We start from the raw sequence: 113,846 nt of genomic DNA, 5'->3' as shown, positions 1-113,846 counted from the left end.
AGCCACAGCAGGATGCGTACGCGGGCGGAGACGCGGCGGTCAGCCCTCGTCACCGAGGTCGTCTCCGGAGTCGTCATCGTCGTCGTCCCCCGCGGTGGCCGGCGGGCCCGGGACCACGGTGTCGGTGGGCAGGGTGCGGGGTGCGGGCGGCGTGCCCTTCGGCGCGGGAGGCCGGCTGGTGCTCGGTACGGGCACGGTGGTGGGCGTGCTCCTCGGCCCGGGACCCGGCGCCGGTGTCCGGCTCGGTACCGGCGTCCGGCCCGGTGCCGTGCTGACGCCGGGCCGGGGCGAGGCCCCCAGCTCCACCTCGGGCGGCACCCTGGGCGCCTCGGGGGTGTCGGTCAGCAGGTAACTCGTCGCGGCGATGCCGAGCGGGATGGCGACGACCGCGGCGAGCGTCACCATGCGATGGGTGAAGGCCATCCCCCCATCCTGGGTGCGGCCGGGGAGCACGGAAATGAGCGCCGGATGAAGGCTCCTTCATGAACCGCACGGGTTTGCCGCCCGCCCCGCCCCCCACGGCACGCTCCGGCGGCGGTGCACCCCCGGCGGCCCCCGGGGCGTCATCCGTCCGGGTGATGGCGACCCGGCCGCGCACCACGGGCGCGTGGCCCCTGTCCGGAGGCGTTACGCGTCGAGGCCGATCGCGAACGCGGCCTCCAGGTCGTGCTGCGAGTACGTGCGGAACGCCACGTGCGTGTCGGTCGCCTCGACGCCCGGGATCTTGCTGATCCGGCCGGGGATGACGTCCGCCAGGTCGTCGTGCCTGGCCACGCGGACCATGGCGATCAGGTCGTAGGTGCCCGTGACGGAGAAGACCTCGCTGACGTTCTCCAGCGAGGCGATCGACTCGGCGATCTCGGGGATGCGGTCCACGCTGGTCTTGATGAGCACGATCGCGGTGATCACGGCTGTCCTTCTCCCTCGGTGGCCGCTGGGTGGGTCTTCACTCTAGCCCCACCGCGATACCGCCCCCACGCGTAGAGGAAGCCCAGGCAGAAGCCCACCACGTGCGCCAGGTACGCCACGCCCGGGCCGCTGTCGGCGCCCCGGGCGGCGAGCCACTGGAGGACGAACCAGAAGATCAGCACGATCCAGGCGGGGAAGCGCAGCGGCAGGAAGAAGAGGAACGGGAACAGGCTGGTGACCCGCGCCCTCGGGAAGAGGTAGAGGAAGGCGCCGAGCACCCCCGAGATCGCCCCCGACGCCCCCACCAGGGTCTGGTCCGAGTGCGCGTGCGCCACCGCGTACGCGAAGAGGGCGAGGCAGCCGGAGCCCACGTAGAAGAGGGCGAACTCCAGGTGGCCCATCCGCTCCTCGGCCATGGCGCCGAACACGTACAGGAACAGCATGTTGCCCAGCAGGTGCAGCCAACTGCCGCTGACGAACAGCGCGGTCAGCGGGGTGAGCAGCGCCCGGGGGGTGCCGCCGAGCAGCTCGGCCGGGACGATGCCCCAGCGGTGGAAGTACGCGCTCTGGGCGGCCAGCAGCGCGTCGCCCCGGCCGTAGGAGGGGTTCAGTCCGGACACCGGGCTGATCAGGAAGATCAGGAAGCAGGCGCCGATCACGGCGTACGTCACGGTCGGTCCGCGCCAAGCGATCATGGACAGATCATGACGTAAACGGAGGGAGCCGGACAGGGTGCCTCGCCGCGCCACAGGGGTACCCGCGAGGCCGTAGGGTTACGGGCAGTAGGCCCGCAGTTCGACGGCGCACCGCGGCTGACGCACCCGGCACGATGGAAGAGGACGGAACGATGACGACGGTTCCCCTGCCGACCGCGACGACCCGCTGGCGCTGCACGCTCTGCGGCAATCTGACGCGATTCGACGTCACGCGGTCGTCGAAGGTCGTGGAGTACGTCCATCTGGACCTCGCGGGCGAGCCCACGGTGGAGGAGCGCGAGGTGGTCAGTGAGACCATCGAGTCGGTCCGCTGCCGCTGGTGCAACGCGGTGGACCAGATCGAGCTGGTGGACAGGCCGGGCGCCGCTTCCTGAGGACCGGGAGCGGCCCCGGGGCCAAGACGGACGGGTAGTGGGGTGACGAATCGTGGAGCAGCCCGCCAGTGGCGCTGAGCCGGCCGGTGCGGCCGGTGGCGCCGCCGAGGCGCTCGACCGCCCGCTGCCCGAGGGGGTGCGGCGCCGGGTCGTCGCCCTGGTCTCGGACGCCTTCGGCGGCCTGACGGTCGCGGAGCTGCCCGCCCAGTTGCGCCAGTACGCCCGCTTCACCCCGTCCCGGCGGGCCAAGTTCGCGGGCAACGCGATGGCGGCCGCGCTGGAGGCCGACCCGCTGTTCCGGCAGCGGATCGGCGAGCGCCTCAAGGAGGGGCAGCCGGAGCTGGCCGGCGCGGTCGACGCCGGCTCGCCCCCGGCGGCCGCCGACCCGGTGGACGTGGCCGCGGCGGCCTATGTGCTGCGCCCCGCCGGCTGGGTCAAGCTGGTCGCCGCCGCCGGCGAGGAGGCCCAGCGCGCCGACGCCGAACGCGCCGACGAGGCCGGCCGGCGGGAGCTGGAGCGGCTGCGCACCGAGCTGGCCGAGGCCCGCGCCCACACCAGGGCCGAGACCGAGCGGCTGCGCACCGAGCTGGACGCGGCGCGCAAGGAAGCCGAATCGCTTCAGCGCAAGCTGCGCAGCGCCCAGAACGACGTGAAGCGCGGCGAGGCGGCCCTGCGCCGCAGCCAGGCGGACATCGACGGCATCCGTGCCGAGGCGGCCGCCCAGGTCTCCGCCGCCGAGAGCGAGACCCGCCGCCTCAAGGCCCGCCTCGGCGAGGCGGAGGCCGCGCTGGAGGCCAGCCGGCGGGCCGCTCGTGAGGGCCGCTCCGTGGAGGACATGCGGCTGCGGCTGCTGCTGGACACCGTGCTGGAGTCCGCCCAGGGGCTGCGCCGTGAGCTGGCCCTGCCGCCCGTCTCGGTCCACCCGGCCGACACCGTGGACGCCGTGGAGCCGGGCCGGATGTCGCCCAAGGACATCGCGGCCCGCGCCCTGTCGGAGACCGACCCGGCGCTGCTGGACCAGTTGCTGGCGCTGCCCCAGGCCCACCTCGTGGTGGATGGATACAACGTCACCAAGACCGGCTATCCGACCATGCCGCTGGAGAAGCAGCGGCTGCGGCTGCTCGGCGGCCTGTCGGCGCTCGCCGCCCGCAGCGGCGCCGAGGTCACCTGCGTCTTCGACGGCGCCGAACTGGCCGCCCCCGTGCTGCTCGCACCGCCGCGCGGCGTGCGGGTGCTGTTCTCCAAGCCGGGCGTGACGGCCGACGAGCTGATCCGCCAGCTCGTCCGTGCGGAGCCGCCGGGCCGGCCCGTCGTCGTGGTCTCCACCGACCGGGAAGTCGCCGACGGCGTCGCCAAGTCCGGTGCGCGGCCGGTCGCGTCCGCCTTGCTGCTGAAGCGGCTTTCGCGCGTCTCGTAACACTCGTAACTCCTGGGCCTAATGCCCGATTTCGGGGAACGGACCGTCAAGTACCCATGACCGTCCGTGGCCTGTGTGTAAAGAATGTGGCCCCTGGGCGAGATTTTTCGCATGAGGATTTGAACTGATCACAAGATGGTCACTAGGGTCTGGCCTCGAACCTCCGCGCAGGTGATCACTCATCGGGAGTGACAGCGGAGGAACCGCCTACATCCGTGCGGTCCGGCCTGTTTCGCGGGGGAAGCCGGGCACCACGTACGGAGCCGGGGCCCCGACCCCTGCCCGGCAGGCGGCAGCATGAGGAAGAAGGAGCTCGCCTCCGTGGCGTCCCACCGTCGTCCCAAGCAGCCGAGCCGCGCCCGCGTGACCGTGCTCACCGCGACCGCCGCCGCTGCCGTCGCCCTGTCCTCCCAGGCCGCTCAGGCAGACCCCAAGCCGAGCAAGAGCGAGGTCAAGGCCAAGGTCGACAAGCTCCACCACGAGGCCGAGGCCGCCACCGAGCAGTACAACCTCGCCGACGAGCAGCGCGGCAAGCTCCAGAAGGAGGTCGACGCCCTCCAGGACAAGGTGGCGCGCGGCCAGCAGGAGCTGAACGAGCTGCGCGACGGCCTCGGTTCGGTGGCCACCGCCCAGTACCGCTCCGGCGGCATGGACCCCTCCCTCCAGCTCCTGCTCTCCTCCGACCCGGACAGCTACCTCGACAAGGCGTCCGCCGTCGACGCCATCAGCGCCAAGCAGGCCGAGGCCCTGGAGACCATCCAGGCCAAGCAGCGTGCCCTGGCGCAGCAGCGCGCCGAGGCCACCACGAAGCTGGCCGGCCTCGAGGACGTGCGCAAGACCCTCGCCGAGAAGAAGAAGGCCTACCAGGCCAAACTCGCCGAGGCGCAGAAGCTGCTCAACACCCTGACCGCCGAAGAGCGGGCCAAGATGCAGGAGGAGGAGCAGCGCGCCAGCCGCGAGGCCGGCGACCGCGTCGACCTCGGCAACGAGGTCCCCGCCTCCCAGCGCGGCGCCGCCGCCCTCGCCGCCGCCGACACCCAGGTCGGCAAGCCGTACATCTCCGGCGCCGAGGGCCCCAACGCCTACGACTGCTCGGGCCTGACCCAGTGGGCGTACCGCCAGGCCGGCGTGGGCATCTCCCGCACCACCTTCACGCAGCACAACGACGGTGTGAAGATCGGCCGCAGCCAGCTCAAGCCCGGCGACCTGGTGTTCTTCAACAACCTCGCGCACGTGGGCCTGTACGCGGGCAACGGCCAGGTGCTGCACGCGCCGAAGCCCGGTGCCTTCGTCCGCTACGAGTCGATGGAATGGCTCGGCGACTTCCAGTTCGGTGTGCGCATCTGACGCACGCGCAGGTCTGACGCGCCCGAACCGCGCGCCCGATCGGGTGGTTTACCGCCCTCCAAGCTGACGCTCCGCCCCGCCGGTGACCTTGTGGTCTCGGGCGGGGCGCCGCTGTTCGACGCCCGTACGGTCGCTGGCCGGGGTGGGGCCGCCCGGCTACTGTCTGGCGCGCAACAGCCCGCACAGCCTGCACGGCCGCACGCCTGCACGGCCCTGACGTCAGCGGAAGGGAGCGCGGTACGTGGCGTCCCATCGCCGGTCCTCGTCATCCTCGTCCCCCGGGTTCTCCCGGAGCGCGAAGGTCACCGTCCTCTCGGCGGCGGCGGCCACCGCCGCCGCGCTCGGCGCCGCACCCGCGACCGCCGACCCCGGCACCACGGTCGAGGGCACCCGCGCCAAGGTCGACCGGCTCTACGAGGAGGCCGAGAAGGCCACCGAGGCGTTCAACGAGGCGGACGAGCGCACGGACGCGCTGCGCGAGCGGGTGGACCGGGTCCAGGACGGCGTGGCGCGCGGCCAGGAGCGCATCAACCGGATGCGCGGCGCGCTGGGCCTCGTGGCCGGCGCCCAGTACCGGTCGGGCGGCATGGACCCCGCGCTGGCGCTGCTGCTCTCGCAGGACCCGGACGGCTACCTCGACCGGGCCGCCGCCCTCGACCGGATCAGCGACCGGCAGGCGAGCGCCCTCGCCGAACTCCGGCGCGCCCAGCGGGGCATGGCGCAGCAGCGGGCCGAGGCCACCCGGATGCTCGCCGAACTCGAGCGCGGCCGGGCCGCCGTGGCGCTCCACAAGCGCACCGTGGAGCGCAAGCTCGCCGAGGCGCGGGCACTGCTGAACTCCCTCCCCTCCGAGGAGCGCGACGCCCTGGAGCGGGCCTCCCGCTCCGGCCGCGACGACCTGCCGGGGCCGGGCGGCGAGGCCGCCTCCGGCCGGGCGGCGGCCGCCGTCGCCGCGGTCCGCTCGGCCGTCGGCAAGCCGTACGTGTGGGGGGCCAACGGCCCCTCGGGCTTCGACTGCTCCGGCCTGATGCAGTGGTCCTACGCCCAGGCGGGCGTCGGCCTGCCGCGCACCTCGCAGGCCCAGCGCAACGCCGGACGGCACGTGCCGCTGTCCGAGGCGCGCCCCGGGGACCTGGTGACCTACCGGGACGACGCCAGCCACGTCGGGATGTACGTGGGCAACGGGCAGGTGGTGCACGCCCCGTACCCGGGCGCGCCGGTCCGCTACGACCCGGTGGGCATGATGCCGGTCTCGGCCGTCACCCGGGTCTGACGCCCGCGGCGGCCGTAGGATCGGGAGGATGCGGGCTGTCAGACGTGCGGCGGGGGCGGTGCTCGGCCTGCTCCTGCTCGTCGGCGGGTGTACGGCTCCGGGGCCGTCGCCGGTGCCGGACACGGCCGCGTTCCAGTCGGCGGCCGACCGGCGGGCCGCGGTGGTGCGCGAGGCGGAGCTGGCCGGTGTGCCGCTCGCGGAGTGGTCGTACCGCGTCACGGAGGTCCGGCGGCACGGCGACGACCGCGCGGCCGCCCGGGCCGAGCTGAGCTACCGCTTCGCCGGGTACGACAGCGGGCCGGTCACCGGCGAGCGGGCGCTCGGGCTGGAGCGGCGGGACGGACGCTGGCACGTGACGTCCGACCGCCCGGCCGGGGGCGCGGCCCCGCAGCTCTGGGAGCAGGGCGCCGTCGAGGTGGTGCGGGGCAGAAGCAGCCTGGTCCTGGGCGCCGGGCAGGACATCGCGCGGCTGAGGGCCGTCGCGGCGGCCGCCGACCGGGCGGTCCCCGCCGTGTCGGACGCCTGGCCGGACGGGCTGTGGGCGCGGCGCGTGGTGGTGCTGGTGCCGGGCTCGCTGGAGCGGATGGGTGCCCTGATGGGGGAGCCGGCGGCGGGGTACAAGGGCATCGCGGCGGTCACCACGGGCCGGGTGGGCGGCGGGCCGGACGCCCCGGCGGACCGCGTGATCGTCAACCCGGAGGCGTACGCGGGGCTCGGCACGTTCGGGAAGGGCTTCGTGCTCACCCATGAGACGGCGCACGTGGCGACCCGGGCGCACACCTCGGCGGCCACGGGGCTGTGGCTCTCCGAGGGCTTCGCGGACTGGGTGGCCTACCGCGGCACCTCCCGCACGCCCGCCCGGGCGGCGCCCGAGCTGAGGGACGCGGTCCGTGCCGGGCGCACCCCGGCCGCCCTGCCGACGGACGGGGACTTCTCCTTCGCCTCCGACGCGGCCGCCCTGGCGCGCGCCTACGCGGGCGGCTGGCTGGCCTGCGAGCTGATCGCCGAGCGGTGGGGCGAGGCGGAGCTGCGGGCCTTCTACCGGGCGGCGGGGGCGCGCGGGTGGGAGCGGGCCCTGCGCGAGGTGCTCGGGGTCACGCCCGAGGCCTTCACCGCGCGGTGGCGGGACTACCTGCGGGACCGGCTGGGGTGACGTCCGCGCGGTGCGGTTCGGAGGGCTGCGCCGGTACCGCCGCGTGCTCCCGCAGGCGCGGCTCGGTCACCGTCTGCCGCCACAGCTCCCGGCAGGCGGCGATCGTGGCGGCGACGAGGAGCCCGTTGCGCACGCCGAGCAGCACCAGGCCCCACAGGTCGCTGTGCACGACGTGGGTGAACCAGATCGGGAACTCCAGCATCGTCACGCCCGTCGCGACCAGCACCATCCGGGCCGGCCGGCGCATGCCGCTGCCCCGGAAGACCAGGCACACGGCCGCCAGCCCCACCAGCCAGATCATGTACTGCGGGCTGATCACCCGGCTCGTGGTGGTGAACAGCAGCACGGCCGCGAACGCCGCGTCCGCCAGCGTCGTCGTACCGAACGCCCGCGCCCGCACCCGCCACACCAGCAGCCAGCCGAACGCCGCCACCGTCAGCGCGAGGGCGGCCTTGGAGACGAGGGGCACGTACGGGCCGAGGAACTCGACCGAGCCGTAGTTCAGCAGCACCTGCCCCTCCCAGCCGAAGTTCCGCGCCACGTGGAAGACGAGGGAGCCCAGCGACTCCACCTCCGTGCCCCGGTCCCGCTGGAAGGTGAGGAAGGCCAGCGCACCCGGCATCGCCAGCACGCAGGCCGCCAGCACCGCGGCCCCGGTGAGGGCGGCCGCCGTCCACGAGCGCCGGGTGACCCGGCCGCGCCGGGTGCCGGCGAGCAGCAGCGCGGGCCAGACCTTCAGCAGCGCGCCGAAGCCCACCAGCGCGCCGAAAACCCGCGGGTGCCGCACCCCGGCCAGCAGCGCGGCGACGGCGACGGCGGTGACCATCAGGTCGTAGCGGGCGTAGGCGGTCGGGCCGAGCAGCGGCACGCCCGCCACCCACACCCAGGCGCCGGACAGGCACTTGCCGGGCCGCCGTCCCGCGTACAGCAGCAGGCCGAAGACCACGGCGTCGCTGAGGAGGGCGAGGAGGAAGAAGGCGGAGGCGTAGTCCAGGAAGGGCAGCAGGCCGGGGGAGAGGATGGCCAGCGCGGCGGCCGGGGGGTACTGCCAGGTGACGTCGTCGAGCGGGTAGGTGCCGGTGCGCAGCACGTCGTACCAGCCCTGGTAGATCACCGAGACGTCGCTCGTGACGTCGGGCCCCGGCAGGACGAGGATCTTGAAGACGCAGAGCAGCAACAGAGCCCTGGTCGCCAGCCATATGCCGACGGCTTGGATCGGGAGCCGGGTGCCGCTGTGGCCCTTCATGCATACCTCTTCGGTCTCGTTGCCGGGCTCGGCCGGGCGGGACTGTGCTGAGCGGTGGAGCGGCGCCGTTCGGTACTGTCGGCATGCGATGCACAAGACCTTGATCGTAACCAACGACTTTCCGCCCAGACCCGGCGGGATTCAGGCGTTTCTGCACAACATGGCGCTCAGACTCGATCCGGAACGGATTGTCGTCTACGCCTCCACGTGGAAGCGCGGCCGGGAGGGCGCCGAGGCGACCGCCCTGTTCGACGCCGAACAGCCGTTCAAGGTTGTCCGCGACCGTACGACGATGCTGTTGCCCACGCCACGTGTGACCGCACGGGCCGCCGGGCTGCTGCGGGAGCACGGCTGCGAGTCGGTGTGGTTCGGCGCGGCGGCCCCGCTCGGGCTGATGGCGCCCGCGCTGCGCCGGGCCGGCGCCCGCCGGATCGTGGCGACCACGCACGGCCACGAGGCCGGGTGGGCGCAGCTCCCGGCCTCGCGGCACCTGCTGCGGCGGATCGGCGAGGGCACGGACACGATCACGTACCTGGGCGAGTACACGCGCTCGCGCATCGCGGCGGCGCTCACGCCCGCGGCGGCGGGGCGGATGGTCCAGCTCCCGCCGGGGGTCGACGAGAAGACCTTCCACCCCGGCTCGGGCGGGGACGCGGTGCGGGAGCGGCTGGGCCTGGCCGGCCGGCCGGTGGTCGTCTGCGTCTCCCGGCTGGTGCCGCGCAAGGGCCAGGACACGTTGATCAGGGCCATGCCCGCGATCCTGGCGCGGGTGCCGGACGCGGTGCTGCTGATCGTCGGGGGCGGCCCGTACGAGGGTGACCTGCGCCGCCTCGCCGCGCAGACGGGCGTGGCGCGATCCGTGCGCTTCACCGGCGCGGTGCCCTGGGAGGAGCTCCCGGCCCACTACGGCGCCGGTGACGTGTTCGCCATGCCGTGCCGTACGCGGCGGGGCGGCCTGGACGTCGAGGGGCTCGGCATCGTGTACCTGGAGGCCTCCGCGACGGGCCTGCCGGTCGTGGCGGGCGACTCCGGCGGCGCGCCGGACGCCGTCCTGGACGGCGAGACCGGCTGGGTGGTGCGCGGCTCGGCCCCGGCGGAGTCCGCCGACCGGATCGTCACCCTGCTCCAGGACCCGGAGCTGCGGCGCCGGATGGGTGAGCGGGGCCGGAGCTGGGTCGAGGAGCGCTGGCGCTGGGACCTGCTGGCCGAACGGCTGAAGCTGCTGCTCTGACGGCGCTCGGCGGCCGCCCGCCCGCGGGCGGGCGCGCTCGCCCGAATTGGGCCCGCGCCCCCTATGGGCGGAGCGCCAAGTTCCGCCCATGCTCCGCCCATGACACCAAAACTGACGCGCCGTCACCTCCTGGGTCTCGGTGCCCTCCAGACCGCCGCCGCGCTCGGCCTCACCCGGATCGGCCGGGCGTCCGCCCTCCAGGGGGCGTCCTACAGCCCCGCCCTCGTCATCGGGTCCGGCTACGGGGGCGCCGTCGCGGCACTGCGCCTCGGCGAGGCCGGCGTCCGTACCACCATCCTCGAGATGGGCGCCCTGTGGAACCGCTCCGGCCCGGACGGGCGGGTCTTCTGCTCCACCGGGGCGCCCGACCACCGGTCCATGTGGTTCCGCAGCCGCACCGAGGCACCGCTCGCCACGTTCCTGTGGCTCGACGTCGTCAACAAGGACATCAGCCCCTACCCGGGAGTGCTCGACCGGGTGCGGTACGCCGACATGTCGGTGTACGTCGGACGCGGCGTGGGCGGCGGGTCCCTCGTCAACGGCGGCATGGCCGTCACGCCCCGCCGCGGGTACTTCTCCGAGGTGCTGCCCCAGGTGGACGCCGGCGAGATGTACGCCACGTACTTCCCGCGCGCCAACGCCATGCTCGGCGTCAACACCGTCGACCCCGCCTGGTTCGAGTCCACCGAGTGGTACCGCTACAGCCGGGTGTCGCGCAAGCACGCGGCGCACGCGGGCCTGCGGACCACCTTCGTACCGAACGTGTACGACTTCGCGTACATGCGCCAGGAGGCGGCGGGCACCGTCCCCCGGTCCGCGCTCGCCGGCGAGGTGATCTACGGCAACAACCACGGCAAGCGCAGCCTCGACCGCACGTACCTGGCCGCCGCCCTCGGCACCGGCAACGTCACCATCGAGACCCTCCACCGGGCCAGGGCCGTACGCAGGGAGCCGGACGGGACGTACGTCGTCACCGCCGACCGCGTCGACCTCACCGGCAAGGTGGTCGGGACCCGAGAGATCGGCTGCGAGCGGCTGTTCCTCGCGGCCGGCAGCATCGGGACCACCGAACTGCTGCTGCGCGCCCGGGAGACCGGCGCCCTGCCCGGCCTGAACGCCGCCGTCGGCCAGGGCTGGGGGCCCAACGGCAACGTCATGACCGGCCGGGCCAACCACGTCTGGGACACGGTCGGGGCCAACCAGTCGACCATGCCCGTGATGGGCATCGACGACTGGGACAACCCGGACAACCCCGTCTTCGCGGAGATCGCCCCGCTGCCGACCGGCCTGGAGCACTGGGTGAGCCTGTACCTGGCGATCACCCGCAACCGCGAGCGCGGGACGTTCACCTACGACCCCGCCACCGACACGGTCCGACTGGACTGGAGCCGGGCGCAGAGCGCCGTGTCCGTCGCCTCCGCCAAGAGGCTGTTCGACCGCCTCAACGCCAGGAACGCCACCATCTACCGGTACGACCTCTTCGGCGGCAACAAGACCTTCGCCGACGACTTCACCTACCACCCGCTGGGCGGCTGCGTGCTGGGGAGGGCGACCGACGACCACGGGCGCGTCAGAGGCGCCCCCGGGGTGTACGTCACCGACGGAGCCCTCATCCCGGGCTCCATCGGCGTCAATCCGTTCGTGACCATCACCGCCCTCGCCGAGCGGACCATGGCCCGTGTCCTCGCCGAGGACTACGCGCGGTAGATCGCCTCGATCTCGTCCGCGAAGTCCTTGGCCACCACATTGCGCTTCAGCTTCAGCGACGGCGTGATGTGACCGGCCTCCTCCGTGAACTGGGAGGTGAGAATGCGGAATTTCCGCACCGATTCCGCCTTGGAGACCGCCGCGTTGCCGTCGTCCACGGCCCGCTGCACCTCGGCCAGCAGGTCCGGGTCCTCGCGCAGCGACGCCGCCGTCGCACCGGCCGGCTTGCCGTGCTCGGCCGCCCAGCGGCCCAGGAACTCCTCGTCGATGGTGACCAGCGCGCCCACGAACGGGCGGCCGTCGCCGACCACCATGCACTCCGCGACCAGAGCGTGGCCGCGGATGCGGTCCTCGATCACCGCGGGGGCGACGTTCTTGCCGCCCGCGGTGACCAGGATCTCCTTCTTCCGCCCCGTGATGGCCAGGTAGCCGTCCTCGTCCAGCGTGCCGATGTCACCGGTGTGGAACCAGCCGTCGGCCAGCGCCTCGGCGGTCGCCGACTCGTTCTGCCAGTACCCCGAGAAGACGTGCTCGCCGTGGACCAGGACCTCGCCGTCGTCGGCGATGCGGACCACCGAGCCCGGCAGCGGCTGCCCGACTGTGCCGATCTTGGGGCGGTCGTACGGGTTGAACGCCGTCGCCGCGCACGTCTCCGTCAGGCCGTAGCCCTCCAGGACCGTCAGCCCGATGCCCCGGTAGAAGTGGCCCAGCCGCTCGCCCAGCGGCGCGCCGCCCGAGACGGCCGCCTGGCAGCGCCCGCCCAGCACCGCGCGCAGCTTGCTGTAGACCAGCTTGTCGAAGACGAAGTGCTTCAGCTTGAGACCCAGCGACGGACCCTCGGCCGAGGAGGTGGCACGGCTGTACTCGATGGCCGTCTGCGCCGCCTTGTCGAAGATCTTGCCCTTGCCCTCCGCCTGCGCCTTGGCGCGCGCCGAGTTGTAGACCTTCTCGAAGACCCGCGGGACACCCAGGATCAGCGTCGGCTTGAACGCCGCCAGCTCGTCGGTGAGTTCCTTGATGTCCGGTACGCAGCCGAGGCGGATCGGCGCCAGGACCGAACCCACCTCGATCAGCCGCCCGAAGACGTGCGCGGCCGGCAGGAACAGCAGCGCCGAGCACTCGCCGGTGCGGAACAGCGGCTTGAGCCGCTCCACGACGTTGCCGCACTCGGCGAAGAAGTTCCGGTGCGTCAGCACACAGCCCTTGGGACGGCCCGTGGTGCCCGAGGTGTAGACGATGGTCGCGATGTCGTCGGCCTTGGCGGCGGAGGTGGCCTCGTCGACGGCCTCCTCCGAGACGTCGGCGCCGAGGGCGGTCAGCTCCTCCACGGCACCCTTGTCCAGGCGCCAGACGTGGCGCAGCGCCGGCAGGTTCTCGCGTACGGACTCCACGGCCGCCGCGTGCGTCTCGCTCTCCACGATCACCGCGACCGCGCCCGCGTCGCCCAGGATCCACTGCACCTGCTCCGGCGAGCTGGTCTCGTAGACCGGCACCGTGACGGCGCCCGCGCTCCAGATCGCGAAGTCGAGCTGCACCCACTCGAAGCGCGTCCGCGAGATCAGGCCGACCCGGTCACCGGGGCGCACGCCCTGGGCGATCAGGCCCTTCGCGGCGGCGCGGACCTCGGCCAGGAACTGGGTCGCGGTGACGTCGGTCCAGGCGCCGGCCACCTTGCGGCCCATCACGGCGACATCTGGGTGCTGAGCGGCATTGCGGCGGATCAGATCCGTCAGGTTGCCGTCCGTCGGGACCTCGTACAGGGCCGGAAGGCTGAACTCGCGCAAAACTGCTGCTCCTCATCGGGCGCCGGCGCCACGGCTCTGTGTGATGCACCGGTTGCGGTCCAAGATCGGGCAGGTGCTCGGTGGGGGTGAGCACGACTGGACTGCCCGGACGTTACCCACCAGTACTCGGTTCCGGATAGGGGCGTCGGCCAGATGTTCGCTGCGTCACACGTTTTTGGCGGTGCTTCGCGCACAGTAGTCCACACTCGCGACGACGTGGAAGTAACCGCAGGTTGGACCGCCTAAGGTGGGTGCTCATGCGAGGCATGAGGGTCAACGTGATCAGCGACGTGCACGGCAACGCCGAGGCCCTGGCAGCGGCGGGTGAGGGCGCCGACGCCCTGATATGCCTCGGTGACCTGGTGCTCTTCCTCGACTACCACGACCACGCCCGCGGCATCTTCCCCGACCTCTTCGGCGTGGAGAACGCCCACCGGATCGTGGAGCTGCGCACCGCCCGCCGCTTCGACGAGGCCCGGGAGTTCGGCCGCCGGCTCTGGGCGGAGCTGGACGTCGACCGCGAGACCGCCATCGAGTCGGCGGTGCGCGACCAGTACGCCGCGATGTTCGCGGCCTTCCCCACCCCCACGTACGCCACCTACGGCAACGTCGACATCCCCGGCCTCTGGCACGAGTACGCCCGCCCCGGCACCACCGTCCTGGACGGGCAGCGCATCGAGCTGGGCGGCCTCGTCTTCGGCTTCGTGGGCGGCGGGCTGCGCACCCCGATGCGCACGCCCTACGAGATCTCCGACGAGGAGTACGCGGCCAAGGTCGAGGCCCTCGGCGAGGTCGACGTGCTGTGCTCGCACATCCCGCCGGAGGTCCCGGAGCTCACGTACGACACGGTGGCCCGGCGCTTCGAGCGCGGCAGCGCGGCCCTGCTGGCGGCGATCCACCGCACCAGGCCGCGGTACTCCCTGTTCGGGCACGTCCACCAGCCGCTGGTGCGGCGGATGCGGGTCGGGGCGACCGAGTGCGTGAACGTGGGACATTTCGCGGCCACCGGGAGGCCATGGGCCCTGGAATGGTGACGGCCGCCCACGCGATAGCCTTCACCCACAGGAAACCGGTACCGCACTGGAGGAGCCACGGCGATGGCGGAACACACCAGCTCGAGCATCGAGATCGAGGCGGCACCGGCCGACGTCATGGGCGTGATCGCCGACTTCGCCCGCTACCCGGAGTGGACGGGTGAGGTCAAGGAGGCGGAGGTCCTGGAGAAGGACGCCGCCGGCCGCGCCGAGAAGGTCCGCCTGCTGCTGGACGCCGGCGCGATCAAGGACGACCACACCCTGGCGTACACCTGGACCGGCGACCACGAGGTCGCCTGGACGCTGGTCAAGTCCCAGATGCTCCGGGCCCTGGACGGCTCCTACCGCCTGACCCCGCTCGCCGGCGGCACCCGCACGGAGGTCACGTACCGGCTCACGGTCGACGTCAAGATCCCCATGCTGGGCATGATCAAGCGCAAGGCCGAGAAGGTCATCATCGACCGGGCCCTGAGCGGCCTGAAGAAGCGCGTCGAGGGCACCCCCGCCGCCTCCTGACACCGGTACGCCCCGTAGCGTCTGCGGCATGCGCACCCTCCTCGTCACCGGCCCCGGCGGCGCCGGGCGAACGACCGTCGCCGCCGCCACCGCCCTCGGCGCCGCCGGGCGCGGACAGCGGGTCCTGCTGCTCACCGGTGACGGGGACCTGCCCGACGGCTGGTTCGACGACCCGTCCGGCGACGGCGGCCGGCCGGTCGTGCGCCGCGTCGACTCCGGCGCCCACTTCCGCGCCGAGATCCTCGCCTTCCAGGAGCGCGCCGCCACCGCCCTCGGCCTGCTCGGCGCCACGCCGTTCGACGACGAGGAGCTCACCGAACTGCCCGGCAGCGACCGGTTCGCGCTCCTGCGGGCCCTCAGGGACGCCGCCGGGGGCGACTGGGACCTCGTGGTGGCCGACCTGCCGCCCCTCCCGGACGCCGTGGCCGTGCTCGCCCTGCCCGAGCAGCTCCGCCGCTACCTGCGCCGCCTGCTCCCGCCCGAGCGGCAGGCCGCCCGCGCACTGCGCCCGATGCTCGCCCAGCTCGCCGGCGTCCCCATGCCCGCCGAGTGGCTCTACGAGACCGCCGCCCGCTGGGACACCGAACTCGCCGCCGTCCAGGCCATGATCGAGGACCCCGCCACCACGGTCCGACTGGTCGCCGAGCCGGGCCCGGCAGCCGCCCGCGCCCTGCGCACCGCCCGCGCCGGGCTGGCCCTGCGCGGCCTCGCCGCCGGCCCGGTCGTCGCCAACCGGATGCTGCCCACCGAGTCCCCCGACCCCTGGCTGTCCGGCCTGGCCGCCCAGCAGCAGGCGCACGTCAAGGAGCTGGGCGAGGGCGTGCACGAGCTGCCCCACCTCGGGCGCGACCCCCGTACCGCCGGCGACCTCGCCCTGCTGGAGCCGCCCGCCGTCCCCGCCGACGCCCCCACCGCCCCCGACTGGGCCGTCGAGGACCGGCGGGACCCCGACGGCGTCCTGGTCTGGCGCATCCCGCTGCCCGGAGCCGCCAAGCCCGACCTGGGCCTCGTGCGGCGCGGCGACGAACTCGTGCTCACGGTCGGGCCGTTCCGCCGCGTGGTGCCCCTGCCGTCCGCCCTGCGCCGCTGCACCGTCTCCGGGGCGGGCCTCACGGACGGGGTCCTGAACGTCCGCTTCACACCCGACCCGGATTTGTGGCCCCGTACGCGGTAACGTCGGGAGTATCACGCCACCCGCCGCAGGAGTACGCCATGAGCGACGCCACCCAGCATCCCGACGCCGACGCCTGGGACGCCGACGCCTGGGCCAAGGCCTGCGCCGAGGACCTGGCCGCCGAGCGGGCCCGCCGCCGCGGCACCGAGGGCCCGCCGCCCGGCACCGCCGCCGAGGAGCTGCGCAAGCTCGTCGACGCGGTCGCCGACAAGGTCGCCTCCCTGCGCGCCCCCCTGCTCGGGGCGGGCGCCCAGAGCGCCGTGCAGCAGTTCGTCAGCCAGGCGAAGGCCGCCGTCGAGCCGGTGATCGAGCGCAACCCGCAGGTCTTCGACCACCTCGCGGCCGCCGGGAACGAACTGCTGGCCGCCTACCGCTCCGCCGTCGAGGGCCAGGAGCGCCGCTGGACCCGCGGCCCGGACAGCCACCCGCCCAGGGGCGGCAAGGGCGACGACGGCGGCCCGGACGCCACCGAGCACATCGACCTGGACTGAACACCGGGTACGGTTGGCCGTAGCGGGGCTCGACCGAAAACTGAGGGACACATGGGACTCACCATCGGCGTCGACATCGGCGGCACGAAGATCGCGGCCGGAGTGGTCGACGAAGAGGGCACGATCCTCGACACCCACAAGGTGCCCACCCCGCCAACCGCCGAAGGCATCGTGGACGCCATCTGCGCCGCCGTCTCCGAGGCCGGCAAGGGCCACGACATCGAGGCGGTCGGCATCGGTGCGGCCGGGTACGTCGACGACAAGCGCGCCACCGTCCTCTTCGCGCCGAACATCCACTGGCGGCACGAGCCGCTGAAGGACAAGGTCGAACAGCGCGTCGGCCTGCCCGTGGTCGTCGAGAACGACGCGAACGCCGCGGCGTGGGGCGAGTACAAGTTCGGCGCCGGCAAGGGCCACGAGGACGTCATCTGCATCACCCTCGGCACCGGCCTGGGCGGCGGCATCATCATCGGCAACAAGCTCCGCCGCGGCCGCTTCGGCGTCGCCGCCGAGTTCGGGCACATCCGGGTCGTCCCGGACGGCCTCCTGTGCGGCTGCGGCAGCCAGGGCTGCTGGGAGCAGTACGCGTCGGGCCGCGCCCTGGTGCGGTACGCCAAGCAGCGCGCCAACGCCACCCCGGAGAACGCCACGATCCTGCTGGGCCTCGGGGACGGCACCCCCGACGGCATCCAGGGCAAGCACATCAGCGACGCGGCCCGCCAGGGCTGCCCCGTCGCCGTCGACTCCTTCCGGGAGCTGGCCCGCTGGGCCGGCGCCGGCCTGGCCGACCTGGCCTCGCTCTTCGACCCCTCCGCGTTCATCGTCGGCGGCGGGGTCTCCGACGAGGGCGAGCTGGTCCTCGGGCCGATCCGCAAGTCGTTCCGCCGCTGGCTGGTGGGCGGCCAGTACCGCCCGCACGCCCAGGTGCTCGCCGCCCGGCTCGGTGGCGAGGCCGGACTGGTCGGCGCCGCCGACCTGGCCCGCCAGGGCTGAGTCACCCCGCTCGTACGGCAGTGCCCGCCGCGTCCTCGCCCGGATGCGGCGGGCACCGTCATATCGTGCTCGCATGCCGATCACCGACCTGCCCAACTCGCGCACCGAGCCGGACGGTTCGGCCGTGATCCGGGTGCTCAGCTACAACATCCGCTCGATGCGGGACGACGAGGACGCACTGGCGCGGGTGATCCGGGCCTGCGCGCCCGACCTGGTCCTCGTCCAGGAGGCGCCCCGCTTCTTCCGCTGGCGCAAGCACGCCGCCCGGCTCGCCGCCAAGAGCGAGCTGCTGGTGCTCGGCGGAGGCGCCACCGCGGCCGGACCGCTGCTGCTGTGCTCCCTGCGCACGACCGTGGAGCGCACGGACGACGTCCTGCTGCCGCTCACCCCGGGCCTGCACCGGCGGGGCTTCGCGACGGCGGTCGTGCGCATCGGGGGCGCCCGCCTCGGCCTGCTGAGCTGCCACCTGAGCCTCCAGGCCCGGGAGCGGTACGCCCAGGCGGGCATGCTCCTGGACCGGCTGGCCGCCCTGGACGTACCGCACGCCATCGCGGCCGGCGACATCAACGAGCGGCCCGGCGGGCGCTCGTTCCAGCGGCTGGCGGCCGAGCTCCAGGACTGCTGGGCCGTACGGCCCTGGGGCGGCGAGCACACCTGGACCCCCGGTGACCCGCACCAGCGGATCGACGCGATCTTCGCCACCAAGGGGATCGAGGTGCTGGGCTGCGGCGTACCGGGCCCCGGCGACCTCGCGGGCCTCACCGGCGCCGACCTGAGGGCCGCCACCGACCATCTGCCGGTGCTGGCGGCCCTCCGGGTGCCGACCGCCTAGACGACCGCCCCGCGGCCGGGGTCGTCGTCCTCGTCGTCCCCGGTCCTCATCCTGGCCACCAGGGTCGCGAAGCCGCCCAGGAACCCGCCGATGCACAGCGTGGTGAGCCACCAGGTCATGTCCCAGCGCAGTATCACCGCGAGCAGCATCAGCACCGGGCCGCCGACCACCCCGAGCCAGGCGAACTTGGCGGTCGCGTCGGCCTCCGGCAGCGGCGGCGGCTCCGGCGGCACGAAGTGGCCCTCGTCGGTGTCGTCGAGGTCCTCGTCCTTGGGCTCGGCCACCTCGTAGTCGCGCGGACCGCCCGTGCCGACGCCGGGCGCGAACACCACGGAGCTGCCGAGCGGCTTGTCCGGCTTGCCCGGCTCCACCGGCCGGCTCTCCGGCATGTCGTTGACGTCGTCCGCGGGCAGGGCCAGGTCCTCGATCGACTTGAACGGCTTGGCGCCCGGCGGGTCCGCCGGTTCCTCGCCGTACCCGGCGACGATCGCCGCCCAGGCGGCCTCCTCGTCGAACGGCTGCTCGTCCCGCTTGTCCGAGTCGTGCTGTTCAGCCACCGGTCGTGCTCCCTCCCCGGGCCTCCGGCATGGGGGACCCCATCGTGCCCGCACGCGGAGCGAGCCGGCCGACGAACGCGTGACTCTCCTCGAAGATCCGCTCCGCGTCGTGGTCCAACGTCGCCACGTGGTAGCTCTGTTCCAGCAGGATCTCCTTGACGTCGGTGGAGGAGATCCGGCCGAGGATGCGCGCCGAGTCGGCGGGCGGCACGACATGGTCCTGCGGGCTGTGCAGCAGCAGCACCGGCTGCGTGACCTGCGGCAGCTCGCGGTCCACGATGCGGAAGAACTGGCGCAGCGAGTGCGCGGCGTGCAGCGGCACCCGGTCGTAGCCGAGCTCGGTCACGCCCTCCTTGGCGATGTCGCTCGTGATGCCGGGCTGCGACGGGACGAGGTGGCGCACGACGGGCAGCGCGTGCGCGGCGAGCCCGTGCACCTTGTTCGCCGGGTTCACCAGCACGATGCCCGCCACCGCGTCGCCGTGCCGGGCCGCCAGCCGCAGCGTCAGCGCGCCGCCCATGGAGAGGCCGAAGACGAAGACCTGCCGGCAGCGCTCACGCAGCGAGCGCAGCTCGCGGTCCACCTCGGCGTACCAGTCCTGCCAGCCGGTGACCTGCATGTCCTGCCAGCGCGTGCCGTGCCCGGGCAGCAGCGGCAGGGACACGGTCAGGCCGCGCGCGGCCAGATGTTCGGCCCAGGGTCGCAGCGACTGCGGCGAACCGGTGAAGCCGTGACAGAGCAGCACGCCGACCTCTCCGCCCTCGTGGCGGTACGGCTCGGCTCCAGGGAGGACCGGCACCGGGGTCTCCTGTTCGGGGGTTCGATGGATCCGGGGAAGGGTGTACTTCACCGTACGCGACCGGGCTGACACCGACCAGATCCGTCACCGTCCCCGCCCGGTCGCGCACCCGCCCCGGCCCGGACGTGGGCGGGAGGCGGGGCCCCGCTCGGGTTAAGGTCTGATCGACGGAACACAGGAGGCACTCGAGTTGATCTACGGCGCAATGAAGTTCTCCATCGGGGGGTCGCTGAAGCTCGCGTTCAGGCCCTGGGTGGAGGGCCTCGAGAACATTCCCGCCGAGGGGCCGGCGATCCTCGCGAGCAACCACCTGTCCTTCTCGGACTCGTTCTTCCTTCCGGCGGTGCTGGACCGCAAGGTGACCTTCATCGCCAAGGCGGAGTACTTCACCTCGCCCGGGGTGAAGGGCAGGCTCACCGCCGCGTTCTTCAAGGGCGTCGGCCAGCTTCCCGTGGACCGCTCGGGCGCGCGCGGCGCGGGCGAGGCCGCGATCAGGAGCGGTATCGAGGTCATCGAGCGCGGTGAGCTGTTCGGCATCTACCCGGAGGGCACCCGTTCGCCGGACGGCCGGCTCTACCGGGGCAAGCCGGGCGGCCTCGCGCGCGTGGCGCTGGCCACCGGCGCGCCGGTCATCCCGGTCGCCATGATCGACACCGAGAAGATCCAGCCGCCCGGCAAGGTCGTCCCCAAGCTGATGCGGCCGGGCATCCGGATCGGCAAGCCCCTGGACTTCAGCCGCTACCAGGGCATGGACGGCGACCGCTTCATCCTGCGCTCGGTCACCGACGAGGTGATGTACGAGATCATGAAGCTGTCCGGCCAGGAGTACGTCGACATCTACGCGACGGCGGCCAAGCGGCAGATCGCCGAAGCGGAGAAGGCCGCCAAGGAGGCGGCGAAGGCCGAGCGCGGGCAGTTGGGCGCGTAACCGCGGTCCGGCGCGTCACCGCGCCGTTCGTCCATGGGGTGGGGAAGTTGGCCAGACGCGAGCGCGTCGTCCGCATGTCCGTCGAGCAGCCGCTGTGGCGGGCGCTGACCGCGTACCGCGTGCTGACCATGGCGTACGCCGTGCTGCTGTTCGTCTTCACCCGGGACAACTTCGAGCGCCCCGGGGTGGCCGTCGGCTACCTGGCCGTCATGGGGGTCTGGACGCTCGCCACGCTGCCCAAGGTGGCCGGCGCCACCGCCTGCACCAAGCGCTTCCTGATCGCGGACCTGGCGATCGCCCTCACCGGCATCCTGCTCACCCCGTTCGCCGACGTGCACGCCCAGTCGTTCGACGGCCCCACGCTGCCGAGCATCTGGACGGCCGGTTCGGTCCTCGCGTACGCCATCAAGGGCGGCTGGCGCTGGGCGGCGTTCGCCTCCTCCCTGGTCGCCGTCGCCAACATCATCGAGCGCGGCCACCCCAGCCGGGACACCCTCCACAACGTCCTGCTGGTGTGGGTGGCCTCCATAGCGATCGGTTACGTCGTCGAGGTGGCCCGGGCGTCGGAGCGGACCCTCGCGCGGGCCCTGGAGATCGAGGCCGCCACCCGGGAGCGGGAGCGGCTGGCCCGTGACATCCACGACTCCGTCCTCCAGGTGCTGGCCATGGTGCAGCGCCGGGGCACGGCCCTGGGCGGCGAGGCCGCCGAGCTCGGCCGGATGGCGGGGGAGCAGGAGGTCGCCCTGCGCACCCTGGTCGCGGGCGGCCTGACCCGGACCTCGCACGTCTCGGAGGACGCGTCGCTGGGCGCCGTGGTGCGCGAGGTGGACGAGCCCGACGACCCCGGCGGCGACGGGCCGGCCGACCTGCGCGGGCTGCTGGCCCCGCACGCGGGGGCGCGGGTCACCTTCGCGGAGCCGGGCGCTCCGGTGCTGCTGCCGCCCGCCGCGGCGCGGGAGCTCGCGGCCGCTGTCGGTGCCGCCCTGGACAATGTCCGCAGGCACGCCGGAGCGGACGCCCGCGCCTGGATCCTGGTCGAGGACTGGCCGGACGAGGTGATCGTGACGGTACGGGACGACGGGCCGGGCATCCCGGAGGGGCGGCTCGCGCAGGCGGAGGGCGAGGGGCGGCTCGGGGTCGCCCAGTCCATCCGGGGCAGGCTCCGCGACCTGGGCGGCACCGCCGATCTGGTCTCGGTGCCGGGGCAGGGCACAGAAGTCGAGTTGAAGGTTCCACGGGCCCCGCGGGGTCCACGGGGGAAGGCAGGGACATGAGCGAGCAGCCGATCAAGGTCATGGTGGTCGACGACCACCCCATGTGGCGGGACGCCGTCGCCCGGGACCTGGCGGAGGCCGGGTTCGACGTCGTCGCCACGGCCGGCGACGGCGAGCAGGCCGTCCGCCGCGCCCGTGCGGCCGGACCGGACGTGCTGGTCCTGGACCTGAACCTGCCCGCCAAGCCCGGCGTCCAGGTCTGCAAGGAGCTCGTCGGCGACAACCCGGCCCTGCGGGTGCTGGTGCTCTCCGCGAGCGGCGAGCACGCGGACGTCCTGGAGGCCGTGAAGTCCGGCGCGACGGGGTACCTGCTGAAGTCGGCCAGCACGGAGGAGCTGCTGGACGCCGTGCGCCGCACGGCCGTCGGCGACCCGGTGTTCACGCCGGGCCTGGCCGGCCTGGTCCTCGGCGAGTACCGCCGGCTGGCCTCCGAGCCGCTGCCCGCCGCCGGGGCGGACGAGCCCAAGGCCCCGCAGCTCACCGAGCGCGAGACCGAGGTGCTGCGGCTGGTCGCCAAGGGCCTGAGCTACAAGCAGATCGCCGAGCGCCTGGTCATCTCCCACCGCACCGTGCAGAACCACGTCCAGAACACGCTCGGCAAGCTCCAGCTCCACAACAGGGTCGAGCTGGTGCGGTACGCGATAGAGCGCGGCCTCGACGACGCGTAGCGCGTAACTCTCCTACGCCCGCCCGGAATTCACCGTTCGTACCGTCCCGGAGTGACGTGGGTCACCACTAGCGTGGCCCGCGTACGTCTCCATCGTCACCGTGACGGCGAGCCCCGTGACGGCGAAGGGAAGGTTCCATGCGGGTCGGAGTACTGACCGGCGGAGGCGACTGCCCCGGTCTCAACGCGGTCATCCGCGCCATCGTCCGCAAGGGCGTCCAGGAGTACGGCCATGTCTTCACCGGTTTCCGGGACGGCTGGCGCGGCCCCCTGGAGGACGACACCGTACGTCTCGACATCCCGGCCGTCCGCGGCATCCTGCCGCGCGGCGGCACCATCCTCGGCTCCTCGCGCACCAACCCCCTCACGGCACCGGACGGCGTCCGGCGCATCAAGGACACCCTCGCCAAGCACGACGTCGAAGCGCTGATCACCATCGGCGGCGAGGACACCCTGGGCGTCGCCGCCCGCCTGAGCGGCGCGTACGGCATCCCCTGCGTCGGCGTGCCCAAGACCATCGACAACGACCTGTCCGCCACCGACTACACCTTCGGCTTCGACACGGCCGTCGGCATCGCGACGGAGGCCATCGACCGGCTCCACACCACCGCCGAGTCCCACATGCGCGTCCTCGTGGTGGAGGTGATGGGCCGTCACGCCGGCTGGATAGCCCTGCACTCCGGCCTGGCCGGCGGCGCCAACGTCATCCTGATCCCCGAGCAGCGCTTCGACGTGGAGCAGGTCTGCTCCTGGGTCTCCTCCCGCTTCCGGGCGTCGTACGCGCCGATCGTCGTCGTCGCCGAAGGAGCGGTGCCCAGGGACGGCGACATGGTCCTCAAGGACGAGACGCTGGACTCCTTCGGCCACGTCCGGCTCTCCGGCGTCGGCGAGTGGCTCGCCAAGGAGATCGAGAAACGGACCGGGAAGGAGGCCAGGACCACCGTCCTCGGCCACGTCCAGCGCGGCGGCACACCCAGCGCCTTCGACCGCTGGCTGGCCACCCGGTTCGGGCTGCACGCCATCGACGCGGTCCAGGACGGCGACTTCGGCACCATGGTCGCGCTGCGCGGCACGGACATCGTCCGCGTACCGATCGGCGAGGCGACCGCGCGGCTGAAGACGGTGGACCCGCGGCTGTACGCGGAGGCCGGGGTCTTCTTCGGCTGACGGCCCGCCCCCGGGACGGACGTCGGCGGGCGGTGGCCCTCACCTCCTGCTGACGTCCAGCGCCCGCACCAGGTCCCGTACGACCGACGCGCCCCGCAGCGTCAGCACCGACTCCGGATGGAACTGCACCCCCGCGAAGCCCGGCCCGCGCAGCGCGTGCACCTCGTCCGTCACGGGGTCACGGCTCACCTCCACGCCGTGCGCCGCCAGCTCGGCCGCCGCCTCCCCGTCGCACCGGGCCGTGAAGCTGTTGTAGAACCCGACCGTCTCCTCCGTACCGAACAGGTCGATCCGCACCTGGGCGCCCTGGAGGGGCACCGCCTTGCGCACGATCTCCAGGCCCAGCTCGGCGGCGATCAGCTCGTGCCCCAGGCACACCCCCAGCAGCCCGTGCCGGTGGCCGCGGACGAGTGCGGCGGCCAGCGACCGCAGGAAACGCATCTTGGGGTCGGCCGGGTCACCCGGGTCGCCCGGCCCGGGCCCCAGCACCACCGGGCCCTCGTGCCGGAGCGCCGCCTCCCGCAGCCCCGGCTCGTCGAACCGGCGGACGGTCACCCGCAGGCCCGACGCGCGCAGCACGTGCGCGAGCATCGCGGTGAACGTGTCCTCGCCGTCCACCACCAGGGCGTGCCCCCGCGGCACGGTGACCGGCTCCCGCATCCGCAGCCAGAACGGCGCCAGGTCCGCCCGGCGCGCGTCCAGCGCCGCCCGCACCCGCGGGTCGTCCGCCGGCCGGAGCCGTACGGCCTCCTCGCGCGGCCGCCCGGGACGCACGCCCAGCGCCGCCAGCACCCCCGCCGCCTTGGCGTGCGTCTCGGCCACCTCGCCCGCCGGGTCCGAGCGCCGCACGAGCGTGGCGCCGACGGGGACGCGCAGCTCGCCGTCGGCCGCGATGTCGGCGGTACGGATCAGGATCGGCGAGTCCAGGGTCTGCGCCCCGCCGGCGTCCGTACCGAGCAGGGCCAGCGCGCCCGCGTAGTACCCGCGGCCCTCCGCCTCATGGCGCTCGATGACCCGGCAGGCGTTCTGCACCGGCGAGCCGGTGACCGTGGCGGCGAACATCGTCTTGCGCAGCACCTCCCGCACGTCCAGCGAGGACCGGCCCCGCAGCTCGTACTCGGTGTGCGCGAGGTGCGCCATCTCCTTCAGCCGCGGCCCGACCACCACCCCGCCCCGGTCGCCGACCGTGCACATCATCTTCAGCTCCTCGTCCACGACCATGGAGAGCTCCTCGGTCTCCTTGCGGTCGGCGAGGAAGGCGAGCAGGCCGTCGGCCGTCGGGCCGGCCGCCGGATAGCGGTACGTCCCGCTGATCGGGTTCATCACGACCGTCCCGCCCGACATCCGGACGTGCACCTCGGGGCTGGCCCCCACCAGGGTGCGCTCCCCGGTGTGCACGACGAAGGTCCAGTACGCGCCCCGTTCCCCGGCCAGCAGCCGCCGGAACAGCGCCAGCGCGTCCCGCCGCCCGAACCCGGGGACGCGGCCCCGGTACGTGCGGCGGATCACGAAGTTCGCCCCCTCGCCCCGCCCGATCTCGTCCTCCACCACCCGGCGGACCGTCCGCGCGTACTCCTCGTCGGACACGTCGAAGGCTCCGCCCTCGACCGTCACCCGGTGCCGGGGGAGCCGCTCCAGCGCCTCGGCGAGCGGCAGCTCGTACGCCTCGTCGGCGACCAGCACGGACAGCGGCGTCCCGTCGTCGCGCACGTCGAAGCCCCGCTCCCTGAGCTGCCGGAACGGCACCAGGGCGAGGGAGGGCCGGTCGCCGACGGGGATGTCCGCGAGGCGCTCCGCCTCGTGCACGGCGCCGATCAGCACCTCGACGGTGTCGTGATCACGGCCGGGGGTGCGGCGGCGCAGCAGGGCGAAGGGCGGGCAGGAGTCGTCGAGCAGCCGGGAGAGGTCCACGGGCGTTCCTTCCATCGCATGGATTCGACAGGAGAGGAACGGCCCGTACGCAACGGAAAAGGCCGCCCCTCGGGCGGCCTGGCGTGTGTCGGTGTACGCGCAGTCAGTGGGCCGCCGGACGAGCGGTCCACCACCAGTTCTGGGTCGAGTGCGCGAACATGGGCCGCACCCTACCCCACGCGGGGAGCGGAGGGCTCAAGATTCGTTGTCTCATCAGGTGAGCGCCTAAATGGACGAATGGGAAGACCCCGTAAGGTTGTGCACGTGACCGTGAACGCTAAGCCCACCGCAACCGGTGGCAACACCTGGCGAGACCTTCCCGCGGCGCAGCAGCCCGAGTACCCCGATGCCGAGGCTCTGCGCGATGTGATCGCGGACCTCGAGTCGTATCCGCCGCTCGTCTTCGCGGGCGAGTGCGATCAGCTGCGCGCCCGGATGGGAGCCGTCGCCAGGGGCGAGGCGTTCCTGCTCCAGGGCGGCGACTGCGCCGAGGCCTTCGACGCCGTGTCGGCCGACCACATCCGTAACAAGCTCAAGACCCTGCTCCAGATGGGCGCCGTGCTGACGTACGCCGCGTCCGTGCCCGTCGTGAAGGTGGGGCGGATCGCGGGCCAGTACTCCAAGCCCCGCTCCAAGCCGACCGAGACCCGCGACGGGGTCACGCTGCCGACCTACCGCGGCGACTCCGTCAACGGCTTCGCCTTCACCGAGGAGGACCGGGTCCCCGACCCGGAGCGGCTCAAGCGCATGTACCAGGCGTCCGCCTCGACGCTGAACCTGGTGCGCGCCTTCACGACCGGCGGTTACGCCGACCTGCGCCAGGTGCACGCCTGGAACCAGGACTTCGTGAGGTCCTCGCCGTCGGGCCAGCGCTACGAGCAGCTCGCACGCGAGATCGACAACGCGCTGAACTTCATGAAGGCCTGCGGCACCGACCCGGCCGAGTTCCGCACGGTGGAGTTCTACGCCTCGCACGAGGCGCTGCTGCTGGACTACGAGTCGGCGCTGACCCGCGTGGACTCCCGGACCGGGCAGCTCTACGACACCTCGGGCCACATGGTCTGGATCGGCGAGCGCACCCGCCAGCTCGACGGGGCGCACATCGAGTTCGCGTCGCGCATCCGCAACCCGATCGGCATCAAGCTCGGCCCGACGACCACGGTCGACGAGGCGCTGACGTACGTCGACCGCCTCGACCCCGAGCGGGAGCCGGGCCGGCTGACCTTCATCGTCCGCATGGGCGCCGACAAGGTCCGCGACAAGCTCCCCGAGCTGGTCGAGAAGGTCACCGCCTCCGGTGCCACGGTGGCGTGGGTGACCGACCCGATGCACGGCAACACCTTCGAGGCGGCCTCCGGCCACAAGACGCGCCGCTTCGACGACGTGCTCGACGAGGTCAAGGGCTTCTTCGAGGTCCACAAGGCGCTGGGCACGCACCCGGGCGGCATCCACGTGGAGCTGACCGGTGACGACGTCACCGAGTGCGTGGGCGGCGGCGACGAGATCTTTGTCGACGACCTGCACCAGCGCTACGAGACCGCCTGCGACCCGCGGCTCAACCGCAGCCAGTCGCTGGACCTGGCGTTCCTGGTGGCGGAGATGTACCGCGACCAGTGATGCCGGCCGGCTGTGATCGCAGCCGGCGGTGATCTCGGTCGGCTGTGATCTCGGTTCGCTGTGATCCTGGCCGGCCGTGATCTTGGCGAGAAATGGCCTTGACGTGCCGATGGGGCGCGGATCCGTGTGATCCGCGCCCCATCGCCGTTCACCGGGCTTTTGCGCGCCGGGGGCTCCGGGTAAGGTTAGGTTAGCCTCACCGATCAAGGCGGGGTCTCCAGTCGCAGATCCCGTCGAGCCCGCAGGGAGGTGAACCGCGTGTACGTCTGCTCGTGCTTCGGTGTCACCGAGAAGCAGGTCATGGCACACGCGGACGCCGGTGCCTGCACGCCCCGCCAGATAGCGTCGGCCTGCAAGGCCGGCACGGACTGCGGGTCCTGCGTACGCCGCATCCAGGCGATCCTCGGCCGGGGCAACTGCCCGCGGCGCGAGCTGGTGGACCAGGGCAAGCCGGCGCTGCTCGCCACCGGTGCCGTGGACACCGCCGGTGCCGAGACCGCGGACGCCGTCGTCGGGATACCCGAGGCCGCCTAGCCTCCCGCCCTGGCTCTCCCGCCCGGACCGGGTTCTCCGGGCCGGCTTTCCGGGTCAGCTCTCCGGCTGCTCGATGAGCTGGGCGATGTAGAGCGCCTCACCGAGCTTGTCGACGAGTTCGAGCTGGGTGTCGAGGTAGTCGATGTGGTGCTCCTCGTCCGCGAGGATCGACTCGAAGATGTTGGCCGACGTGATGTCGCCCTTGTTGCGCATGACCTCGATGCCCCGCTTGAGCCGGTCGATCGCCTCGACCTCGACCTGCCGGTCCGCCTGGAACATCTCGGTGACGGTCTGGCCGATGCGGACGTGGAAGAGCCGCTGGTAGTTCGGCAGGCCCTCCAGGAAGAGGATGCGGTCCGTGAGCACCTCGGCGTGCTTCATCTCGTCGAAGGACTCCGCACGGGTGTATTTGGCGAGCTTCGTCCACCCGAAGTTCTCCTGCATCTTCGCGTGCAGGAAGTACTGGTTGATCGCCGTGAGCTCGGCGGTGAGCTGCTCGTTGAGGAACTCGATGACCTCGGGGTCGCCCTGCATCGCAGAGGCTCCTTCCGCGCGTGTGTACGGGGCAGATGCCGCGCATCCTCGCACCGCCGGGGAAGGTCGTCCAGTAAGTGCACGCTTAGTAGGAGTTGCCCGAATCCGCCTCGCCCCTGGTCATGACCACCCCTCCCGGTCTGTCACCATTGAGGCATGGGTCAGCCAGGGAGCGGGGAACACCGGGCAGCAGAGGAGTCCGAGCTTCCGCCGGGGCAGCGGTTTCAGCGCGGCTGGCCGGTCACCCACTACGGGCCGGTCCCCAAGTTCAAGCCCGACCGCTGGGAGTTCAGGGTCTTCGGCGCCACGGCGGGCGGCGACAAACACACCTGGAACCACGCGGAGTTCTCGGCGCTGCCCTTCTCCACCGTCGTGGCCGATCTGCACTGCGTCACGAAGTACAGCATGCTCGGGGCCGAATGGGGAGGGGTCCCGGCCCGGACGATCCTCGAACTCGCGCCGCCGGCCGCCGGTGTCACGCATGTGATGGTGTGGGCGGAGTACGGCTTCAGTGCCAATATGCGGCTCTCCGACTTCGCCTCGGACCGCACGATTTTCGCCACGCACAAGGACGGTGAGCCGCTCACCGCCGAGCACGGCTTCCCGCTGCGCCTCATCGTGCCGCACCTCTACGCCTGGAAGGGACCCAAATGGGTCAGGGGCGTCGAGTACATGACGGCCGACCGCCGCGGCTTCTGGGAGGAGCGCGGCTACCACAACATCGGCGACCCGTGGCGGGAGCAGCGGTACTCGTACCAGGAGGAGCCGGGGGACGGCCCCGAGCTCTGATCCACCCTGGGGTTTTCAGCCGTCCCGGAGCTTCTTCAGCAGCGCGATGTCCGCTGCGTGTCCCTCCGTGCCGCCGGGGGTCTCGATGATCAGCGGGACGCCGCGCGCCGCCGGGTGGCGCATCAGCTCGCCGAACGCGTCGGCGCCGATGTGACCCGCGCCGATGTTCGCGTGCCGGTCCTTGTGCGCGCCCACCACGTCCTTGGAGTCGTTGGCGTGGATCAGCTTCAGCCGGCCCTCGCCGACCGTGTCGACCAGGAGATCCAGGGTCTGCCGTACGCCGTGCTCGCCGGTCAGGTCGTGGCCGGCCGCGAAGATGTGGCAGGTGTCCAGGCAGATACCCAGCCGGGGGTGGGCGTCGAGGGCCTCGAAGTACGGGCCGAAGTCCCAGGTGCGGGAGCAGAGCGAGGCGCCCTGCCCGGCCGTCGACTCCAGCAGCAGGAACGGGTCGTCGTCGTGGTCGAGCTCGTCCAGCAGCGGCAGCAGCCGCTCGCGCACCTGTGCCAGGGCCTCCTGCCGGGGGCGGCCCCCGGTCGCCGAGCCCGTGTGGACGACCACGCCGAGCGCGCCGATGGCCCGGGCGCGCCGCAGCGAGTGGCGGAGGGACGCCACGGAGAAGTCGACGGTCGCCTCGGTGTGGGAGCCGAAGTTGATCAGGTAGGGGGCGTGGACGTACGCGGGTATGCCGGCGACCGCGCACTCCTCGCGGAACAGCTCGTCCTGCACCGGGTTCCCGGCGGGCGTGGCCCAGCCGCGAGGGTTGGCGACGAAGACCTGGACGGTCTCGGCGCCGATCTCGCGCGCGTAGGCGAGGCCGGTCTTCGCGAGGCCGCCGGCCACGGGAACGTGGCCGCCGACGGGGCTGCTCATGTGCGCTCAGAGTCCCTTGGTCTTGATGGTGATCGTGCTGCCCTCGGGGGCCTGCTCGCCGCCGCCCACGGACTGGCTGTCCACGGTGTCCCCGAGGAAGGGGAAGCCCTTCTCGACCTTCACCTCGAAACCGGCGCCTTCCAGCTCCCGCGTGGCATCGTCGACGTTCTTGCCGGTGACGTCGGGCACGTCGACCATGCGCGGCCCCTTGGAGACCGTGAGCGTGATCGTGTCGCCCTTGGCCGCCTCGCTGCCCCGTGACAGGGATTGGGCGGCCACACTGCCCGCCTCCTGGGCGGAGTGGACGCGCGCGGGCGCGACCTTCACGGTGAGCCCTGCCTCCTCCAGCGTCCGGGTGGCGTCCTCGACGGGGTCACCGGTGACGTCCGGGACGTCGACGGGGGCGCCCTTGCTGACCTTCAGGGCGACCGCGGAGTCGGGGTTGCGCTCGGTGCCGGCCTCCGGGTCGGTGCTGATCACGGTGCCCCGCTCGAACTCCTGGCTGAGGGCCCGGGTGATCACACCCGCGGCGAGCCCGGCCTTGGTGAGCTCGCGCTTGGCCTCGTCCAGCGGCAGGCCCTTGAGGTTGGGGACCTTCACGATGCGCGGGCCGCGCGAGACGGTGAGGGTCACCTGGCCATTGCCCCGGATGCGGTCGCCGGGAGCGGGGTCGGCGGCCATCACGGTGCCCCGCTTGTAGGCGGTGCTGTAGTCACGCTTGACGTCCTTGACGTCCAGCCCGGCGTCGGCGAGCCGCTTCTCGGCCTCGGCCTGGGTCTGCCCGAGGACGGTGGGGACCCGGGTGAACTGCCCGGAGTTGATGTACCAGACACCCGCGCCCACGCCGAGGACCAGCAGGACGGCGACGACGGCGGCGAGCATGCCCCGGCGGGCGTTGCCGAAGGGGACGCGGGGGACGCGGGCCGGGCCGGCGGGCACCGGCTGCGGTTCGGGCCGGGGCGGCACGGCGAGCCGGCTCGTGCGCTGAACGCCGTCCTCCTCGCCGGGCAGGGCCCGCGCGATCACGCTGGTGGGGTCCTCGGAGCCGTCGCCGGCCGGGCCGTCGCCCCCGGTGCGGGCCTGCGGCGGGACCAGGTCGAGCTGCTCGTCGCCGAGCGCGGCGCGGGCCTCCCGCGCCTGGGCGAGCAGCGCCACCGCGTCGTGCGGGCGCACCTCGGGATTGCGGGCGGTGGCGCTCGCCACCAGCTCGTCCAGCTCGACCGAGAGCCCGGGCACGGCGGCGGAGGGCGGCGGGACGTCCGCGTTCAGATGCTGGTACAGGACCTGGGCGGGCGTGTCGCCGGCGTGCGGCTTGGCGCCGGTCAGCATCTCGTACAGGACGACCCCGCACGCGTACACGTCCGCGCGGGTGTCGGCGGTGCCGTGCTCGATCTGCTCGGGCGCCAGGTACGACACCGTGCCGAGGACCGAGCCGGTGGTGTTGGTGGCCGCGCCGACGGCCCGGACGAGCCCGAAGTCGGCGACCTTGACCCGGCCGTCGTCCCCTATCAGCACGTTCTCGGGCTTCATGTCCCGGTGGACGAACCCGGCCAGGTGAGCGGCCCCCAGCGCGGCGAGCACGGGCTCCAGGATGTCGAGCGCCGCCCGGGGCTGGAGCGCCCCGCGCTCGCGCAGCACGTCCCGCAGGGTGCACCCGGCGACGTACTCCATCGCCAGGTACACGTACGCCCCGTCGGCACCCTGGTCGAAGACGCCGACCACATTGGGGTGCGACAGCCGCGCCACGGACTTGGCCTCGCGGATGAACCGCTCCACGAACGTCACGTCGGTCGCCAGGGCCGGATGCATCACCTTCAGGGCGAGCACCCGGTCGAGCCGGGTGTCGACGGCCCGGTAGACCGTGGCCATGCCACCGACGGCGATGCGCGTGTCGACCCGGTATCGGCCGTCGAGCATCTGGCCGACGAGGGGGTCGTGCAGGGTCGTATCCACCCGCCCGAGTCTACGGACCCGCACCGACACCCCCGCCGCCCCGTACCCGTCCCGGCCTGGACTGCGACCGAGCTGTGACACCGGACGGCACGGCGGGGCCCCGGCGGCGCCCGCTAGAACGCGGGGCGCTCCGGGTCGAGGACCGCGCGGCCCTCGGCCGGCGACGACGCCTCCGCGAAGTGCCGGCGGGGGATGCGCCCCGCCCGGTGCGCGAGGCGCCCCGCCTCCACGGCGTGCCGCATCGCCTCCGCCATCAGCACCGGCTCCTGGGCCCGCGTGACCGCCGACGCCAGCATCACGGCCGCGCACCCCAGCTCCATGGCCAGCGCCGCGTCGGACGCCGTACCGGCTCCGGCGTCCAGGATCACCGGCACGCGCGCGTGCTCCACGATGAGCTGGAAGTTGTGCGGGTTGCGGATGCCGAGCCCGGAGCCGATGGGCGAGCCCAGCGGCATGACGGCCGCGCAGCCGACGTCCTCCAGCTTGCGCGCCAGCACGGGGTCGTCGTTGGTGTACGGCAGGACCGTGAAGCCGTCGTCGACCAGCGTCTCGGCGGCGTCCAGCAGCTCGACCGGGTCGGGCAGCAGGGTCCGCTCGTCGGCCACGACCTCCAGTTTGATCCAGTCCGTACCGAGCGCTTCGCGCGCGAGGCGGGCCGTCAGCACGGCCTCGCCCGCCGTGAAGCAGCCCGCCGTGTTCGGCAGGACCCGGATGCCGAGCTTGTCCAGGACGGACAGCACCGAGCCCTGGACGGTCGGGTCCAGGCGGCGCATCGCCACGGTCGTCAGCTCCGTGCCGCTGGCTGCGAGGGAGCGTTCCAGTACGTCGAGGCTGGGCGCCCCGCCCGTACCCATGATCAGCCGGGAGTCGAAGGTGGTCCCGGCGATGGTGAGACGGTCGTCGGCCATGGCTCAGCCCCCCTGGACCGCGGTGAGGACCTCGACCCGGTCACCGTCGCCGAGCAGCGTGCCGGGCCACTGGCTGCGCGGCACCACGGTCTCGTTGACCGCGGCGGCGACCCCGGAGGGTGCCGTGGTGAGCGTGGCGACCAGGGTGTCGAGGGTGGTCGGCCCGGCGAGCCGTCGTGCCTCGCCGTTCACGGAGACGTGCACGGGGGAGTCCACGGTGGCGTTCGGGAAGGCGTTCACGGGGTCGCTCATGACACTCCTACGGTGGCGGGGACGGAGACAGGGGCGGGGCCGGTGGCGGGCGCGGGGGAGAAGCGGCCGGGCGTGAAGGCGCGGGCCTCCTCCGGGAGCTCGCCGGTGGTGAGCACGGTGGCCATCACATCCCCCGTCATGGGCGTCAGCAGCACCCCGTTGCGGTAGTGCCCCGTCGCCAGGTGCAGACCGGGCAGCGCGGTGGGCCCGAGCAGCGGCGCGTTGTCCGGGGAGCCCGGCCGCAGGCCCGCGCGGGTCTCGGTCAGGGGCAGCTCGGTGATGCCGGGCACCAGCTCGTGCGCGTCGCGCAGCAGCTCGTACACCCCGCCCGCCGTGACCGTGGTGTCCCAGCCGAGCTCCTCGCTCGTCGCGCCGACGACCAGCTCGCCGTTCTCGCGCGGCACCAGGTACACATGGCTGCCGCGCACCACCGCCCGGACCGTACGGCTCAGGAACGGCGCGTACGCGGACGGCACCGACAGCCGCAGCACCTGTCCCTTGACCGGCCGCACCGGCGGCAGGACCTCCTCGGGTACGCCGCCCAGCCTGCCGCTCAGGCTCCCGGCGGCCAGCACCACCTGGTCGGCGGCCCGCTCCGTGCCGTCGCCCAGCAGCACCCCGGCCGCCCGGTCGCGCAGCACCACCAGCCGCTCGGCCCAGGCGCGGTGCACCACCACGCCCACCCGCTCGCACGCGGCCAGCAGGGCTGCCGCCAGCCGCCGCGGGTCGACCTGGTGGTCGCCGTCCACCCGCAGCCCGCCGCGCACACCGGGCGCCAGCATGGGCTCCAGGCGCCGGCACTCGCGGCCGGTCAGCCACTCCGACGCCAGCCCGGAACGCCGCTGGAGCGCGTGCAGCTCCCGCAGGTGGGCGCGGTCGTCGGCGTCCAGCGCGACGGCGAGCGTGCCGCACGCGCGGTAGCCGACGTCCACGCCCCCGGCCGCCTGCTGGAGTTCGGTGACGAAGTCCGGGTAGCGGCGCGCCGACTCCAGGTTGAGACCGAGGAGCGTGTCCTCGCCGTAGTGGAGTTCGGTGACCGCGGCGAGCATGCCCGCCGCGACCTGGGCGGCCCCGCCGCCCGGACCCGGGTCGACCACGGCGACCCGCAGCCCGCGCTGCGCCGCCCGCCAGGCCGTGACCAGGCCGATGATTCCGCCCCCGACGACGAGGACGTCTGACGTACGTGGATGCATGGGCGTCCAGCCCCTCCCTTCGCCGGCATGACCCGGATCAGGTTCGTACGGTCGGAGGCCGTCCCAGCCTCCCTCTCAGCCCGGTGCGTCCGGGCTCCCGCGAGTGCTCTACGGTGGCCAGACTAACCCCACCCCGCAACCGGCTGTAAGGGAGCTTCACCGTGGCGCGGTCGCTCGACGGGCTCGTTCTCTCACCCGTGGCGGACCAGGCTCCGGGTCAGGTCGGTACGGCGACCCGGTTCACGTACCACGAGGACGACGGGTGCGTGTGGGCCGAGTACGCGGGCGGAGACGTGGTGCGCGGCCACCTCGTCGGGACCCGTGAGGGAGATCGCCTCGACTTTCGGTATGTCCAGCTCCGGCGGGACGGCCGGACGGCGTCGGGGCACTGCGTCGCCACGGTGGTGGAGCTGGACGACGGGCGCGTCCGGCTGGAGGAGACCTGGGAATGGGAGTCCCAGGAGGGCAGGGGAACCAGTGCGGTGGAAGAGCTTCCCCCCGGGGCCTGTATTGACGATGTGTCAGGTGCATAAGGTGGGCGGGTGAACGAGCGGATGGAAGCAGAGCGGCGCGTCGTCATCGTCGGCGCCGGGATGGCGGGTGTGCAGACGGCCGTGGCGCTGCGCGAGCAGGGCTTCACCGGCCGCGTGCTGCTGATCGGCGCCGAGCCCCACCAGCCCTACGACCGGCCCCCGTTGTCCAAGGCCGTGCTCCTGGGCACCGCGGAGGGGTCCGCCTTCGACGTGGACTTCGAGGCCCTCGGCATCGAACTGCGCCTGGGGGTCGAGGTCACCGCCCTGCGCCCCGACGCGCACGAGGTGGACACGGAGGCCGGGCCGGTCCCGTACGACGTCCTGGTCGTCGCCACCGGCGCCCGGCCCGTCGCGCTGCCCGGCTCCGAGGGCGTGCGCGGGGTCCACCTGCTGCGCACCCTGGACGACGCGCAGCGGCTGCGTCCCGTGCTGGACTCGCGGCACGACATCGTGGTCGTCGGCGCCGGCTGGATCGGCGCCGAGTTCACGACGGCCGCCCGGGAGGCCGGCTGCGCGGTGACCGTCGTCGAGGCCGCCGGGCGGCCGCTGGCCGGCGCGCTGCCCGACGAGGTCGCCGCCCCGATGGCCGCGTGGTACGAGGAGAGCGGCGCCGCACTCCTGACCCACGCGCGCGTGGCCCACCTCGAACCGGGCGAGGTCGCCCTGGAGGACGGGCGGCTGCTGCCCGCCGAGGCCGTGGTCGTCGGCATCGGCGCCCGGCCCGCCACCAACTGGCTGGCCGGCTCCGGCGTCGCGCTCGGCCCGGAGGGCGCGGTCACGGCCGACGCCTACCTGCGCACGTCCGCGCCCGATGTGTACGCCGTCGGCGACTGCGCCTCGTTCCCCTCCGCCCGCTACGGCGAGCGGCTGATGGTGCACCACTGGGACAACGCCCTCCAGGGGCCGCGCACGGTGGCCGCCGCCATCGCCGGTGAGGCGGCGCGGCCGTACGACCCGGTGCCGTACTTCTGGTCCGAGCAGTTCGGACGGTTCGTCCAGTACGTGGGACACCACCCGGCCGCCGACACGATGGTGTGGCGGGGCGACCCGGACGGTGCCGCCTGGTCGGTGGCGTGGCTGCGCGGGGACGCCCTGGTGGCGCTGCTGGCGGTGGGCCGCCCGCGCGACCTGGCACAGGGGCGCAAGCTGATCGAGGCCGGCACGCCGCTGGACCCCGGGCTCGTCGCCGACCCCTCCGTACCGCTGAAGTCGGCCGCTCGGGCGTAGCGCGGGCCGGTCCGGCGTAGCCCGGGTACCGACTGTCAGTGCGGGATGGCACGCTAGTGCCGTGACCGAGATTGACGCAAAGATCGATGCTCTCGTCCCCGACTGGCTCCACCTGCCCGACATCGCGGAAATGCTCGATGTCGAGGTGACGCGCGTGCGGCAGCTTGTCAAGGAGGGCCAGCTCATCGCCGTGCGCCGGGGTGAGAACCGGACGCTTCAGGTTCCTGCCGCCTTCATCAAGGACGGCAAGGTGGTCAAGGGTCTCGCCGGGACCCTGACGCTCCTGAAGGACGACGGCTTCACCGACGAAGAGATGCTCGAGTGGCTCTTCACCCCCGACCCGTCCCTGCCGGGCACGCCCGCGCAGGCGCTCAGCGAGAATCGCGGCACGGAGGTGAAGCGCCGGGCCCAGGCGCTCGCCGTCTGACGTCCGGGCAGCCGCCCGACGTCCTGGCAGGCGCCCGGCGGTCCCGGCGGGCGCCCGGCCGTCCCGGCGGGGGCCCCGCGGCCCGCGCCGGGCGGAACACCGACACCAGGCGGTGTACGGGCCGGGGAAGTCCCCGGCCCGTACACCGCCGCACCAACGGGGGGAACACCTCATGTCCACCGCACGCGCAGCCCGACTGGCCGACGCCCGGCTCTACCTCTGCACGGACGCCCGCAGGCTCCAGGGCGACCTGTCCGAGTTCCTCGACGCCGTGCTCACCTCCGGCGTCGACATCGTGCAGTTGCGCGACAAGGGCATGGAGGCCGGCGAGGAGCTGGAGCACCTGGCGGTGTTCGCCGACGCCTGCCGCCGGCACGGCAAGCTGCTCGCGGTGAACGACCGGGCCGACGTCGCGCACGCGATCGGCTCCGACGTGCTGCACCTGGGCCAGGGCGACCTGCCCGTGCCGGCCGCCCGCGACATCCTCGGGGACGAGGTGCTGGTGGGCCGCTCCACGCACGCGGAGGCCGAGGTGGACGCGGCGGTCGCCGAGCCGGGCGTGGACTACTTCTGCACGGGACCGTGCTGGCCCACGCCCACCAAGCCGGGGCGGTACGCGCCGGGGCTGGACCTCGTGCGGTACGCGGCGTCGCTGGACCAGGAGCGGCCGTGGTTCGCGATCGGCGGCATCGACGCGGGCAAACTGGACCAGGTGCTGGACGCCGGCGCCCGCCGGATCGTCGTCGTCCGGGCGATCACCGAGGCCGACGACCCGGCGGCGGCCACGGCGGCGCTGGCCAAGCGGGTCCGCGAGCGCACGGCGTAGCCGGACCTCCTCCACGAGCCGGGCACGGGCCCCGACCTGGCCGCCGAGCTGTCCACGAGTGTCCAAGGGGTGGACAACAACCCGGCAAAAGCGACAAAATACCCTGCTCTGGTTGGGTGACGCCCGACCCGTGGCTAACCTGCCCGTATGGCCCTAGGCACACCTTCCACCAGGACAGATCGCGCACGGACGGTGCGCGATCTGCTCGCGACCGGCAAGACGTCGTACTCCTTCGAGTTCTGGGCGCCCAAGACCGAGAAGGGCGAGCGGAACCTCTGGAACGCGCTGCGCCGCGTCGAGGCCGTGGCGCCGAGCTTCGTCTCCGTGACGTACGGAGCCGGCGGCTCCACCAGGGCCGGGACGGTCAAGGCCACGCAGGAGATCGCCGCCGACACCACGCTCACCCCCGTCGCGCACCTCACCGCCGTCGACCACACGATCGCCGAGCTGCGCAACATGATCGGCCAGTACGCCGACGCCGACATCAGGAACATCCTCGCCGTCCGGGGCGACCCGCCCGGCGACCCCATGGGCGAGTGGGTCCCGCACCCCCAGGGCGTGCGGTACGCCGCCGACCTGGTCCGGCTGATCAAGGAGTCCGGCGACTTCTGCGTCGGCGTCGCCGCCTTCCCCGAGATGCACCCGCGCTCCACCGACTGGGACACCGACATCCGGCACTTCGTGGACAAGTGCCGCGCGGGCGCGGACTACGCGATCACCCAGATGTTCTTCTTCCCCGAGGACTATCTGCGGCTGCGTGACCGGGTCGCGGCCCTGGGCTGCGAGACGCCGATCATCCCCGAGATCATGCCCGTCACCAGCGTCAAGCAGATCGAACGGTTCGCCCAGCTCAGCAACGCCCACTTCCCGCCCGAGCTGAAAGAGCGCATCCACGCGGTCAAGGACGATCCGGCCGCTGTACGCTCCATTGGCATCGAGTTCGCGACGGAGTTCTGCGCACGACTGCTCTCCGAGGGTGTCCCCGGGTTGCACTTCATCACGCTCAACAACTCCACGGCGACGCTCGAGATCTACGAAAATCTCGGACTGCACGAGCAGTCCTGACCGGCCGTACCCGCCAGTCCCGGGCGGGGGGCCGTACGAGAGGGGCGGGCATGGGCTGGACGGTCCTCTACATCGCGTTCGGCTTCGTCGCGTTGTGGCTGCTCGGTGAGGTGCTCCTGCAGTACAAGGCCCGGCTGCGCTGGCGGCTGCTCGCCTTCGCCGGCTTCCTGGGCGTGGTCCTGGGCGTGCTGCTGCCGTCCGTCCCCGTGATCGGCGCGGGCGCGATCGCGTTCGCGATCGGCCAGACGTACGTGACGCTCTCCTTCCGGCGCGGCTTCTCGACCGGCTGGGCGCTCGGCGGCCGCCCCGGGGCCAGCCGCCGCCGCAAGGCCGGGGCCGCGGGCGCGGCCCCCGGACCGACCCTGGAGGTCTCGGACCTGGCGTACGGGGACCGGGAGCAGGGGCAGGAGCCGACGGCCGCCGAGACGACGGCGGTCTACGCCCCCGAGCCGCTGCCCGACGACACAGGGCAGTACGGCGTCTACGGCGCCACGCCCGGCCACGCCTCCGCCCCGGCCGACCCGGCCGCCGCCGCGTACGACGAGGGCTACGGCACCTACGCCGCCCCCGCCTACGACCAGCAGGGCGGCTACGCGACGGCCGCCTACGCCTACGGCACCGACCAGCAGCAGGGGTACGCCGGGTACGCCGACCCGTACGCCGGCACCGCCCCGTACGACACCGGCTACGGCGGCCAGCAGCAGTACGCCGACCCCTACGCCCCGCAGTACGGCACGGACACCCCGCCCGGCGGCGTCTGGGTCCCGCAGCAGCGCGACGCGGAGCCGCTGCCCCCGCAGCAGCCGCCGTACGGCTACGACCCGGGCCAGAGCGACCAGCAGTACCGCTACTGAGCCCCTCGGACGCCGCTCCCGAGCCCCGGGGGCGCCCTCCCGGCGCGCCGCTACTGCGAGCCGCGGAAACCCGCGCCCTCCACGATCAGCCCGGCCACCAGGGCGCCCGACATCCCGGCGTGGGCCAGCCCGCCGCCCGGGTGGGCCCAGCCACCGGCGAAGTACAGCCCGCCCACCGGCGCGGGGTTCGCCGCGGGCAGCAGCGCACCCCGCGCACCGGCCAGCGCCGGACCGGGCACCCGGAACTCGCCCGTCTCCCGTGAGGTGTCGGCCGGAGTACGCACCACCCGCCACAGCAGCCGCTCCCGCAGCCCCGGCACGGCGGCCTCGGCGGCCTGGACCATCCGGTCGGCGAAGCCCTCCACGGCCGGCCCCCCGTCCTCGCCCCACAGGTTCCCCGAGGAGAACGGCCCGCCCGCCGGGACGGTCGCGGTGACCGTCACCGACTCGTGGTCGCCGTCCGGGCGCAGCCGCTCGTCGCCGGGGCGCAGCACGACGACCGTGGGCCGGTCGCACAGCCGCCCGTGCGCGAGGGCGTCCAGCTCGTCCGCCCGGTCGGTGGAGTGCACCACCGTCCGGTGCACCGCGCCCGGCTCCCGCGCCCCGCGCAGGGCCAGGCACACCGTGACCCGGCCCGTCCGCACGCCGTCCTGGTGGCGCGGCCACTCGTCCTGGGAGTCCCACTCCACGACCTGGTCCCGGTACAGCGCCGGCAGGGGAGCGCCCGCGACCACGTGGTCGGCGTCGGCCACCTCCCCGCCGGCCTGCTCGACCCCGACCGCCCGGCCGTCCTTGACGACCACACCGGTCACCTCGGTACCGAAGACGAACTCCACCCGCCGCTGGAGGCACCGCTCGTACACGGCGTCCGCCAGCGCCCGGATGCCGCCGCTCACGTACCAGGTCCCGAAGGTCTGCTCCATGTACGGCAGGACGGCGGCGGCGGCCGGAGCGGTCGCCGGATCGAAGCCGTACGCGAGGGCATGGCTCTCCAGCAGGGCCGTGAGACGCGCGTCGCGCAGCTCGCGCCGCCCCACCTCGGCGAGCGTGCCCGCCGTACGGCGCAGCAGACCGGTCTTCAGCGCCGGGTACGGATCACGCGCGAAAGGCGTCACGTCGGCCGGCAGCGGCTCCTCCAGCAGCGGTCTGCGTGACCGGTCCCAGGCGTCCCGCGATCGGTTCAGGAACTCGCCCCACGTCGCCCCCGCGCCCGCGCCGAGCGCGGCGTCCAGCGCGGAGACGATCCCGGCCCGGGAGGCGTTCGGCAGCGAGACGGCCGTACCGTCGGCGAAGACGTGCCGGCTCGCGGGGTCGACCTGGGTCAGTCCGACGCACCGCTCCAAGGGCTCCTTGCCCGTCTTCACGAACAGGTCCCGGTACACGGCGGGAAGGTGCAGCAGCCCCGGTCCGGTGTCGAAGGCGAAGCCGTCCCGCTCGTACCGGCCGACCGCCCCGCCGTAGGTCTCCGCGCGCTCGTACACCGTCACCCGGTGCCCCGCCACGGCCAGCCGGGCCGCCGCCGCCATGGCGCCCATCCCCGCGCCGATCACCACAATCCGTGCCATGCCACGGACCCTATCCGGCTGGGCATGAGCACGGACTCCTGAGTACCCGTACCTAGGGGGCGAGATGAGTAGGTACGCGGATGGGGCCGGAGGGGCCCGGACGGAAGAGTGGAGACCACGGAAGGGGCGCGGGGCCGGAACCGCCGACACGGGGCGGCGGAACCGGAACCGCGCACCTGACGGAACGGGGGTGCACAAAGGAGGGCCCGGGACCTTACGGGGGATGTACGAGGTCAGGGCTCTCCGACCGGGGGGACACGGGGGAACGCACGGGGGACGGGGGAAATCGGGGGACACGGGGGAATGACGCCGGTCCGGTGAGGCTCGGGGGGATCGAGCCTCACCGGACCGGCTTCTTCCGTGTACGGACCTCTCAGCGGCCGCCCACCCGGCTCCGTGCCAGGGCCCGTGACCTGACCCGGCTGGGTGCCCGGACCCCTGTCAGCGGCCGCTCACCCGGCCGTGCAGGAGCCGGGACAGGGCCGAGTGGACGTCGTCGATGGACCGCTCACGCTGGAACGCCTGCCAGTCCAGCGCCGCCACCAGCACCATCCCGACCAGCGCGGCCGCGGTGAGCGGGATGTCGATCTCGTCGCTCAGCTCACCGGCCGCGACACCCTCCCGCAGCACCGTCTCGACGACGGCGACCGCCTCCTGGCGCACCACCAGGAGGGTCGACTGCCAGGCGCGGTTGGTGCGCCACAGCTCCGCCACGTAGAGCTGGGTGAAGGCCGGGTACCGGTCGATGAACACCAGACCGGCCCGGATCATCGCGTCCAGCGCCTGGACCCTGGTCCCGCCACGGGCCGCCGTCTCGTCGGCGGCGGCCCGCAGGGACTCGGTGAGCAGCCCCACCCCGTGCCGCAGCAGCTCCTCGAAGAGCTCGGTCTTGCTCTTGAAGTTGTAGTAGACCGTGCCCTTGGCCACCCCGGCGCGCTCCGCGATCTCGTCCACGGTCGTCGCCGAGAAGCCCTGCTCGGCGATGAGGGTCACAGCGGCCTCGTAGAGCTTGGTGCGGGTGGCCTGCCGTCTGCTGCTCTGGGTGTCCATGGCGTCAATTTTCACAGGCTCAGCTCCGGGTGCAGGCGATCCAGGCTCCACACCTGCTTGCCGCGCGCCGAGAGGGCGGTCAGCGCGAGCGCGCCCACGGTGAAGGCGGCCAGGACGGCGCAGGCCTGCCAGACCGGCCCGATGCCGCCGCCGGTGATGAGCCGGCGCAGTGCCTCGACGACGTACGTCATCGGCAGGAAGGGGTGGATCGCGTTGAAGAAGCCGGGGCTGGTCTGCACGGGGTACGTGCCGCCGGCCGACGTGAGCTGGAGCATCAGCAGGGCCAGGACGAGGATGCGTCCGGCGGCGCCGAAGCGGGCGTTCAACCACTGGATGATCGCGGCGAAGCAGCAGGTGACCAGCAGCAGGAAGCCCACCGTCCCGGCGGGGCGCGCCATTTCCAGGCCCAGGCCCGGCGCCCAGTGCAGGACGGACATCAGGGCGGCCACCTGGAGGACGCCGATCGTGGCGACCGGGAGCCAGCCGGCCAGCGCGATGCGCCAGGCGGAGGCGCCGGCGGCGAGCGCGCGGCGGTTGAGCGGCTGGATCAGCATGTACGCCACCATGGCGCCCACCCAGAGGGAGAGCGGGATGAAGTACGGGGCGAATCCGGTGCCGTAGTTGGGCGCCTTGTGCAGCGATTTGGAGGCGAGCTTGACCGGGTCGGCCATCACCTCGGTGCGGCGGTCGCGGTCGTCCTTGTCGTAGTCGGGGATCTTCTCGACGCCGTCGTTGAGGCCGGTGGCCAGCTCGGTCGAGCCGTCGGCCAGCTTGTACAGGCCGCTGTCCAGCTCGCCGGCGCCCTTCTTGAGCCTGCCCACGCCGCTGTCCAGCTCCGTGGAGCCCGACTTGGCGGTGGTCAGACCGGTGTGGAGGGTGTCGGCACCGGTGGCGACCTTGTGGGCGCCGGCGTTCAGCTCGTTGATCTTGCCCACGGCGTAGGCGAGGTCCGAGTCCAGGTTCGGCGCCCGCTTGGCGAGGGCGTCCGCCTTGGTCTGGAGGTCCTTGAGCTGCGCGTCCAGCTTCTTCAGGTCGCCGTTGCTGTCCGCGGCCAGGACGCCCAGGTCGTCGGCGATCTTCGCCACGTCGGCGGACGCGGTCTTCGCCCTCTCCATCTTCGGGCACAGCGTGGTGTCGGGGAGCGGCTTGTCCTCGCACTCCTCCTTGTGGAGGGCGGCGAGCTCGTCGGCGGCCACGTGCGCGCCGGCCCTCAGGGTGGGCCCGCTCTTCACGATGAGGTCCAGGCTGTTGCGCATGCCCTGGGAGAAGTCGGAGACCAGCCGGGCGGAGTCGCCGATCTTCTTGCCGTTGTCCTTGAGGTACGGACGTACGTCGGCGGCGACCGCGTTGACCTTGTCCGCGAGCACCTGGGTGCCGCCGGCGACCTGCCGGGCGCCGGTCTCCAGGTCGGCCGCGCCCTTGTCGAGCTTCTTCAGGCCGCCCGCCAGCTCACCGCTGCCCTTCTTGGCGTCGGTGAGGCCGTCGGACAGGTCCTTGGACCCCTTCTTCGCCTTCGCGGCACCGCTCTTGAGCTTGTCGGCGCCCTTGGCCGCCTTCTCGGTGGCGTCGTGGAGGTCGGAGAACTTGATGAAGATCTTGTCCAGGAACGAGCGGGACGACTTCGTCGACGCGGCGGTACGGACCTCGGCGAACACGGTCCGCGAGATCTGCCCCACGATGTAGTTGTTGGCGTCGTTCGTCCGCACCTGGAGGGCGCCGGTCTCGGGGGTGGCACCGGAACTGGACGCGATGCGTGCGCTGAAGTCGCCCGGCATCGTGAGCGACAGGTAGTACGTACCGTTCTCGACGCCCTCACGCGCCTCGGCGTCGCTCACCTCGTGCCACTCGAACACCTTGCTCTCGCGCAGGTTCCTGGTGATGTCGTCGCCCGCGGTGATCCTCTTGCCGTCCGTGGTGGCGCCCTTGTCCTCGTTGACGAGCGCGACGGGCAGCTTCTCGAGCCTGCCGTACGGGTCCCAGAAGGACCACAGGTACAGCGCCCCGTACAGCAGCGGCAGCAGCAGGACCGCCACGAGCGCGGCACGCGGCAGCTTCCCCCTGCCGAACCGCTTCAGCTCAAGCGCGGCCAGTTTCGGCGAGCGCATCGGCCGCCCCCTCCTCGGTGGTCCGGATGGTGATCGTGTCGTCGGGCGCCTCACTGCACACGGCCAGCACGGTCGTGCCGCGGCCGGCGATGGAGCGCAGCAGCGACCAGGCCTCGGCGCGGTCGGCGCCGGAGAGCTTGATGTCGGTGTCGTCGACGGCCAGCAGGCGCGGCTCGCCGATCAGGGCCAGGGCGATCGACAGGCGCAGCGCCTCCAGCCGCTCCAGGTCCCGGACGGACGTGCGGTCCGCCTTGGGCAGGGTCGCCAGGTCCAGCCCGACGGCGTCCAGTGCGGCCCGGACGCGCGCCCGCGAGGCGGCGCGCTGGGCGCGCGGGCGCAGCAGGTCGAAGGGGGAGCCGTCGAACCGTCGCTGGAGCAGGGCGCGTTCACGCAGGTGCTCGGCGACGGTCAGCGCCGGGTCGAGGTCGCTGACCCCGGGCACCGGGCCGAGCGCGCTGATCCTGCGTACGGCGGCCATCTTGCGCGGCAGCCGCAGCCCGCCGACGTCCGCGTGGCCCTCGGTCGGGCGCATCCGGCCGGTGAGGGCGAGCAGCAGGCAGGTGCGTCCGGAGCCGGACGGCCCCTCGATCGTCACCAGGGAGCCGGGTGCCGCGTCCACCGTGATGCCGCGGAACGCCCAGCCGCGGGGCCCCTTGAGCCCGAACCCCTCGGCGACCACGGCCGCGCCGCGCACCTGCGGGACCCGGGGGCGGTCCGCGGGGTCGGCGGGGCGGTCGTCCGTGGCGGCGGCGGTGGCGTCCGTGATGCCGCCGTCAGCGGCGTGCGCGCCGGCGGTGTCGGCTGCGGCGACGGTGTCCGCTGCGGCGGCCTCGCTGTCGGTGGCGGCCTTGTCGGCGGTGCGAGCGGTGGCGGGCGTGCCGGGCTTGGCGGCCGAAGCGGCCTTGTCGTCCGTGTCAGCCGCGCCGGCCGTCTCGGTCTTGTCGTCCGTAGGGGCCGCCTCGGCTCCCTTGCCTGCGCCCGCGTCTTCCCCCGTGCCTTCCGCTTCCCGCTTCTCCGGGCGTTCCAGGTCGTCGTCCTGGTGGTCCACGAGCCCCCATTTCTTTGAACTGACCAGTCAGTGCAAAAACTTACTCCGAACCTTCGATCGAAGCAAAATGCCAGGTCAGGGGCGATTGTCAGTGGTGGCCTGCACGATGGACACATACGGCCACAGCGCCGTCACACGACGACAGGAGGTTCGTCATGGCCGGTTCCCACGCGGCGGCGAGCGACGTCCACCCCGTACTGCGTCGCGCCTCGGCACCCCCCGCCGCCCTCGACCTGCTCGACCAGGCCCGCGCGGGCCTGGAAGAGGCGACCACCCTCGAGACCCCGAACGAGCGGTACGCCACCGCGCACCTCGCCGCCCTCCGCACCGCGGCCGCCGTGCTCGCGGTCCGGGGCCGCCCGGAGACCACCCCGCGCAAACGGCGACAGATACGCAGCGCGTGGGACGTCCTGCCGGAGATGGCGCCCGAGCTGACCGAGTGGAGCGCCCTGTTCGCCGCGGGAGCGTCCCGCCGGGCGCGTGCCGAGGCGGGCATCCAGGGCGCGGCGACCAGCCGCGACGCGGACGACCTGATCCGGGACGTGACCATGTTCCTGGGCCTGGTGGAGCGCATGCTGGTGCCCCAGCCGGTGCTGCCGCAGCCACGGGCCCTGAGGCGGGCGTCGGGCCGGCCGGATTGAAGGACCGGGCACGGTCCGTCAGGCCATAGGGTGGGAAGCGTTCGTCAACCGTCACCGAGGAGTCAACTGCCGTGTCGGACCCGCAGCGCCCCCGCGCCTCCCTTCGTACCGCCGTGGTGTGGGACGTTCTCGAGGACGCCCTCGACCGACGGGTCAAGGCGACCGGCAAGGACAGCCTGGACGTCCTCGACACCGGCGGTGGCAGCGGGAACTTCGCCGTGCCCGTCGCGCGGCTCGGGCACCGGGTCACCGTCGTCGACCCCAGCCCCAACGCGCTGTTCGCCCTGGAGCGCCGCGCCGCCGAGGCTGGTGTCGCCGACCGGGTCCGGGGCGTGCAGGGCGACGTCCACGGCCTGTTCGATGTCGTCGAGCGCGGCGGCTACGACGTGGTGCTGTGCCACGGGGTCCTGGAGTACGTGGACGACCCCGCGGAGGGCGTGCGCAACGTCGTGGAGGCGCTGCGCCCCGCCGGCGCGCTCAGCCTGCTCGCGGCCGGGCTCGGCGGCGCGGTGCTCGCGCGGGCGCTCGCCGGGCACTTCACGGAGGCCCGCCGCGCGCTCACCGACCCGGCCGGGCGCTGGGGCGAGGGCGACCCGGTGCCCCGGCGCTTCACGGCCGAGCAGCTCACGGAGGCCGTCGAGGCGGCCGGCGTGGAGGTCGGCGCCGTGCACGGCGTAAGGGTCTTCGCCGACCTCGTGCCGGGCGTCCTGGTCGACACCGAGCCGAGCGCCCTGGACGCGCTCCTCAAACTGGAGGAGGCGGCCGCCGAGCTGCCCGCGTTCCACTCGGTCGCCACCCAACTGCACGTCCTGGGCGAAAAGCGAGGCTGAGCCGAGCAGGGGGCTGATCAGCGGCGCAGCCGCAGATGGAGTACGCCACAGGCCCCCCGCTCGCGTCCCGATCCCCGTATGATCGAGGGACACCATCCGGCATGACGGATCGGAGGACGGGGAATCAACGCCTCACCAGCCGAACCGGCATGGCGGCCCGATCGGTGAAATGGCACAGAGGGCGGGTTTCACGGGGGCGAATCCCTGCCTATCCTGAAAGGGCCGCATACCGGTCGCCCCCAGCGACCGACGACGAGGAGGACTCCGTGCCGCTCTCGGAGCACGAGCAGCGAATGCTCGAGCAGATGGAGCGAGCGCTGTACGCCGAAGATCCCAAGTTCGCGACAGCGCTCGAGGGAAGCGGGCTGCGTACATACACCCGGCGACGGGTCTACCAGGCGGTCGCAGGCTTCCTGGTGGGTATCGCGCTCCTCATGGCCGGAATGGTCGCGCAGCAGATCTGGATCAGCGTGGTGGGATTCCTCGTCATGCTCGGCTGTGCGGTCCTCGCGGTCACCGGATGGCGCAAGGCGCCCAAGCCGGGCGAGCAGCAGGCCGAGGGAGGCACGGCCCACGGCGGCCGGCACCACCCGCGACAGCGCCGCTCGATGATGGACCGGATCGAGCAGCGGTGGCAGCGCCGCCGCGACGAGCAAGGCCACTGAAAGCAGAGTGACGACTGAGGGGCGACCGCGCGCGCGGCCGCCCCTCAGCCACGCCTGCCCGGGCGCACCGGAGCGCAGCCCGCGCCCCACGACGCCCACCCCGTGCCGGGCCCCGCGCCCGGATTCGCCCCCGTGCGCCCCACCGAACCGGGGGCGCCCACCGCTCGCTGCCCTCGGCCAGGCGGCCCACCCCCAGTGCGCCCGGCCGGCCACCGGCCCGTGCCCGAGCCTGGCACCACCGCCCTGGACCTCGCGTCCACCACACCTGAGCCGCGCACGCACCGCCACCAACACCGAAGCCCCCGGCATAAAGCCGGGGGCTTCGGTGCGATGACGCGGCAGCCGCTCAGCCGCGCTGGCGGCTGGGGCGGCGCAGCAGCGTGGAGCAGCGGGCCACGACACGGCCGCGCTGGTCGGCCCAGCGGGTCGTGAGAGCCGTCCAGCGGTCCGAGACCGCCCAGACCACCCGGACGGCCGACCGCGGGGCGAGCAGTGCGCGCAGCCGGTGCTTCCGGCCCACGCCGGCGGCCAGGCCCTCGCGGACACGGGTGGCGTCCTCGGCCAGGCCGGCCGCGGGACGTGGCCGCGGGGCGTAGAGGACCTGCTCCACCGCGTCGGCCACCCGGTGCACCGCCTCGGCCGGCGCGCCCTCCAGCTTGCCCAGCAGGAGGAGGCGGACCGCCGTCCTGCGGGGCGTCTGCGACTCGTCCGGCGGGATGCCGTAGTCCCACGCCGTGTCGAGGACCTCCTCCCAGACCGCCAGGGTCCGGGCGGCCGCGTCCTCGGCGCCGCGCCCCGCCGTACCGAGGCGCCGGGCCCGTACCCGGACCCGCCACAGCAGCGGCAGCAGCGGTATCAGCACCACCGCCACCACGGTCCCGGCGACGAGCAGGATCGTGCCCCACGGCGGACCCGTGTCACCAGCGGCGACGGCGCCCGGCTCCTCGGTGTCGCCGCACTCGCCCAGCCGCCGCGCCTGGGGCGGGCAGCTCTCCTGGACGGAAGGCTGCGCGGAGGGCGCCGTGGTGGCGCTCTCCTCGGGCGCGGCCGGAGTGCTCGGCTCACCCGTCGGCGTCTCCTGCCGGGTGTACTCGGGCACGGAGCCGCGCGTCGGCGTCGGCTCGAAGCGGGTCCACCCCACGCCCTCGAAGTACAGCTCGGGCCAGGCGTGGGCGTCGCGGATGCCCACCGACATGACGCCCTCCGACTGCGGGGCGCCCGGGGTGAAGCCGACCGCGACCCGCGCCGGAATGTCCAGCGTCCGGGCCATGGCCGCCATCGAGAAGGAGAAGTGGATGCAGAACCCCTCCTTGTTCTTCAGGAACTGGGAGATCGCGGTGACCCCCGTGCCCGACGACACCTCGGTGTCGTAGCGGAAGCCGCCCTCCACGGCGAACCAGTCCTGGAGCTTCACCGCCCGCTCGTAGTCGTTCGCCGCGTCCTTGGTGACCCGCAGCGCCGTCGACTTCACGTCCTGGGGCAGCCCCTCGGGCACCCTGGTGTACTCGCGCGCCAGCGCCTCCGGGGCCGCGGGAGCCTTCGCGAGCTGTTCCGGGGTGGGGTTCAGGACCAGGCTGCGCACCGAGTACTGCACGCCCTTGGTGGTCTGGCCCTCGTCGCCGACGAGCATGCGCCCGGCGGGCTCGTAGCGCCAGCGGCCGCCGATGTCGACCCGGGTCGCCGGGTAGGGCAGCGGGAGCCACTTCTGCTCGTAGGAGTCGGACGCGGAGACGTTCGTGGTGATCTCGGTGGTGGCGACGCCCCCGTTCAGCCCGTCCGGGCGCGGCAGATCCTCCGGTACGTCGCCGATGGGGCGCTGGGAGGTCTTCCAGGAGGTGCCGTCGAACTGGTCGAGCGCCACCAGGCGCAGGTACATCCCGGAGGTCTCCTCCGCGTTGGTGCGGTAGCGCAGCACCTCGCGGTCCTCCGGCTGGGTCAGGTTGTCCTGGAGGGACACCAGCGGGTTGACCGCGGAAATGGTGCCCCCGCCGCCCTCACCGCCCGCGGCGCCCGCGGTGTCCAGCAGTCCGCCGCCGAGCGACGGCAGCACGGCCGGCACGGCCAGCGCGATGCCCAGGGCCACCACGCCGATCCGCCGTCCCGTGCGCACCGGTGCCACCGGGCCGCCGCCCGGGGCGGGCCCGCCCGTGCCCCGGCCGCGCCGGGTGGCGGGCGGCGCGCCGCCGAAGACCCGGCCCCACTGGGAGAGCCGGTCGCGGCCCTCGGCCAGCAGGAGCAGCAGGTAGCCGACGGCCGCCAGCAGGAACCACAGCCAGCTCGCGCCGCCGCCCGACAGCCCGGCCGCGACCGAGTACAGCGCCAGCAGCGGCAGGCCCGCCGGGGCGGCGCTGCGGAACGTCACCGCGAGGACGTCCACCGCCAGCCCGATCACCAGCACGCCGCCGACCAGCATCAGCCTGATGCCGTCCGTCTCGGGCGCCGGGGTCGCGTACTTCGCGACGTCGTCCGCACCCGTGGTCAGCAGCACGCCGAACTGGCGCACGGCGTCCGGCCCCGGCAGGAACCCGGCGACCGCGTGGTCCCGGACGAAGACGACCGTCAGCGCCATCAGGGCCACCAGGGCCTGGACCGCCACGGTCAGCGCGCGGGCCGACGACCACCGCCGTACCAGCGCGCCCGCGCCGCTCTGCGCCGCGACCAGCACCGCGGCCTGGACGATCCAGGTGGCCGGATCGACCAGGGGCAGCAGTGCGCCCGCCGCCATCAGCGTGGCGGCGAAGGCGCACAGCGCCAGCCTCCCGCGACCACTCATGACCAACCCCCCGAAACCCCTGTCATCCCGCTCATGCCGCTCGCGGCGCCGCCCGCCGTGTCCGCTCCCGGGCGTGCCCGGCCGGCGTGCCGCCACAGTTCGGTGAGCGACGCCCCGGGCGGCACGGCCACCGCGGTCCACCCCGCGTCGCGCAGGCGCCGCAGAGTGTCCTCCACGGCACCGGCCACCGCACCGCCGGTCAGCCAGGTGCCGCTGTCCAGGACGAAGGCGACGGCCGCGCCGCTGCGCTGCCGCATCCGGGCCGCCACCGCGGCCTGCTCCTCGTCCAGGTCGCCGATGAACGCCACCAGCAGCCCCTCGTTCCCGCCGCGCAGCAGGTCGTACGCGCGCGAGAGCCCCGCTCCGTCGGAGTGGTCGACGACCGCGAGCGCGTCCATCATCAGGCCGGCCGCGTCGGCGGAGTCCTGGGCCGAGCCGGCGAACCCGTCCCCGGCGTCGCCGGGCAGGGCGCCGCCCTCGTCGGTGAGCAGCCGCACCGTGAAGCCCCGCTCCAGCATGTGCACGAGCACCGACGCGGCGCCGGAGACCGCCCACTCGAAGGCGGAGTCCGGCCCGGCGCCCTGGTAGGCCACCGCCCGGGTGTCGAGCAGCACCGTGCACCTGGCCCGCTGCGGCTGTTCCTCGCGGCGCACCATCAGCTCGCCGTACCGCGCGGTGGACCGCCAGTGCACCCGCCGCAGGTCGTCGCCGTAGCGGTACTCGCGCGGGATCACGTCGTCCTCGCCGGCCAGCGCCAGCGAACGCTGCCGCCCCTCGCCGTACCCGGAGGCCTCGCCCGACAGGCGTGTCGGCGGCAGCGGCTCGGTGCGCGGGACGACCGTGAGCATGTCGTACGCGCTGAACGAGCGGGTCAGCTCGCACATGCCGAAGGGGTCGCTCAGCCGGAGCTGGAGAGGCCCCAGCGGGTAGCGCCCGCGCAGGTCCGAGCGGACCCGGTAGGACACCTCGCGGCGCCCGCCCGCCTCCACCCGGTCGAGCACGAACCGGGGCCGGGGCCCCAGCACGTACGGCACGTGGTCCTGGAGCATGAGCAGCCCGGTGGGCAGCCGGGAGACGTTCTCCATCCGCAGGTGCACGCGCGCCTCGGCGCCCGCCGCCACCCGCTGCGGCGACAGCCGCCGGCTGCCCGCCACCTGGTGGCGGGTGCGGTACAGGACGGTGACGCAGATCAGCGGCAGCACGGCGAGCAGCAGCCCGACCCGCAGCAGGTCACCCTGACCCAGTACGTACGCGCAGATCGCCGCCGCGATGCCGGCCGCCAGGAACGACCGGCCGCGCGTGGTCAGCCCACCCAGGGCGGCCCGTACCCCGCCCATGCTCTCGCCCTCCCGGGCGGCGGGCCCCCCGGCCGCCATCACAGCCGCCGTACGCCGGGCTGCTGCTGGCCGTACAGCGGTGCGCCGGACACCGTGCCGCCGGACACGTGCCCGCCGGGCATCTGCCCGTTCGGCAGGTGGTGCCCGCCGGCGACGGGGCCACCGGCCACCGGTCCGCCGGACCTGGGCGGCGCGGCCGTGGGCACCGGGGTGCGCTGGAGGATGTCCCGCACGACCTGCTCGGAGGTGCGCCGGTTGAGCTGGGCCTGGGACGTGGGCAGCAGCCGGTGCGCCAGCACGGGCACGGCCAGCGCCTGGACGTCGTCCGGCAGGGCGTAGTCCCGGCCGCTGAGCGCGGCGGACGCCTTCGCGGCGCGCAGCAGGTGCAGCGTGGCGCGCGGCGAGGCGCCGAGCCGGAGGTCGGGGTGGGTACGGGTGGCCGCGACGAGCTCCACCGCGTACCGCCGGACCGCCTCCGAGACGTGCACCATGCGCACCGCGTCGATCAGCTTCACGATGTCGTGGGCGTGTGCCACCGGCTGGAGGTCGTCGAGCGGCGAGATGCCGCCGTGGACGTCCAGCATCTGGAGCTCGGCCTCGGCGCTCGGGTAGCCGATCGAGACCCGGGCCATGAAACGGTCGCGCTGGGCCTCGGGCAGCGGATAGGTGCCCTCCATCTCGACCGGGTTCTGCGTGGCCACCACCATGAAGGGGCTGGGCAGTTCGTAGCTCTGCCCGTCCATGGTGACCTGGCGCTCCTCCATCGACTCCAGCAGCGCCGACTGGGTCTTGGGGGAGGCGCGGTTGATCTCGTCGCCGATCACGATCTGCGCGAAGATCGCACCCGGCTTGAACTCGAACTCACGCCGCTGCTGGTCGTAGACCGAGACGCCGGTGATGTCCGACGGCAGCAGGTCGGGCGTGAACTGGATGCGCCGCACGGAGCAGTCGATCGACCGCGCCAGTGCCTTGGCCAGCATCGTCTTGCCGACGCCGGGGACATCCTCGATCAGGAGGTGTCCCTCGGCGAGCAGCACGGTCAGCGAAAGCCGTACGACCTCAGGCTTGCCCTCGATCACGCTCTCCACCGACCGGCGGACCCGTTCCGCTGTGGTGGTCAGATCTGTGAGGCTCGCTCGATCGTCATAGGTCGTCACACGGCCCTCCTCGGCCCGTTCCATGGGCCGTGCACGACTGACGGCACGGTCCACCCTTGAAACACGGACACCGCCTCCGAACCATTCAGGAGCGGTGCCACCCCCGCATTCTTGTTGGCGTTACCCGTACGTGTCACTCGGGTGTGGACAACCGCGTGCGATATGTCGGGGATGGCATGGTCCGGGTGGGTGTCCCGTGCCGCGAAACGTCAGGAAGCCGCGTCGATCTCGCGCAGCAGACCCGTCTTCACGTCGAAGACGAAGCCCCGGACGTCGTCGGTGTGCAGCAGGAACGGTGACGTGCGCACCCGCTGCATCGACTGCCGCACGTCCTGGTCGACGTCGCGGAAGCTCTCCACCGCCCAGGACGGCCGCTGTCCGACCTCCTGCTCCAGCTCGTGCCGGAACTCCTCGGTGAGGGTCTCCAGGCCGCAGCCCGTGTGGTGCACGAGCACCACGCTGCGGGTGCCGAGCGCCCGCTGGCTGATGGTGAGCGAGCGGATCGCGTCGTCGGTGACGACACCGCCGGCGTTGCGGATGGTGTGGCAGTCGCCCAGGTTCAGGCCGAGCGCCGCGTGCAGGTCGAGCCGGGCGTCCATGCAGGCGACGACGGCGACCTGGAGCACGGGGCGGGCGTCCATCCCGGGGTCCGTGAAATCGGCGGCGTAACGACGGTTGGCCTCGACGAGGCGGTCCGTGACCGTGCCGCCCGTGTGTATCGGGCTGGGCGTGGAGTGCGCGGAAGCGGAAGTCGACATGGCTATGACGTTAATGGTCACGGGCCCTCCGGGCGCGCTGTGAGAGGGGACAAAGAACGACAACGCACCTTGTTGTGAGGTAACCCACAGGCGTGGGCAAGGGGGCACCATATGGGCGAGCCGTCCTCAATTGCGCCCCTCGCGCCGCCGGGCGCCGGGCCGCCCGCGCGACGCGCTGCCCGGTTGATTGACCGGGCGGGGGAGTGGACTAAAGTGACGCGAAGTCCACGGAGACATTGAGCGAATCCCAGCGAATCCGCAGTTTCTCCCCCGCGTGTGCGGCGGTACGTACGGCTCGGCCTCCTCCCGCTCGCCGGTCGGCCGACGCCCCCTTCCCGGCGCCGGACCCGGCAGTACGTACGCCGCGCCGAATCTGAGAGGGCGCATGAGCGAGCGCAGCGAGGGTCGTGCATGAACGAGACCCGACATGTCCCGGTGATGCTCCAGCGGTGCCTGGACATGCTGGCACCCGCACTGGAGCGGCCGGGTGCGGTGGTCGTCGACTGCACGCTCGGCCTCGGCGGTCACAGCGAGGCGCTGCTGACCCGTTTCCCCGAGGTGCGGCTGATCGCCCTCGACCGGGACAAGGAGGCGCTGCGGCTCTCCGGCGAGCGGCTCGCGCGGTTCGGCGACCGCGCCTCCCTCGTCCACGCCGTGTACGACGAGCTGCCCGGCGTACTGGACCGGCTCGGCGTCCCGCGCGTCCAGGGCGTCCTGTTCGACCTGGGCGTCTCCTCCATGCAGCTCGACGAGGCCGACCGGGGCTTCGCGTACGCCCAGGACGCCCCGCTCGACATGCGCATGGACCAGACGACCGGCATCAGCGCGGCGGAGGTCCTCAACACCTACCCGCCCGGCGAGCTGGTCCGCATCCTGCGCCAGTACGGCGAGGAGAAGCAGGCCAAGCGGATCGTGGGAGCGATCGTCCGGGAACGGGAGAAGGAACCGTTCACTAACAGCGCCCGGCTGGTGGAGCTCATCCGCGACGCCCTCCCGCAGGCCGCCAAGCGCACCGGCGGCAACCCCGCCAAGCGGACCTTCCAGGCCCTCCGCATCGAGGTCAACGGCGAGTTGACCGTGCTGGAGCGGGCCGTCCCGGCGGCCGTGAAGGCGCTCGCGGTCGGCGGCCGGATCGCCGTCCTGTCGTACCACTCGCTGGAGGACCGGCTGGTCAAGCAGGTCTTCGCGGCGGGCGCCACCAGCACCGCGCCGCCCGGACTGCCCGTCGTGCCCGAGCGCTACCAGCCGAAGCTCAAGCTGCTGACGCGCGGCGCCGAACTCCCCACCGAGGAGGAGGTCGCCGAGAACCGGCGCGCCGCCCCCGCCCGGCTGCGGGGTGCCGAGCGGATCAGGGAGGACGACCTGTGACCGGCCGGCGGTACGGTGCCCGGCGCCACGCGCGCGTGGGCCCGGCCGGCCGGCGGTACGGCGGTGACGTGACGCACGGATACGGCAGCGGGGCGAACCGGGAGGACAGGTGACCAAGGCGGGACCGCTGAAGGGGCGGGCGGCGCGGCTCGCGCGGCTCATGCCGTCCGGGCCGAGCACCGCCGCCCGTACCCCCTTCGTCCTGCTGGTCGTCCTGCTCCTGGGCGGCGGCCTGATCACCCTCCTGCTGCTCAACTCCTCCCTCAACGAGGGCTCCTTCAGACTCAGCGAACTCAAGAAGCGCACCACCGAACTCACCGACGAGGAGCAGGAGCTCCAGCGGGACGTGGACGGCCGCTCCGCCCCCGACGCGCTGGAGCGCCGCGCCCGTGAGCTCGGCATGGTGCCCGGCGGCAGCCCCGCCTTCCTGGGACCCGACGGCACGGTCCGGGGCGTACCCAGCCGGGCGACGGCCGAGCCCGCCCCGCCCACCGCCCCGACGACGCCCGGCAGGTGACGCAGTGCCCCCCGCCCAGCCCCCACGCCGCCGCGTACCGGCTCCCGCGCGCCCCGGCCGCCCGGCCGCCCGGCGTCCGCGTCCGGCGTCCCGCCCCACCGCCAGGTCCGGCACCATCCGCCTCGGCAGCCCCAGGCCCCGGCTGCGGCTGGTGAGCCTGGGCCTGACGCTGGTCATGCTGGCGTTCGTCGTGCGCCTCCTCCAGGTCCAGGCCGTCGACGCCGACGCGTACGCGGCCAAGGCCGAGCGGAACCGGTACCAGGAGTACACGCTGTCCGCCGAGCGCGGCGAGATCACCGACCGCGCCGGCATCGCGCTGGCCACCAGCGTCGACGCGTACGACATCACCGCCGACCCCAAGATGTTCACGCCCGAGGAGAGCAAGGCCCCCGACGCCCCGGAACAGGCCGCAGCCCTCCTCGCGCCGATCCTCGGCAAGGACCCCGCCGAGCTGGTCAGGAAGCTCAAGGCGCCCAAGTCCCGTTACGCGCTGCTGGCCCGCCGCCAGACCCCGCAGGTCTGGAACCAGATCAAGGACCTCAAGAACGTCTTCGCCGAGAAGGCCCGCAGCGACAAGGCGGGCGGCGGAGCCGGGGTCAACGTGCTCGCCGGCGTCTTCAACGAGCCCAGCAGCAAACGCGTGTACCCCAACGGCACCCTCGCCGCCGGGATACTGGGCTACGTCAACGCCGACGGCCGAGGCGGGGGCGGCCTGGAGTCCATGCTCGACAAGGAGCTGGCCGGCAAGGACGGCAAGATCAAGTACGCCCAGTCCGGCGGCCGCCGGGTGCCCACCGTCGGCGCCCGGGAGACCCCCGCCGTCCCCGGCTCCGACATCGAGCTGACCATCGACCGCGACATCCAGTGGGCCGCCCAGCAGGCCATCACCCAGCAGGTGGAGGAGTCCCGGGCGGACCGCGGTTACGTGATAGTGCAGAACGCCCGGACCGGCGAGGTCCTCGCCATGGCCAACGCGCCCGGCTTCGACCCCAACGACCTGTCCCAGGCCAATTCCGCCGCCATGGGCAACGCCGCCCTCCAGGACGCCTACGAACCGGGCTCCACCGCCAAGGTCATCTCGATGGCGGCCGTCCTGGAGGAGGGCGTCGCCACCCCCTCCACCCACGTCGTCGTCCCCAACCGGCTGCACCGGGGCGACCGGCTGTTCAAGGACGACATCGACCACCCCACCTGGTACCTGACGCTCAACGGCGTCCTGGCCAAGTCCAGCAACATCGGCACCATCCTGGCCACCGGCCAGCTCGGCCCGACCCAGGCCCAGGCCAACCGGGTCCTGCACTCGTACCTGCGCAGGTTCGGCTTCGGCGGCCCCACCGGCCTCGGCTACCCGGGCGAGACCCCGGGCATCCTCGCCAAGCCGCAGAGCTGGTCCACCTCGCAGCAGTACACGATCCCCTTCGGCCAGGGCCTGTCCATCAACGCCATGCAGGCGGCCTCCGTCTACTCGACGATCGCCAACGGCGGCGTACGCGTCGAACCCACCCTCGTCCGCGGCACCAAGGGACCGGACGGCCGCTTCACCCCGGCCCCCGCGCCCAGGCAGACCCGGGTCGTCAGCGAGAAGACCGCCAAAACCCTCGCCGCCATGCTGGAATCGGTCGTGGACGACGAGGAGGGCACCGGTACCAAGGCCGCCATCCCCGGCTACCGCGTCGCCGGCAAGACCGGCACCGCCAACCGCGTCGACCCCCAACTCGGCCGCTACCGCGGCTACACCGCCTCCTTCGCGGGCTTCGCGCCCGCCGACGACCCGCAGATCACCGTCTACTGCGCCATCCAGAACCCCACCCGGGGCAGCTACTTCGGCGGCCAGATCTGCGGCCCCATCCACAAGAAGGTCATGGAGTTCGCCCTCAAGACCCTGCAAGTCGCACCAACCGGCAGAAAAGCACCCCGCATGCCGGTCACGTTCAAACCCGGCGAGTGAGCCGGCGGGAGCAACCAGTGACGACCATCACCCCCGACCCCGGGAACCGATCCGGCGACCACGCTGCCCAGGCGCCCTCATTTAGCCCGATCACGGGTGCGCCCGGTACGCTCACCGCCGTGCCACACGCTGATCAGTCCCGAACCACCCCGAAGGACGCCCCCGCGAAACGCCCGGGGGCGCCCCGACCGGCCCAGGTCCGCCCGACACCCCTGGGCGAGCTGGCGGCCCGGCTGGACATCCCGTCGCCGGGCAGCGCCGCGGTGACCGGCATCACCCACGACTCGCGGGCCGTGCGCCCCGGAGACGTGTACGCCGCCCTGCCGGGCGCCCGCCTCCACGGCGCCGACTTCGCCGGCCAGGCCGCCGACCTCGGGGCCGTCGCCGTCCTCACCGACCCGTCGGGCGCCGAACGCGCCGCCGCGACCGGCCTGCCGGTCCTGGTCACCGAGGACCCGCGCGGCCGGATGGGCGACCTCGCCGCCGAGATCTACGGCCGGCCCGGCGGCGACCTGCTCCAGATCGGCATCACCGGCACCTCCGGCAAGACCACCACGGCCTACCTCGTCGAGGGCGGCCTCAAGGCCGCCGGCCGTGCCACCGGGCTCATCGGCACCGTCGAGATGCGCATCGGCGACGAGCGCATCAAGTCCGAGCGGACCACCCCGGAAGCCACCGACCTCCAGGCGCTGTTCGCGGTGATGCGCGAGCGCGGCGTGGAAGCGGTCGCCATGGAGGTCTCCAGCCACGCCCTGGTGCTCGGCCGGGTCGACGGCTGCGTCTTCGACGTCGCCGTCTTCAACAACCTCAGCCCGGAGCACATGGAGTTCCACTCCGGCATGGAGGACTACTTCCAGGCCAAGGCGCAGCTCTTCACCCCGCGCCGCAGCCGCCTGGGAGTGGTCAACTACGACGACGAGTACGGCAGGAGGCTGGTCAAGGAGGCGTCCGTCCCGGTCGTCACCTTCTCCGCCGAGGGCAACAAGGACGCCGACTGGTGGGCCGGGGACGTCGAAATCGGCGCCCTGGGGAGCACGTTCACCATCCACGGCCCCAAGGGCGAGCGGATCGCCGCCAAGGCCCCGCTGCCCGGCCCGTTCAACGTCGCCAACACCCTCGCCGCCGTCGTCACGCTCGCCGTGGCCGGCGCCGACCCCCAGACCGCCGCCGACGGCGTCGCCGCCGTCCCCGGCGTACCGGGCCGCCTCGAGCGCGTCGACGCCGGCCAGCCGTACCTCGCGGTCGTCGACTACGCCCACAAGACCGACGCCGTCGAATCGGTCCTGCGCGCCCTGCGCAAGGTCACCGAGGGCAGGCTGCACATCGTCCTCGGCTGCGGCGGCGACCGGGACGTCACCAAGCGCGGCCCCATGGGCGCCGCCGCCGCACGCCTCGCCGACACCGCCGTCCTCACCTCCGACAACCCCCGCTCCGAGGACCCCCTCGCCATCCTGGCCGCCATGCTCGCCGGCGCCGCCGAGGTGCCCGTCCACGAGCGCGGCGACGTCGTCGTGGAGGCCGACCGGGCCGCCGCGATCGCCGCCGCCGTGGCGCGCGCCCGGCCCGGCGACACCGTCCTGGTCGCGGGCAAGGGCCACGAACAGGGCCAGGACATCGCGGGAGTGGTACGCCCCTTCGACGACCGCCAGGTCCTCCGCGAAGCCATCCAGAACAGTCAGGGATGAAGTTGTGATCGCCCTCTCCCTCGCCGAGATCGCCGAAATCGTCGGCGGGCAGTCGCACGACATACCGGATCAGGCCGTCCAGGTCACCGGTCCCGTCGTCATCGACTCCCGCCAGGTCGAGCCCGGCTCCCTCTTCGCCGCCTTCGCCGGCGAGAACGTCGACGGCCACGACTACGCGCGGCGCGCCGTGGACGCGGGCGCGGTGGCCGTGCTGGCCACCCGCCCGGTCGGGGCGCCCGCCATCGTCGTGGACGACGTCCAGACCGCCCTCGGCGCCCTCGCCCGCGCGGTCGTCGGCCGCCTCGGGACCAAGGTCGTCGCGCTGACCGGCTCGGCCGGCAAGACCAGCACCAAGGACCTGATCGCCCAGGTGCTCCAGCACAAGGCCCCCACCGTCTGGACGCCCGGCTCCCTCAACAACGAGATCGGGCTGCCCCTCACCGCGCTGCGCGCGGACAAGGACACCCAGCACCTCGTCCTGGAAATGGGAGCGCGCGGAATCGGCCACATCCGCTACCTGACCGAGCTGACCCCGCCGTCGATCGGGCTCGTGCTGAACGTGGGCAGCGCCCACATCGGCGAGTTCGGCGGCCGGGAGCAGATCGCCCAGGCCAAGGGCGAGATGGTCGAGGCGCTGCCGTCCGCCGAGGCGGGCGGGATCGCCGTGCTGAACGCGGACGACCCTCTCGTGCGGGCCATGGAAAACCGCACCCACGCGCGCGTGACGTTCTTCGGCGAGGCCGAAGAAGCCCACGTCCGTGCCGAGAATGTCCGGCTCACAGAGACCGGACAGCCCTCTTTCAGGCTTCACACACCCACCGGGTGCAGTGACGTGACCTTGCGCCTGTACGGTGAGCACCACGTGTCGAACGCGCTCGCCGCGGCCGCCGTCGCCCATGAGCTGGGCATGTCCGTCGACGAGATCGCCACCGCGCTCTCCGAGGCGGGCTCCCTCTCCCGCTGGCGCATGGAGGTCACCGAGCGTCCGGACGGTGTGACGATCGTCAACGACGCCTACAACGCGAACCCCGAGTCCATGCGAGCCGCCCTGCGCGCGCTCGCGGCCATGGGCAAGGCCGCACAGGCCAAGGGGGGCCGCACGTGGGCGGTGCTCGGTCAGATGGCCGAGCTGGGGGACGAGGCGCTCGCCGAGCACGACGCGGTCGGACGGCTCGCCGTCCGGCTCAACGTCAGCAAGCTCGTCGCAGTCGGGGGCAGGGAAGCGTCCTGGCTGCAACTGGGCGCATATAACGAGGGTTCGTGGGGTGAGGAGTCGGTGCACGTGTCCGACGCACGGGCGGCGATCGACCTGTTGCGCAGAGAGCTGCGCCCGGGAGACGTCGTGCTGGTGAAGGCATCCAGGTCGGTCGGGCTCGAGCGGATCGCCCAGGCACTGCTCGAGAACAGCACCGAGGGCGAGGTCACCGGCCGATGAGGCAGATCCTCTTCGCGGGAGCCATCGGGCTCTTCCTGACCCTGATCGGTACGCCGCTGCTGATCAAGCTCCTGGCCCGCAAGGGATACGGGCAGTTCATCCGCGACGACGGCCCGCGCACGCACGGCAGCAAGAAGGGCACGCCCACCATGGGCGGCATCTCCTTCATCCTGGCCACGCTCATCGCGTACGCGCTCGCCAAGGTCATCACCGGAGAGGACCCGACCTACTCGGGCGTGCTGGTGCTGTTCCTGATGGCGGGCATGGGCCTCGTCGGCTTCCTCGACGACTACATCAAGATCGTCAAGCAGCGTTCGCTGGGTCTGCGGGCCAAGGCGAAGATGGCCGGCCAGCTCATCGTCGGCATCGCCTTCGCCGTCCTGGCGCTCCAGTTCGCCGATGTCCGCGGCCAGACCCCGGCGTCCACCAAGCTCTCCTTCATCACCGACTTCGGCTGGTCCATCGGCCCGGTGCTGTTCGTGGTCTGGGCGCTGTTCATGATCCTCGCGATGTCGAACGGCGTGAACCTGACCGACGGTCTGGACGGCCTCGCCACCGGCGCGTCCGTGATGGTCTTCGGCGCCTACACCTTCATCGGGCTGTGGCAGTTCCAGGAGTCGTGCGCCAACGCCGACACCCTGACCAACCCCAACGCCTGCTTCGAGGTGCGCGACCCGCTCGACCTCGCCGTCGTCGCCTCCGCCCTGATGGGCGCCTGCTTCGGCTTCCTGTGGTGGAACACCTCGCCCGCCAAGATCTTCATGGGTGACACCGGTTCGCTCGCCCTCGGCGGCGCGCTCGCGGGCCTCGCCATCTGCTCCCGCACCGAACTGCTGCTGGCCCTCCTGGGCGGCCTGTTCGTCCTCATCACCCTTTCCGTCGTCATCCAGGTCGGGTCCTTCCGGATGACCGGCAAGCGGGTCTTCCGGATGGCCCCGCTCCAGCATCACTTCGAACTCAAGGGCTGGTCCGAAGTGCTCGTGGTGGTCCGTTTCTGGATCATTCAGGGCATGTGCGTCATCGTGGGACTCGGCCTCTTCTACGCGGGATGGGCAGCCGACAAGTGAGTACCTCCTGGCAGGGCAAGAACGTCACCGTCGCCGGCCTGGGCGTGAGCGGCATCCCCGCCGCCCGCGTCCTCGCGGGCCTGGGCGCGCGCGTCACGGTCGTCAACGACGGCGACGACGAGCGCTCCCGCACCCAGGCGGCGCAGCTCGAGGCGGAGGGCATCACCGTCCGCCTCGGCGACGGGGCGACCCTGCCGGAGGGCACCGAGCTGGTCGTCACCACGCCCGGCTGGCAGCCCGACAAGCCGCTGTTCGCCGCGGCCGCCGAGGCGGGCGTGGAGGTCTGGGGCGACGTGGAGCTGGCATGGCGGCTGCGCGGCCCCGGCGCGGCGCCCTGGCTCGCGGTCACCGGCACCAACGGCAAGACCACGACCGTGCGGATGCTCGCCGCCATCCTGGAGGCGGCGGGACTGAGGACCGCCGCCGTCGGGAACATCGGTGTCTCCCTCCTGGACGCCGTCCTCGGCGAGGAGGAGTACGACGTCCTCGCCGTCGAGCTGTCCAGCTACCAGCTCCACTGGGCGCCCTCCGTGCGCGCCCACTCCGCCGCCGTCCTGAACCTCGCACCGGACCACCTCGACTGGCACGGCTCCATGCAGGCGTACGCCGCCGACAAGGGCCGCGTCTACGAGGGCAACCAGGTGGCCTGCGTCTACAACGTCGCCGACAAGGCCACCGAGGACCTGGTGCGCGAGGCCGACGTCGAGGAGGGCTGCCGCGCCATCGGCTTCACCCTCGGTACGCCGGGCCCCTCCCAGGTCGGGATCGTCGACGACCTCCTGGTGGACCGCGCCTTCGTCGAGAACCGGCAGAAGCAGGCCCAGGAGCTCGCCCAGATCTCCGACGTCGACCCGCCGGCCCCGCACAACATCGCCAACGCGCTCGCCGCGGCCGCCCTGGCCCGCGCCTTCGGCGTCCCGGCCACCGCCGTACGGGACGGACTGCGGGCCTTCCGGCCCGACCCGCACCGCATCGAGCTGGTCGAGGAGGTCCAGGGCGTCCGCTACGTCGACGACTCCAAGGCCACCAACACGCACGCCGCCGAGGCGTCCCTGGCCGCCTACGACCCGATCGTGTGGATCGCCGGCGGCCTCGCCAAGGGGGCGACCTTCGACGAGCTCGTCTCCACGGCCGCCGGGCGGCTGCGCGGCGTCGTGCTCATGGGCGCCGACCGCGCCCTGATCCGGGAAGCCCTCGCGCGACACGCCCCCGAGGTACCGGTCGTCGACCTCGACCGGACCGACACTGGGGCGATGTCGGAGGCGGTCCGGGAAGCGGCACGGCTCGCACAGCCCGGGGACACGGTCCTGCTCGCCCCGGCCTGCGCCTCGATGGACATGTTCACCAACTACAACAAGCGGGGCGAGGCGTTCGCGGACGCGGTCCGCGCACTCGCCGCCGAGCGCGCCTGACAGCCACCGGTCCGGCCGCGCCGGGCACGACTGGAGGGGACAGCGACCATGCCGGCCGACCACGCCGCCGCGTACGCACCGCACCACGCGGGTCTCGCCCTGAACGGCCCCGCCCCGGGACCCGCGCCACGCGCGCGCGTGCCCGGGCTGGCCCTGCGCGGCCGCACCGCGGGGCTGCGGCGGCCCCCGGCCGCCCGGGGCGGCGGCCGGACCGGGCGCACCCGGCGGGTGCCCGCCCCGCGCCCGCCGCGCGGCAGCGGGGTGCGCGGCTTCTACGAGCGCGCCAGGCGCGCCTGGGACCGCCCCCTGACCGCGTACTACGTGATTCTCGGCGCCAGCCTCCTGATCACCGTCCTGGGCCTCGTGATGGTCTACTCGGCGTCCCAGATCAAGGCGCTCGAGCTGTCGCTGTCCGACACGTACTTCTTCCGCAAGCAGTTCCTGGCCGCCGCCATCGGCACCGGGCTGCTGCTGTTCGCCTCCCGGGTCCCGGCCAAGCTGCACCGGGCGCTCGCCTACCCGCTGCTCGTCGGCACCGTCTTCCTGATGGTGCTCGTCCAGATCCCGGGGATAGGGCATGCCGTCAACGGCAACCAGAACTGGATCTACCTGGGCGGCCCCTTCCAGCTCCAGCCCAGTGAGTTCGGCAAGCTGGCGCTGATCCTGTGGGGCGCGGACCTGCTCGCCCGCAAACAGGACAAACGGCTGCTGACCCAGTGGAAGCACCTGCTGGTGCCGCTGGTCCCGGTCGCCTTCCTGCTGCTCGGGCTGATCATGCTGGGCGGCGACATGGGCACGGCGATCATCCTCACCGCGATCCTCTTCGGCCTGCTGTGGCTGGCCGGTGCGCCCACCCGGATGTTCGTCGGCGTGCTGGCCGTCGCCGCCGCGATCGGCGGCACGCTGATCAGGACCAGCGAGAACCGGATGGCGCGGCTCGCCTGCATCGGCGCCACCGAGCCGGGCCCGGGGGACACGTGCTGGCAGGCCGTGCACGGGATCTATGCTCTGGCGTCGGGCGGATGGTTCGGTTCCGGGCTGGGGGCGAGTGTGGAAAAATGGGGCCAACTCCCCGAACCTCACACCGACTTCATCTTCGCCATCACCGGGGAGGAACTGGGGCTGGCGGGGACGCTGTCGGTACTCGCCCTGTTCGCGGCTCTAGGCTATGCGGGTATCCGCGTGGCCGGACGCACGGAGGACCCCTTCGTGAGGTATGCCGCGGGAGGCGTGACCACCTGGATCACGGCGCAGGCCGTGGTCAACATCGGTGCGGTGCTCGGCCTGCTGCCGATCGCCGGTGTCCCGCTCCCGCTGTTCTCCTACGGAGGTTCCGCCCTGCTGCCGACCATGTTCGCCGTCGGTCTGCTCATCGCCTTCGCGCGAGAGGAGCCCGCGGCGAAGGCGGCCCTGGCCATGCGACAGCCTGGTCTCGGCAAACGAGCCGGGGTGAGTTGGAAGTCGATGCGACGGCGCGTCAAGAAGCGTCCGTCCGGAGAGCGGTGAATTTCGGTGCATGTCGTACTCGCCGGTGGGGGGACCGCCGGCCACATCGAGCCCGCGCTCGCCCTCGCGGACGCCCTGCGCAGGCAGGACCCGACCGTGGGGATCACGGCCCTCGGTACGGAGCGGGGTCTGGAGACCCGGCTCGTACCCGAGCGGGGCTACGAGCTGGCGCTCATCCCCGCCGTCCCGCTGCCGCGCAAGCCCACACCCGAGCTGATCACCGTCCCGGGGCGGCTGCGCGGCACCATCAAGGCCGCCGAGCAGATCCTGGAGCGCACGAAGGCCGACTGCGTCGTCGGCTTCGGCGGATACGTGGCCCTGCCCGGCTACCTGGCCGCCAAACGGCTCGGCGTGCCGATCGTGGTCCACGAGGCCAACGCCCGCCCCGGCCTGGCCAACAAGATCGGCTCGCGGTACGCGGCCGGGGTCGCCGTCGCCACGCCCGACAGCAAGCTGCGCAACGCCCGCTACATCGGCATCCCGCTGCGGCACACCATCGCCACCCTCGACCGCGCCCGGGTCCGCCCGGAGGCGCGCGCCGCGTTCGGCCTGGACCCCAACCTGCCGACCCTGCTGGTCTCCGGCGGCTCGCAGGGCGCCCGCCGGCTCAACGAGGTGATCCAGCAGGTCGCCCCGGTCCTCCAGCGCTCCGGCATCCAGATCCTGCACGCGGTCGGCCCCAAGAACGAACTGCCGCACGTCGACAACATGCCCGGTATGCCGCCCTACATCCCGGTACCGTACGTGGACCGGATGGACCTCGCGTACGCCGCGGCCGACATGATGCTGTGCCGCGCGGGCGCGATGACCGTCGCCGAGCTCTCCGCCGTCGGGCTGCCCGCCGCGTACGTACCGCTGCCGATTGGCAACGGCGAACAGCGGCTCAACGCCCAGCCGGTGGTCAAGGCGGGCGGCGGTCTGCTGGTCGACGACGCCGAGCTGACGCCCGAGTGGGTCCAGGGCCATGTGCTCCCGGTGCTCTCCGACCCGCACCGGCTGTACGAGATGTCCCGCGCCGCCGCCGAGTTCGGCCGCAGGGACGCCGACGACCTGCTCGTCGGCATGGTCTACGAGGCGATCGCGGCACGCCACAGGGCGTGAGAAGGCAGGGAGCATGGCCGGGCCGACGACGACCACCGAGCGCGGCGAGCCGGGCACCAGGCGGCCCGTGGGGGCCCGGCCCAAGGGCGCGAAGCGCACGGGGCCGTCCCCGGCGCGGCCGTCCCGCCTGCCCGGCCCCCGTGCCGTGCTCCTGATCGTGGCCGCCCTGCTCGTGCTCGCGAGCGGCGTGTGGCTCTTCTACGGCTCCGCGTGGCTGCGGATCGAGGAGGTCACGACCTCCGGTACCCGGGTGCTGACCCCCGCGGAGGTCAGGGCGGCCGCCGCGGTGCCGGTGGGCGCCCCGCTGGTGTCGGTGGACACGGACGACATCGAGGACCGGCTGCGGCGCGCCCTGCCCCGGATCGACTCGGTGGACGTCGTCCGGTCGTGGCCGCACGGAGTCGCCCTGCACGTGGTCGAGCGCACGCCGGTCCTCCTGCTGGAAAAGGGCGGAAAGTTCACCGAAGTGGACGCGAACGGTGTGCGTTTCGCCACGGTGGACGCCGCCAAGGCCCCCAAAGGCGTACCGCTGCTGGAGTTGACGGTGGCTCAGTCGCCCAGTCTGCGACGCTTCGGGGCGGACCGGCTCACCGCGGCTGCCGTCGGCGTGGCGGGCGACCTGCCGGGGCCGGTCGCCGGGGACACCAAGGTCCTGAAGGTCCGTTCGTACGACTCCATCACCCTGGAGCTGACGGGCGGCCGGACCGTGGTGTGGGGCAGCGGCGAGGAGGGCGAGGCGAAAGCGCGTGCGCTCACCGCACTGATGAAGGCGGCGCCCAAAGCGGGGCACTTCGACGTCAGTGCTCCGACCGCCCCCGCCGCGTCGCGGAGTTGACGCACATATGCCCTGGCCAGCACCCTGGTTGGTCAGCGCTATGGGTGATCACATAGGGTGAAAAGAAAAACGGGAGGTTCGGCGTGTTCGTTGAACGTGCGCCACTTGTCGACTTAGTGTCCTGTTCGGAAGAGTCCAGCGAACAGAGACACTGGTAACCCTAAACTTCAACGTTAGGGTTTGGGTCGGCGTTTCGGACCGTCCCATCGGCATCCGTCGTCGCGGCGCGAGACCACCGCGAAGTGGCGACACGTAACTCGAGGCGAGAGGCCTTCGACGTGGCAGCACCGCAGAACTACCTCGCAGTCATCAAGGTCATCGGTGTCGGCGGCGGTGGTGTCAATGCCATCAACCGAATGATCGAGGTCGGTCTCAAGGGCGTCGAGTTCATCGCCATCAACACGGACGCGCAAGCTCTGTTGATGAGCGACGCCGACGTCAAGCTCGACGTCGGCCGTGAACTCACCCGCGGCCTCGGGGCCGGAGCCAACCCGGCAGTCGGTCGCAAGGCGGCAGAGGACCACCGCGAGGAGATCGAGGAGGTCCTCAAGGGGGCCGACATGGTCTTCGTCACCGCCGGCGAAGGTGGCGGCACCGGCACCGGCGGCGCGCCCGTCGTCGCCAACATCGCGCGCTCGCTCGGCGCCCTGACCATCGGTGTGGTCACCCGGCCGTTCACCTTCGAGGGCCGGCGCCGCGCCAACCAGGCGGAGGACGGCATCGCCGAGCTCCGCGAAGAGGTCGACACCCTCATCGTCATCCCGAACGACCGGCTGCTGTCCATCTCGGACCGCCAGGTCAGCGTGCTGGACGCGTTCAAGTCCGCCGACCAGGTGCTGCTCTCCGGCGTCCAGGGCATCACCGACCTCATCACCACCCCGGGCCTCATCAACCTCGACTTCGCCGACGTCAAGTCGGTCATGTCCGAGGCCGGTTCCGCCCTCATGGGCATCGGCTCGGCCCGCGGCGACGACCGCGCGGTGGCCGCCGCCGAGATGGCGATCTCCTCGCCGCTGCTGGAGGCGTCCATCGACGGCGCCCGGGGCGTGCTGCTCTCCATCTCCGGCGGCTCGGACCTCGGCCTCTTCGAGATCAACGAGGCCGCCCAGCTCGTCAGCGAGGCCGCGCACCCCGAGGCCAACATCATCTTCGGCGCCGTCATCGACGACGCCCTCGGCGACGAGGTGCGGGTCACGGTCATCGCGGCCGGCTTCGACGGCGGCCAGCCGCCGGCCCGGCGCGACAACATCCTCAGCGCCGGGTCGAGCAAGCGCGAGGAGCCGGCGCCCCCGGCGCGCACCTCGGAGCAGCCCCGCCCGGTGAGCGGCCTCGGCACCGTCCCGGTGCGGGAGGAGCCGCCGACCCCGCCGGCCGAGCCGGTCCCGGCCGTGAACGACAGCTCCCTGTCGGTCACCCCGCCGGCGGTCCCGCCGGCCCGCCCGTACCCGGACACCTCGGCCGAAGAGCTGGACGTCCCGGACTTCCTGAAGTGACCGTGTGACGTGATAGGGCAGCACGACTCAGTGAGCGGCGCGCACTTCGCCTTCACCGACCGGTGGGGCGGGGTGAGCGCCGTTCCGTACGAAGAGCTCAACCTCGGTGGCGCGGTCGGCGACGACCCCGGTTCCGTGACGACGAACCGCCGGCTCGCCGCCGAAGCGCTGGGGCTCGACCCGCGGCGGGTCGTGTGGATGAACCAGGTCCACGGCCGCGACGTGGCCGTGGTCGACGGACCCTGGCCCGCGGAAGAGGACGTCCCGGCGGTGGACGCGGTGGTCACCGCCCGGCGCGGGCTCGCGCTCGCGGTGCTGACCGCCGACTGCACGCCCGTCCTGCTGGCCGACCCGGTCGCGGGCGTGGTGGGCGCGGCGCACGCCGGCCGCCCCGGGATGGTCGCCGGTGTCGTGCCGGCCGCCGTCGAGGCGATGGTCGCGCTCGGCGCCGAACCGTCCCGGATCACCGCCCGCACCGGCCCGGCCGTGTGCGGACGCTGCTACGAAGTCCCCGCGGCCATGCGGGACGAGGTCGCCGCCGTCGTGCCGGAGGCGCACGCCGAGACGAGTTGGGGCACACCGGCGGTGGATGTGACCGCCGGGGTGCACGCGCAGCTCCGCGCGCTGGGGGTGCGCGACCGGCTCGCGTCGAAGGTCTGCACGCTCGAATCGCGCGACCACTACTCGTACCGCCGCGACCGCACGACGGGACGACTCGCCGGATATGTCTGGCTTGATGGGGGCACCACCCGGCCGACGGCTGGGGGAGGATAAGCAAATGACGGACCGCAAGGCTCAACTCGCCGAGAACCTCGCGCGAGTGGAGGAACGTATCTCTGCCGCGTGCGCGGCAGCCGGGCGCCGACGCGAGGACGTGACCCTCATCGTGGTCACCAAGACGTACCCCGCGAGCGACGTACGGCTGCTCCACGAGCTGGGGGTCCGCCATGTCGCCGAGAACCGTGACCAGGACGCGGCCCCCAAGGCTGCCGCGTGCGCGGACCTCGACCTGACGTGGCACTTCGTCGGCCAGCTTCAGACCAATAAGGTCCGGTCTGTCGCGAGTTATGCCCATGAGGTGCAGTCGGTTGACCGGCTGAAGCTCGTCGGCGCACTGTCCGGCGCCGCCGGGCGCGCCGGGCGCGAGCTGGGGTGCCTGATCCAGGTGGCGCTCGACGCGGAGTCCGGCGAGCGCGGTGAGCGCGGGGGTGTCGCGCCGGACGGCATCGAGGAGTTGGCGGACGCGGTCGCCGGCGCGCCGGGGCTCCGGCTGGACGGACTCATGACGGTGGCGCCGCTGGCCGGGCCGTACGCGGGCCGCCAACGGGCCGCATTCGATCGGCTGATGGAATTCGCATCCCGCCTGCGCGTGTCCCATCCGGCTGCGAACATGGTGTCGGCGGGGATGAGCGCGGACCTCGAGGACGCGGTGGCGGCCGGAGCGACACATGTACGCATCGGTACGGCGGTGCTCGGAGTCCGACCTCGGCTCGGGTAACGTCGCGAAGCAAGTCGGACCACAGCAGAAAATATGGTCATTTCCGCCGAACAGCGGACAGGCCTTGTGGATCGCGGGCACTTGGTGACGCTGTGCCCATGAGTGATGAGGGCGATCCACCACAGAGCGGAGGACTCAGAGAATGGCCGGCGCGATGCGCAAGATGGCGGTCTACCTCGGCCTCGTGGAGGACGATGGGTACGACGGCCGGGGCTTCGACCCCGATGACGACTTCGAACCCGAACTGGAGCCGGAGCCCGAGCGCGACCGACGGCGCCACCAGCCCCCGCACCAGTCTTCGCACCAGGCGGAGCGGGAGGAGCCGGTCCGGGTCGTCCAGCAGCCGCCTGTGCAGCGCGACCCCGTTCCGCTTCCCGCTGAAAGCGGACGTCCGGCGCGAATCGCCCCCGTGGCATCCATCACACCTGAACGCCCGAGCCTGGAGAAGAACGCACCGGTGATCATGCCCAAGGTCGTGTCCGAGCGGGAGCCCTACCGCATCACCACATTGCACCCGCGGACGTACAACGAGGCCCGTACCATCGGGGAACACTTCCGCGAGGGCACGCCTGTGATCATGAACCTCACCGAGATGGATGACACGGACGCGAAGCGACTTGTCGACTTTGCCGCCGGTCTCGTCTTCGGGCTGCATGGCAGCATTGAGAGAGTGACGCAGAAGGTGTTCCTGTTGTCGCCTGCTAACGTCGATGTCACGGCGGAGGACAAGGCCCGCATCGCAGAGGGCGGATTCTTCAACCAGAGCTGAGAGCGCGACACCGGGAACGACCGGCCGGGAGGCCGGTGGACATGGGATCAAGGGGAGAGGGAAGCACGGGATGAGCGTGGCACTACAAGTGATCTACATCGCTCTGATGTGCTTCCTTGTCGTCCTGATCTTCCGGCTGGTCATGGACTACGTCTTCCAGTTCGCTCGTTCATGGCAACCCGGGAAGGCGATGGTGGTCGTTCTTGAGGCCACCTACACTGTCACCGATCCACCACTGAAGCTTCTGCGGCGGTTCATCCCGCCGCTGCGTCTCGGGGGCGTGGCACTCGACCTGTCCTTCTTCGTTCTGATGATCATCGTCTACATCCTGATCTCCATCGTGAACAGCTTCATGATGAGGGTGTGAGGGTGTAGCGATCCGGTCCTGCCGACTGCCGACGACTACGTAGAGGTGAAGGAAAGATGCCGCTGACCCCCGAGGACGTGCGGAACAAGCAGTTCACGACCGTCCGCCTCCGAGAAGGCTATGACGAGGACGAGGTCGATGCCTTCCTCGACGAGGTCGAAGCCGAACTGACGCGCCTGCTCCGCGAGAACGAGGACCTGCGCGCCAAGCTGGCCGCCGCCACGCGCGCGGCCGCGCAGAACCAGCAGCAGCAGGGTATGCGCAAGCCGCCGGAGCCGCAGGACCGACCGGTCGGTCCGGGCGCTCCCGTGCCCGCCGGGATATCGGGTCCGCCGGTCCAGCAGCAGCCTCCGCAGATGGGCCCGCCCCAACTGCCGGGTGGAGCGCCTCAGCTGCCGGCCGGTCCCAGCCACGGTGGCCCGCAGGGCGGCCCGATGGGCCCCGGCCCGATGCAGGGCGGCCCCATGGGCGGTCCGATGGGCGGCCCCATGGGCGGTCACGGCCCGCAGATGCCGCAGCCCGGTCAGGGCCCCGGCGGCGACAGCGCGGCCCGCGTTCTCTCCCTCGCCCAGCAGACCGCCGACCAGGCGATCGCGGAGGCCCGGTCCGAGGCCAACAAGATCGTCGGCGAGGCCCGCTCGCGCGCCGAGGGCCTGGAGCGCGACGCCCGCGCCAAGGCCGACGCCCTGGAGCGGGACGCCCAGGAGAAGCACCGCGTCGCGATGGGCTCCCTGGAGTCCGCCCGCGCCACGCTGGAGCGCAAGGTCGAGGACCTGCGGGGCTTCGAGCGCGAGTACCGTACGCGCCTGAAGTCCTACCTGGAGAGCCAGCTCCGCCAGCTCGAGACCCAGGCGGACGACTCGCTGGCCCCGCCGCGGACCCCGGCGACCGCCTCGCTGCCGCCGTCCCCGTCGATGGCGTCGGCCGGTGCGAGCGCCCCGTCCTACGGTGGCAACCAGACCATGGGCGGCGGCCCGTCGATGGGCGGTGGCCCGTCCTACGGCGGCCAGCAGCAGATGTCGCCCGCGATGACGCAGCCGATGGCACCGGTGCGGCCGCAGGCGCCGCAGCCGATGCAGCAGGCGCCGTCGCCGATGCGTGGCTTCCTCATCGACGAGGACGACAACTGAGGCGGCCGGCTGCGCGCTGATCGCGTAGCCACAGGTCGGCAGGCAGTCGGGCCGGGGCCCGGGACGTGCACACGTCCCGGGCCCCGGCTCTTTGCGTGGCCGGCCCGTGCGTGTGGCCCCGGCCCCGGGCGTGGCCTCGGCCTGTGGCACTTCCCCCGGGGGCGCGGGGCGACGCGAAAGGGCCCGGCCACCACACGTGGCCGGGCCCTTTCGCGCGGGGTTACGCCTTGCGGAGGCGGAACGTGAGGGACAGGCCCTCGTCGGTGAACGGCTCGCCGTAGGTGGCGTCCGCGTCACCCGAGGCGAAGTCGGTGGCCAGCACCTCGTCGGCGATCAGCTCGCTGTGGTCGGCGAGGGCCGAGGCGACCTCGGCGTCGGTGGACTCCCACCGCAGGGCGATCCGGTCCGCGACGTCCAGGCCGCTGTTCTTGCGGGCCTCCTGGATCAGCCGGATCGCGTCACGGGCCAGGCCCGCGCGGCGCAGCTCCGGGGTGATCTCCAGGTCCAGGGCGACGGTCGCGCCCGCGTCGGAGGCGACCGACCAGCCCTCGCGCGGCGTCTCGGTGATGATCACCTCGTCGGGGGCCAGGGTGATCGTCTCACCGTTGACCTCCAGGGTGGCCTCGCCGGCGCGCAGCGCCAGGGAGAGCGCGGCCGCGTCGGCGGCGGCAACCGCCTTGGCCACGTCTTGGACGCCCTTGCCGAAGCGCTTGCCCAGCGCCCGGAAGTTCGCCTTGGCGGTCGTGTCGACCAGCGAGCCGCCCACCTCGGAGAGGGAGGCGAGGGAGCTGACGTTCAGCTCCTCCGTGATCTGCGCGTGCAGCTCCGGGGACAGGGCCTCGAAGCCGGTCGCGGCGACCAGCGCGCGGGAGAGCGGCTGGCGGGTCTTCACGCCCGACTCCGCGCGCGTGGCACGGCCCAGCTCGACCAGTCGGCGCACCAGCGCCATCTGCGAGGACAGGGCCGGGTCGATGGAGGACAGGTCCGCCTCCGGCCAGCTCGACAGGTGGACCGACTCGGGGGCGCCGGGCGTCACCGGGACGACCAGGTCCTGCCAGACGCGCTCCGTGATGAACGGCGTCAGGGGCGCCATCAGGCGCGTGACCGTCTCGATGACCTCGTGCAGCGTCCGCAGGGCCGCCTTGTCGCCCTGCCAGAAGCGGCGGCGGGAACGGCGCACGTACCAGTTGGACAGGTCGTCGACGAACGCCGAGAGCAGCTTGCCGGCGCGCTGGGTGTCGTACGCCTCCAGGGCCTGCGTGACCTGGTCGGTCAGCGCGTGCAGCTCGGACAGCAGCCAGCGGTCCAGCACCGGGCGGTCGGCGGGCGCCGGGTCGGCCTCGCCGGGCGCCCAGCCCGACGTACGGGCGTACAGGGCCTGGAAGGCGACCGTGTTCCAGTACGTGAGGAGCGTCTTGCGGACGACCTCCTGGATGGTGCCGTGGCCGACGCGCCGCGCCGCCCAGGGGGAGCCGCCGGCCGCCATGAACCAGCGCACGGCGTCCGCGCCGTGCTGGTCCATGAGGGGGATCGGCTGGAGGATGTTGCCCAGGTGCTTGGACATCTTCCGGCCGTCCTCGGCGAGGATGTGGCCCAGGCAGACCACGTTCTCGTACGACGACTTGTCGAAGACCAGGGTGCCGACCGCCATCAGCGTGTAGAACCAGCCGCGCGTCTGGTCGATGGCCTCGGAGATGAACTGCGCCGGGTAGCGCTTCTCGAAGAGGTCCTTGTTCTTGTACGGGTAGCCGTACTGCGCGAACGGCATCGAGCCCGAGTCGTACCAGGCGTCGATCACCTCGGGGACGCGGGTCGCCGTCTCCTGGCACGTGGGGCAGGGGAAGGTGACGTCATCGATGTACGGGCGGTGCGGGTCCAGCGACGACTGGTCGGTGCCCGTCAGCTCGGACAGCTCGGTGAGCGAGCCGACGCAGGTGAGGTGGTCGTCCGCGCAGCGCCAGATGGGCAGCGGGGTGCCCCAGTAGCGGTTGCGGGACAGCGCCCAGTCGATGTTGTTGTTCAGCCAGTCGCCGAAGCGGCCGTGCTTGACGGAGTCCGGGAACCAGTTGGTGTTCTCGTTCTCCTCCAGGAGCCGGTCCTTGACGGCGGTCGTACGGATGTACCAGGACGGCTGCGCGTAGTACAGCAGCGCCGTGTGGCAGCGCCAGCAGTGCGGGTAGCTGTGCTCGTACGCGATGTGCTTGAAGAGCCGTCCACGGGCCTGGAGGTCGGCCGTGAGCGCCTCGTCGGCCTTCTTGAAGAACTGGCCGCCGACCAGCGGCACGTCCTCCTCGAAGGTGCCGTCCGGGCGGACGGGGTTCACCACGGGCAGGTCGTAGGCGCGGCAGACCTTGAGGTCGTCCTCACCGAAGGCGGGGGACTGGTGGACCAGACCGGTGCCGTCCTCGGTGGTGACGTACTCCGCGTTGACCACGTAGTGGGCGGGGGCCGGGAAGTCGATCAGGGTGAAGGGGCGCTCGTAGGTCCAGCGCTCCATCTCGGCGCCCGTGAAGGTCTGCCCGGTGCTCTCCCAGCCCTCGCCGAGGGCCTTCTCCAGCAGCGGCCGGGCGACGACCAGCTTCTCCTCGCCGTTCGTCGCGACGACGTAGGTGACCTCGGGGTGGGCGGCGACGGCGGTGTTGGACACCAGGGTCCACGGGGTCGTCGTCCACACCAGCAGCGCCGCCTCGCCCGCGAGGGGGCCGGAGGTCAGCGGGAAGCGGACGAAGACGGAGGGGTCGACGACCGTCTCGTAGCCCTGGGCCAGCTCGTGGTCGGACAGGCCCGTGCCGCAGCGGGGGCACCAGGGGGCGACGCGGTGGTCCTGGACCAGCAGGCCCTTGTCGAAGATCTCCTTCAGGGACCACCACACCGACTGGACGTACTCGGGGTCCATGGTGCGGTACGCGTCGTCCAGGTCGACCCAGTAGCCCATCCGGGTCGTCAGCTCGGCGAACGCGTCGGTGTGGCGGGTCACCGACTCACGGCACTTGGCGTTGAACTCGGCGATGCCGTACGCCTCGATGTCCTTCTTGCCGGAGAAGCCGAGCTCCTTCTCGACGGCGAGCTCCACCGGCAGGCCGTGGCAGTCCCAGCCGGCCTTGCGGGCGACGTGGTAGCCGCGCATGGTGCGGAAGCGGGGGAAGACGTCCTTGAAGACGCGGGCCTCGATGTGGTGCGCGCCGGGCATGCCGTTGGCGGTGGGCGGGCCCTCGTAGAAGACCCACTCGGGGCGGCCCTCGGACTGCTCAAGGGACTTCTGGAAGACCTTGGCCTCGCGCCAGAAATCGAGCACGGCGTGCTCGAGCGCGGGCAGGTCGACCTGGGCGGGTACCTGGCGGTACTGCGACATCGAATCCTCCGGCGGACTGTTCCTCGTTCCGTCGGAGGGACGAGAGCGCCAGCGCTGCGCGGCTCCCGCGGTACCACCCTCCTTGGCCCCGGCCGCCTCGTGGGCGCCCTGAGCCCCCTCATTGGGGTCGCGACGCCGGTTCTACTGACCCGTGCGGTCTCCCGCGGGCGTTCTTCCGGCGGCTCCGGGGTGATGCTTCACATCGGGCTCGCCCCCGGGCTCTCACCGTCCCCGGGTCGCTCATGGCTGCGTACGACGCTACTCGTCCCCATCCAAGCCTTTCGCTGCGCCCAGTGTAAGGGCCCGGACGGACAGCGGCCGACCGGTTTTCGCGCATGCGGGTGGCGGGGGCGGAAGTGACCCGAATGGCCACACGGGGCCCGGCGGGCTGGGTGCGGGTGCGGGGCGGGTGTGCGGGGCGGATTACCGGGCGGGGAGCTGGGCACAACGGATGCAGGCCGACCTGGCCGCCGGCATGGGGCGCCAGGACCGGCGGCGTGCCCCGTTGCCGCGGGGCTTGAGTCGATTTATCGTCCCAGCACGATTCGCGAGCAAGATCACAATATGTGAAGGGGCCGCGAGATGGTGGCGAAGAAGACCGCCGCGAAGAAGACGGCGTCAGCGAGATCCACCGCCACGGGCGCGGCGGCCAAGGACACGACGGGGAAGAAGAGCACGGCGTCGGCGGGGTCGGCGGGGCGCCGGACGGAGCCGGCCCGGGCCCGCAAGACGGTCACGAAGACGACGGCGGGTGAACCGGTACGGGGCGGGACCACGGCGGCGAAGCGGGCGGACCGGTCGGTGAAGCGCGCCGAGACGGCCGAAGCGGCGGAGGCGGCGGCGCGGCCGGCCCGCGCGGCGTCCGAGCGCGCGGGCCCCGGGCACGCGCGCGGCGGGGCGCCCGCGAAGAAGGCGACGGCCGCGGCCCGGAAAACGGCCACCAAGGAGGACGGCGGCCGGCAGGCGGGCGCGTCCGCCACGAGGGCCTCCGCTAGGAAGACGACGGCCAAGAAGGCAGCCGCCAAGGACGCCACCGCCCCGGACGAGGGCTCCGAGACCCCCGCCACCAGGGCGTCCGCCAAGAAGCGGACGTCCGGCACGGAGGCGGCGTCGACGGAGACGTTCCGCAAGAAGGCGTCGGCGAAGAAGACGGCGTCCGGCAAGAAGGAGCCCGCCACGAAGACCGCGTCCACCATGAAGGCGCCCCCTGCCGAGGCGCCCGGCAAGCCTGAGGCGTCCGCCAAGAAGACGTCCACCAGGAAGCGGGCGTCCGCCACGGAGGCGTCCGCCACGGAGGGGCCTACCAAGAAGGTGGCCGCAGGGAAGCGGGCGTCCAAGCAGTCGGCGTCCTCCACGGAGGCGCCCGCCAAGAAAACGTCCGTCAGGAAGCGGGCGTCCACCACGGTGGTGTCGTCGACGACCACGTCCGCCGGCAAGGCGTCAGCCAAGAAGACGGCATCCACCCCCCAGGCGCCCGCCGGCAGCACGGCCGTCAAAGAGACCGCGTCCGCCGGCAGCGCACCCGCCGACCACACGGCGTCCGCCGGCAGCGCACCCGCCGACCACACGGCGTCCGACAAGAAGGCCCCCGCCGACCACACGGCGGCCTCCCAGAAGCGGGCGTCCGCCAAGAAGGCAACGTCCGCCGACAAGCAGGCGTCCTCCAAGAAGCCCGCGTCCGCCAAGAAGCCGGCCGCCCAGCAGGGGGCGCCGGCCCAGCACGACGCCGGTGCGCCGGGCGGGGCGGGCGCACCGGAGGGTGCGCGTGCTCGGGGTGGGGCTGGAGGTGGGCGTGGGGTGGGTAGGAAGCGCGTGGCCGGGAAGGCCGCGGAACAGGCCGCAGCCGCGGCCGAGGGGGCGGCCGAGGCCGCGGAACAGACAGGAGCCAGGACAGTGGCAGCGAAGAAGACCGCGGATGTGACCACGGCGCCGGCCGCCTCGGCCGTACCCCCCGCCCGGGGCGTCGCCGGGACGGCACCGGAGGAGCTGGCTGTACGGCCCGGCGAGGAGCCCTGGAGCGCCGAGGAGGTCGCGGAGGCGCGGGCCGAGCTGGAGGGCGAGGTGATCCGCCTCCAGGCGGAGATCACCGCCTCGGAGGAGGCCCTGTCCGGGCTGATGCGGGACTCCGGGGACGGTGCCGGGCACGACGAGGCCGACACGGGCACCAAGAACATCACGCGCGAGCACGAGATGGCGCTCGCCGCCAACGCCCGGGCCACCCTGGAGCAGACCGAGCACGCCCTGCAACGGCTCGACGCGGGCACGTACGGCCTGTGCGAGGTGTGCGGCAAGCCCATCGGCAAGGCGCGCATGCAGGCCTTCCCCCGCGCCACCCTGTGCGTGGAGGACAAGCAGAAGCAGGAACGGCGCGGCTGAGGGGGGCCGCGTCCGTACGTGTGTGCCGTACCCTCGTGCACAGTAGGCACCTAGGTTGAGGGACACACGTGGCAGAGGCGGAGCGCATCATCGGTACGCCGGACGCGGACGGCGAGGCTGCGGCCCCCGCCGAGCAGCCGAGGGGCAGGCGCCGCGTCGTCGCGCTGCTCGTCGTCGCCCTGGTGGCCTACCTGCTGGATCTCGGCAGCAAGATGCTCGTGGTGGCCAAGCTGGAGCACCACGAGCCGATCCAGGTCGTCGGCGACCTCCTGAGGTTCGTGGCGGTGCGCAACCCCGGCGCCGCCTTCGGCATCGGCGAGGCGTTCACCGTGATCTTCACGCTCATCGCGGCGGTGGTGATCGTGGTGATCATCCGGCTGGCGCGCAAGCTCTACAGCCTGCCCTGGGCCATCGCGCTGGGCCTGCTGCTCGGTGGTGCGCTCGGCAATCTCACCGACCGGATCTTCCGCTCGCCGGGCGTCTTCGAGGGCGCGGTCGTCGACTTCATCGCGCCCGCGCACTTCGCCGTGTTCAACCTGGCGGACTCGGCGATCGTGTGTGGCGGGATCCTCATTGTGATCCTGTCGTTCAAGGGGCTGGACCCGGACGGGACCGTCCACAAGGACTGACAAGGCATACTCGACGGGTGAGCACGATTCCCGAGATCCGTACGCTGCCCGTTCCCGATGGCCTCGAAGGCGAGCGTGTCGACGCCGCAATCGCCCGTATGTTCGGGTTTTCCCGGACCAAGGCGGCCGAGCTGGCCGCCGCCGGGAAGGTGCTCGTCGACGGCGCCGCCGTGGGCAAGTCCGAGCGGGTCAGCGGTGGCGCGTGGCTCGAGGTCGAGATGCCCGGGGCGCCCGTGCCCGTGCAGATCGTCGCCGAGCCCGTCGAGGGCATGGAGATCGTGCACGACGACGACGACATCGTCGTGATCGTGAAGCCGGTCGGCGTGGCCGCGCACCCCAGCCCCGGCTGGACGGGGACGACCGTCATCGGCGGCCTCGCGGCGGCCGGGTACCGCATCTCGACGTCCGGCGCCGCCGAGCGGCAGGGCATCGTGCACCGCCTCGACGTCGGCACGTCCGGGCTCATGGTCGTGGCCAAGTCGGAGCGGGCGTACACGCTGCTCAAGGCGCAGTTCCGGGACCGCACGGTCGACAAGCGCTACCACGCGCTCGTGCAGGGGCACCCCGACCCGCTGAGCGGGACGATCGACGCGCCCATCGGGCGTCACCCGAACCACGACTACAAGTGGGCCGTCACCGCCGACGGCAAGCCGTCGGTGACCCACTACGACCTGATCGAGGCCTACCGCGCCGCCTCCCTGCTCGACATCAAGCTGGAGACCGGCCGCACGCACCAGATCCGCGTCCACATGTCGGCCCACCGCCACCCGTGCGCCGGCGACATGACCTACGGCGCCGACCCGACCATGGCGAAGCGGCTCGGGCTGACCCGGCAGTGGCTGCACGCGGTGCGCCTCGGCTTCGAGCACCCGGCGGACGGCCGGTGGGTCGAGTTCTCGAGCACCTACCCCGACGACCTCCAGAACGCCCTGGACAGGATCGCCGCGGAGAGCGCATGAGCGAGTTCGTCGTACGGGAGGCCGTGAGCGAGGCCGACCGGGAGGCGGGCTTCGCCGTCCGCCGTGAGGTCTTCGTCGCCGAACAGGGCGTGCCGGAGGAGATCGAGTACGACGCGTACGACGCGACCGCCGTGCACGTTTTGGCCGTCCGCCGCGCCGACGGGGTCGCCCTGGGGACCGGCCGCCTGCTGCTCGGGGCCGACGCGGCCGGCAAGACGGGCGGCGCCGAGGGCGTGGGCTCCCTCGGACGGCTCGCGGTGGCCCGGGCCGCGCGGGGGCTCGGGGTCGGCGTGGCCCTGGTGAGGGCCATCGAGGAGGCGGCACGCGCGCGTGGCCTGATCGCGGTGGACCTGCACGCCCAGACGCAGGCGCTCGGCTTCTACGAGCGGCTCGGCTACGAGGCGTACGGCGAGGAGTTCCAGGACGCCGGCATACCCCACCTCGCGATGCGGCGGGTGCTGTAACGACGATCGGGGGATGAACGGCCGGAGGGCGCACCGTGGACCAGCTCGCTCTGCTGCTCGTGCTGCTGCTCGGGGCGGTGCTGACCGTGCCCCTCGGGGAGCGGCTGGGCCTGCCGGCCCCGGTGCTGATGACGCTCGCGGGCATGGTGCTGGCGCTGCTGCCCTTCGTACCGAACGTGGACATCCCGCCGGAGTTCATCCTTCCGCTGGTGCTGCCGCCGCTGCTGTACGCGACGGTTCAGCGGACCTCGTGGCGGCAGTTCGCGGCCAACAGGCGCCCCATCTTCCTGCTCGCGGTGGCGCTGGTCTTCGTCACCACGGCCGCCGTCGCCGCCGTGGCGAGCGCCGTCGTACCGGGCCTGCCGATCGCCGCCGCGGTCGCGCTGGGCGCGCTCGTGGCGCCCCCGGACCCGGTCGCCGCGACCGCCGTCGCGGGCTCCCTGGGACTTCCGCGGCGACTGGTGTCGATCCTGGAGGGGGAGGGGCTGTTCAACGACGTCACGGCGATCGTGCTCTACCACGTGGCGATCGGCGCGGCCGTCGGCGGAACGTTCTCCTGGGCGGGCGCCGCCGGTGAGCTGGTGCTCTCCGCCGTCGTCGCCGTCGTGGTCGGGCTGGCGCTGGGCTGGCTGTCCAACAGGCTGATGGGGATGCTGGGCGACGCGACCCTGCAGACCGGGCTCACGCTGCTGGTGCCCTTCGTCTCGTACGTGCTCGCCGAGGAGCTGCACGGCTCCGGCGTGCTCGCCGTCCTGGTCACCGCCCTGTTCCTCGCCGAGCACGCCACGGACGCCGACGACGTGATGGGGCGGCTCGCCGGCCGCACCTTCTGGGAGATCGTCGACACCCTCGTCACGGGCATCGCGTTCGGGCTGATCGGCCTGGAGCTCCACAACGTCTTCGGCACGGCCGACGGGCGGGAGCTGCCGATGCTGGGGTGGGGCGCGGCCATCGCGGGGTGCGTCGTGGGCGTACGGCTGCTGTGGCTGCTGCCGGCCACCTGGCTGGCCAAACGCCTCCACACGCGCCGGGACTACGACGAGGAGATCCCCATGAGCTGGCGGGAGACCGTCGTCATGTGGTGGTCCGGCATGCGGGGCGTGGCGTCGGTGGCGCTGGCCCTCGCGATCCCGCTGCGCACGGAGGACGGCGCCCCCTTCCCGGGGCGGGACGAGATCGTCTTCATCGCCTTCTGCGTGATCATGGCGACCCTCGTCCTCCAGGGCCTCACCCTGCCGTGGCTGGTGAAGAGGCTCGGCGTGCGCGCCGACACGGACCTGGAGCGCGAGCTGGAGCGGAAGCTCGCCATCCGGGCGGCGCGGGCGGCGAAGCGGCGCCTCAAGGAGATCGAGGAGGTGGAGGACCTGCCGGAGGACCTCCAGGAGCGGCTCCAGCGCGTCGCCTTCGACGTGGGCGCGCGGATCAGCCCCGACCTGGCCGACGAGGAGCGACGGTCGGCGTCCGCCCAGCGCGCGGAGCGGTTCCGGGCGATGCAGCGCATCCAGCGGGAACTGATGTCCGCCGCCCGCCACGAGGTCCTCTCCGCCCGCAGCGAGCCCGGCGCCGACCCGGAGGTCGTCGACCGCGTCCTGCGCCACCTGGACGTCCGCAGTCTGCGCTGAGCGACCCGTGCGGACCGGCCTGCGCCAAGCGGCTCCCCGGGGCCGGCCCGCGCGGACCGGCCCCGGGGAGCCGGCCCGGGGAGCGCCGGCGCCCGGGCAGGGTCAGCCGCGGCCCGTGCGGGGCGCGTCCTTGGCGGGGACGGCCTCGCCGTCCAGGGGGTAGTTGTCCGCGTTGTTGCTGTGGACCTCCGCCGCACGGGGCGGCCGGGCGGTGGACTTGCCGCGCTCGGGCCACTGGCCGTCCGGGGGCAGCGTCGCCGGGGAGGTGGCGACGCGGGGCAGCGCGTACCGGTGCTTCTCGCACAGCCACGCGATCATCTGCTCCCGTACGACGCACCGCACCGTCCAGATGTCGTCCGCGTCCTTCGCCGTGACGACCGCCCGCACCTGGATCGTGCTGGGCGTGGTGTCGGTGACCGCCAGCGACCAGTCGCGGCCGTCCCAGGCCGGGCACTCCGCCAGGATCTGCTTGAGCTTGTCACGCATCAGGCTCACCGGCGCCAAGTGGTCCAGGTGGAAGAAGACCGTGCCGGTCATCTGGGCGCCGCCGCGCGACCAGTTCTCGAACGGCTTGCTGGTGAAGTACGACACCGGCATCGTGATCCGCCGCTCGTCCCACGTCCGTACCGCCAGGAACGTCAGCGTGACCTCCTCGACCACGCCCCACTCGCCGTCCACGACCACCGTGTCGCCGATGCGCACCATGTCGCCGAAGGCGATCTGGAACCCGGCGAAGAGGTTGCCGAGCGTGGACTGCGCCGCGACACCGGCGACGATGCCGATGATGCCCGCCGACGCCAGCATCGACGTACCGATCGTCCGGAAGTCCGGGAACGTCAGCAGCATCGCCGCGACCGCCACCACGGCCACCACGGCCGTGACGATCCGCATGATCAGCGTGACCTGCGTACGGACCCGGCGCACGCGGGCGGCGTCGCGGGTGGAGGAGGCATAACGGGCGTAACTGGACTCGACTATGGCCGCCGCGATCCGCACCACCAGCCACGCGCTCGCCCCGATCAGCACCAGGGACAGCACCTGGCCTATCCCGGCCTCGTGGTCCTCGATCACCGCCCACTTCGTCTGCCGGTACGAGCCGCGCAGCAGCGCGGTGAGCAGCACGACCTGGAGGGGCAGCCGGCAGCGGCGCAGCAGCCCCCACAGCGGGGTCTCGTGGTGCCGGGCGTCGGCTCGGCGCAGTGTGACGTCGACCAGGTAGCCGACCACCAGCGTGAGCACGACCGAGCCACCGACGACGGTCAACGGGCGCAGTACGTTCTCCATGGCTCCGTATCCAACTGGCAGGATGGCCGGATGAACATCATGCTCTTCCACTCGGCCTACGGTCCGCGCCCGGCCGTCCACGCGGCAGCCGACCGGCTGCGCGCCGCCGGGCACCACGTGCACGTGCCCGACCTGTACGGCGGCCAAACGACCGGCACCGTGGAAGAGGGCATGGCCATCAAGGACCGCATCGGCAAGGAGGAGCTGCTCAAGCGGGCCGTCATGGCCGCGGCCCCTCACTCCGAGCGAGGGCTCGTGTACGCGGGCTTCTCCCTGGGCGCGTCGATCGCCCAGACCCTGGCGCTCGGCGACGAGAAGGCGCGCGGGCTGCTGCTGTTGCACGGAACGTCGGACATCGCGCCGAACGCCGCGGTGGACGAGCTGCCCGTCCAGCTCCACGTCGCCGACCCGGACCCGTTCGAGCCGCAGGACTGGCTGAGCGCCTGGTACCTGGGGATGCGGCGGGCGGGCGCGGACACCGAGGTGTACCGGTACCCGGGCGCCGGGCACCTGTACACCGACCCGGACCTGCCCGACTACGACGAGGACGCCGCCGAGCGGACCTGGGCCATCGCCCTGGCCTTCCTGGAGGGGCTGTAGCCCCGGGATCGTGCCCGGCGCCGCGGTTCCTCACGCCCGGGTGCAGCGGCCGCTGACGGCGCCGGGGCCGGGCGCGCACTGGTAGCCGAAGTCCGACGCGCGGTGGCTCAGGTAACGGCCGAGGCAGTCGTTCCTGGAGGTGAGCCCCGCGGACCGGCACCATTGCGCGGCTTCCGTACCGCTGTTGAAGCCCGGCACGTAGAACACCCAGTAGCCCGGGCGCAGGGAGGCGTACGCGTCGCTGTCCAGGTAGTCGGCCTCCTCGAGGCCCTTGTCGCGGAGGGACGCGGCCATGCGCGCCCGCGCCCCGGTGCCGGAGGACTTCGACACGGAGGCGAGCTGGGCGATCCAGCTCTCGGCCAGCGGGTCGGAGGGGGTGGCCGGCGGGGGCGGCGCCTGCGTCGGGCGGTACGTGGTGGGCACGGCGGTGGTCGGCACGGTGGTCGTGGGCGCGGCGGTGGTGGGCGCGGTGGTGGGCGCGGAGGCGGTCGGTCCGGCGGTCGTCGGGGGCGCCGTTGCGGTCGGGGAGGCCGCCGGACCGCGGTGGCCGCCGGCGTTCGTGTCCGGGCCGCCGCGCAGTACCAGGACCAGCGCGGTCGCGGCGACCAGCGCCACGGCCACCGAGAGGGCCGCGACCACGACGGGCGTACGGCTCCGGGCCGGGAGGCCGGGCCGCGTGGCGGGCGCGGGGAGCGGACCGGGCGGGACCGGGCCGGGCGGGGGCGTGGCGCGTGGCGGCGCGGTCACCGTCGGCTGCGCCGGCCAGTGCGGCGGGGGCGCCGTCCCGCTCTCCGCCAGGGCCAGCATCTCGTCCAGCCGGTTCGCGTCCGGGCGGGCCGCCGGGTCGCGGACGAGCAGGGCGGTCAGGACGGGCGCCAGGGGGCCGGAGCGCACGGCCGGGGGGACGGGGTCGTCGAGGACGGCCGCCAGGGTGGCCAGTGTGGTGGCCCGGCGCAGCGGGCTGACGCCCTCCACGCACACGTACAGCACCAGGCCCAGCGACCACAGGTCGGAGGCGGGGTCGTCGCCCATGCCCCGGATGCGCTCGGGGGCCATGTACTCGGGTGAGCCGACCAGTTCGCCCGTCATGGTCAGCGAGGTGGAGCCCTGGAGCGCGGCGATGCCGAAGTCGGTGAGGACCGCGTTCCCGTCCGCGCGCAGCAGGATGTTGGCGGGTTTGACGTCCCGGTGCCTGATCCCGGCCGTGTGGGCGGCGCGCAGGGCGGCCAGTACCTGCCGGCCGGTGCGCGCCGCCTCCACCGGGGACAGCGGGCCCTCCTGGGCGATCCGGTCCTGGAGGGAGGGGCCGGGCAGCAGCTCCATCACGATCCATGGATGGGGCTCCACGTCCACGATGTGATGGACGGTCACCACGTGGGGGTGGCTCAGCCGGGCCAGCGCACGTGCCTCGCGCAGGACCCGTTCCCTCGTGGCGCCGGCCGGCCCGGCGTCGTACCGCACCTCCTTGAGGGCCACCTCGCGGTGGAGCACGGTGTCGCGTGCCCGCCACACCGTGCCCATGCCCCCGCTGCCGAGCCGGCGCAGCAGCTCGAACCGACCGTCGACCAGGTCCCCCGGCGCACTCATGGCGCCAGGTTAGAGGGAAGTCAGGCGGCCCGGTACGCCGTCCAGTGGTCCTTCATCCGCTGCACCTGGCCGCCGGTGAACTGGTACATGCATGCGTCGTACGTGTAGTCCATGAAGTTGTGGATCGGGTCGGCGCCCGTCTTGGTGGTGCAGGTGTCGCGGCCGGTCGGGCACTGGTAGGCCGGGCTCTTCTCGGCGGGCGTGTCGGTGACGTAGTCACCGTTGCCATTGCAGCCGCCCTGGAAGGTGTGGTACAGGCCCATCCAGTGGCCGACCTCGTGCGTACCGGTGTCGCCCTCGGCGTAGTTGGTGGCCGAGCCGCCCGGCAGGGAGGCGTCGAGCACGACGACACCGTCCATGGTCGGGTTGGACTTGTACGAGGACGGGAAGGTCGCCCAGCCGAGGAGGCCGCCGCCGAGGTTGGCCGTGTAGAAGTTGAGCGCACCGGCACCGCCCTTGCGGAGGGCGGACTTCATGGCCTTCTCCTCGGCCGAGCCGGAGCTCAGGTTGTACCAGGCGGCGTTGTCCGTGTAGTCCGTGCCGGCCAGCGAGAACTGGAAGCCGGAGTCGGAGTTGCCGGTGCCCTGGCCGCCGAAGGCGGAGTTGAGGACGGCCATCTGCGCGCTGATGTCGGCCGCGCCGAGCTTGCCGGTCTCACCGTCGTGGATGACGTGGAAGTAGACGGGGATGGTCGTGGCGGCGGCGACGTTCATCCGGCTTCCGTTCGCCCTGGCCGCCTCCAGTCTCTTCCTCAGGTCCGCGTCCATGGCCTTGGCCTTGGCGTCGGTGACCTCGTTGGGCTCGTGGGCGTGCCCGGCGTCGCCGGGGTGGATCTCGCGGGCGTTGGCGGCGCCCGGGCCCTCGGCGCAGTCCTCGGTGGTGGCGGCGGAGGAGGCGGTGGTGGGCGCCTTGGCGGCGGCGACGCCCGTCGGGGCGGAGAACGGGAAGAGTGCCAGAGATCCGGCCATGACCGCCGTACCGAGAACACGGCGGTGCATACGCGGAGATATTCGGGCAAGAGCACGCATGGTGACTCCTCGCGGGGGGTTGTGGGGAGGGCCTTCCTCGCCACCGCGGGGAGATTACGTGGCCATGTCAGATCTTGATGAGCATTGAACAAGCCCAATCAATCGTTGAGTAATTGAAGACATCGGGGAGAAATCCTTCGGTCTGTTCCGGACTGCGAGACGCCGACGTAACAGAACCGGCCCCCAGGGCGGGCGGTGTGTCCGTATTCGATCTACGGAACACGCCGCCCGCCATGGCGCTGTGATCTCCTGTTAACACACAGAGGATTGGCTGAAAATCATCGCTGACGTATGGTCAGCGAACCGGCGCGTTCACGCGCTCGACCTTCTGCGTTCCGCTGAGCGTCCGGTAGGACCGGATCCAGGCCGAGGACGCGTCCGGCCGCGTCTTGTCGGAGACCGTGTAGTAGTCCATCTGCGAGCGCTCCGCGGTCACGTCCAGGACGCCGTACCCGTGGTTGTCCATGTCCAGCCACTTCACATGGCGGTTGGCGCCCCTGATCGCCGCCGCGGCGGCCAGGGAGACCGTGCCGGGCGCGACGTGCAGGATGTCGTCCAGGTTGTCGGAGGTCACCGAGGTCACCACGAACTCGGTCGCCGCCGACCGCGAGGCCGGGTAGGTGGCCGCCGTCACCGGCACGTCGTTGGCCCACGCCATGTGGATGTCACCGGTGAGGAACACGGTGTTGGTGATGGACCGGTCCGTCAGGTGGGCGAGCAGCTCCTTGCGGTCGTCCGTGTAGCCGTCCCACTGGTCCACGTTGATCGCCAGGCCGCCCTTGGGCAGGCCCAGCAGCTCCGCCACGGGGCCCAGCAGGTGCGTGGGCAGGGAGCCGAAGGCGACCGGCGAGATCATCACCGAGGTGCCCACCAGCTTCCAGGCCGCGTCGGAGGCGGACAGCCCCGCCTTCAGCCAGTCCAGTTGGGCGCGGCCCGTGATCGTGCGCTCCGGGTCGTCGACCTGGCCGCTGCCCGTGGACGCCTGCTGCGAGCGGAACGAGCGGAGGTCCAGCAGGTGCAGGTCGGCCAGCTTGCCGAAGCGCAGCCGGCGGTAGACCGTGCCCTCGGTCGAGGTGCGGACCGGCATCCACTCGAAGTACGCCTGCTTCGCGGCCGCCGCGCGGGCCGCCCAGTCCCCCTCGGTGCCCGGGGTGTGGTTGTCGGCGCCGCCCGACCAGGTGTCGTCGGCGAACTCGTGGTCGTCCCATATGGCGATCACCGGGTGCGCCGCGTGCAGCGCCTGCAGGTCGACGTCCGTCTTGTAGGTGGCGTGCCGGAGGCGGTAGTCGGCCAGGGTGACGATCTCGTGCCTGGGCTCGTGCTGCCGCACGACGTACTTCGGCTTGGGGTAGGCGCCGGTCCCGTACTCGTATATGTAGTCGCCGAGGTGGAGGACCGCGTCCAGATCGGCCCGGTTGGCGAGGTGGCGGTACGCCGAGAAGCGGCCGGCCTCCCAGTTGGCGCAGGAGACCACGCCGAAGCGTATGCCGGGCGTGGTGGCGTCGGCGGCCGGGGTGGTGCGGGTCCGGCCGGTGGGGGAGACGGCCGCCGAGGTGTCCGCGCCGGCCGTGAAGCGGAAGTAATAGACGGTCTCCTGGCGAAGCCCCCTTACGTCCACCTTGACGGTGTGGTCGGACGCGGCCGTCGCCGTGACCGCGCCCCGGGCCACGGTGCGGGTGAAGGCTCTGTCCTCGGCGACCTCCCATCTCACCTCGGTGTCCGGGCCTGCGCCCGAGCCGGGACGGGCGTCGGGGGTGGGGGTCACGCGCGTCCAGAGCAGGACGCCGTCGGGCAGGGGATCGCCCGAGGCGACCCCGTGGAGGAAGGCCGGGGCCCTGACCTCCGCCGCGGCGGGCGGGGCGGCGGCCAGGACGGGTGCGGCGACAGCGGTGGCGGCAGCGGCCTTGACGACCGTGCGGCGGCTGGGTGCGGAAAGAGAACGACTGGTCACGGCCGATCAGATTACTGATCGGTAGAGCACATGGGCGGGTGAACTCCCCTCAGTTCGCCCGCCCGTTGGCCGAAATCCGTGCCCCGTTCGGCTACGCGCCCTTGAGGGCCTTGTCGACCGCGGTGGTGAACTCCGGCACGGTCATGGGGGCGTTGCCCCGCGCGTCCGTGACCGGCTTGCCGTCCATCTTCAGCGTGGGCGTGCCCTTGACCCCGCTCTTGTCGAAGGCGTCGGACATCTTCAGCGCCCAGGCGTCGAAGGTGCCCTCCTCCACGTTCTTCTTGAACGCGGCGTTGCTCTTGAGGGCCGGGACGGTCCCGGCGATCTCCAGGAGGTAGGAGTCCTTGGCGAACTTGTCCTCGCTCTCCGCCGGGTGGAACGAGGCCGAGTAGAGAGCCGCCTTGTAGTCCAGGAACGCCTCGGGGCTGACGTCGAGCGCGGCGCCCAGCGCGGACAGCGCGTTCTTGGAGCCCTCGCCCTGGTCGCTGTTGTCGATGAAGGTGGCGCCGACGTACTTGATCTTGTACTTGCCGGCGGCGACGTCCTTCTCGATCGTCTCGCCCACGCCCTGCTCGAACGTGGCGCAGATCGGGCAGCGGGAGTCCTCGTACAGCTCCAGCGTCTTCTTCGCGGACGGCTTGCCGATGACGACCGTGGTGCCGTTCTCGCCGGAGGTGTTCTTCGGCGCCGTGACGTTCTTCTGGTCCTGCGCGGCCTCCCAGTGGGAGGGCTTGTTCGCCTGCATCACGGCGTAGCCGACGCCGCCGGCCACCGCCAGCACGGCGACGGCCGAGACGGCGACCGTGATCTGCCGGCGGGCCTTCTCCTTCTTGGCCTGACGCTCGCGCTCCTGGCGGAGCCGTTCGCGGGCCGCCGCCTTGTTGGCCTGGCTGTTGCGTGCGCTCATGGTGGTGTTCTCCGTGGAAATCCGTGTGGCATGGGGGGTGGACTGCTGTGCTCAGACGGCCGGGGCCGCCGCGCACGGCGGTCCACGCCGCCCCACGGAGTGCACGAGGAGCCGGGTACGGGACGAGCGCGGCCGGCTCGTGAGCCGCGGGCCCCGCCGCACGGACCGGCCCGCGGCGGTCACCGCGGCGACCGCGAGCAGCAAGGGCCGGAACGCGAACGCGGCCACCGCCCGCACGAGCCCGGCCAGCGCGCTCTCGCCGCGCCGCAGCCAGGCCGAGGCGATCAGGCCGACCGTCACGTGCGCGGCCAGCAGCAGCCAGGGCAGCGCCGGGTCGGGGGAGCGGAGGAGCGCGGCGGCACCGCCCTCGGTGGCGACGACTCCGGGAAGCCCGGTGCCCACCTCGCCGCCGCACAGCACGTCGACGCCGACGGCCCGCAGCGAGCCGGCCACGGGGCCGCCCGCCGGGCCGTAACAGACGTGCTGACCGGTGGTGAAGACCGTGTCGGCGGCCAGCTCCAGCGGGACGAGGAGCCCCGCGATGCGCCCGAACCCGCGCTCGGCACCCGCCAGCGCGTACGCCACGCCGAAGACACCGGCCGCGACGGCGGCGACGGTCGCCAGGGGCAGCGGGGCGCCCGAGAGCAGCACGTGGGAGGCCACGGACAGCGTCACGACGAGTGCCGTGAAGAACGCCGCCCGCAGCCACCTGAGCCGGGTCCCGGAAATGTCGTCCATCGCCCGAGAGTCTGCCACGCCCTTCTGTAAGCGGTCCCTAAAGGAACCGGCCGACCGGGCCCCGCCCGGGGGCGGTCACAGACCCGGTATACGGCCGTTGCGGAACAGGTCGACGAAGATCTGGTGGTCCGCCCGGGCCCGCGCGCCGTAGCTGTGCGCGAAGTCCACCAGCAGCTCCCCGAAGCCGTCCTCGTCCGCCGCGATCGCCGCGTCGATGGCCCGCTCCGTGGAGAACGGCACCAGGGAGTGCCCGCTCTCGTCGTCCGCCGCCGCGTGCATGGTCGCGGTCGCCCGGCCCAGGTCGGCGACGGTCGCCGCGATCTCCTCCGGGTCGTCGATGTCCGACCAGTCCAGGTCCACGGCGTACGGCGAGACCTCCGCCACGAGCTGCCCGGCGCCGTCCAGCTCCGTCCAGCCCAGCCACGGGTCGGCGTGCGCCTGGAGCGCCCGCTGCGAGATCACCGTGCGGTGCCCCTCGTGCCGGAAGTAGCCGCGCACCGCGGGGTCGGTCACATGGCGGGAGACCGCCGGGGTCTGCGCCTGCTTCATGTAGATCACGACATCGTTCTCGAGGGCGTCGCTGTTGCCCTCCAGGAGGATGTTGTACGACGGCAGGCCGGCCGACCCGATGCCGACGCCGCGCCGGCCCACCACGTCCTTCACGCGGTACGAGTCCGGCCGGGCCAGGCTCGACTCGGGCAGCGTCTCCAGGTAGCCGTCGAACGCGGCCAGCACCTTGTAGCGGGTCGCCGCGTCCAGCTCGACCGCCCCGCCGCCGGCGGCGAAGCGGCGCTCGAAGTCGCGGATCTCGGTCATGGACTCCAGCAGCCCGAACCGGGTCAGCGACCGGGCGTCACGCAGCGCGTCCAGCAGCGGCCCCTCCGCCGTGTCCAGGGTGAAGGGCGGGACCTCCTCGTGCCTGGCGCCCGTCGCCAGCGCGTGAATGCGCTCCCGGTAGGCGGCGGCGTAGATCCGCACCAGCTCGGTGATCTGCTCGTCGCTGAGCGCCTTGGTGTAGCCGATCAGCGCCAGGGACGCCGACAGCCGCTTCAGGTCCCAGGTGAAGGGACCGACGTACGCCTCGTCGAAGTCGTTGACGTTGAAGATCAGACGCCCGTTCGCGTCCATGTACGTGCCGAAGTTCTCCGCGTGCAGGTCGCCGTGGATCCACACCCGGCCGGTCCGCTCGTCCAGGTAGGGGCCGCCGTGCCGCTCCCGGTCGAGATCGGCGTAGAAGAGGCAGGCCGTGCCCCGGTAGAAGGCGAAGGCCGAGGCGGCCATCTTCCGGAACTTGACCCGGAAGGCCGCCGGGTCGGCGGCCAGGAGCTCGCCGAACGCGGTGCCGAAGACGGTGAGGATCTGCTCACCGCGCTCCTCGGCGGTGAACTGCGGGACCGACATCGCGGGGTGCCTCCTGGTGCGGGGTGCGGGGCTTCGTACTCAACGGAACGGACAGATGTTCCGTCCGTCTCAACGCACGGCCGTCCCTCCGCGTGCCCGGCCGCCGCCGGCGCCGCGAGCCCGGTCGCTGTCGGTGGCGCCGCGTAGACTTCCGAGCTGTCCCCCATCCCCGAGCCCCGGAGGCCGCAGCCGTGTCGAAGCCGCCGTTCACGCACCTTCACGTGCACACCCAGTACTCGCTCCTGGACGGTGCCGCGCGGCTCAAGGACATGTTCAACGCCTGCAACGAGATGGGCATGACGCACATCGCGATGTCGGACCACGGCAACCTGCACGGGGCGTACGACTTCTTCCACTCGGCGCAGAAGGCGGGGGTCACGCCGATCATCGGCATCGAGGCGTACGTCGCCCCCGAGTCGCGGCGCAACAAGCGCAAGATCCAGTGGGGCCAGCCGCACCAGAAGCGGGACGACGTCTCCGGTTCCGGTGGTTACACCCACAAGACGATCTGGGCGGCGAACGCGACCGGCCTGCACAATCTGTTCCGGCTCTCCTCCGACGCGTACAAGGAGGGCTGGCTCCAGAAGTGGCCGCGCATGGACAAGGAGACCATCGCCCAGTGGTCCGAGGGGCTGATCGCCTCCACCGGCTGCCCCTCCGGCGAGCTCCAGACCCGGCTGCGCCTCGGCCAGTTCGACGAGGCCCTGAAGGCGGCCTCCGAGTACCAGGACATCTTCGGCAAGGACCGCTACTTCCTGGAGCTGATGGATCACGGGATCGAGATCGAGCGCCGCGTCCGCGACGGGCTCCTGGAGATCGGCAAGAAGCTCGGCATCCCGCCCCTGGTCACCAACGACTCGCACTACACCTACGCGCACGAGGCGTCCGCCCACGACGCGCTGCTGTGCATCCAGACCGGCAAGAACCTCTCGGACCCCGACCGCTTCAAGTTCGACGGCACCGGCTACTACCTCAAGTCCACGGACGAGATGTACGCCATCGACTCCTCGGACGCCTGGCAGGAGGGCTGCCGCAACACCCTCCTGGTGGCCGAGCAGATCGACACCACCGGCATGTTCGAGAAGCGCGACCTCATGCCGAAGTTCGACATCCCCGACGGCCACACCGAGGTGAGCTGGTTCAAGGAGGAAGTCCAGCGGGGCATGCACCGCCGCTTCCCCGGCGGCATCCCCGAGGACCGCCGGCAGCAGGTCGAGTACGAGATGGACGTCATCATCCAGATGGGGTTCCCGGGGTACTTCCTCGTCGTCGCCGACTTCATCATGTGGGCCAAGAACCAGGGCATCGCGGTGGGCCCCGGCCGGGGCTCCGCGGCCGGCTCGATCGTGGCGTACGCCCTGGGCATCACCGACCTCGACCCCATCCCGCACGGTCTGATCTTCGAGCGCTTCCTCAACCCCGAGCGCGTCTCCATGCCCGATGTCGACATCGACTTCGACGAGCGCAGGCGCGTCGAGGTGATCAGGTACGTGACCGAGAAGTACGGCGAGGACAAGGTCGCCATGATCGGCACGTACGGCACCATCAAGGCCAAGAACGCGATCAAGGACTCCGCGCGCGTGCTGGGCTACCCGTACGCGATGGGCGACCGCATCACCAAGGCCATGCCCGCCGACGTCCTCGGCAAGGGCATCCCGCTCTCCGGCATCACCGACCCCTCCCACCCCCGCTACTCGGAGGCGGGCGAGGTCCGGGGGATGTACGAGAACGAGCCGGACGTGAAGAAGGTCATCGACACCGCGCGCGGCGTGGAGGGCCTGGTCCGGCAGATGGGCGTGCACGCCGCCGGCGTGATCATGTCCAGCGAGCCGATCGTCGACCACGTCCCCGTCTGGGTGAGGCACACCGACGGCGTGACCATCACCCAGTGGGACTACCCGAGCTGTGAGTCGCTCGGCCTGCTGAAGATGGACTTCCTGGGCCTGCGCAACCTCACGATCATGGACGACGCCGTCAAGATGGTGAAGGCCAACAAGGGGATCGACATCGATCTCCTCGGCCTCCCGCTCGACGACCCGACCACCTTCGAGCTGCTCCAGCGCGGCGACACCCTGGGCGTCTTCCAGTTCGACGGCGGCCCCATGCGGTCCCTGCTGCGGCTGATGAAGCCCGACAACTTCGAGGACATCTCCGCCGTCTCGGCCCTCTACCGGCCGGGCCCGATGGGCATGAACTCGCACACCAACTACGCCCTGCGCAAGAACGGCCAGCAGGAGATCACGCCGATCCACCCGGAGCTGGAGGAGCCGCTCAAGGAGGTCCTCGGCGTCACCTACGGCCTGATCGTCTACCAGGAGCAGGTCCAGAAGGCCGCCCAGATCATCGCCGGGTACTCGCTCGGCGAGGCCGACATCCTCCGCCGCGTCATGGGCAAGAAGAAGCCCGAGGAGCTGGCGAAGAACTTCGTCCTCTTCCAGGAGGGCGCGAAGAAGAAGGGCTACAGCGACGAGGCGATCCAGGCCCTGTGGGACGTGCTCGTCCCCTTTGCCGGCTACGCCTTCAACAAGGCACACTCCGCCGCCTACGGACTGGTCTCGTACTGGACGGCCTACCTCAAGGCCAACCACCCCGCCGAGTACATGGCGGCGCTGCTCACCTCGGTCAAGGACGACAAGGACAAGTCGGCCGTCTACCTCAACGAGTGCCGCCGCATGGGCATCAAGGTGCTCCCGCCCAACGTCAACGAGTCCGAGTCGAACTTCGCGGCCCAGGGCGACGACGTCATCCTCTTCGGCCTCTCCGCCGTGCGGAACGTCGGCACCAACGTCGTCGAGTCGATCATCCGGTGCCGCAAGGCGAAGGGGAAGTACACCTCCTTCCCCGACTTCCTCGACAAGGTCGAGGCGGTCGTCTGCAACAAGCGCACCATCGAGTCGCTGATCAAGGCCGGCGCCTTCGACGAGATGGGCCACACCCGCAAGGGCCTGGTCGCCCACCACGAGCCGATGATCGACAACGTGGTCGCGGTCAAGCGCAAGGAGGCCGAGGGGCAGTTCGACCTCTTCGGCGGCATGGGGGACGAGACCAGCGACGAGCCGGGCTTCGGGCTCGACGTCGAGTTCTCCGACGTCGAGTGGGACAAGTCCTACCTCCTGGCCCAGGAGCGCGAGATGCTCGGGCTGTACGTCTCCGACCACCCGCTCTTCGGCATCGAGCACGTCCTGTCCGACAAGACCGACGCGGCGATCTCCCAGCTCACCGGCGGCGAGCACGCGGACGGCGCGGTGGTCACCATCGGCGGCATCATCTCCGGCCTCCAGCGGAAGATGACCAAGCAGGGCAACGCCTGGGCCATCGCCACCGTCGAGGACCTCGCCGGCTCCATCGAGTGCATGTTCTTCCCGGCCACGTACCAGCTCGTGTCCACCCAGCTCGTCGAGGACACGGTCGTCTTCGTCAAGGGCCGCCTCGACAAGCGCGAGGACGTGCCCCGGCTGGTCGCCATGGAACTGATGGTCCCCGACCTGTCGTCGGCCGGCACCAACGCGCCCGTGGTGCTCACCATCCCCACCGTCAAGGTCACCCCGCCGATGGTCAGCCGCCTCGGCGAGATCCTCACCCACCACAAGGGCAACACCGAGGTGCGGATCAAGCTCCAGGGGCCCCGGTCCACCACCGTGCTCCGGCTCGACCGGCACCGCGTCCAGCCCGACCCGGCGCTCTTCGGCGACCTCAAGGTGCTGCTCGGCCCGTCCTGCCTGGCCGGCTGACCGGCCCCCGCACCCCGGCGCGCGGAAGGGGCGCGCCCGTCGTCACGGGCGCGCCCCTTCCGGCGTACGCGCGGGCGGGCCCGGGCCGTGCGCGCGGCGGGCCGTCCGCCCTCCGCGCGGCAGGCCGCGGCCTCAGTTGTGGCCGAACCTCTTCTGCCGGCCCTTGCGCGCCACGTCCGCCGGGGTGGCCGCCGCCATGCGGTGCTCCGCCTGCGCCTCCATCGAGGTCTGGCGGGCCTGCTGCGTGCCGCGCTCCGCCGCCGACGCCTTCGGCTGACTGCGGTTCTGCTTCCTGTCCTTGGCCATGGTGGTGCCTCCTGTGGGGTGTAGGGGCCAGGGCCGCTGCCAGACTCACATACGTACATATTGCGCGCATTTTGGATCATTGCGGACGGTAGTCGGCCCGCCGGAACGGGTCTTGGGACGATCCGCCACGCCGATGATCCAGTTCCGGCCGTTAACCCCCCGGCGGTCGGGCAGACTCGAAGGAAACCCGAAGCAACTTCCGATCCCGAGGTTCCCGAAAGAGGGTGGAACACGTGGACCGCTGCGTCGTTCTGGTGGACGCCGGCTACCTGCTGGGAGCCGCCGCCAGCCTTCTCGCCGGAGAACCGGCCCGCTCCCGGATCACCGTCGACCACACCGCCCTCATCCAGGGCCTCCGCGAGCGCGCCGAGGCCGACACCCAGCAGCCCCTGCTCCGGATCTACTGGTTCGACGGCGCCCCCGACCGCGTACCCCAGCCGGAACACCGCCGGCTGCGCGTCATGCCGCGCGTCACCGTCCGGCTGGGCGCCCTGACCCGCAGCGACGGCCGCTGGGCCCAGAAGGGCGTCGACGCGGCCATGCACGCCGAACTCACCGAACTGGCCCGCAACCGCGCCTGCTCCGACATCGTGCTGGTCACCGGCGACGGCGACCTGCTGCCCGGCCTGATGTCGGCCAAGGAGCACGGCGTCGCCGTCCACCTCTGGGCCGTCCAGGCCGCCGACGGCGACTACAACCAGTCCGAGGACCTGGTCGCCGAGGCCGACGAACGCCGGGTGCTCGACCGGGAGTGGATCACCCGCGCCGTCCGCGCCAAGGAGCTCACCGGGCCCTGCTCGCCGTCCCCGGCGCCGCGCCCCGAGATCGCCGCGATCCTCTCCGCCCCCCTGCCCGAGTCGGCCCTCGCCGCCTCCGCCGAGCGCGCCGCCGAAGCCGCCGCCCGCGCCGCCGTCAACGGCTCGCCGGCCGTCAACGGCACCCCGGCCGTGAACGGCGCGCGGGCCGCCCACGGGGCACCCGTCAACGGCACGTCCGCCCACGGCGCGCCCCGCCCGGCCGGCACCGGCGCCGACGAGTCCGGCGCGCCCGCCCCGGCCGGCGCCGGCAAGGGCGTCCCCACCCCCAAGGACCTGGCGGCCCTGCACGCCCCCGGCCACCAGCCCGGCCCGGCGGCCGCCCCGCCCGCGAACGCCACCCTCCGCTGGTCCTCCGACCGCGGCTGGGTCGACCGCCCGGGCGGCACCGTGGGCGAACCGCCCGAGACGGCCTCCCTGCCCACCCTCGCCCAGCTCACCAGCGCCGAGCAGCGCTGGGCCGACCGCGAGGAGGACATCACCACGGTCGGCGGCGACCCCTTCGAGGTCGGCCAGGTCTTCGCCCGGCGCTGGATGGAACGGCTCCCCGACCCCGCCCACGTGCAGAAGCTGTCCACCATGTACCCGCGCATCCCGCACCGCATCGACGGCGAACTGCTCCGGTACGCCGCCCGCTTCGGGCTCCTGGCGCACAAGGACGACCAGATCGACGAGCACGACCGGTACGCGATCAGGGCCGGTTTCTGGCGCGAGATCGACGTCCGCGCGGCGGCCGAGCACGCCCCCGTGGGCGAATAGGGCAGGGCGACCCTTTAGGCTCATCCCTCGTGAGTACGGTGTGCGTGGTGCGGGAGCTGGTCAAGACGTACCCCGCCACGCGCGGCGGGCGCGGAAGGCCCGCGACACCCGAGGTGCGCGCCACCGACCGGGTGTCCCTGGACGTGCGGGGCGGTGAGATCTTCGGCCTGCTCGGCCCCAACGGCGCCGGCAAGTCCACCCTCGTGCGCCAGCTCACCGGCCTGATGCGGCCGGACTCCGGCACCGTCGAGGTGCTCGGCCACGACCTCGTACGCCATCCCGAGCGCGCCGCGCGCCTGATCGGCTACCTCGGCCAGGAGTCCACCGCGCTCGACGAGCTGACCGTGGCGCTCGCCGCCGAGACCACCGGCAGGCTGCGCGGGCTCACCGCCCGGGACGCGCGGGCCGAGCGGGACGCCGTGCTGGACGAGCTCGGTCTGGCCGGGCTCGCCGGGCGGCCCCTGAAGAAGCTGTCCGGCGGGCAGCGGCGGCTCGCCTGCTTCGCCGCCACGCTGGTGGGGGAGCGGCAGGTGCTGATCCTCGACGAGCCCACCACCGGCATGGACCCCGTCGCACGGCGGGCCGTGTGGGCCGCGGTCGACCGGCGGCGCGCCCGGCACGGCACGACCGTGCTGCTCGTCACCCACAACGTCATCGAGGCCGAGACGGTCCTGGACCGGGTCGCGGTCCTGGAGCGGGGCCGGGTCATCGCCTGCGACACCCCGGCCGGGCTCAAGGAACGGGTGGCGGGCGAGGTGCGGGTGGAGCTGGTGTGGCGCGAGCGGGCCCCCCTGGACGTGCCGGAGGTGGCGGCGCTGCGCGGCTCGGCGCAGGAGTCGGGGCGCACCTGGGTGCTGCGGCTCGCGCCGGACGAGGCGCGGGCGGCGGTCGCGGCGGTGACGGGCGGCGCGGCGTTCGCGGCGCTCGACGACTTCACACTGGCCACGCCGAGCCTCGAGGACGTGTACCTGGCACTGGGCGGCGAGACGAAGGGCCTGGTCAAGGCATGAACAGGAGCATCCGTTGAGCATCATGCCCGCACAGGCGGTGACGGGCGGCTCGGTCGTCACCGCGTCGCCCGCCGCCGAGGCCGCCCAGGGCGGTGCCGCGACGCTGGCCCCCCGGGCGCGGCTGCTGCCCTCGCTCGCCGCCGTGTACCGGGCCCAGTTGTCGCGGGCCCGGGTGGCCCGTATCCCGCTGCTGTTCGTGGCGACCTTCCAGTCCGTCGGGATCATGGTGCTGATGCGCGGGGTCGTCGACGGCGGCGCGGAGGCGCGGGCCGTCGTGGCCGGCTCGTCGGTGCTCGTGGTGGCGTTCGTCGCGCTGAACCTGCTCGCGCAGTACTTCGGGCAGTTGCGGGCGAGCGGCGGGCTCGACCACTACGCCACGCTCCCGGTGCCGCCCGCCGCGGTGGTGCTGGGCGCGGCGGGTGCGTACGCCTCCTTCACGGTGCCGGGGACGATCGTGACGGCGGTGACCGGCTCGGTCCTCTTCCAGTTGCCGCTGACCCACCTGTGGATCCTGGCCGCGGTCGTGCCGCTGGCCGGGGCCGCCCTTGCCGGGCTCGGCGCGGCGCTCGGGCTGCTCGCGCCGCGCCAGGAACTGGCCACCCTGCTGGGGCAGCTCGGCATGTCGGCCGCCCTGCTGCTGGGCGTGCTGCCCGCCGACCGGCTGCCGCGGCCCATCGGGTGGGCACGCGACCTGCTGCCGTCGACGTACGGGGTGGAGGCGCTCGCCCGGACGTTCGACGCCCGGCCCGACTGGACGGCCGTCGGGCTGGACCTCGCGGTGTGCGCGGTGGTCGGTGTCGCCTCGCTGGCCGTGGCGACGTGGGCGTACCGGCGGGCGGCGGTCCGGTGAGGCACCCCGCCACGGCGCCTGGCACGATGGCAGGGTGACCGCACCGCTGACTCCGCCCCACCGGCCGTCCCCGCACGACTCCGCATGGCCGCCGCCGTACCCCGCCGCCCCCAAGGACGAGGACGACGCGCCGGACGTGGCCACGGAGGTGCGCCAGGGTGCCGTGGTGCTGCTCGCGGTGACACTGGCGGGGATCGCGCTGGGGCTGCTGTGGCTGTGGCTGGCCCCCCGGGTCCCGCTGATCTCGGACGGCAAGGCGGTGTTCCTCAAGGAGACGGAGGGCGAGGCGGCGGTCGGCGCGGACGGTACGTTCGCCCTGCTGGCGCTCGGCCTCGGGGCGCTCAGCGCGGCCGTCGTCTTCTGGTTCCACCGGCACGGCGGCATCGCGATCGTGGTGGGCCTCGCCGTGGGCGGGGTGCTCGCCTCGCTCCTGGGGTGGGGCGTCGGCACACTGCTCGGCCCGGCGCACGACGTGGCGGGGCACGCCCGCGCGGTGGGCGCGGGCGTGACGTTCGACGCGCCGCTGAAGCTCCAGGCGCACGGGGCGGTCCTGGCGTGGCCGGTGGCGGCGATGCTCGTGCACCTGGCCCTCACGGCCCTGTTCGGCCCCCGCGACCCGGAACCGGACTGGGACGGCCCGGCCTGACGCCCCCGCCCGTGGTGCGGCGCGCGTCCGTGCTCCTCAGGACGGCCGGCGGCCGTGGTTGGCGCGATGCTTCCGGATGCGCCACTTCCGCTTGCGGGTCCTCTTCGACATGGGCGGCCCCTTCGTCCGGCAGGCTTCCGTCCCTACGGTCGTAGCCGAGGACGCCGCCGCCGTCGAGGGGTCAGGCGCGACCGATCGGCGCGATCACCGCGTCCGTCAGGGCCGTCAGGTCGGCGGGCGCCAGCTCGACCTCCAGTCCCCGGCGCCCCGCCGAGACGCAGATCGTGCCGTGCCCGGACGCCGACGCGTCCAGCACCGTGGGCAGCCGCTTGCGCTGGCCCAGCGGGGAAATGCCGCCCCTGACGTACCCCGTCGTGCGTTCCGCCGCCGCCGGGTCGGCCATCGTCGCCCGCTTGCCGCCCACCGCAGCCGCGAGGGCCTTCAGGTCGAGCTGGCCGGCGACCGGGACGACCGCGACCGTCAGGGTGCCGTCCACGTCGGCGACCAGGGTCTTGAAGACCCGGTCGGGGGAGACCCCGAGCGCCTCGGCCGCCTCCTCGCCGTACGACGGGGAGGCCGGGTCGTGGTCGTACGCGTGCACGGTGAAGGGGATGCCCGCGGCGGTCAGGGCCACCGTCGCCGGGGTGCCGTTGGCCTGCTTCTTGGGCTTCTTCGCCACCTGGGGTGCTCCTCGGGTCAGTTGGGGCTCGTCGGCGCCCGGGTCAGCTCCACCGCCGGCAGCGACGGCAGGTGGCGCAGCACCGCGGTCTCGGCACGCAGCAGGTGCAGTTCCTCCCGCAGCCGCGTCGCGGTGTCCGGCGCCTGGAGCAGCCGCTGCTTGGCCGGGGTGTCGAGCACCGCCGCCGCGGCCACCAGGTACGAGACGACCGACGGCTCGTCCGGCAGCTCCTGACCGGTCGTCATCGACCGTTCCCGGGCCCCCGCCAGCCGCTTCTGGTAGGCGCGGAAGGCCCGCAGGACGCCCTCGGCGAGCGCCCCGGCGCCCTCGCCGCGCTCCTCTTCCAGCTCCTCCAGTTCCGCCGTGAGGAACGGGCCGCTCGCGTCGACCGACAGCAGTTTCACCCGTTTCGTACCGGTGGCCAGTACCTCGAAGCTGCCGTCCTCCCGTTCGCGGATCGTCGCCGCGTCGGCGATGCAGCCGACCCGGTGGAAGGCCTGGATGGGGTCCGGGCCGAAGCCCGCGGCGGGGCCCTTCTCCGGCAGGGCCGTCGGGTCGGGCATCCCGGGCGCGGTGGGCGCGACCTCACGCCCGTCGCGGATCGCCACGACGGCGAAGCGGCGCGGCTCCGACTCGTCGGTCTTCAACAGCTCGCGCATCATGGCGCGATAGCGCTCCTCGAAGACGTTCAGGGGCAGCACGAGGCCCGGGAACAGCACCGCGTTCAGCGGGAAGAGTGGCAGGCGAGCGGTGGTCACAGCGGTCAAGCGTAATGGCCGCGGAAGCGGCCGCGTCCTGCCCGTCCGCGCACCGGGACGTCCGAGGCGATCCGGAGGCGTACGCCGTGGCGTGCGTCGAGGAACCGGCCCAGCGGATCGTCGCTCACCGACGACCACGGGAACGACGTCGCGCACGGGCCGATGAGCCGGAACTGGTCCAGCGCCGCCACCCACCGCTCCCGCTCCACCAGCACGTACGCCAGCACGTTGCGCACCTCGGCCGGCCACGGGTCGGCGATCGCGTACCGCCCGGACAGCTCCACGGCCAGGTCCGCCGCCGCGTCGACACGCTCCCCGGCCACGGGCGCGGCGCCCTGGGCCAGGAGCTGCGCGAGCGCCGCCCGCACCGGCAGCGCCCTTATCAGCGACCCGGGCAGCGCGTCGGCGGCGGCCTGCTCGGCGAAGTCGAAGCACTCGCGGTGCGCGTCGCGCCGCTGGGTCGCCAGGTACTTCAGCGCGGCCGCATGGCACCCGTAGTGGTGCGCGGCGCGGCGCAGGGCCTGCTCCCACAGCGTCTCGAACGCGGCGTGCGTGGCCCCCGTGCCCCGGGCGTGGTCCAGGGCCAGGCGCCACGGCACGGGATCGCGCGGCGCCGCCTGGGCCGCCGTGTCGACCAGGGGCGCGAGCTCCCGCAGCCGCTCGGCCCGCGCCGGGGACTGCCAGGCCCGCCGCACCGCCACCTCCGCCCGCACGAGCAGGGCGTCCGGGTCGTGGGGCGTGGCGGCCAGCCAGCCGGTCAGCCACTCGTCCCGGCTGTGCGCGAAGGCGGCCAGCCGCTTGACGTACCGGTCGCGGCTCTCCCACTCGGCCGCCCCGCGCGTGGCGGCCAGCAGCTTGGCGGCCGGTTCGTGGTCCCCGAGGGCGGCCGCGACCAGCGCCGGGGCCAGCCGCTCGTCCGGCGCGTCGAGCAGCACCGCGTGGTCCGGCGGCAGCCCGTCGGCGAGCTGCGGGGCGTTCCGGACCGGGCGCGCGGTGCCGAGCAGGGCACGGAGCAATGACATGGTGCGGACCATTGAAAGCCGCAGGTGGGAGCCGCGCCAGTGGCCTGCTGTGAAGCTTTGGTGGCGGCGGAATGGTTGCACGGACGAATGCCAAGAGAACGTAAAGAAACCGGTGTACGGGTGTGCTAGCTGCGCCTCAGGAGGCGTGAGGCACCGGCAGCGACGGTTGTGGCGAGGATCCAGCCCAGCAGGATCAGCACGGTCGACGCCCACTGCCACCAGCCCCCGAGCCGCCAGTACCCGTCCTGCCCGAGATTGATCACCGGCAGCAGCAGATCCAGCGCGTACAGCGCCGCGTTCCAGTGCGGGTGCTCGCCCGGCTTGATGGCCGGCGGATCGCACCGCGAGAAGGCCAGCGTCCCCGCCGCCCACAGCACCGCCATCCACAGCGCCGCCCGGCCCGGCCGGTAGCCGTACGCCACCGTCCAGTCCTGGAGGTAGCCCCACATCTTCGCCGCCAGCGGGAGCGTCTCGCGCCGCCGCCGCTGCTTGGCCAGCAGCACCTCCCGCGCGTCCGCGTCCTCGCCGCTGTTGCGCAGCACGGCCGCCAGCCGCTCGTACGGCTCCGGGGCGAACTCCGGGGTCGCCGCCGCCACCCACTCCAGGCGGCGGGTCAGCGGGAAGTGCCCGTAGGGCACGAGGTTCTCGTACACGAACCCGCCCATCGCCAGCCCGCCCGGCCCCGGCCAGCTCGTCGACAGGTCGATCAGCGTCACCACCTTCGCGCCGTTCAGCACCACCCGCCCCTCCTCCGGGCGCTCGCCGTTGAAACGCAGCTCCGGGGTGACGATCCGGCGCAGCGACAGCTCCTCCCGCCGCTCCGACGACAGCAGGAACCGCGCGTGGTGGAAGTCGACCGCGTCCCCGAACCGCCCGTCGTCCAGCCGCACCCCGCCCCGGCACTCGAACGGCTGCACGCGCGTCCCGCGCATCGGCGTGTTGAAGTTCGCCAGCCCGCCTGGCGGCGTCGCCCCCGCCGCCTGGCCCGTGGTGTCGCTGACCCAGGCGTACGTCATGTACAGCGTCCGCTCCACGGTGAGCTGCGGCGCGTTCAGCGCCCGGCGGCCCTCCGCGCCCCGCAGCCTGCTGCCGCGCAGGCTCAGCGAGACCCCGACCTTCGCCCCGCGCAGCGAGAACTCGCCATGGGTCTCGATGAGCTCCGCCGTCAGGTCCTGCGCCACCGACATCCCGTCGGCGACGATCGACCGGCCGCGCCGGTCCGGGCCCACATGGATCTGGCTGATCAGCAGGTCCGTCCCGATCTGCGCGTCGGTGAGCCGCATCCCGTGGTCCACCCGGCAGCGCGGCAGGTGCAGGTCGCCCTCCGTGTGCAGCCGCGCCGCCTCCAGCCGCGGTATCGCGCACTTGACCATGCGCAGCGTGGTGAACCGCGACTCCGGCAGCACCACCTCGTTCTCGAACCGGCAGCCGTGCAGCTCCACGTACGGACCGACCGTGCCGCCCGCCAGATCGAGCGTGCCGGTGATCCGCACCCCGCGCAGCTTCAGCGCCGAGACCCGCCCGGCCAGCGCGGGCGGCCCGTCGAGCAGCAGTAACGCCACCTTGTCGGCCCGCACGCTCCGCTCGGGCGGCCACACGCGCGGCGAGAACGGATCGTCCAGCACCGCGTTGCCCGCGCTCAGGTCATAGGTGGCGCCGATCCGGAACGCCTGCCACATCCCCACCTCGGACGGGGTCAGGTCGTCCGGTACGTCGTCGTCGTGCGGCTCGGTCACTGCCGCCCCCTCCGCTTCCCCAGTTTCGTACGGCTGTTCTTCCCGCTGTGTGACGGACTGAACGCTAACGGTCAGGTGTGACAGTCCCGGCCTGCCGTGGCGTGTATCAGCCAGTGATACGGACGTCCGGCCCCGGGAAACCGTCTGCGAGAATTGACCTGTGATCTCACGAATCGATCTGCGCGGCGACGCCCTCCCGAAGGGTGGCGCTCTGCGCGACCTGCTGCCCCGTGCCGAGTTCGACGTGGAAGCCGCCCTGGAGAAGGTGCGGCCCATCTGCGAGGCCGTGCACCATCGGGGCGACGCGGCGCTGATCGATTACGCGGAGAAGTTCGACGGTGTCGTCCTCGACCGGGTGCGCGTTCCGGCCACGGCGCTCACGCGCGCGCTGGAGGAGCTCGACCCGGCCGTGCGCGCCGGGCTGGAGGAGTCGATCCGCCGCGCCCGGATCGTCCACCGCGAGCAGCGCCGCACCGAGCACACCACCCAGGTGGTGCCCGGCGGCACGGTGACCGAGAAGTGGGTTCCGGTCGAGCGCGTCGGGCTGTACGCGCCGGGCGGCCGCTCCGTCTACCCCTCGTCCGTGATCATGAACGCCGTACCGGCGCAGGAGGCGGGCGTCGAGTCGATCGCCCTCGCCTCCCCGCCCCAGAAGGAGCACGGCGGCCTCCCGCACCCCACGATCCTCGCCGCCTGCGCCCTCCTCGGCGTCGACGAGGTGTACGCCGCCGGAGGCGCCCAGGCCGTCGCCATGTTCGCGTACGGCACCGAGTCCTGCGCCCCCGCCAACATGGTCACCGGCCCCGGCAACATCTGGGTCGCCGCCGCCAAGCGGTACTTCACCGGCCGGATCGGCATCGACACCGAGGCCGGCCCGACCGAGATCGCCGTCCTCGCCGACGACACCGCCGACCCGGTCCACATCGCCGCCGACCTGATCAGCCAGGCCGAGCACGACCCGCTCGCCGCCGCCGTCCTGGTCACCGACTCCGCCGACCTCGCCGAGGCCGTCGAGAAGGAGCTGGAGCCGCAGATCGCCGCCACCCGGCACGTCGAGGACCGCATCGTGCCCGCGCTGAGCGGCCGGCAGTCCGCGATCGTGCTGGTCGACGGCCTGGAGGAGGGCCTGCGCGTCGTCGACGCGTACGGCGCCGAGCACCTGGAGATCCAGACCGCCGACGCCGCCGCCGTCGCCGGGCGCGTGCGCAACGCGGGCGCCGTCTTCGTCGGCCCCTGGGCGCCGGTCTCCCTCGGCGACTACTGCGCGGGCTCCAACCACGTGCTGCCCACCGGCGGCTGCGCCTGCCACTCCTCGGGCCTGTCCGTGCAGTCCTTCCTGCGCGGCATCCACGTCGTGGACTACACGCGCGACGCGCTCGCCGAGGTCGCCCACCACGTGGTGACCCTCGCGGAGGCGGAGGACCTGCCGGCGCACGGCGCGGCGATCAAGGCCAGGTTCGGGTGGAAGGTGCCCCAGCAGTGACCATCGGTATCGACGACCTGCCCATCCGCGACGAGCTGCGCGGCAAGTCGCCCTACGGCGCGCCCCAGCTCGACGTGCCCGTACGCCTCAACACCAACGAGAACCCGTACCCGCTGCCCGAGCCGCTCGTCGAACGGATCGCCGAGCGTGTCCGGGAAGCGGCTCGCACGCTCAACCGCTACCCCGACCGGGACGCCGTCGAGCTCCGCACGGAACTGGCCTCCTACCTCACCCGCACCACCGGCCACGAGGTCGGCCTCGCCAACGTGTGGGCCGCCAACGGCTCCAACGAGGTCATCCAGCAGCTCCTCCAGACCTTCGCGGGACCCGGCAGGATCGCGATGGGCTTCGAGCCCTCGTACTCGATGCACGGCCTGATCTCACGCGGCACCGGCACCGGCTGGATCTCCGGGCCGCGCCGGGACGACTTCCGCATCGACGCCGTCTCCGCCGCGCAGGCCATCGACCGGCACCGCCCCGACGTCGTGTTCATCACCTCGCCCAACAATCCCACGGGCACCGCCGTCGACGCGGACACCGTGGTGACGCTGTACGACGCGGCCCAGGCCGCCAAGCCGTCGCTGGTGATCGTCGACGAGGCGTACGTGGAATTCAGCCACCGCGCCTCCCTCCTGCCCCTCATCGAGGGCCGCCCCAACCTGGTGGTCTCCCGCACCATGTCCAAGGCGTTCGGCGCGGCGGGCCTGCGCCTGGGCTACCTGGCCGCGCACCCCGCCGTGGTCGACGCCGTCCAGCTCGTACGCCTGCCGTACCACCTGTCGGCCGTCACCCAGGCCACCGCGCTCGCCGCCCTGGAGCACACCGATACGCTTCTGGGGTACGTCGAACAGCTCAAGGCCGAGCGGGACCGCCTGGTCGCCGAGCTGCGCGCCACCGGCTACGAGGTGACCGAGTCGGACGCCAACTTCGTCCAGTTCGGCCGCTTCGAGGACGCCCACACGGTGTGGCAGCGCATCCTCGACCACGGCGTCCTGGTCCGTGACAACGGCGTACCGGGCTGGCTGCGGGTCACCGCCGGCACCCCCGAAGAGAACGACGCGTTCCTGGATGCGGTTCGCGCACTGAAGAAGGAGCAGAGCTCATGAGCCGCGTAGGACGGGTCGAGCGCACCACCAAGGAGACGTCCGTCGTCGTCGAGATAGACCTCGACGGCACCGGAAAGGTCGACGTGTCGACCGGCGTCGGCTTCTACGACCACATGCTCGACCAGCTCGGCCGCCACGGTCTGTTCGACCTCACGGTCAAGACCGACGGCGACCTGCACATCGACTCGCACCACACCATCGAGGACACCGCCCTCGCCCTCGGCGCCGCCTTCAAGCAGGCCCTCGGCGACAAGGTCGGCATCTACCGGTTCGGCAACTGCACCGTGCCGCTGGACGAGTCCCTCGCCCAGGTCACCGTCGACCTCTCCGGCCGCCCCTACCTGGTGCACACCGAGCCGGAGAACATGGCGCCGATGATCGGCTCCTACGACACGACGATGACCCGGCACATCCTGGAGTCGTTCGTCGCCCAGGCCCAGATCGCGCTGCACGTCCACGTCCCGTACGGCCGCAACGCCCACCACATCGTGGAGTGCCAGTTCAAGGCCCTCGCCCGGGCCCTGCGCTACGCCTCCGAGCGCGACCCGCGAGCGGCCGGCATCCTGCCCTCCACGAAGGGCGCGCTGTGAGCGACGCACGCGCGGCCGCCGGGCCGCAGACGACCGCGATGCCCGCACCCCTGCGCCGCGCGGGCGGAGAAGCGAACGGAAGAACGCTGTGAGCGACGCACGCGCGGCCGCCGGGCCGCAGACGACCGCGATGCCCGCATCCCTGTGCCGCGTGGGCGGAGAAGCGAACGGAAGAACGCTGTGAGCGACGCACGCGCGGCCGCCGGGCCGCAGACGACCGCGATGCCCGCATCCCTGTGCCGCGCGGGCGGAGAAGCGAACGGAAGAACGCTGTGACCGGTCTTTCGACCATCCTGATCGTCGTCGGACTGTTCCTGGCGGGAGGCGTGTACTCCTTCAGCAAGCAGAACATGCCCAGGAGCGTCATCGTCCTGCTGGCCGTCGCCTCCGCGATGTGCCTGCTCGCGGGCGTCCTGCGGATTCAGGGAATCTGGGAGTGAGCGCGATGAGCACCGCGAAGAAGGTCGTGGTCTTCGACTACGGATTCGGCAACGTCCGCTCCGCCGAGCGGGCCCTCGCCCACGTCGGCGCCGACGTCGAGATCACCCGCGACTACGACAGGGCCATGAACGCCGACGGGCTCCTCGTCCCCGGCGTCGGCGCCTTCTCCGCCTGCATGGCGGGCCTGAAGGAGGCCCGCGGGCACTGGATCGTGGAGCGCCGGCTCTCCGGCGGCCGCCCCGTCATGGGCATCTGCGTCGGCATGCAGATCCTCTTCGAGCGCGGCATCGAGCACGGCGTGGAGACCGAGGGCCTGGACGAGTGGCCCGGCACGGTCGGGCCCCTCAAGGCCCCGGTCGTCCCCCACATGGGCTGGAACACCGTCGAGGCGCCCGAGGGCAGCGAGCTGTTCGCCGGTCTCGACGCCGACGCCCGGTTCTACTTCGTGCACTCCTACGCCGTGCACGACTGGAGCCTGGAGATCACCAACCCCGCGATGCGGGCGCCCAAGGTCACCTGGTCCACGCACGGCGAGCGGTTCGTGGCGGCCGTCGAGAACGGGGCGCTGTGGGCGACCCAGTTCCACCCCGAGAAGTCCGGCGACACCGGCGCCCAGCTCCTCACCAACTGGCTCAACACCTTCTGACCTCCCTCCAAAGGATCTAGGACCCGCTGAGATGAGCAAGCTCGAACTCCTCCCCGCCGTCGACGTCCGGGACGGCCAGGCCGTACGGCTCGTCCATGGCGAGTCCGGCACGGAGACCTCCTACGGCTCCCCGCTGGAGGCCGCCCTCGCCTGGCAGCGCGCGGGCGCCGAGTGGCTGCATCTCGTCGACCTCGACGCCGCCTTTGGCACCGGTGACAACCGGGAACTGATCGCCGAGGTCGCCGGGGCCATGGACCTGAAGGTGGAGCTGTCGGGCGGCATCCGGGACGACGCGTCGCTCGCCGCCGCGCTCGCCACCGGCTGCACCCGCGTCAACCTGGGCACCGCCGCCCTGGAGACCCCGGAGTGGGTCGCCAAGGTCATCGCCGAGCACGGCGACAAGATCGCGGTCGGCCTGGACGTACGGGGCACCACGCTGCGCGGCCGCGGCTGGACCCGGGACGGCGGCGACCTCTACGAGACGCTCGCCCGCCTCGACTCCGAGGGCTGCGCCCGCTACGTGGTCACCGACATCGCCAAGGACGGCACCCTCCAGGGCCCCAACCTGGAGCTGCTGCGCAGCGTCTGCGCCGCGACCGACAAGCCGGTCGTCGCCTCCGGCGGCGTCTCCTCGCTGGACGACCTGCGGGCGCTGGCGGGGCTCGTCCCGCTCGGCGTCGAGGGCGCCATCGTGGGCAAGGCGCTGTACGCGAAGGCGTTCACGCTGGAGGAGGCACTGGCGGTGGTGGCCGAATGACACGGTCCGTGCGCAAGGTCGTGACCGGCGCGCCGTGGGAGGAGCAGTTCGGCTACTCCCGGGCCGTCGAGCTGCCGAACGGCCTGGTCCTGGTCGCCGGCTGCACGTCCGTCGTCGACGGCGTGATCGCCGAGGGCGGCCCTTACGAGCAGGCGGTCAACTCCTTCAACGTGGCCTTCGGCGCGCTGGAGCAACTGGGCCTCGGCGTGGCGGACGTGGTCCGGACGCGCATGTACATCACCCACGCCCGGGACGTGGAGGAGGTCGGCCGCGCCCACAAGGAGCTCTTCGACGCCGTCCGCCCCGCCGCCTCGATGATCATCGTCGAGGGCTTCGTCGACCCCCGGCTGGTCGTCGAGGTCGAGGTCGAGGCGTACCGAACGACAGAGCGAGGAGCGGAGCGGTCATGACCCTCGCGGTCCGAGTCATCCCCTGCCTGGACGTGGACAACGGCCGGGTCGTCAAGGGCGTCAACTTCCAGAACCTGCGCGACGCGGGCGACCCCGTCGAGATGGCCAAGCTGTACGACGCCGAGGGCGCCGACGAGCTGACCTTCCTCGACATCACCGCCTCGTCCGGCAACCGGGAGACCACCTACGACGTGGTGCGCCGCACCGCCGAGCAGGTGTTCATCCCGCTGACCGTCGGCGGCGGCGTGCGCAGCGCCGAGGACGTCGACAAGCTGCTGCGCGCCGGCGCGGACAAGGTCGGCGTCAACACGGCGGCCATCGCCCGGCCGGAGCTGATCCAGGAGATCGCCGAGCGCTTCGGCCGCCAGGTGCTGGTCCTGTCGGTGGACGCCCGCCGCACCGACGCCGGCACGCCCTCCGGCTACGAGGTCACCACGCACGGCGGCCGCCGGGGCACCGGCATCGACGCCGTCGAATGGGCGCACCGGGCCGCCGAGCTGGGCGCGGGGGAGATCCTGCTCAACTCGATGGACGCCGACGGCACCAAGGACGGCTACGACACCGAGATGATCGCCGCCGTGCGCAAGCACGTCGGCGTCCCGGTGATCGCCTCGGGCGGCGCGGGCCGGCTCGCCCACTTCCCGCCCGCGATCGACGCCGGCGCGGACGCGGTCCTCGCGGCGTCCGTCTTCCACTTCGGCGACCTGCGGATCTCCGAGGTGAAGGGCGCCCTGCGCGAGGCGGGCCACCCGGTCCGCTGACCCCCCGGGCTCAGCCGAGCGGCTGGGTGAGCTGTACGAGGTTGCCGACCGTGTCGTCCAGCACGGCCGTCAGCACCGGCCCCTGCTCCGTGGGCGGCTGCGTGAACCGCACACCCAGCCCGCTCAGCCGCTCGTACTCGCCCGCCAGGTCGTCGACGCCGAGGACGATGCACGGCAGCCCAGCCTCCCGCAGCCCCTCGCGGTACTGCTCCGCGAGCGGGCTGTCGCCGGGCTCCAGCAGCAGCTCCACGTCCTGCCCGGGCGCGGCCACCGTGATGAAGCGGGCCCCACCCAGGTCCAGGTCCGTGCGGGTCCGGAAGCCGAGCACGTCCGTGTAGAAGGCGTGGGCCTTCTCCTCGTCGTCCACGTACACGCTGGTCATCGCGATCTTGAGCATGGTCCGCCTCCCGGGAGAGCCGCGTACTTCGATGATGCCCGCGGCCACCGACAGCGGCTCCCCGAGCCCTCCCGGGCGGCCCCGGCCCTCCCCGGCGGCCCCGGCTCAGATCCCGAGCTGCTTGGTCCCGTGCAGCCGCTCCACGGCGTCCTTGTCGCCGTCGATCTCGACGTCCGCCGCGTCCTGGCGGCCGAAGACGAACATCGTCAGCTCCCCCGGCTCACCCGTCACCGTCACCACCGGCGAACCCCGGTGCGCCACCACCGTCTGACCGTTGGGGCGGCGCAGCACCAGGCCCACCGGCACCTTACGGCACAGCATGCGGGCCGCCTTCTCCAGCCGCAGCCACAGCGCGTCCGCGAAGACCGGGTCCAGCTCCCGGGCCGTCCAGCCCTTCTGCGCCCGCCGCACGTCCTCCGCGTGCACATAGAACTCGACCGTGTTGGCGCCCTCGTCGACCTGCTTGATCGCGTACGGCGACATACGCGGCGGGCCCGTCCGGATCAGGTGGATCAGCTCCTCGTACGGCTTCGACGCGAACTCCGCCTGCACCTGTTCCAGGCGCCCGCGCAACGGGCTCAGCAGTATCCCCGCCGCCGCGTCCGGGCGGCGCTCCCGCACCACCACATGGGCCGCCAGATCGCGGGTCTTCCACCCCTCGCACAGGGTCATCGCATCGGCGCCCGCGGCCTCCAAGAGGTCGGCGAGCAGGAGCCGTTCACGCTTGGCATGGGTCGACATGGACGCCAGCGTACGGCCGCACCCCACGGTCCGCCCAGTGGACGCACCACCGGCGAGCCCCCGCCGTCACGGCACAATGGCCACATGACCAGCAACCTTGACCCGGCCATCGCCGCCCGTCTCAAGCGCAGCCCCGACGGGCTGGTCCCGGCCATCGCCCAGCAGTACGACACCGGCGAGGTGCTCATGCTGGGATGGATGGACGACGAGGCCCTCCACCGCACGCTCACCACCGGCCGCTGCACCTACTGGTCCCGCAGCCGCCAGGAGTACTGGGTCAAGGGCGACACCTCCGGTCACGTCCAGCACGTCAAGTCCGTCGCCCTCGACTGCGACGCCGACACCGTCCTGGTCAAGGTCGACCAGGTGGGGGCCGCCTGCCACACCGGCGCCCGGACCTGCTTCGACGCCGACGTCCTCCCGCTGGGAAAGTAGCCGACATGGATCTCGAGACCTTCCGCAAGCTGGCGGCCGACCGCCGCGTCATCCCCGTCAGCCGCCGCCTCCTCGCGGACGGCGACACCCCGGTCGGCCTCTACCGCAAGCTCGCCGCCGAACGCCCCGGCACCTTCCTGCTCGAGTCCGCCGAGAACGGCCGCTCCTGGTCGCGGTACTCCTTCATCGGCGTCCGCAGCGCCGCCACCCTCACCGCCCGGGACGGACGGGCCCACTGGCTCGGCACCCCGCCCGTCGGCGTGCCCGTGGACGGCGACCCGCTGCAGGCGCTGCGCGCCACCGTGGAGGCCCTCCACACCCCCAGGGACCTCGCCTCCGGGATGCCGCCCTTCACCGGCGGCATGGTCGGCTACCTCGGCTACGACATCGTGCGCCGCCTGGAGCGCATCGGCGACCACGGCACCGACGACCTCCGCCTGCCCGAGCTGACCATGCTGCTCACCTCGGACCTCGCCGTGCTCGACCACTGGGACGGCACGGTGATGCTCATCGCCAACGCCATCAACCACAACGACCTCGACACCGGCGTCGACGAGGCGTACGCGGACGCCGTCGCCCGCCTCGACGCCATGGCGGCCGACCTGGCCGAGCCCCTCGCGACCGAGCCCGCCGCCCTGCCGCCCTCCGAACTCCCGCCGTACACCGCCCTGTGGGGCGGCCCGGCCTACCAGGAGGCCGTCGAGGACATCAAGGAGCGCATCCGCGCCGGCGAGGCCTTCCAGGTGGTGCCCTCCCAGCGCTTCGAGACCCCCTGCACGGCGAGCGCCCTGGACGTCTACCGGGTGCTGCGGGCCACCAACCCGTCCCCGTACATGTACCTCTTCCGGTTCGACGGCTTCGACGTCGTCGGGTCCAGCCCGGAAGCCCTGGTCAAGGTCGAGGACGGGCACGCCATGGTGCACCCCATCGCCGGCACCCGCCCGCGTGGCGCCACCCCGCAGGAGGACCAGGCGCTCGCCGACGAGCTGATCGCCGACCCCAAGGAGCGGGCCGAGCACCTGATGCTCGTCGACCTCGGCCGCAACGACCTCGGCCGGGTCTGCGAGCCCGGCTCCGTCGAGGTCGTCGACTTCATGTCGATCGAGCGGTACTCGCACGTCATGCACATCGTCTCGACCGTCACCGGCCGCGTCGCCGAGGGCCGCACGGCCTTCGACGTCCTGACCGCCTGCTTCCCCGCCGGCACCCTCTCCGGCGCGCCCAAGCCGCGCGCCATGCAGATCATCGAGGAGCTCGAACCGACCCGGCGCGGCCTGTACGGCGGCTGCGTCGGCTACCTCGACTTCGCCGGCGACTCCGACACGGCCATCGCCATCCGCACCGCCCTCCTGCGGGACGGCACGGCGTACGTCCAGGCCGGCGCCGGGGTGGTCGCCGACTCCGACCCGGTCGCCGAGGACACCGAGTGCCGCAACAAGGCGGCCGCCGTCCTGCGCGCGGTGCACACCGCCAACCGGATGAGCGGCGCATGACCCCATAAGGGATAGTGGTGGCGTGAGTGCCGCATCCGTACCCCAGCCCCGTGCCACCCGTTCGGACGAGACGGCGGCCCCTTCGGGCGGCCGCCGCAGCCTCGCCTCCGCCCTCTTCCTCGGCGCCGTGGGCGCGGCCGTGGTGCTGCTCGCCTCGGGGCAGACCTGGGCCGAGGGCACGGTCGCGGTCGGCGGCGGCACCGTACCGCTGGACGCGGCGGGCGGCGACGTCACCGGCGTACCGACCGCGCTCGCCATCGTGGGCCTCGCGGCCCTCGTCGCCGTCTTCGCGGTACGCCGCGCCGGCCGGCTCGTGGTGTCGCTGCTGCTCACCCTGAGCGGCGCCGGCGCGGCCGTCGCCGCCTGCCTGGGCGCCTCCGACAGCGCGGCGCTCGACGAGAAGGCCGCCTCCACCACCGGTGACGCCGCCGCCCGTGTCGGCGCCCTCACGCACACGCCGTGGCCCTATGTGACGGCCGTCGGCGCCCTGCTGATCCTTCTCGCCGGACTGCTCGCCCTCCGCCACGGCCGGACCTGGCCCTCCATGTCCGGGCGGTACGAGCGCGACGGCGGCCCCCGCCCGCGCGGGCGGGGGCCGGCGGCGGCCGCCTCCGCCGACCCGGAGCGGCCCGAGGACCTGTGGAAGGCCCTGGACCGCGGGGAGGACCCGACCGACCCGCGAGGGTGACCCCGGATCACGCCGCACGCGCGCGTGCGGGACAATGTCGGCTGAGCGTCCGCACCCCGGCGGGGCCCTAACCGAGCAACATCAACGAGGAGCAATTCATGGCCAGCGACCATGGACACACCCCGGCCGCCTGGACCGGTGTCATCATCTCCTTCATCGGCTTCTGCGTCGCCGGTGTCTTCATGGTGGCGGACAACCCGTTCGGCTTCTGGGCGGGCTGCGCCGTCATCCTGCTCGGCGCCGTGGTCGGTGGTGCCATGAAGCTCGCCGGTCTGGGCAAGAAGGAGTCGCCCGCCCTCGTCCGGGCGCGCGAGGAAGCCGCCCGCAAGGACCACACCCCGGAGACGGCCCGCGCGGACGTCCACGCCTGACCACCGGGGCACATCGCGACACGGGGCGCGGTCCGGCACGAGCCGGGCTGCGCCTTTCCGTATGACCGGCGACAATCACCCGGTGACCCCCGAGCCGCCGCCCGCCACCCCCGCCCCCGCGCCCCCGGGCCCCGCCCCCTCGGCCCCTGGCCTCCCGCCCCCACCGGTCGGCCCGCCCCCGGGCCCGCACGCCGGGCCGGCCGGCTGGGTGGCCGGCAGAGCGCCGCGGTCGCCCGGGCGGCGGATCGCGCCGCCCCTGGCGGCCCTGGCGGCGGTCGCGGGGGCGTTCGCGTACGTCGGCGCGGTCGATCCCAACGAGCCCGGGCACTACCCCGTCTGCCCCCTGTTCCGCTTCACCGGCATCCTCTGCCCCGGCTGCGGCGGCCTGCGCAGCGCCCACGCCTTCATCCACGGCGACCTGGTCACCGCGCTCGGCGCCAACGCGGCCGCCGTCGCCGGGTACCTGGTCTTCGCGGTGGGAATCGTGTACTGGCTGGCGCGCGCCGCGCGGGGACTGCCCGTGCGGATCACCCTCCCACCCGTCTGGTGGTGGTCCGCGGGCGCCCTGCTGGCGGTCTTCTCGGTCGTCCGGAACCTTCCGTTCGGCTCCGCGCTCGCTCCGTGAAACCCCAGCTCACAGCGGTGCGGTCAGCCGGATGAGGACTCTCGGCCCCGGTGCGGATACCATCAAGGTGACTGATCCTGATCCAACATCACCGTCGTGGAAGGGGGCCTCTCGCGTGAGTGTGCTCGACGAGATCATCGAAGGCGTTCGCGCCGACCTCGCAGAGCGACAGGCGCGGGTGTCCCTCGACGAGCTCAAGGAGCGGGCCGCCAAGGCGCCCCAGGCCAAGGACGGCGCCGCCGCGCTGCGCGGCGACGGCGTCAAGGTCATCTGCGAGGTGAAGCGTTCCAGCCCCTCCAAGGGCGCGCTCGCCGCGATCGCGGACCCCGCCGGGCTCGCCGCGGACTACGAAGCGGGCGGCGCCGCCGTCATCTCCGTACTGACCGAGCAGCGGCGCTTCGGCGGCTCCCTCGCCGATCTCGAAGCGGTGCGTGCCAAGGTCGACATCCCGGTCCTGCGCAAGGACTTCATCGTCACCGCGTACCAGCTCTGGGAAGCCAGGGCGTACGGCGCCGACCTCGCGCTCCTGATCGTGGCCGCGCTGGAGCAG

At 72.7% G+C, this 113,846-nt stretch carries 109 protein-coding genes and 1 riboswitch (2 of these 110 only partly in view); of the genes, 70 read left to right on the top strand and 39 right to left on the bottom strand.

The window, feature by feature from the left end; genetic code table 11:
- The 4 genes from E2B92_RS06810 to E2B92_RS06795 all read right to left on the bottom strand — a co-directional run.
- On the bottom strand, positions 1-77 hold the start of the coding sequence (locus E2B92_RS06810; RefSeq protein WP_126882974.1) for a sensor histidine kinase. It extends 1,372 nt beyond the left edge of the window; the window shows 77 of its 1,449 coding nt (coding positions 1-77); it begins with the start codon at positions 75-77; its stop codon lies beyond the left edge, outside the window.
- On the bottom strand, positions 40-423 hold the full coding sequence (locus E2B92_RS06805; protein WP_126882975.1) for a small hydrophilic protein: 384 nt from the start codon (positions 421-423) through the stop codon (positions 40-42). Before E2B92_RS06805 ends, E2B92_RS06810 begins: the two co-directional genes overlap by 38 nt.
- Positions 424-627: 204 nt before the next feature.
- Positions 628-909 (bottom strand): Lrp/AsnC family transcriptional regulator, encoded by a 282-nt coding sequence (locus tag E2B92_RS06800; protein ID WP_126882976.1) that lies wholly within the window; start codon positions 907-909, stop codon positions 628-630.
- The gene (locus tag E2B92_RS06795; protein ID WP_126882977.1) at positions 906-1,604 is read right to left on the bottom strand and encodes a rhomboid family intramembrane serine protease; all 699 of its coding nucleotides are present in this window, start codon (positions 1,602-1,604) and stop codon (positions 906-908) included. The genes E2B92_RS06800 and E2B92_RS06795 overlap by 4 nt, the downstream gene beginning before the upstream one ends.
- Positions 1,605-1,756: 152 nt before the next feature.
- Here E2B92_RS06795 and E2B92_RS06790 point away from each other — a divergent pair, with 152 nt between their 5' ends.
- From E2B92_RS06790 to E2B92_RS06770, 5 genes are all read left to right on the top strand, one after another.
- Positions 1,757-1,999, top strand: coding sequence for a hypothetical protein (locus E2B92_RS06790; RefSeq protein ID WP_126882978.1), 243 nt, complete (start codon positions 1,757-1,759; stop codon positions 1,997-1,999).
- Positions 2,000-2,051: 52 nt separating this feature from the next.
- Positions 2,052-3,416: an NYN domain-containing protein gene (locus tag E2B92_RS06785; protein ID WP_126882979.1), complete on the top strand. Its 1,365-nt coding sequence runs from the start codon at positions 2,052-2,054 to the stop codon at positions 3,414-3,416.
- Positions 3,417-3,737: 321 nt separating this feature from the next.
- Entirely contained in the window at positions 3,738-4,763 is a 1,026-nt protein-coding gene (locus E2B92_RS06780; protein ID WP_126883024.1) for a C40 family peptidase, read from the top strand.
- Between the two features lie 241 nt (positions 4,764-5,004).
- Positions 5,005-6,036, top strand: coding sequence for a C40 family peptidase (locus E2B92_RS06775; protein ID WP_126882980.1), 1,032 nt, complete (start codon positions 5,005-5,007; stop codon positions 6,034-6,036).
- Between the two features lie 28 nt (positions 6,037-6,064).
- On the top strand, positions 6,065-7,189 hold the full coding sequence (locus E2B92_RS06770; protein ID WP_126882981.1) for a hypothetical protein: 1,125 nt from the start codon (positions 6,065-6,067) through the stop codon (positions 7,187-7,189).
- On the opposite strand, the gene E2B92_RS06765 is transcribed toward E2B92_RS06770, so the two are convergent.
- Positions 7,146-8,435, bottom strand: coding sequence for a glycosyltransferase family 87 protein (locus E2B92_RS06765; protein ID WP_126882982.1), 1,290 nt, complete (start codon positions 8,433-8,435; stop codon positions 7,146-7,148). The two genes, E2B92_RS06770 and E2B92_RS06765, sit on opposite strands and share 44 nt — an antisense overlap.
- A gap of 88 nt (positions 8,436-8,523) precedes the next feature.
- On the opposite strand from E2B92_RS06765, the gene E2B92_RS06760 reads away from it, so the two are divergent.
- On the top strand, positions 8,524-9,666 hold the full coding sequence (locus tag E2B92_RS06760) for a glycosyltransferase family 4 protein (RefSeq protein ID WP_126882983.1): 1,143 nt from the start codon (positions 8,524-8,526) through the stop codon (positions 9,664-9,666).
- A gap of 99 nt (positions 9,667-9,765) precedes the next feature.
- A complete protein-coding gene (locus tag E2B92_RS06755; protein WP_126882984.1) occupies positions 9,766-11,373 on the top strand; it encodes a GMC oxidoreductase in 1,608 nt (535 codons plus the stop codon).
- Here the strand turns inward: E2B92_RS06755 and E2B92_RS06750 are convergent.
- Positions 11,361-13,157, bottom strand: a complete 1,797-nt coding sequence (locus E2B92_RS06750; RefSeq protein WP_126882985.1) for an AMP-dependent synthetase/ligase — start codon at positions 13,155-13,157, stop codon at positions 11,361-11,363. The genes E2B92_RS06755 and E2B92_RS06750 overlap by 13 nt on opposite strands.
- A gap of 266 nt (positions 13,158-13,423) precedes the next feature.
- On the opposite strand from E2B92_RS06750, the gene E2B92_RS06745 reads away from it, so the two are divergent.
- From E2B92_RS06745 to E2B92_RS06720, 6 genes are all read left to right on the top strand, one after another.
- Positions 13,424-14,191 (top strand): metallophosphoesterase family protein, encoded by a 768-nt coding sequence (locus tag E2B92_RS06745; protein ID WP_126883025.1) that lies wholly within the window; start codon positions 13,424-13,426, stop codon positions 14,189-14,191.
- A gap of 63 nt (positions 14,192-14,254) precedes the next feature.
- Positions 14,255-14,707 carry an SRPBCC family protein gene (locus E2B92_RS06740; protein ID WP_126882986.1) on the top strand — a complete coding sequence of 151 codons (453 nt, stop codon included), beginning with the start codon at positions 14,255-14,257 and terminating at the stop codon, positions 14,705-14,707.
- Positions 14,708-14,735: 28 nt separating this feature from the next.
- Complete coding sequence (locus E2B92_RS06735; protein ID WP_133087426.1) at positions 14,736-15,881, top strand: ArsA family ATPase; 1,146 nt, start codon at positions 14,736-14,738, stop codon at positions 15,879-15,881.
- 38 nt (positions 15,882-15,919) lie between these two features.
- Entirely contained in the window at positions 15,920-16,372 is a 453-nt protein-coding gene (locus E2B92_RS06730; RefSeq protein WP_126882988.1) for a DUF5304 domain-containing protein, read from the top strand.
- A gap of 51 nt (positions 16,373-16,423) precedes the next feature.
- On the top strand, positions 16,424-17,365 hold the full coding sequence (locus E2B92_RS06725; RefSeq protein ID WP_126882989.1) for an ROK family glucokinase: 942 nt from the start codon (positions 16,424-16,426) through the stop codon (positions 17,363-17,365).
- Positions 17,366-17,438: 73 nt separating this feature from the next.
- Entirely contained in the window at positions 17,439-18,197 is a 759-nt protein-coding gene (locus E2B92_RS06720) for an endonuclease/exonuclease/phosphatase family protein (protein ID WP_126882990.1), read from the top strand.
- Here the strand turns inward: E2B92_RS06720 and E2B92_RS06715 are convergent.
- Together E2B92_RS06715 and E2B92_RS06710 are read right to left on the bottom strand one after the other, a co-directional pair.
- On the bottom strand, positions 18,194-18,754 hold the full coding sequence (locus E2B92_RS06715; RefSeq protein ID WP_126882991.1) for a hypothetical protein: 561 nt from the start codon (positions 18,752-18,754) through the stop codon (positions 18,194-18,196). The two genes, E2B92_RS06720 and E2B92_RS06715, sit on opposite strands and share 4 nt — an antisense overlap.
- Entirely contained in the window at positions 18,747-19,553 is an 807-nt protein-coding gene (locus E2B92_RS06710) for an alpha/beta hydrolase (protein WP_126882992.1), read from the bottom strand. The genes E2B92_RS06715 and E2B92_RS06710 overlap by 8 nt, the downstream gene beginning before the upstream one ends.
- Before the next feature lie 205 nt (positions 19,554-19,758).
- Between E2B92_RS06710 and E2B92_RS06705 the strand changes: the two genes are divergently transcribed.
- From E2B92_RS06705 to E2B92_RS06690, 4 genes are all read left to right on the top strand, one after another.
- Positions 19,759-20,481 (top strand): lysophospholipid acyltransferase family protein, encoded by a 723-nt coding sequence (locus E2B92_RS06705; RefSeq protein WP_126883026.1) that lies wholly within the window; start codon positions 19,759-19,761, stop codon positions 20,479-20,481.
- A 47-nt stretch (positions 20,482-20,528) separates the two neighbouring features.
- Positions 20,529-21,755 carry a MacS family sensor histidine kinase gene (gene macS / locus E2B92_RS06700; protein ID WP_126882993.1) on the top strand — a complete coding sequence of 409 codons (1,227 nt, stop codon included), beginning with the start codon at positions 20,529-20,531 and terminating at the stop codon, positions 21,753-21,755.
- The gene (locus E2B92_RS06695) at positions 21,752-22,423 is read left to right on the top strand and encodes a response regulator (RefSeq protein WP_126882994.1); all 672 of its coding nucleotides are present in this window, start codon (positions 21,752-21,754) and stop codon (positions 22,421-22,423) included. Before macS ends, E2B92_RS06695 begins: the two co-directional genes overlap by 4 nt.
- A gap of 137 nt (positions 22,424-22,560) precedes the next feature.
- Entirely contained in the window at positions 22,561-23,589 is a 1,029-nt protein-coding gene (locus E2B92_RS06690; RefSeq protein WP_126882995.1) for a 6-phosphofructokinase, read from the top strand.
- 39 nt (positions 23,590-23,628) lie between these two features.
- On the opposite strand, the gene E2B92_RS06685 is transcribed toward E2B92_RS06690, so the two are convergent.
- Entirely contained in the window at positions 23,629-25,515 is a 1,887-nt protein-coding gene (locus E2B92_RS06685; protein WP_126882996.1) for an anthranilate synthase family protein, read from the bottom strand.
- 88 nt (positions 25,516-25,603) lie between these two features.
- On the bottom strand, positions 25,604-25,660 hold the full coding sequence (locus E2B92_RS34085) for a trp operon leader peptide (RefSeq protein WP_133888555.1): 57 nt from the start codon (positions 25,658-25,660) through the stop codon (positions 25,604-25,606).
- A 104-nt stretch (positions 25,661-25,764) separates the two neighbouring features.
- Between E2B92_RS34085 and E2B92_RS06675 the strand changes: the two genes are divergently transcribed.
- On the top strand, positions 25,765-27,117 hold the full coding sequence (locus tag E2B92_RS06675) for a class II 3-deoxy-7-phosphoheptulonate synthase (protein WP_126882998.1): 1,353 nt from the start codon (positions 25,765-25,767) through the stop codon (positions 27,115-27,117).
- Positions 27,118-27,366: 249 nt separating this feature from the next.
- Entirely contained in the window at positions 27,367-27,651 is a 285-nt protein-coding gene (locus E2B92_RS06670; protein WP_126882999.1) for a (2Fe-2S)-binding protein, read from the top strand.
- Positions 27,652-27,705: 54 nt separating this feature from the next.
- On the opposite strand, the gene bfr is transcribed toward E2B92_RS06670, so the two are convergent.
- A complete protein-coding gene (bfr, locus tag E2B92_RS06665) occupies positions 27,706-28,185 on the bottom strand; it encodes a bacterioferritin (RefSeq protein WP_126883000.1) in 480 nt (159 codons plus the stop codon).
- A gap of 156 nt (positions 28,186-28,341) precedes the next feature.
- Between bfr and E2B92_RS06660 the strand changes: the two genes are divergently transcribed.
- Positions 28,342-28,974, top strand: coding sequence for a sulfite oxidase-like oxidoreductase (locus E2B92_RS06660; RefSeq protein WP_126883001.1), 633 nt, complete (start codon positions 28,342-28,344; stop codon positions 28,972-28,974).
- Positions 28,975-28,989: 15 nt separating this feature from the next.
- On the opposite strand, the gene E2B92_RS06655 is transcribed toward E2B92_RS06660, so the two are convergent.
- The 5 genes from E2B92_RS06655 to thiO all read right to left on the bottom strand — a co-directional run bounded on the left by E2B92_RS06655 (position 28,990) and on the right by thiO (position 34,150).
- Entirely contained in the window at positions 28,990-29,844 is an 855-nt protein-coding gene (locus tag E2B92_RS06655) for a deoxyribonuclease IV (protein ID WP_126883002.1), read from the bottom strand.
- 6 nt (positions 29,845-29,850) lie between these two features.
- Positions 29,851-31,797 (bottom strand): Stk1 family PASTA domain-containing Ser/Thr kinase, encoded by a 1,947-nt coding sequence (gene pknB / locus E2B92_RS06650; protein WP_185923460.1) that lies wholly within the window; start codon positions 31,795-31,797, stop codon positions 29,851-29,853.
- Between the two features lie 113 nt (positions 31,798-31,910).
- Positions 31,911-32,705 (bottom strand): thiazole synthase, encoded by a 795-nt coding sequence (locus E2B92_RS06645; RefSeq protein ID WP_126883003.1) that lies wholly within the window; start codon positions 32,703-32,705, stop codon positions 31,911-31,913.
- A gap of 3 nt (positions 32,706-32,708) precedes the next feature.
- On the bottom strand, positions 32,709-32,957 hold the full coding sequence (thiS, locus tag E2B92_RS06640; RefSeq protein WP_126883004.1) for a sulfur carrier protein ThiS: 249 nt from the start codon (positions 32,955-32,957) through the stop codon (positions 32,709-32,711).
- Positions 32,954-34,150, bottom strand: coding sequence for a glycine oxidase ThiO (gene thiO / locus E2B92_RS06635; RefSeq protein WP_126883005.1), 1,197 nt, complete (start codon positions 34,148-34,150; stop codon positions 32,954-32,956). Before thiO ends, thiS begins: the two co-directional genes overlap by 4 nt.
- Positions 34,148-34,261, bottom strand: a riboswitch (TPP riboswitch). (Overlaps the previous gene by 3 nt.)
- A gap of 50 nt (positions 34,262-34,311) precedes the next feature.
- Between thiO and E2B92_RS33320 the strand changes: the two genes are divergently transcribed.
- From E2B92_RS33320 to E2B92_RS06600, 6 genes are all read left to right on the top strand, one after another.
- Positions 34,312-34,683 carry a hypothetical protein gene (locus E2B92_RS33320; protein WP_126883006.1) on the top strand — a complete coding sequence of 124 codons (372 nt, stop codon included), beginning with the start codon at positions 34,312-34,314 and terminating at the stop codon, positions 34,681-34,683.
- A 21-nt stretch (positions 34,684-34,704) separates the two neighbouring features.
- Positions 34,705-35,910, top strand: coding sequence for an NAD(P)/FAD-dependent oxidoreductase (locus tag E2B92_RS06625; RefSeq protein ID WP_126883028.1), 1,206 nt, complete (start codon positions 34,705-34,707; stop codon positions 35,908-35,910).
- Between the two features lie 61 nt (positions 35,911-35,971).
- Entirely contained in the window at positions 35,972-36,337 is a 366-nt protein-coding gene (locus E2B92_RS06620; protein WP_126883007.1) for an Rv2175c family DNA-binding protein, read from the top strand.
- Between the two features lie 172 nt (positions 36,338-36,509).
- Positions 36,510-37,163 carry a thiamine phosphate synthase gene (thiE, locus tag E2B92_RS06610; RefSeq protein ID WP_126883008.1) on the top strand — a complete coding sequence of 218 codons (654 nt, stop codon included), beginning with the start codon at positions 36,510-36,512 and terminating at the stop codon, positions 37,161-37,163.
- A gap of 147 nt (positions 37,164-37,310) precedes the next feature.
- Positions 37,311-38,228 carry a methylenetetrahydrofolate reductase [NAD(P)H] gene (metF, locus tag E2B92_RS06605; RefSeq protein ID WP_126883009.1) on the top strand — a complete coding sequence of 306 codons (918 nt, stop codon included), beginning with the start codon at positions 37,311-37,313 and terminating at the stop codon, positions 38,226-38,228.
- Positions 38,229-38,278: 50 nt separating this feature from the next.
- Positions 38,279-39,082, top strand: coding sequence for a hypothetical protein (locus E2B92_RS06600; protein WP_126883010.1), 804 nt, complete (start codon positions 38,279-38,281; stop codon positions 39,080-39,082).
- A 50-nt stretch (positions 39,083-39,132) separates the two neighbouring features.
- On the opposite strand, the gene E2B92_RS06595 is transcribed toward E2B92_RS06600, so the two are convergent.
- From E2B92_RS06595 to E2B92_RS06580, 4 genes are all read right to left on the bottom strand, one after another.
- Complete coding sequence (locus E2B92_RS06595; protein ID WP_185923461.1) at positions 39,133-40,647, bottom strand: phytoene desaturase family protein; 1,515 nt, start codon at positions 40,645-40,647, stop codon at positions 39,133-39,135.
- Positions 40,648-41,088: 441 nt separating this feature from the next.
- Positions 41,089-41,697, bottom strand: a complete 609-nt coding sequence (locus E2B92_RS06590; protein ID WP_126883011.1) for a TetR/AcrR family transcriptional regulator — start codon at positions 41,695-41,697, stop codon at positions 41,089-41,091.
- Positions 41,698-41,708: 11 nt separating this feature from the next.
- Positions 41,709-43,802, bottom strand: a complete 2,094-nt coding sequence (locus E2B92_RS06585; protein WP_126883012.1) for a YhgE/Pip family protein — start codon at positions 43,800-43,802, stop codon at positions 41,709-41,711.
- Entirely contained in the window at positions 43,774-44,850 is a 1,077-nt protein-coding gene (locus E2B92_RS06580) for an ATP-binding cassette domain-containing protein (RefSeq protein WP_399430697.1), read from the bottom strand. The genes E2B92_RS06585 and E2B92_RS06580 overlap by 29 nt, the downstream gene beginning before the upstream one ends.
- Before the next feature lie 155 nt (positions 44,851-45,005).
- Between E2B92_RS06580 and E2B92_RS06575 the strand changes: the two genes are divergently transcribed.
- The 3 genes from E2B92_RS06575 to E2B92_RS06565 all read left to right on the top strand — a co-directional run bounded on the left by E2B92_RS06575 (position 45,006) and on the right by E2B92_RS06565 (position 46,986).
- Entirely contained in the window at positions 45,006-45,491 is a 486-nt protein-coding gene (locus tag E2B92_RS06575; RefSeq protein WP_126883013.1) for an SAV_6107 family HEPN domain-containing protein, read from the top strand.
- Positions 45,492-45,562: 71 nt separating this feature from the next.
- Positions 45,563-46,321 carry a methyltransferase gene (locus E2B92_RS06570; RefSeq protein ID WP_126883014.1) on the top strand — a complete coding sequence of 253 codons (759 nt, stop codon included), beginning with the start codon at positions 45,563-45,565 and terminating at the stop codon, positions 46,319-46,321.
- Between the two features lie 266 nt (positions 46,322-46,587).
- The gene (locus E2B92_RS06565) at positions 46,588-46,986 is read left to right on the top strand and encodes a DUF3040 domain-containing protein (protein WP_126883015.1); all 399 of its coding nucleotides are present in this window, start codon (positions 46,588-46,590) and stop codon (positions 46,984-46,986) included.
- 346 nt (positions 46,987-47,332) lie between these two features.
- On the opposite strand, the gene E2B92_RS06560 is transcribed toward E2B92_RS06565, so the two are convergent.
- From E2B92_RS06560 to E2B92_RS06545, 4 genes are all read right to left on the bottom strand, one after another.
- Positions 47,333-49,759: a transglutaminase TgpA family protein gene (locus E2B92_RS06560; RefSeq protein WP_126883016.1), complete on the bottom strand. Its 2,427-nt coding sequence runs from the start codon at positions 49,757-49,759 to the stop codon at positions 47,333-47,335.
- Positions 49,756-51,135, bottom strand: a complete 1,380-nt coding sequence (locus E2B92_RS06555; protein WP_126883017.1) for a DUF58 domain-containing protein — start codon at positions 51,133-51,135, stop codon at positions 49,756-49,758. The genes E2B92_RS06560 and E2B92_RS06555 overlap by 4 nt, the downstream gene beginning before the upstream one ends.
- On the bottom strand, positions 51,135-52,253 hold the full coding sequence (locus tag E2B92_RS06550) for an AAA family ATPase (protein WP_126883018.1): 1,119 nt from the start codon (positions 52,251-52,253) through the stop codon (positions 51,135-51,137). The genes E2B92_RS06555 and E2B92_RS06550 overlap by 1 nt, the downstream gene beginning before the upstream one ends.
- Before the next feature lie 209 nt (positions 52,254-52,462).
- On the bottom strand, positions 52,463-53,011 hold the full coding sequence (locus E2B92_RS06545) for a beta-class carbonic anhydrase (RefSeq protein ID WP_185923462.1): 549 nt from the start codon (positions 53,009-53,011) through the stop codon (positions 52,463-52,465).
- A gap of 411 nt (positions 53,012-53,422) precedes the next feature.
- Here E2B92_RS06545 and rsmH point away from each other — a divergent pair, with 411 nt between their 5' ends.
- The 16 genes from rsmH to E2B92_RS06465 all read left to right on the top strand — a co-directional run bounded on the left by rsmH (position 53,423) and on the right by E2B92_RS06465 (position 71,142).
- On the top strand, positions 53,423-54,379 hold the full coding sequence (rsmH, locus tag E2B92_RS06540; RefSeq protein ID WP_126883020.1) for a 16S rRNA (cytosine(1402)-N(4))-methyltransferase RsmH: 957 nt from the start codon (positions 53,423-53,425) through the stop codon (positions 54,377-54,379).
- Between the two features lie 109 nt (positions 54,380-54,488).
- Positions 54,489-54,896, top strand: coding sequence for an FtsB family cell division protein (locus E2B92_RS06535; RefSeq protein ID WP_133087425.1), 408 nt, complete (start codon positions 54,489-54,491; stop codon positions 54,894-54,896).
- A 4-nt stretch (positions 54,897-54,900) separates the two neighbouring features.
- Complete coding sequence (locus E2B92_RS06530; RefSeq protein ID WP_133087424.1) at positions 54,901-56,844, top strand: peptidoglycan D,D-transpeptidase FtsI family protein; 1,944 nt, start codon at positions 54,901-54,903, stop codon at positions 56,842-56,844.
- A gap of 17 nt (positions 56,845-56,861) precedes the next feature.
- Positions 56,862-58,529, top strand: a complete 1,668-nt coding sequence (locus E2B92_RS06525; RefSeq protein ID WP_126887247.1) for a UDP-N-acetylmuramoyl-L-alanyl-D-glutamate--2,6-diaminopimelate ligase — start codon at positions 56,862-56,864, stop codon at positions 58,527-58,529.
- 4 nt (positions 58,530-58,533) lie between these two features.
- A complete protein-coding gene (locus tag E2B92_RS06520) occupies positions 58,534-59,964 on the top strand; it encodes a UDP-N-acetylmuramoyl-tripeptide--D-alanyl-D-alanine ligase (protein ID WP_126887246.1) in 1,431 nt (476 codons plus the stop codon).
- Positions 59,961-61,031, top strand: a complete 1,071-nt coding sequence (gene mraY, locus E2B92_RS06515) for a phospho-N-acetylmuramoyl-pentapeptide-transferase (protein ID WP_126887245.1) — start codon at positions 59,961-59,963, stop codon at positions 61,029-61,031. Before E2B92_RS06520 ends, mraY begins: the two co-directional genes overlap by 4 nt.
- A complete protein-coding gene (gene murD / locus E2B92_RS06510) occupies positions 61,013-62,443 on the top strand; it encodes a UDP-N-acetylmuramoyl-L-alanine--D-glutamate ligase (RefSeq protein WP_126887244.1) in 1,431 nt (476 codons plus the stop codon). Before mraY ends, murD begins: the two co-directional genes overlap by 19 nt.
- Before the next feature lie 48 nt (positions 62,444-62,491).
- Positions 62,492-63,949 (top strand): putative lipid II flippase FtsW, encoded by a 1,458-nt coding sequence (ftsW, locus tag E2B92_RS06505; protein ID WP_185923656.1) that lies wholly within the window; start codon positions 62,492-62,494, stop codon positions 63,947-63,949.
- 6 nt (positions 63,950-63,955) lie between these two features.
- On the top strand, positions 63,956-65,050 hold the full coding sequence (murG, locus tag E2B92_RS06500; RefSeq protein ID WP_126887243.1) for an undecaprenyldiphospho-muramoylpentapeptide beta-N-acetylglucosaminyltransferase: 1,095 nt from the start codon (positions 63,956-63,958) through the stop codon (positions 65,048-65,050).
- Between the two features lie 13 nt (positions 65,051-65,063).
- Positions 65,064-65,885: a cell division protein FtsQ/DivIB gene (locus E2B92_RS06495; protein WP_126887242.1), complete on the top strand. Its 822-nt coding sequence runs from the start codon at positions 65,064-65,066 to the stop codon at positions 65,883-65,885.
- 278 nt (positions 65,886-66,163) lie between these two features.
- Positions 66,164-67,378 (top strand): cell division protein FtsZ, encoded by a 1,215-nt coding sequence (gene ftsZ / locus E2B92_RS06490; protein WP_126887241.1) that lies wholly within the window; start codon positions 66,164-66,166, stop codon positions 67,376-67,378.
- A 30-nt stretch (positions 67,379-67,408) separates the two neighbouring features.
- Positions 67,409-68,152 carry a peptidoglycan editing factor PgeF gene (gene pgeF, locus E2B92_RS06485; RefSeq protein ID WP_126887240.1) on the top strand — a complete coding sequence of 248 codons (744 nt, stop codon included), beginning with the start codon at positions 67,409-67,411 and terminating at the stop codon, positions 68,150-68,152.
- Between the two features lie 4 nt (positions 68,153-68,156).
- Entirely contained in the window at positions 68,157-68,876 is a 720-nt protein-coding gene (locus E2B92_RS06480) for a YggS family pyridoxal phosphate-dependent enzyme (protein ID WP_126887239.1), read from the top strand.
- A 142-nt stretch (positions 68,877-69,018) separates the two neighbouring features.
- Positions 69,019-69,645, top strand: a complete 627-nt coding sequence (locus E2B92_RS06475; protein ID WP_073752289.1) for a cell division protein SepF — start codon at positions 69,019-69,021, stop codon at positions 69,643-69,645.
- Between the two features lie 70 nt (positions 69,646-69,715).
- The gene (locus E2B92_RS06470) at positions 69,716-70,012 is read left to right on the top strand and encodes a YggT family protein (protein ID WP_073752292.1); all 297 of its coding nucleotides are present in this window, start codon (positions 69,716-69,718) and stop codon (positions 70,010-70,012) included.
- A gap of 56 nt (positions 70,013-70,068) precedes the next feature.
- Positions 70,069-71,142, top strand: a complete 1,074-nt coding sequence (locus E2B92_RS06465) for a DivIVA domain-containing protein (protein ID WP_126887238.1) — start codon at positions 70,069-70,071, stop codon at positions 71,140-71,142.
- 220 nt (positions 71,143-71,362) lie between these two features.
- On the opposite strand, the gene ileS is transcribed toward E2B92_RS06465, so the two are convergent.
- Complete coding sequence (gene ileS, locus E2B92_RS06460; RefSeq protein WP_126887237.1) at positions 71,363-74,494, bottom strand: isoleucine--tRNA ligase; 3,132 nt, start codon at positions 74,492-74,494, stop codon at positions 71,363-71,365.
- A gap of 582 nt (positions 74,495-75,076) precedes the next feature.
- Between ileS and E2B92_RS06450 the strand changes: the two genes are divergently transcribed.
- The 5 genes from E2B92_RS06450 (at position 75,077) to E2B92_RS06430 (ending at position 80,544) form a co-directional block, all read left to right on the top strand.
- Entirely contained in the window at positions 75,077-76,870 is a 1,794-nt protein-coding gene (locus E2B92_RS06450) for a TraR/DksA family transcriptional regulator (protein WP_235023712.1), read from the top strand.
- 68 nt (positions 76,871-76,938) lie between these two features.
- Positions 76,939-77,499 (top strand): signal peptidase II, encoded by a 561-nt coding sequence (gene lspA, locus E2B92_RS06445; protein ID WP_126888987.1) that lies wholly within the window; start codon positions 76,939-76,941, stop codon positions 77,497-77,499.
- 17 nt (positions 77,500-77,516) lie between these two features.
- Complete coding sequence (locus E2B92_RS06440; RefSeq protein ID WP_126888988.1) at positions 77,517-78,458, top strand: RluA family pseudouridine synthase; 942 nt, start codon at positions 77,517-77,519, stop codon at positions 78,456-78,458.
- Positions 78,455-78,922 carry a GNAT family N-acetyltransferase gene (locus E2B92_RS06435; RefSeq protein WP_126888989.1) on the top strand — a complete coding sequence of 156 codons (468 nt, stop codon included), beginning with the start codon at positions 78,455-78,457 and terminating at the stop codon, positions 78,920-78,922. The genes E2B92_RS06440 and E2B92_RS06435 overlap by 4 nt, the downstream gene beginning before the upstream one ends.
- A 35-nt stretch (positions 78,923-78,957) precedes the next feature.
- A complete protein-coding gene (locus E2B92_RS06430) occupies positions 78,958-80,544 on the top strand; it encodes a Na+/H+ antiporter (RefSeq protein ID WP_126888990.1) in 1,587 nt (528 codons plus the stop codon).
- 102 nt (positions 80,545-80,646) lie between these two features.
- Here E2B92_RS06430 and E2B92_RS06425 read toward each other — a convergent pair whose 3' ends face one another.
- A complete protein-coding gene (locus E2B92_RS06425) occupies positions 80,647-81,828 on the bottom strand; it encodes a mechanosensitive ion channel family protein (RefSeq protein WP_126888991.1) in 1,182 nt (393 codons plus the stop codon).
- Between the two features lie 30 nt (positions 81,829-81,858).
- Here E2B92_RS06425 and E2B92_RS06420 point away from each other — a divergent pair, with 30 nt between their 5' ends.
- Entirely contained in the window at positions 81,859-82,428 is a 570-nt protein-coding gene (locus E2B92_RS06420) for a dienelactone hydrolase family protein (protein ID WP_126888992.1), read from the top strand.
- Positions 82,429-82,458: 30 nt separating this feature from the next.
- On the opposite strand, the gene E2B92_RS06415 is transcribed toward E2B92_RS06420, so the two are convergent.
- The 6 genes from E2B92_RS06415 to E2B92_RS06390 form a co-directional block, all read right to left on the bottom strand.
- A complete protein-coding gene (locus E2B92_RS06415) occupies positions 82,459-84,015 on the bottom strand; it encodes a serine/threonine-protein kinase (RefSeq protein ID WP_133087423.1) in 1,557 nt (518 codons plus the stop codon).
- A 20-nt stretch (positions 84,016-84,035) separates the two neighbouring features.
- The gene (locus E2B92_RS06410) at positions 84,036-85,043 is read right to left on the bottom strand and encodes a zinc metalloprotease (RefSeq protein ID WP_260604426.1); all 1,008 of its coding nucleotides are present in this window, start codon (positions 85,041-85,043) and stop codon (positions 84,036-84,038) included.
- A gap of 295 nt (positions 85,044-85,338) precedes the next feature.
- Positions 85,339-86,994: an alkaline phosphatase D family protein gene (locus E2B92_RS06405; RefSeq protein WP_126888424.1), complete on the bottom strand. Its 1,656-nt coding sequence runs from the start codon at positions 86,992-86,994 to the stop codon at positions 85,339-85,341.
- A gap of 91 nt (positions 86,995-87,085) precedes the next feature.
- Positions 87,086-87,901 carry a DsbA family protein gene (locus E2B92_RS06400; protein WP_126888425.1) on the bottom strand — a complete coding sequence of 272 codons (816 nt, stop codon included), beginning with the start codon at positions 87,899-87,901 and terminating at the stop codon, positions 87,086-87,088.
- Between the two features lie 51 nt (positions 87,902-87,952).
- Entirely contained in the window at positions 87,953-88,639 is a 687-nt protein-coding gene (locus E2B92_RS06395) for a hypothetical protein (RefSeq protein WP_126888426.1), read from the bottom strand.
- Positions 88,640-88,714: 75 nt separating this feature from the next.
- Complete coding sequence (locus E2B92_RS06390; RefSeq protein ID WP_126888427.1) at positions 88,715-90,040, bottom strand: DUF2252 domain-containing protein; 1,326 nt, start codon at positions 90,038-90,040, stop codon at positions 88,715-88,717.
- A gap of 191 nt (positions 90,041-90,231) precedes the next feature.
- Between E2B92_RS06390 and dnaE the strand changes: the two genes are divergently transcribed.
- Complete coding sequence (gene dnaE, locus E2B92_RS06385) at positions 90,232-93,771, top strand: DNA polymerase III subunit alpha (protein ID WP_126888428.1); 3,540 nt, start codon at positions 90,232-90,234, stop codon at positions 93,769-93,771.
- A 132-nt stretch (positions 93,772-93,903) separates the two neighbouring features.
- Here dnaE and E2B92_RS32910 read toward each other — a convergent pair whose 3' ends face one another.
- Positions 93,904-94,077 carry a hypothetical protein gene (locus tag E2B92_RS32910; RefSeq protein ID WP_185923728.1) on the bottom strand — a complete coding sequence of 58 codons (174 nt, stop codon included), beginning with the start codon at positions 94,075-94,077 and terminating at the stop codon, positions 93,904-93,906.
- Between the two features lie 233 nt (positions 94,078-94,310).
- On the opposite strand from E2B92_RS32910, the gene E2B92_RS06380 reads away from it, so the two are divergent.
- From E2B92_RS06380 to E2B92_RS06365, 4 genes are read left to right on the top strand one after another with little or no spacing between them, the layout of a single operon-like run.
- Positions 94,311-95,651: an NYN domain-containing protein gene (locus E2B92_RS06380; RefSeq protein WP_443070244.1), complete on the top strand. Its 1,341-nt coding sequence runs from the start codon at positions 94,311-94,313 to the stop codon at positions 95,649-95,651.
- A gap of 38 nt (positions 95,652-95,689) precedes the next feature.
- A complete protein-coding gene (locus E2B92_RS06375) occupies positions 95,690-96,661 on the top strand; it encodes an ABC transporter ATP-binding protein (RefSeq protein ID WP_185923680.1) in 972 nt (323 codons plus the stop codon).
- A gap of 22 nt (positions 96,662-96,683) precedes the next feature.
- Entirely contained in the window at positions 96,684-97,511 is an 828-nt protein-coding gene (locus E2B92_RS06370; protein ID WP_235023724.1) for an ABC transporter permease, read from the top strand.
- Positions 97,512-97,545: 34 nt separating this feature from the next.
- The gene (locus E2B92_RS06365) at positions 97,546-98,157 is read left to right on the top strand and encodes a DUF2567 domain-containing protein (protein ID WP_126887690.1); all 612 of its coding nucleotides are present in this window, start codon (positions 97,546-97,548) and stop codon (positions 98,155-98,157) included.
- 181 nt (positions 98,158-98,338) lie between these two features.
- On the opposite strand, the gene ybaK is transcribed toward E2B92_RS06365, so the two are convergent.
- The 4 genes from ybaK to E2B92_RS06345 form a co-directional block, all read right to left on the bottom strand.
- Positions 98,339-98,836: a Cys-tRNA(Pro) deacylase gene (gene ybaK, locus E2B92_RS06360; RefSeq protein WP_126887689.1), complete on the bottom strand. Its 498-nt coding sequence runs from the start codon at positions 98,834-98,836 to the stop codon at positions 98,339-98,341.
- 17 nt (positions 98,837-98,853) lie between these two features.
- Complete coding sequence (locus E2B92_RS06355) at positions 98,854-99,594, bottom strand: LON peptidase substrate-binding domain-containing protein (protein WP_126887688.1); 741 nt, start codon at positions 99,592-99,594, stop codon at positions 98,854-98,856.
- 5 nt (positions 99,595-99,599) lie between these two features.
- A complete protein-coding gene (locus E2B92_RS06350; RefSeq protein ID WP_126887687.1) occupies positions 99,600-100,628 on the bottom strand; it encodes a hypothetical protein in 1,029 nt (342 codons plus the stop codon).
- A 113-nt stretch (positions 100,629-100,741) separates the two neighbouring features.
- The gene (locus E2B92_RS06345; protein ID WP_126887686.1) at positions 100,742-102,352 is read right to left on the bottom strand and encodes an oxidoreductase; all 1,611 of its coding nucleotides are present in this window, start codon (positions 102,350-102,352) and stop codon (positions 100,742-100,744) included.
- A gap of 160 nt (positions 102,353-102,512) precedes the next feature.
- On the opposite strand from E2B92_RS06345, the gene hisD reads away from it, so the two are divergent.
- From hisD to hisF, 8 genes are all read left to right on the top strand, one after another.
- Complete coding sequence (hisD, locus tag E2B92_RS06340; protein ID WP_126887685.1) at positions 102,513-103,835, top strand: histidinol dehydrogenase; 1,323 nt, start codon at positions 102,513-102,515, stop codon at positions 103,833-103,835.
- Positions 103,832-104,941 carry a histidinol-phosphate transaminase gene (locus tag E2B92_RS06335; protein ID WP_126887684.1) on the top strand — a complete coding sequence of 370 codons (1,110 nt, stop codon included), beginning with the start codon at positions 103,832-103,834 and terminating at the stop codon, positions 104,939-104,941. The genes hisD and E2B92_RS06335 overlap by 4 nt, the downstream gene beginning before the upstream one ends.
- Positions 104,938-105,531 (top strand): imidazoleglycerol-phosphate dehydratase HisB, encoded by a 594-nt coding sequence (hisB, locus tag E2B92_RS06330; RefSeq protein ID WP_030492957.1) that lies wholly within the window; start codon positions 104,938-104,940, stop codon positions 105,529-105,531. The genes E2B92_RS06335 and hisB overlap by 4 nt, the downstream gene beginning before the upstream one ends.
- A gap of 272 nt (positions 105,532-105,803) precedes the next feature.
- On the top strand, positions 105,804-105,971 hold the full coding sequence (locus tag E2B92_RS32905) for a hypothetical protein (RefSeq protein WP_185923679.1): 168 nt from the start codon (positions 105,804-105,806) through the stop codon (positions 105,969-105,971).
- Positions 105,972-105,976: 5 nt separating this feature from the next.
- A complete protein-coding gene (hisH, locus tag E2B92_RS06325; RefSeq protein WP_126887683.1) occupies positions 105,977-106,618 on the top strand; it encodes an imidazole glycerol phosphate synthase subunit HisH in 642 nt (213 codons plus the stop codon).
- Between the two features lie 31 nt (positions 106,619-106,649).
- Entirely contained in the window at positions 106,650-107,375 is a 726-nt protein-coding gene (gene priA, locus E2B92_RS06320) for a bifunctional 1-(5-phosphoribosyl)-5-((5-phosphoribosylamino)methylideneamino)imidazole-4-carboxamide isomerase/phosphoribosylanthranilate isomerase PriA (protein WP_126887682.1), read from the top strand.
- Positions 107,372-107,785, top strand: coding sequence for a RidA family protein (locus tag E2B92_RS06315; protein WP_126887681.1), 414 nt, complete (start codon positions 107,372-107,374; stop codon positions 107,783-107,785). The genes priA and E2B92_RS06315 overlap by 4 nt, the downstream gene beginning before the upstream one ends.
- Positions 107,782-108,546: an imidazole glycerol phosphate synthase subunit HisF gene (gene hisF / locus E2B92_RS06310; RefSeq protein ID WP_126887680.1), complete on the top strand. Its 765-nt coding sequence runs from the start codon at positions 107,782-107,784 to the stop codon at positions 108,544-108,546. Before E2B92_RS06315 ends, hisF begins: the two co-directional genes overlap by 4 nt.
- 10 nt (positions 108,547-108,556) lie before the next feature.
- Here the strand turns inward: hisF and E2B92_RS06305 are convergent, their stop codons facing one another.
- Positions 108,557-108,943 carry a VOC family protein gene (locus E2B92_RS06305; protein ID WP_126887679.1) on the bottom strand — a complete coding sequence of 129 codons (387 nt, stop codon included), beginning with the start codon at positions 108,941-108,943 and terminating at the stop codon, positions 108,557-108,559.
- Between the two features lie 105 nt (positions 108,944-109,048).
- Entirely contained in the window at positions 109,049-109,684 is a 636-nt protein-coding gene (locus E2B92_RS06300) for a TIGR03085 family metal-binding protein (protein ID WP_126887678.1), read from the bottom strand.
- 84 nt (positions 109,685-109,768) lie between these two features.
- Here E2B92_RS06300 and hisI point away from each other — a divergent pair, with 84 nt between their 5' ends.
- The 6 genes from hisI to trpC all read left to right on the top strand — a co-directional run.
- On the top strand, positions 109,769-110,119 hold the full coding sequence (gene hisI, locus E2B92_RS06295; protein ID WP_073752349.1) for a phosphoribosyl-AMP cyclohydrolase: 351 nt from the start codon (positions 109,769-109,771) through the stop codon (positions 110,117-110,119).
- Between the two features lie 5 nt (positions 110,120-110,124).
- Complete coding sequence (locus E2B92_RS06290) at positions 110,125-111,612, top strand: anthranilate synthase component I (protein ID WP_126887677.1); 1,488 nt, start codon at positions 110,125-110,127, stop codon at positions 111,610-111,612.
- Between the two features lie 22 nt (positions 111,613-111,634).
- Positions 111,635-112,300 (top strand): TIGR02234 family membrane protein, encoded by a 666-nt coding sequence (locus E2B92_RS06285; protein WP_126887676.1) that lies wholly within the window; start codon positions 111,635-111,637, stop codon positions 112,298-112,300.
- Positions 112,301-112,398: 98 nt separating this feature from the next.
- Positions 112,399-112,671, top strand: a complete 273-nt coding sequence (locus E2B92_RS06280; RefSeq protein WP_126887675.1) for an HGxxPAAW family protein — start codon at positions 112,399-112,401, stop codon at positions 112,669-112,671.
- A 61-nt stretch (positions 112,672-112,732) separates the two neighbouring features.
- Positions 112,733-113,296: a DUF2752 domain-containing protein gene (locus tag E2B92_RS06275; RefSeq protein WP_133087421.1), complete on the top strand. Its 564-nt coding sequence runs from the start codon at positions 112,733-112,735 to the stop codon at positions 113,294-113,296.
- A gap of 115 nt (positions 113,297-113,411) precedes the next feature.
- Positions 113,412-113,846, top strand: partial view of an indole-3-glycerol phosphate synthase TrpC gene (gene trpC, locus E2B92_RS06270; RefSeq protein ID WP_126888674.1) — the 5' portion only. It continues 375 nt past the right edge of the window; the window shows 435 of its 810 coding nt (coding positions 1-435); the start codon lies at positions 113,412-113,414; its stop codon lies beyond the right edge, outside the window.

The organism is Streptomyces sp. WAC05374, assembly GCF_004353505.1.
Classification (GTDB): Bacteria; Actinomycetota; Actinomycetes; order Streptomycetales; family Streptomycetaceae; genus Streptomyces.
The sequence above is the reverse complement of the archived record's forward strand: the minus strand, read 5'-3'. Positions and strand labels throughout refer to the sequence as shown.

Bases quoted from the DNA above. Each gene is read 5' to 3' on its own strand.
- E2B92_RS06395 (WP_126888426.1), bottom strand. From the start codon at position 88,639: ATGGACGACATTTCCGGGACCCGGCTCAGGTGGCTGCGGGCGGCGTTC.
- hisF (WP_126887680.1), top strand. From the start codon at position 107,782: ATGACCCTCGCGGTCCGAGTCATCCCCTGCCTGGACGTGGACAACGGC.
- E2B92_RS06475 (WP_073752289.1), top strand. From the start codon at position 69,019: ATGGCCGGCGCGATGCGCAAGATGGCGGTCTACCTCGGCCTCGTGGAG.
- thiE (WP_126883008.1), top strand. From the start codon at position 36,510: ATGTCCACCGCACGCGCAGCCCGACTGGCCGACGCCCGGCTCTACCTC.
- E2B92_RS06600 (WP_126883010.1), top strand. From the start codon at position 38,279: ATGGGCTGGACGGTCCTCTACATCGCGTTCGGCTTCGTCGCGTTGTGG.
- E2B92_RS06450 (WP_235023712.1), top strand. From the start codon at position 75,077: ATGGTGGCGAAGAAGACCGCCGCGAAGAAGACGGCGTCAGCGAGATCC.
- E2B92_RS06645 (WP_126883003.1), bottom strand. From the start codon at position 32,705: ATGGCCGACGACCGTCTCACCATCGCCGGGACCACCTTCGACTCCCGG.
- E2B92_RS06795 (WP_126882977.1), bottom strand. From the start codon at position 1,604: ATGATCGCTTGGCGCGGACCGACCGTGACGTACGCCGTGATCGGCGCC.
- E2B92_RS06765 (WP_126882982.1), bottom strand. From the start codon at position 8,435: ATGAAGGGCCACAGCGGCACCCGGCTCCCGATCCAAGCCGTCGGCATA.
- E2B92_RS06590 (WP_126883011.1), bottom strand. From the start codon at position 41,697: ATGGACACCCAGAGCAGCAGACGGCAGGCCACCCGCACCAAGCTCTAC.
- E2B92_RS06725 (WP_126882989.1), top strand. From the start codon at position 16,424: ATGGGACTCACCATCGGCGTCGACATCGGCGGCACGAAGATCGCGGCC.
- E2B92_RS06760 (WP_126882983.1), top strand. From the start codon at position 8,524: ATGCACAAGACCTTGATCGTAACCAACGACTTTCCGCCCAGACCCGGC.
- E2B92_RS06575 (WP_126883013.1), top strand. From the start codon at position 45,006: ATGGCCGGTTCCCACGCGGCGGCGAGCGACGTCCACCCCGTACTGCGT.
- priA (WP_126887682.1), top strand. From the start codon at position 106,650: ATGAGCAAGCTCGAACTCCTCCCCGCCGTCGACGTCCGGGACGGCCAG.
- E2B92_RS06685 (WP_126882996.1), bottom strand. From the start codon at position 25,515: ATGGAAGGAACGCCCGTGGACCTCTCCCGGCTGCTCGACGACTCCTGC.
- E2B92_RS06730 (WP_126882988.1), top strand. From the start codon at position 15,920: ATGAGCGACGCCACCCAGCATCCCGACGCCGACGCCTGGGACGCCGAC.
- E2B92_RS06300 (WP_126887678.1), bottom strand. From the start codon at position 109,684: ATGTCGACCCATGCCAAGCGTGAACGGCTCCTGCTCGCCGACCTCTTG.
- hisB (WP_030492957.1), top strand. From the start codon at position 104,938: ATGAGCCGCGTAGGACGGGTCGAGCGCACCACCAAGGAGACGTCCGTC.
- E2B92_RS06275 (WP_133087421.1), top strand. From the start codon at position 112,733: ATGACCGGCGACAATCACCCGGTGACCCCCGAGCCGCCGCCCGCCACC.
- E2B92_RS06410 (WP_260604426.1), bottom strand. From the start codon at position 85,043: ATGCGTGCTCTTGCCCGAATATCTCCGCGTATGCACCGCCGTGTTCTC.
- E2B92_RS06350 (WP_126887687.1), bottom strand. From the start codon at position 100,628: ATGGTCCGCACCATGTCATTGCTCCGTGCCCTGCTCGGCACCGCGCGC.
- E2B92_RS06740 (WP_126882986.1), top strand. From the start codon at position 14,255: ATGGCGGAACACACCAGCTCGAGCATCGAGATCGAGGCGGCACCGGCC.
- E2B92_RS06595 (WP_185923461.1), bottom strand. From the start codon at position 40,647: ATGGCACGGATTGTGGTGATCGGCGCGGGGATGGGCGCCATGGCGGCG.
- E2B92_RS06290 (WP_126887677.1), top strand. From the start codon at position 110,125: ATGGATCTCGAGACCTTCCGCAAGCTGGCGGCCGACCGCCGCGTCATC.
- E2B92_RS06720 (WP_126882990.1), top strand. From the start codon at position 17,439: ATGCCGATCACCGACCTGCCCAACTCGCGCACCGAGCCGGACGGTTCG.
- E2B92_RS32910 (WP_185923728.1), bottom strand. From the start codon at position 94,077: ATGGCCAAGGACAGGAAGCAGAACCGCAGTCAGCCGAAGGCGTCGGCG.
- hisI (WP_073752349.1), top strand. From the start codon at position 109,769: ATGACCAGCAACCTTGACCCGGCCATCGCCGCCCGTCTCAAGCGCAGC.
- E2B92_RS06400 (WP_126888425.1), bottom strand. From the start codon at position 87,901: ATGAGCGCACGCAACAGCCAGGCCAACAAGGCGGCGGCCCGCGAACGG.
- E2B92_RS06315 (WP_126887681.1), top strand. From the start codon at position 107,372: ATGACACGGTCCGTGCGCAAGGTCGTGACCGGCGCGCCGTGGGAGGAG.
- E2B92_RS06280 (WP_126887675.1), top strand. From the start codon at position 112,399: ATGGCCAGCGACCATGGACACACCCCGGCCGCCTGGACCGGTGTCATC.
- E2B92_RS06755 (WP_126882984.1), top strand. From the start codon at position 9,766: ATGACACCAAAACTGACGCGCCGTCACCTCCTGGGTCTCGGTGCCCTC.
- E2B92_RS06745 (WP_126883025.1), top strand. From the start codon at position 13,424: ATGAGGGTCAACGTGATCAGCGACGTGCACGGCAACGCCGAGGCCCTG.
- hisH (WP_126887683.1), top strand. From the start codon at position 105,977: ATGAGCACCGCGAAGAAGGTCGTGGTCTTCGACTACGGATTCGGCAAC.
- rsmH (WP_126883020.1), top strand. From the start codon at position 53,423: ATGAACGAGACCCGACATGTCCCGGTGATGCTCCAGCGGTGCCTGGAC.
- E2B92_RS06420 (WP_126888992.1), top strand. From the start codon at position 81,859: ATGAACATCATGCTCTTCCACTCGGCCTACGGTCCGCGCCCGGCCGTC.
- murD (WP_126887244.1), top strand. From the start codon at position 61,013: ATGGGCAGCCGACAAGTGAGTACCTCCTGGCAGGGCAAGAACGTCACC.
- E2B92_RS06465 (WP_126887238.1), top strand. From the start codon at position 70,069: ATGCCGCTGACCCCCGAGGACGTGCGGAACAAGCAGTTCACGACCGTC.
- E2B92_RS06705 (WP_126883026.1), top strand. From the start codon at position 19,759: ATGAAGTTCTCCATCGGGGGGTCGCTGAAGCTCGCGTTCAGGCCCTGG.
- E2B92_RS06770 (WP_126882981.1), top strand. From the start codon at position 6,065: ATGCGGGCTGTCAGACGTGCGGCGGGGGCGGTGCTCGGCCTGCTCCTG.
- E2B92_RS06805 (WP_126882975.1), bottom strand. From the start codon at position 423: ATGGCCTTCACCCATCGCATGGTGACGCTCGCCGCGGTCGTCGCCATC.
- mraY (WP_126887245.1), top strand. From the start codon at position 59,961: ATGAGGCAGATCCTCTTCGCGGGAGCCATCGGGCTCTTCCTGACCCTG.
- E2B92_RS06585 (WP_126883012.1), bottom strand. From the start codon at position 43,802: ATGCGCTCGCCGAAACTGGCCGCGCTTGAGCTGAAGCGGTTCGGCAGG.
- E2B92_RS06415 (WP_133087423.1), bottom strand. From the start codon at position 84,015: ATGAGTGCGCCGGGGGACCTGGTCGACGGTCGGTTCGAGCTGCTGCGC.
- E2B92_RS06305 (WP_126887679.1), bottom strand. From the start codon at position 108,943: ATGCTCAAGATCGCGATGACCAGCGTGTACGTGGACGACGAGGAGAAG.
- thiO (WP_126883005.1), bottom strand. From the start codon at position 34,150: ATGCATCCACGTACGTCAGACGTCCTCGTCGTCGGGGGCGGAATCATC.
- E2B92_RS06660 (WP_126883001.1), top strand. From the start codon at position 28,342: ATGGGTCAGCCAGGGAGCGGGGAACACCGGGCAGCAGAGGAGTCCGAG.
- E2B92_RS06390 (WP_126888427.1), bottom strand. From the start codon at position 90,040: ATGTCGGTCCCGCAGTTCACCGCCGAGGAGCGCGGTGAGCAGATCCTC.
- E2B92_RS06655 (WP_126883002.1), bottom strand. From the start codon at position 29,844: ATGAGCAGCCCCGTCGGCGGCCACGTTCCCGTGGCCGGCGGCCTCGCG.
- E2B92_RS06560 (WP_126883016.1), bottom strand. From the start codon at position 49,759: ATGAGTGGTCGCGGGAGGCTGGCGCTGTGCGCCTTCGCCGCCACGCTG.
- E2B92_RS06370 (WP_235023724.1), top strand. From the start codon at position 96,684: ATGCCCGCACAGGCGGTGACGGGCGGCTCGGTCGTCACCGCGTCGCCC.
- E2B92_RS06435 (WP_126888989.1), top strand. From the start codon at position 78,455: ATGAGCGAGTTCGTCGTACGGGAGGCCGTGAGCGAGGCCGACCGGGAG.
- E2B92_RS06495 (WP_126887242.1), top strand. From the start codon at position 65,064: ATGGCCGGGCCGACGACGACCACCGAGCGCGGCGAGCCGGGCACCAGG.
- E2B92_RS06480 (WP_126887239.1), top strand. From the start codon at position 68,157: ATGACGGACCGCAAGGCTCAACTCGCCGAGAACCTCGCGCGAGTGGAG.
- E2B92_RS06625 (WP_126883028.1), top strand. From the start codon at position 34,705: ATGGAAGCAGAGCGGCGCGTCGTCATCGTCGGCGCCGGGATGGCGGGT.
- E2B92_RS06425 (WP_126888991.1), bottom strand. From the start codon at position 81,828: ATGGAGAACGTACTGCGCCCGTTGACCGTCGTCGGTGGCTCGGTCGTG.
- E2B92_RS06790 (WP_126882978.1), top strand. From the start codon at position 1,757: ATGACGACGGTTCCCCTGCCGACCGCGACGACCCGCTGGCGCTGCACG.
- bfr (WP_126883000.1), bottom strand. From the start codon at position 28,185: ATGCAGGGCGACCCCGAGGTCATCGAGTTCCTCAACGAGCAGCTCACC.
- ileS (WP_126887237.1), bottom strand. From the start codon at position 74,494: ATGTCGCAGTACCGCCAGGTACCCGCCCAGGTCGACCTGCCCGCGCTC.
- metF (WP_126883009.1), top strand. From the start codon at position 37,311: ATGGCCCTAGGCACACCTTCCACCAGGACAGATCGCGCACGGACGGTG.
- E2B92_RS06545 (WP_185923462.1), bottom strand. From the start codon at position 53,011: ATGTCGACTTCCGCTTCCGCGCACTCCACGCCCAGCCCGATACACACG.
- E2B92_RS06555 (WP_126883017.1), bottom strand. From the start codon at position 51,135: ATGGCGGCCGGGGGGCCCGCCGCCCGGGAGGGCGAGAGCATGGGCGGG.
- E2B92_RS06690 (WP_126882995.1), top strand. From the start codon at position 22,561: ATGCGGGTCGGAGTACTGACCGGCGGAGGCGACTGCCCCGGTCTCAAC.
- ftsW (WP_185923656.1), top strand. From the start codon at position 62,492: ATGCCGGCCGACCACGCCGCCGCGTACGCACCGCACCACGCGGGTCTC.
- E2B92_RS06695 (WP_126882994.1), top strand. From the start codon at position 21,752: ATGAGCGAGCAGCCGATCAAGGTCATGGTGGTCGACGACCACCCCATG.
- E2B92_RS06470 (WP_073752292.1), top strand. From the start codon at position 69,716: ATGAGCGTGGCACTACAAGTGATCTACATCGCTCTGATGTGCTTCCTT.
- E2B92_RS06735 (WP_133087426.1), top strand. From the start codon at position 14,736: ATGCGCACCCTCCTCGTCACCGGCCCCGGCGGCGCCGGGCGAACGACC.
- thiS (WP_126883004.1), bottom strand. From the start codon at position 32,957: ATGAGCGACCCCGTGAACGCCTTCCCGAACGCCACCGTGGACTCCCCC.